Source organism: Bradyrhizobium lablabi (assembly GCF_001440475.1).
In the GTDB taxonomy this organism is placed as follows: Bacteria; Pseudomonadota; Alphaproteobacteria; order Rhizobiales; family Xanthobacteraceae; genus Bradyrhizobium; species Bradyrhizobium lablabi.
The window spans coordinates 95868-206978 of sequence record NZ_LLYB01000057.1 but is presented as its reverse complement, the minus strand read 5'-3'; the positions used below and the strand labels follow the sequence as shown (position 1 = coordinate 206978).

Here is a 111111-nt window from a genome sequence, read left to right as displayed (position 1 = left end):
TCTCGGCATGCGCAAAGAGCTTTTCGATCGCGGCGACATCGAGCGAATGAAACACCAGCACGCGGGCGCGAGAGAGCAACGCGGCGTTGAGTTCGAACGAGGGATTTTCCGTGGTGGCGCCGACCAAGACCACGGTGCCGTCTTCCATCACGGGCAGGAATGAATCCTGCTGCGCGCGGTTGAAGCGGTGCACCTCGTCGACGAACAACAGCGTGCCCTTGCCCATCTCGCGTCGGGCACGCGCCGCATCGAACACCTTCTTCAGGTCGGCGACGCCCGAAAACACCGCGGAAATCTGTTCGAAATGCAATTCGGTGGCGTCAGCCAGCAGGCGCGCCACCGTGGTCTTGCCGGTGCCGGGCGGTCCCCAGAACACCAGCGAGCCCAGCGTGCGCGTCTCCAGCATCCGCGTCAGCGCGCCGTCGGGACCGAGGATGTGATCCTGGCCGACGACATCGGCGAGCGAGCGCGGCCGCAGCCGGTCGGGAAGCGGACGCGGCGCATCCTCTTCCATCCCTGCCGCGGCAAAGAGATTGGTCGCCTCGCGGGGTTGCTTCGGGCTCATCCGCCCAGCGTCACATTGATCTGCTGGCCGCCGCGCACGACGACGATGCGCCATAGCCTGGAACCGGCCTTCGATGCCTTGTCGAGATCGCTGGTCCTGGCGATCTTCTGATTGTTGACCGCAAGAATGATGTCGCCTTTCTGGAAACCGACGCTGGCCGCGGTGCCGCCATCGGCGAGATCGATCACGACGACGCCCTCGGTCTGGGAATCCAGATGCAGCTCGTCGGCAACCGCCGGCGAAATATTGGCGACCGTCGCACCCTGGAACGGCGAGCGCGCGGTGAGCGCGATTTCGTCGCGGTTGGTATCGGGAGCGATCTCCAGCGGGACCGTGACCTTGACGATCTTGCCGCTACGCTGCACGTCGATTTGGGCCGAACCGCCGAGCTGCCGCGTCGCGAAGCGGTAGTCGAACGCGTTGGGGTCGTCGATCGACTGCCCTTCGATCGCGACGATCAGGTCGGACGGCTTGAGGCCAGCGCGCGCCGCCGGACTGTTCGGCGCGACATTGGCGATCAGGGCGCCGTTCGGCAGTTTCAGTCCCAGCGTATCGGCGATTTCAGGCGTCACCGCCTGCAGCTTCGCGCCGAGCCACGGCCGCTTCACCGCCTTGCCGCCGCTCTTGGCGGAGGCCACGACCACGCGCACCATGTTGGCCGGAATCGCAAAGCCGATGCCCTGCGAGCCGCCGGAGCGCGAGAAGATCGCGGTGTTGATGCCGACCAGCTTGCCGGTCATGTCGACCAGGGCGCCGCCGGAATTGCCGGGATTGATCGCGGCATCGGTCTGGATGAAGAACTGGTAGTCGGTGATGCCGACCTTGGTGCGGGCCAGCGCCGAGACGATGCCGTGGGTCACGGTCTGGCCGACGCCGAAGGGATTGCCGATCGCGAGCACGACATCGCCGACCAACAACTCATCGGAATTGGCAAAGTCCAGTGTGGCAAACTTCTCCTTGCCGTCCTTGATGCGCAGCACGGCGAGATCGGTGCGGCTGTCCTTGAGCACGATCTCGGCCTCGAACTCGCGCTTGTCGGCAAGCGAGATTTTTACCTGATCGGCGCCCTCGATGACGTGGTTGTTGGTTACGACAAGACCGGAAGCATCGACCATCACGCCCGATCCCAGCGAGCGCTGCATCTGCTCGGGCTGCATGCCCGGGACGCCGAAGAAGCGGCGGAAGACCGGATCGTCCAGCAGCGGATTGCGGTTCTGCACGGTCTTCGCGGCATAGACGTTCACCACCGCCGGCTGCGCGCGCTGCACAATCGGCGCGTAGGACAGCCTGAGCTCGGCAGGCGAGGACGGCACGCGCCTCTCCTGCGCCAGCGCAGGCGTTGCAACGACTACTGAAGCCAGCAGCAGGGCGAAACAGCGGATCAAATTCATCTCGAAAATCCTGGAATTTGGTGCCCCACATATAGAAGCGAGGCAGTAACTAGAGAAGATAAAGCGGCACATATAACGGCAGCTACGCGGCGCGATCGGGCGCTTTGACGTCGTCGGATGCAGGCCCACAGGATAGTCGTTCCTGATGGCCCTCGCCCCATGCCCTGAGCGTCTCGATCACCGGCCGCAGGCTCTCGCCGATCTCCGACAGCGTGTATTCGACCCGCGGCGGCACCTCGGCATAGACCTTGCGGATCACGAGCCTGTCCTCCTCGAGCGCGCGAAGCTGCTTGGTCAGCATGCGCTGGGTAATCCCGGGCATTCGCCGCCGCAACTCCCCGAAGCGCTGGGTGCCGGCCAATAGATGGAACAGGATCACGCCCTTCCACTTGCCGTCGATCAGGTCGAGCGTGGCTTCTACCGCGCAGCCCGGCCGCCGGGCAAAATTCCGTCGTTTCATGAGATTTTCCGGGATTTTTTCCAATAGTATCCAAACAGGGACTAGTTCCCCGTATTTACAGTACTTGCCAAATGGATGCCAGCGCGACAGTTAGGCAACCACCCACACGCAAGGCAGGAGAAACGGACATGAAAGCCGTCGGATACAAAAAATCGCTCCCCATCGAGGACGCACAATCGCTGTTCGATTTCGAAGCCTCCAAGCCGGAACCGAAGGGCCGCGATATCAGAGTCGCGGTCAAGGCGATCTCCGCCAACCCGGTCGATTACAAGGTCCGCAAGCGCGCCGCCCCGCCCGAGGGCGAGACCAAGATCCTGGGCTATGACGCCGCCGGTATCGTCGATGCCGTCGGGTCCGACGTTACGCTGTTCAAGCCGGGCGATGAGGTGTTTTACGCCGGCTCGATCCTGCGCCAGGGCACGAATGCGGAATTTCACCTGGTCGATGAGCGGATCGTCGGCAACAAACCGAAATCGCTGTCGTTCGCGCAGACTGCAGCCCTGCCGCTGACCTCGATCACCGCCTGGGAATTGCTGTTCGACCGGCTCGGCGCCGTGCCCGGCAAGAGCGTCGATCCACGCACGCTCCTGATCACCGGCGGCGCCGGTGGCGTCGGCTCGATCCTGACCCAGCTCGCGCGACGCCTTACCGGCCTGACGGTGGTCGCCACCGCCACGCGCCCGGAATCGCAGAAATGGTGCCTCGACCTCGGCGCGCATGCCGTGATCGATCATTCGAAGCCGATGAAGGAGCAGATCGAGAAGCTGAAAGTGCCGCCGGTCGGCCTCGTCGCCAGTCTCACCTTCACCGACCAGCACTACAAGTCGATCGCGGACTTCATGGCCCCACAGGGCAAGTTCGGGCTGATCGACGATCCCCCGGAATTCACGATGAGCGCCTTCAAGGGCAAGGCGATCTCGGTGCACTGGGAATCGATGTTCACGCGCTCCTCGTTCCAGACCCCTGACATGATCGCACAGCATCATCTGCTCAACGACGTGGCAGACCTGCTCGACAAGGGTGTCCTGCGGACCACGCTCGACCAGACCTTCGGCACCATCAACGCAGCTAACCTCAAGCGTGCGCATGCGCTTTTGGAAAGCGGCAAGTCGCGCGGCAAGATCGTGCTGGAGGGGTGGTAACGGCCTAACAAACGGGGTTGATCGGGAGGTCGATTCAGGGGAGCCTGTTCCATCGATCCGGGACGGCTGTCGCCTAAAACCCCGGCGCGAATTGCCGGGGTTAAGGAAGACAGGAGGCCTGTTTCGAATGGTACGGATGTTTCTGGCGGCCGCGATCGCGACGGCCTGTGTGGCGGGTTGCCCGTCGATATCGGCAGCACAAGGCAGCTACCCCGAAAAGCCGCTGCAGTTGATCGTGCCCTTCCCGGCCGGCGGCGCCTCCGATGTCGTCGGGCGCATCGTTGCCGGCGAGCTCGAGACGCGTCTGGGCAAGCCCGTGATCGTGCTCAATCGCCCCGGTGGCGGCACGACGATCGCCGCCAAGGAGGTCGCCAACGCGGCTCCCGATGGATACACCCTGTTCTCCAGCTCGAATTCGACCTTCACCCTGCAAAATGCGGTGAAGGAGAACGTGCCCTACGACAGCGCCAAGGACTTTGAGCCGATCGCCCAGACCGGCACCATCACGATGGTGCTGGTCACCCATCGCGACAATCCGATCAAGGACGTTGCGGCGCTGGTCGCCGCCGCCAAGGCCAATCCCGACAAGCTGTCGCTGGCCTCCTTCGGCGTGGCGACCATTTCGCATTTTGCCGGCGAGCTGTTCAAATCGAGTGCCGGCATCAAGATGGTGCACCTGCCCTACAGGGGCAGCGCGCCGGCGATGAACGACCTGATAGGCAAGCACATCGAGTATCACGTCGACACCGTGATCGCGATCATGCCGCAGATCGAAGCCGGCACGGTTCGCCCGCTGGCGGTGTTCTCCGCCAAGCGCTCATCCTTCCTTCCGGACGTTCCGACGCTTGCCGAACTCGGGTACCCCAATATCGATCTGGTGTCCTGGGGTACCGTCGTCGTGCCGAAGGGCGTTCCGCCGGCCATTCGCGACCGGCTGACCTCGGTGCTCGAAGAGGCGATCGCCAGCCCTTCGGTGATCGAGCGCTTCAAGAAGGTTGGCTACGAACCCGGCTTCAAGCGCTATTCGGACTGGCCGGGATTCATCGCCAAGGAAATCGCCGAGATGAAGGAACTGGCCCTCAAGGGCGGGATCAAGGAAGAGTAATCCTGATATGACCGAGCCGTGCGATCTGCCCGCGGTAACGGCGCGGGCGCTGATCGGCGAGCGCAAGCTTTCGCCGGTCGAACTGATGGACAGTTGCATCCGGCGGATCGAGGCAATCGATCCCGCCGTCAATGCGATCATCGCGCGTTCGTTCGATACGGCGCGCGCTGCGGCGCAAGAGAGCGAGGCCGCCGTGATGCGCGGCGACGACCTCGGGCCGCTGCACGGGCTGCCGCTCGGTGTGAAGGACCTGATCGACGCCAAGGACCTGCCGACGAGTTTTGGCAGCGTGCTGTTCGCCGACAACATCGCGAAGGAGGACGAAGCGATCGTCGCGATGCTCAAGCGCGCCGGCGCCATCGTCGTCGGCAAGACCAACGTCCCCGAATGGGGCGCCGGCGGCAACACCCGCAACGCGCTTCATGGCGCGACCGGCAACCCGTTCGATCCCGAACGCTCCGCTGCCGGTTCGTCTGGTGGATCGGCAGTGGCGCTTGCCACCGGCATGGTGCCGCTGGCGACCGGTTCGGACACCGGCGGCTCGGTCAGGAACCCCGCTGCGTTCTGCGGTGTCGTCGGCTTCCGCCCCTCGCCCGGGCTGATCGCGAGCAACAGCCGCAACTTGGCCTGGCTGCAGATCTCGCAGCTCGGGCCGATGGCGAGAAACGTATCGGATGCGTGCCTGATGCTTTCCTGCATGCTGGATCGCGACGCGCGCGATCCGCTGTCGGCGATCCTTCATGCCGGCGGAATGCCCGTGCGCGAGGCCTATCGCAATCCGCCGGGCGGCGATCTCGCCACCTTGCGTGTCGCAGCGACAACCGATTTCGGATTTGCGCCGACGGAGCGCGCCATCGCCGAGACGTTCAGGAAGAAACTCGCGACATTCGGATCGGCCTTCCGCAGCCTCGAATGGACCCATCCCGACTGCAGCCATGCCGACGAAGTATTCCGGGTCTTGCGCGCCGTCGCGTTCCTCGGCCGCCACCGCGAACTCGTGGAGAAATATCCAGACAAAGTCGGCCCCAACGTTCGCGACAACGTCGCCGAGGGACTCGGCTATTCCGCCCTCGACGTCGCGCGTGCGCTGTCGCTGCAGACCGCGCTCTATCGAAGCTGGCAGCAATTCTTCGGTGGGCATGATTTTGTCATTGCGCCTGCGGTCACGATCAGCCCGCGGCCGTGGTCGGAGCTCTACCCGGCCATGATCGACGGCGTAGCGACGAAAAGCTATTTCCACTGGCTGGCGATGGCCTATGCCGTGACCAATGCCGGGCATCCAGTGGTGGCTATACCGGCCGGCCGCGATGGCGCCGGACTGCCGTTCGGCATCCAGATCATCGGCCCGCGCGGCGGCGATGCCGCGACGCTTGCGGTTGGCCGCGGGATCGAGGCGCTGCTTGGCGCCAATCCGGAGACGGCCCGCCCCGTCCCCGACCTCGAATGGCTGCGCCGTCAGCCGCCGATGTCTTCCCGTCCGGGTTTTCTGGATTTCGACTGAGGCGATAGTCGTCCCGTGATCATCGCCAAATCCCGGACCACGTAACATTGAACGCGAAGCGGTCCCGATGCGTCCAAGGGCACGATGACCGCCTAAGGCTCGGATTGCGGTCGGCACCGCATCGGAGGCAAGGCTTGGCTGAATATTTGCTGTCCATGGCGGAGGCGTTCAAGCGCTTCCTGCCCGACGTGAGCGATATCACGGCGCGAACCATGACCTTCTCCGGACTGGACCGGTTCAAGGCCGGTGTGGTCGAAGGCGATCTCGTCATCGATCGCGAGGGCCTGGTGCTATCAAGCGAAATGGTGCCAGCCTTCGACGACGCCCCGCTCGGCGCGCTCTTCATCACCGGCTCGCTGCACGCGCCGAAGGCGACGATTGCCGAACCCGACATCGACTGGTCGCCGCTGTTGAAGATCAAGGGCAATGTCGTCGCCAAAAATCTCTGCCTTGGCGGCAGCGTCTCCGAGATCGACGGCGACGTGACGGTCACGGGTGCGCTGGTCGGCTATTACAATCACGGGCAAATGCGAATTCGCGGCAAGACGCGCGCGCCGCTGGTGCTGGCTTCCGACTACGAGTTCATCTTCGAGGCCGCGGTCGAGCGGAAGTATGTCGCAAGCTGGGACGGACGGCTGAACATTCCAGCCGACTACGATCGCGATCACCTCGATTGCATCCTCGCCCCCGAAGTCATCGACGAAACCAACTTCATCGATGATGACGTAGTGCTCGACCGGCTGTCACGCGGCTTGCCGATTCTCCGGCCCGAACGCGAGATCGGCCCCCCGCGGGCCGCCGGGAGGCGGCGCTGACATGGGCAGATCGCACCCGCAATATTCGCATCCGGATACCGCGACAAGAGACGAACGGCGCGCCTCGTCCACCTGCCCGCGACAATAGTTCCCAATCGGAAAAAATGGCGCCACTCGCCGGCTGCGACCGTCGAAGCGGTCTCCTGAACGCCTGTTCATCAAAATTAAATCCGGCGCGGAGCCGTTCGGAAGCTTGACCTAAAGCAACAAACTTCACTCGAAAGTGTTTAGCGAGTCTCCGGTTATGTGGAAAGTTTGTCTGGCTGGTTAAGTAAAGGAGGAGTCGATGAAAAAGGCACCTTTGGCTTTGGCCGCAGCGGCGGTCCTGGGCTTGACGGCGGTAGCGGCACCTTCGCCGGCGCATGCTTGGCGCGGAGGGGGCTGGGGCTGGGGCGGGGCTCTGGCTGGCGGATTGATCGCGGGCGCGGTGATCGGCGGACTGGCGTCGAACGCCTACGCCTATGGTCCGGGTTACGGATATTACGGCGGTTACCCGGGCTACTACGGCGGATATTCCCCAGCCTATTACGGCGGCGGATACGCACCGTACTACGGCGGATACTATGGCGGATACTACGGTGGGCCCTATGTTCGCCGCGTGTATCGTCCGGCGTACGCCTACTATGGCGGTCCGCGATACTATGGTCCGCGATATTACGGCGGTTACTGGCGCCGCTGGTAATCCCGCAAAGAAAAGGGCCGCCTCATAGGCGGCCCTTTTTGCATGGAGCGACGAGAGGTACCTCAGTCGATCTCATGCACCACAGTGCGCGTGCCGGGATCAACCAGCATCACGCGGTTGCCGGAATAGACATAGCGATATTTCGTCACCGACGGACCCCAATCGGAAGGCACCGCCGTAAGTTCGACGTCGGTCGGCACCTTCGCGCCAACCACGATCCTTTCCCGTGTTTCGACCGGGCGGATCTTGTGCTCGGTCACGTAGCTCTTGATCCTCGTGCGGTACTCCGGCTCGATCTGAATCGTAGCGCCCGCAGCTCCGGTGGTCGTTCCGGGAGTGACTACGGTCGTTTGCGCGTTGGCCATCGTCGCAACCAGCGACGCTGCCGCCGCAAGTATGAACAGCTTCTTCATCTAATTCCTCCTCAAACCGCATCAGCGCGGCTGCGGGAAAAACAGATTTTTCACCCACTTGTTCCAAGAAGAATGCAGCACCGCAAGGCGTTGAATGCACAAAGATATCGCTGACGCGCTTTCAGCGCGTCATTGCTTTGCAAGCTCAAGCCGGCGCGCCCCCCTCAACAAAGATCAGTCGTCGATCCAGCGCGCTCTGCCGCACTTTCAGCGCTTCAGCGTATTCGGGCGAGGCGTACCATTCGCGCAAACGTTCCATCGTCGGAAACTCGACGACGACGATGGCTTTCGGCGGAGGGCCGCCTTCGACAACGCTGGCCGCGCCGCCGCGCACCAGATAGCGGCCGTCATACTGCGCAATCGTCTGGGCCGCGATGCTGCGATAGGTCTCGAAGCCGGCGGCATCGCGCATCTCGACTTCGGAAATCACATAGGCCGGCATTTCTCACCTCACGCGATGGTCTGAATCAGCCCGCCTTCTGCCCGCAGTGCAGCGCCGTTGGTGGCGGAAGCCTCTTTCGAACTGACGTAGATCACCATATTGGCGATCTCCTCGACGCTGGCAAAGCGCTGGATCAACGATCCGGGGCGATGCTGCTTGATGAACTGCGCGGCTGCATCCTGCTCGGACTGGCCGTTCTGTCTGGCGAGATCGGCGACGAAAGTCTCAACGCCTTCGGACATGGTCGGCCCCGGCATCACTGAATTGACGGTAACAGCGGTACCTCGGGTCAATTCGGCAAGGCCGCGCGAAACTGCGAGCTGCGCCGTTTTGGTCATGCCGTAATGGATCATCTCCTTGGGAATCATCAGCGCCGACTCCGAAGCGATGAAAACGATACGTCCCCAATTGCGCTTCAGCATGCCCGGCATGTAGGCGCGCGACAAACGGATGCCGGACATCACGTTGACATCGAAAAAATGGCTCCAGTCCTCATCCGGAATATCGAAGAATTGCTTGGGCTCGAAGATGCCGGTGTTATTGATGAGAATGTCCACATCAGGTAGCGCCGCAACCAGGGTCTTGCATCCCGCCGCCGTCGAGACATCAGCAGCAACACCGCGCACCTTGCCGCCGGCCTTATCAGCAGTCTTGCCGAGCGCGGCGACCACGGCATCGACCTTGGCTTGCGTTCGGCCGTTGATCACCACGTCCGCGCCTGCAGCAAGGAGGCCTTTGGCAATTGCGTGGCCGATGCCGGAGGTGGAGCCAGTCACCAGCGCCGTCATGCCCGAAAGATCGATTTTCATCCGCCATCTCCATCGTTGATGAAAGCGATATCGGAAGCGGCGGGTACGACCACAATTGCAGCCAGCGCGCGTCAGATGCGCAAATAAAAAGCGGCGCAGGAGAGCGCCGCTTTCTAAAAACCAATCCGGAAGAAGCTTACGCCGCTTCGGCTTCCTTTTCCTGCACCGGGCCGGAGTCCTGGCCCTTGGCGTCAACGTCGCGGTCGACGAATTCGATCACGGCCATCGGGGCATTGTCGCCGTAGCGGAAGCCGGCCTTGATGATGCGGGTGTAGCCGCCCTGGCGGTCCTTGTAGCGGGGTGCCAGCACATCGAACAGCTTCTTGACCTGGTCGACGTCGCGCATCTCGGAGATCGCCTGGCGGCGCAGGGCCAGCCCGCCCTTCTTGCCGAGGGTAACGAGCTTCTCGACGATCGGGCGCAATTCCTTGGCCTTGGGCAGCGTGGTGACGATCTGCTCGTGCTTGATCAGCGCGGCGCACATGTTGGCGAACATCGCGCGGCGATGCTCGGCGGTGCGGTTGAGCTTGCGATGAACCTTGCCGTGACGCATTGAACTATTCCTTGTCTTGTCTTCGTCGCGACGGTTCGTCGGACTTGTTGCTCAGGTGGGCTGCCTGCGTTCGCCCCAGTAACGTAATGGCCGGGACAACCCGGCCACGACGTAATCTTCGATCAGTAATGATCCTCGAAGCGCTTGGCGAGCTCGTCGATGTTCTCCGGCGGCCAGCCCGGCACTTCCATGCCGAGATGCAGACCCATCTGGGCCAGCACTTCCTTGATTTCGTTCAGCGACTTGCGGCCGAAGTTCGGGGTGCGGAGCATTTCCGCTTCGCTCTTCTGCACGAGGTCGCCGATATAGACGATGTTGTCGTTCTTCAGGCAGTTTGCCGAACGCACCGACAGTTCGAGCTCGTCGACCTTCTTGAGGAACGCCGGGTTGAAGGCGAGATCCGGAATGATCTCCTGCGCGACTTCCTTGCGCGGCTCTTCGAAGTTCACGAACACGTTGAGCTGGTCCTGCAGGATGCGCGCGGCATAGGCCACCGCGTCCTCCGGCGAGATCGCGCCGTTGGTCTCGATCGTCATGGTCAGCTTGTCATAGTCGAGGATCTGGCCCTCGCGGGTGTTCTCGACCTTGTAGGAGACCTTGCGCACGGGCGAGAACAGGCTGTCGACCGGGATCAGGCCGATCGGCGCATCCTCGGGCCGGTTGCGCTCGGCGGCGACGTAGCCCTTGCCGGCGGCGACGGTGAACTCCATGCGGATCTCGGCGCCCTCGTCCAGCGTGCAGAGCTGCAGCTCGGGATTGAGCACGACGATGTCGCCGACGGTCTGGATGTCGCCGGCGGTGACGACGCCCGGGCCCGACTTCTTCACGACCATGCGCTTGGGGCCTTCGCCCTGCATCTTGATCGAGATGTCCTTGATGTTGAGCACGATGTCGGTGACGTCCTCGCGAACGCCCGCGATCGAGGAGAACTCGTGCAGCACGCCGTCGATGTGCACCGACTGCACGGCGGCGCCCTGCAGCGACGACAGCAGGATGCGGCGCAGTGCGTTACCGAGTGTCTGGCCGAAGCCGCGCTCGAGCGGTTCGGCGACAACGGTGGCAAACCGGGTCGCGTCGGAGCCCGGCGTTACCTGCAGCTTGTTCGGTCGAATAAGTTCTTGCCAATTTTTCTGGATCGTCACTTTGTCACCCCTTCGGGTCAATGGACCGGCCAGTCGATCCGCCTTCAGATCACTGGCGCTGGAGATCGCGGATCAGTCCGCGGAAAATTCCAAAAACAATCGCGAGCGGCAGAACCGCCCGCGACCAGACATCAGACGCGCCGGCGCTTGCGCGGACGGCAACCATTGTGCGGGATCGTGGTCACGTCGCGGATCGACGTCACGGTGAAGCCCGCCGCCTGCAGCGCGCGAAGCGCCGATTCACGGCCCGAACCCGGGCCGGCAACTTCCACTTCCAGCGTGCGCATGCCGTGTTCCTGCGCCTTCTTGGAAACGTCTTCGGCTGCGACCTGCGCAGCATAGGGGGTCGACTTGCGCGAGCCCTTGAAGCCCATCGTGCCGGCCGACGACCAGGCAATGGTGTTGCCCTGCGCGTCGGTGATGGTGATGGTCGTGTTGTTGAACGACGAATTCACGTGCGCGATGCCGGAGGCGATGTTCTTGCGTTCGCGGCGGCGTACGCGGGTGGCTTCCTTGCCCATTATCCTAAAACCTTCCTGTGATCTCAAACGCCGCCGTACTGCCAGCGGCTACACCTGAGCAATGAGCGACGCGCGGTGACGCCGCCCCTGCCTTCGATTCGAAAATTACTTCTTCTTGCCGGCGATCGACTTGGCCGGGCCCTTGCGCGTGCGCGCATTGGTGTGGGTGCGCTGACCGCGCACCGGCAGGCCGCGGCGATGACGCAGGCCGCGATAGCAGCCGAGGTCCATCAGCCGCTTGATGTTGATGCCGGTCTCACGGCGAAGGTCGCCCTCGACGAGATAGTCGCGGTCGATCACTTCGCGGATCTGCAGGACTTCCTGGTCGCTCAACTGGCTGACGCGACGATCGGTCGGGATCTTGACCTTCTCCATGATGTCGGCAGCGTTCTTCTGGCCGATACCATGGATGTACTGGAGCGCGATCAGAACGCGCTTGTTGGTCGGGATATTCACGCCGGCAATACGGGCCACGGACTTCTCTCCTGTCGCCGATCCCCTATGGACCGGGCTATGTTCTTGCTAACTCGGGCAGGTGTCCGCAAACGCGAACACGACGCCCTCCCCTCATCTCTTCGGGGCCCGGCATCGTCAAAAACTATCCGACTTGGATGCGGGGCTTATTAAAGGATTCAACTCGGTTTCGTCAACCGCCTCTATCGCTTAGCTCGCTTTTTCGTGACCTTTTTGGCGGCCTTCCGGACGGTCTTCGGGGCTGCCTTTTTGGCCTTCCCGATAGCCCGTCGCTGGCTGGCCGGGGCAGCCTTTCCGGCCTTCCTGGAAGCCGCTTTCCTGCCCTTTGGGGCCGCTTTGGAGGCCTTTTTGGCCGTTTTGGCAGCCTTTTTAGCCGCCGGCCTGGCGGTCTTCCTGGCGGCTGCAGCGGCCTTCCTGGCCGGTGCCGCCACCTTCCTGGCTGGCGGCGCCTTGGGTTCCACTGCGCCAATCGCAGACAGGATGCGATTGATCTCCCGGGTGACGTGCTCGATCGTCATCATGCCGTCGACCGTCAGCAGCTTCCGCCGCTCGGAGTAGTAGTGAATCAGGGGCTCGGTCAGGGTGCGGTACTGCGCCAAGCGCTTGGTCAGCACTTCCGGCGTATCGTCGACCCGGACCTCTTCACCGCGCGCACGGGTTTCCTCGGCACGCTTTTCGACGCGCTCGAGCAACGCGCTCTCGTTGACGCGGAGTTCGACCACCGCGTCGAGCCTGAGATGCTTCTTCTTCAGGAGTTCATCGAGGGCTTCGGCCTGCGGCACCGTGCGCGGAAAGCCATCGAGGATGAAGCCCTTCTTGGCGTCGGGCTGCTCGATGCGGTCGGAGATGATGCCCACCACGACCTCGTCCGGGACGAGGCCGCCATTGGCCATGATGTCCTTGGCCTGCAGGCCGATCGGCGTTTCGGCGGCAACCGCGGAGCGGAGCATCTCGCCGGTCGAGAGCTGCACGATGCCGTGCCGGGAAACCAGCCGCTGCGCCTGGGTCCCCTTGCCCGAGCCCGGCGGCCCCAAAAGGATCAATCTCATGACTATTCGCCCCCCGGCTTGGTGAGCGAGATGCCGCACACCCTGTTATCGGATTTCAGACCACCCGCAGATCAGCGGCGGCGGCCCCTCAGCTTGGACTTCCGGATCAACCCCTCATACTGATGGGCCAGCAGATAACCCTGCACCTGCGCCACCGTATCCATGGTCACGCTGACGACGATCAGAAGCGAGGTTCCGCCGAAGTAGAACGGCACCGAGGCGTAGGAAATCAGGATTTCGGGAATCAGACAGACGATCGCCAGATAGATCGCGCCCAGCACGGTGATCCGCGACAGCACGTAGTCGATATATTCGGCGGTGCGCTCGCCCGGGCGGATGCCGGGGATGAAGCCGCCATGCTTCTTCAGATTGTCCGCGGTCTCGGTCGGGTTGAACACGATCGCGGTGTAGAAGAAGGCGAAGAACACGATCAGCGCCAGATAGAGGAACAGGAACAGCGGACGGCCGTGGCTGAGCTGGGTGTTCAGCCACTGGAACCATTCCGGCCCCTTGCCGGCGTTGAAGTTCGCAACCGTCGCCGGCAGCAACAGCAGCGACGAGGCGAAGATCGGCGGAATCACGCCCGAGGTGTTGAGCTTGAGCGGCAGATGCGAGGACTGGCCCTCGAACATCTTGTTGCCGACCTGGCGCTTCGGATACTGGATCAGGAGCCGGCGCTGCGCGCGTTCCATGAACACGATGAAGGCGATCACGGCGACCGCCATCACGATCACGATCAGGATCAGGCCGGTCGACAGCGCGCCCTGCCGTCCGAGTTCCAGCATGTTGGCCAAGGCTGAAGGCAGTTCGGCGACGATGCCGGCCAGAATGATCAGCGAAATACCGTTGCCGATGCCGCGCGAGGTGATCTGCTCGCCGAGCCACATCAGGAACATGGTGCCGCCGGTCAGCGTGATCGTGGTCGAGAGCAGGAAGAACGGGCCGGGGTCGCTGACGACGTTGCCCGCGCCCTGCAGGCCGACGGCGATGCCGTAGGACTGGAACGCGGCGAGAATCACCGTCAGGTAGCGGGTGTACTGGTTCAGCTTCTTGCGGCCCGCCTCGCCTTCCTTCTTCAAGGCTTCGAGCTGCGGCGACACCGTGGTCAGGAGCTGGATGATGATCGATGCCGAGATGTACGGCATGATGTTCAGCGCAAAGATCGCCATGCGGTGGATGCCGCCGCCGGCGAACATGTTGAACATGCCGAGAATGCCGCCGGCCTGCGACTTGAACACCTGCTCCCAGATCGCGGGATCAATGCCCGGCAGCGGGATATAGGTGCCCAGCCGATAAACAAGCAGCGCACCCAGCGTAAACCAGATGCGCTTCTTCAGTTCGTCGGCCTTCGCCAAAGCGCCGAAATTGAGGTTTGCCGCAAGTTGTTCTGCTGCTGAGACCATGTTCAGGCTTTCTCCCGCCGTCCCCCAGGCCGACGCCCCTTTCCGAGGCAATCGGCAGACGCCGGACATTATTTGGTGCTCGGCTTCGATAAGTCCATTGGTCTATGCCCGCGATCGGGCGGGCATGACGCAGATGTTACGCCGCCTCGCCTTCTTCCTTCTTGGCCGGGGCCAGGATCTTCACGGTGCCGCCGGCCTTCTCGACCGCCGCAACCGCGGATTTCGAGGCGCCATGCACCTCGATCGCCAGCTTGGCCTTGAGTTCGCCGCGGCCGAGCAGCCGCAGGCCGTCCTTGGCGCGGCGCAGCACGCCGGCCTTGACCAGCGATTCCGCGGTCACCGTTTCCTTGCCGTCGATCCGCTTGGCGTCGATCGCCTCCTGCAGACGGTCAAGGTTGATCTCGGCGAAGTGGAGCCGGAAGATATTGTTGAAACCGCGCTTCGGCAGGCGGCGATGCAGCGGCATCTGGCCGCCCTCGAAGCCCTTGATGCGCACGCCCGAACGCGCGGTCTGGCCCTTGCCGCCGCGGCCCGAAGTCTTGCCCTTGCCCGAACCGATGCCACGGCCGACGCGCATGCGCTTCTTGCGCGAGCCGGCGTTGTCGGCGATATCGCTGAGCTTCATCGTTAGCGTCCTTATCTCTTGCTTACTCGCCGACGACGCGGACGAGATGCTGGACCTTGTTGATCATGCCGCGAACTTCAGGAGTGTCCTGAAGCTCGGCAACCCGGCCGATCTTGTTGAGCTTGAGGCCGATCAGCGTCGAACGCTGCGAGTGGTGGCGGCGGATTGCGCTGCCGATCTGCTCGACCTTGATCGTCTTTGCGGCCTTGGCCATCGTCTTAACTCCAAAAAGCGCTGAAATCGCGCCGGTTATTCAGCCACCGCTTCGGCGTCGCCGCCGACGCGGCGCGACTGCAGCGTGGACACCTTGATGTTGCGGCGGGCTGCCACCGAACGCGGCGAATCCTGATGCTTCAGCGCGTCGAAGGTCGCGCGAACCATGTTGTAGGGATTCGACGAGCCGATCGACTTCGCCACCACGTCCTGGATGCCGAGCGTCTCGAACACCGCGCGCATCGGGCCGCCGGCGATGATGCCGGTACCGGCCGGAGCGGCACGCAGGTAGACGCGGCCGGCGCCGTGACGGCCGGCGATGTCGTGATGCAGCGTGCGGCCTTCGCGCAGAGCAACGCGCGTCAGGTTGCGCTTGGCCGACTCGGTCGCCTTGCGGATCGCCTCGGGCACTTCGCGCGCCTTGCCGTGGCCGAAACCGACCCGGCCCTTCTGATCGCCGATCACGACCAGCGCCGCAAAGCCGAAGCGCTTGCCGCCCTTGACGACCTTCGCCACGCGATTGATGTGGACGAGCTTGTCGACGAACTCGCTGTCGCGCTCCTCGCGATCCCTGCTCCGTTCGCGTCCGCCGCGTTCGCGTTCACCTGCCATGGTGTTTTCCAATCTTTAGGGGAGATAAGCCCCTGTCCTCGTAAATGTTCAAAACGGTTTCGTTAGAAGCTCAGTCCGCTCTCGCGGGCCGCATCCGCGAGCGCCTTGACGCGCCCGTGATAGAGATACTGACCGCGATCGAAAATCACTTCCTTGACGCCCTTTTGCACGGCGCGCTCCGCCAGCAGCTTGCCGACGGCCTTGGCCGCATCGATGTTGGCGCCCGTGTTGCCGGCCTCGCGCATGGTCTTTTCCAGCGACGAGGCGGAAGCGAGCGTCTCGCCCTTCAGGTCGTCGATGACCTGGGCGTAGATGTGCTTCGACGAACGGAACACCGACAGACGCAGGCGTCCATTGGCCGACCGGCGCAGCGCGTTGCGCACGCGCTGCTTGCGCCGGGCATTCGTGACCTTGAGTGACATGACCGGCTCCGTTACTTCTTCTTGCCTTCCTTGCGGAAGATGAATTCGTTGGCGTACTTCACGCCCTTGCCCTTGTAGGGCTCCGGCGGACGGTAGGCGCGAATCTCGGCGGCGACCTGCCCGACACGCTGGGAATCGGTGCCGGTGATCGTGATCTCGGTCGGCTTCGGCACCGCGATGGTGATGCCTTCCGGGATCGCGTAGACCACGTCGTGGCTGTAGCCGAGCGCGAGCTGCAGGTTCTTGCCCTGCATCGCGGCGCGGTAGCCGACGCCGGTGATCTCGAGCTTCTTCTCGAAGCCCTTGGTGACGCCCTCGACCAGGTTCGCGACCTGCGCGCGCGCGGTGCCGTACATGGCCTGGGCGCGGTTGGTCTTGAACTTCGGCGCGACCTTGACCGCACCGCTCTCGAACTTCACCTCGACGTCGTCATGCACGACGAACTGAAGCTGGCCCTTCGGCCCCTTCACCTTGACGGTCTGTCCTTCGACGGTCGCCGTCACACCGGACGGGATCGCCACAGGCCGTTTGCCAACACGTGACATGGCTAAAAATCCTTCCTCAGAACACCGTGAAGAGAACTTCGCCGCCCACATTCGCGTCGCGCGCTTCGTGGTCAGCCATGATTCCCTTCGGCGTCGACAACACCGAAATGCCGAGACCGTTGTTCACGCGCGGCAGGTTCTTCACCGACGCGTAAACCCGGCGACCGGGCTTGGAGACCCGCTCGATCTCGCGAATGACGGGCTCGCCGTCGAAATACTTCAGCTCGATCTCGAGCTCGCTGCGGCCCGATGCGTGTTCGACGCTGGCGTAGCCGCGGATGTAGCCCTCGGCCTTCAGCACTTCGAGCACGCTGGCGCGCATCTTCGAGCCCGGGGTCGAAACCTTGGACTTCGAACGCATCTGCGCGTTGCGGATGCGGGTGATGAGATCGCTGATCGGATCGTGCGTAGACATCTTGACGACCCTCCTTACCAGCTCGACTTCACGAGCCCGGGAACCAGGCCCTTGGAGCCGAGTTCACGCAGCGCGATGCGCGAGAGCTTGTTCTTGCGGTAGTTCGAGCGCGGACGACCGGTCAGCTCGCAGCGGTTGCGGATCCGCGTCGTCGACGAGTTGCGCGGCATCTGTGCGAGCTTCAGCGTCGCCGCGAAGCGCTCTTCCATCGGCTTGGTCTTGTCGGCGATGATCGCCTTCAGCTTCGCACGCTGCGGGGCGGCGTTCTTGGCCATCCGCTTGCGCCGGTTGTTCTTCTCGATCGAACTCTTCTTTGCCATGCTTGGCTCCTGGGTTTCCGCGTTTGAGAGGCTTTAGGGGCGTCTCACTGCCGGAACGGGAAATTGAAAGCGGTCAACAAGGCCCTCGCCTCGTCGTCGGTCTTCGCCGTGGTGCAGACGGTGATGTCCATGCCGCGGGCTTCCGAAACCTTGTCGAAATCGATTTCGGGGAAAATGATGTGCTCCTTGATGCCGAGCGAATAGTTGCCACGGCCGTCGAAGCTCTTCGGGTTCAGACCACGGAAGTCGCGCACGCGCGGCAATGCCACGTTCACCAGGCGATCGATGAACTCGTACATCCGCGCCTTGCGCAGCGTGACCTTGCAGCCGATCGGCTGGTTCTCGCGCAGCTTGAAGGTCGCGATCGCGATCCGCGAATAGGTCACGATCGCCTTCTGGCCGGCGATCTGCGTCAGTTCGGCAGCCGCGGTCTCGGCCTTCTTGCGGTCGTTGACGGAATCGCCGACGCCCATGTTGAGCACGACCTTGTCCAGCCGCGGCACCTGCATGACGTTGGCGTAGCCGAACTTCTCAGTCAGCTGGCCACGAATGGTCCTGTCATACTCCGCGCGCAGGCGCGGCGTGTAAGCGGTATCAGCCATCGATCTCTGCTCCCGAGCTCTTGGCAATCCGTACCTTCTTGCCATCGGCCTGAATCTTGAACCCAATGCGGGTCGGCTTTCCGTCCTTGCCGACATAGGCGACGTTGGACAGGTGGATCGGCGACTCCTTGGAGATGATGCCGCCTTCCTGGTTCTGGGTCTGCTTCTGGTGACGCTTCACCAGGTTGACGCCGCGCACCAGCGCCGTGTTGTCGGCGGGGCGGACCTCGAATACTTCGCCGGTGCGGCCCTTGTCGCGGCCGTTCAGCACGATGACCTTATCACCCTTGCGGATCTTGGCAGCCATCACAGCACCTCCGGCGCAAGTGAGATGATCTTCATGTGGTTCTTGGCGCGCAACTCGCGCGGCACGGGCCCGAAGATACGGGTGCCGACGGGCTCCGACTGGTTGTTGATCAGGACGGCGGCGTTGCGGTCGAAACGGATGACCGAACCGTCGGCGCGGCGGATGTCCTTGCGGACCCGCACCACGACGGCCTTCATCACGTCGCCCTTCTTCACCTTGCCGCGCGGAATCGCTTCCTTGATCGACACGACGATAACGTCGCCCACGGTGGCATAGCGGCGCTTGGAGCCCCCCAGCACCTTGATGCACATGACACGGCGTGCGCCTGAATTGTCGGCCACGTCGAGGTTGGTCTGCATCTGAATCATTGATGCACCTCGTCCTCTTTCTGCGCTTTTGCGCGCTAAAAATTTCCCTGAATTCCCTCGGCTAAGCCGAGATTATCAGGCCGTTTTCTTCTGTTCGCCCCGGACCACGGTCCAGCGCTTCAACTTCGAGATCGGCTTGCTCTCCTCGATCCAAACCATGTCGCCCGGCTTGAACTCGTTGTTCTCGTCGTGCGCGTGGTAGTTCTTGGAGCGGCGGATCGTCTTCTTGTAGATCGGATGGGTGAAGCGGCGATCGACGCGCACCACCACCGTCTTGGCTTGCTTGTCGCTCACGACCACGCCCTGAAGGGTACGTTTCGGCATAGGCGGCCTCTTACTTCTTCTTCGCGCGGGCTTGCGCGGCGATGGTCTTGATGCGGGCGATATCGCGGCGGGCTTCACGCAGCCGCGAGGTGTTCTCCAGCTGCCCGGTGGCGCGCTGGAAACGCAGGTTGAAACGCTCCTTCTTCAGATTGAGGACGGCGTCCTCCCTCTGGTCGTCGCTCATCGCGCGGATGTCTTCAACTTTCATCGGGGCCATGAGTGTTACTCCGCAATGCGCGCGACGAAGCGCGTCTTGATCGGCAGCTTGGCGGCGGCGAGCGAGAGCGCTTCCTTCGCGGTCTGCACGGTGACGCCGTCGATCTCGAAAATCACCCGGCCCGGCTTGACCCGCGCCACCCACAATTCCGGCGTACCCTTGCCCGAGCCCATGCGGACTTCGGCGGGCTTTTTCGACACCGGCAGATCCGGAAATACGCGGATCCAGACGCGGCCAGCGCGCTTCATGTGACGGGTCAGCGCGCGGCGCGCGGCTTCGATCTGGCGGGCGGTGATGCGCTCGGGCGCCATCGCCTTCAAGCCGAACTGGCCGAACGACAACGTCGCACCCGAAGTCGCAACGCCGTGGATACGGCCCTTATGCGCCTTCCGGAACTTCGTTTTCTTTGGTTGCATCATGGCTTTAAGCCCTCAAACCTTCTCTAATGTCTCACGCTGCGGCGGCGTCGCGGCGCGGGCGTGCAGTCTCGCCTTCGGCCATCTTCTTGTCCTGGGCCATCGGATCGTGCTCGAGGATCTCGCCCTTGAAGATCCAGACCTTGACGCCGCAGGTGCCGAACGTGGTGAACGCGGTCGCCACGCCGTAGTCGACGTCGGCGCGCAGCGTGTGCAACGGCACGCGGCCTTCGCGGTACCACTCCATGCGCGCGATTTCGGCGCCGCCGAGACGGCCCGAGCAGTTGATACGAATGCCCTCGGCACCGAGACGCATCGCCGACTGCACCGCCCGCTTCATGGCGCGGCGGAACGCGACGCGGCGCTCGAGCTGCTGGGCGATCGATTCGGCGACCAGCGTGGCGTCGAGCTCCGGCTTGCGGATTTCGACGATGTTGATGACGACGTCGGAAGCCGTGATGTCGGCAACCCGCTTGCGCAGCTTGTCGATGTCGGCGCCCTTCTTGCCGATCACGACGCCGGGACGCGCCGAGTGGATCGTCACGCGGCACTTCTTGTGCGGACGCTCGATCACGATGCGGGCCACGGCGGCCTGCTTGAGCTCCTTGTGCAGGATCTCGCGGATCCTGACGTCTTCATGCAGCAGCTTGCCGTATTCGCTCTTGCCGGCGAACCAGCGCGAATCCCAGGTGCGGTTAATGCCGAGACGCAGCCCGATTGGATTGATCTTTTGACCCATCGTATTCTCCCGCGCCGCTTTAAGCGCTTGCCTCGGCCTCGACCTGACGAACCACGATGGTCAGGTGCGAGAACGGTTTATAGATTCGGCCCGAGCGGCCACGGCCGCGCGGCGCAAAACGCTTCATGACGATGCCGTTGCCGACATGCGCCTCGGCGACGACGAGATCGTCGACTTCGAGGTCATGGTTGTTCTCGGCGTTGGCGATCGCCGACTCCAGGCACTTCTTGACGTCGACCGCGATCCGCTTGCGCGAGAACTGCAGGTCGGCGAGCGCAGCCGAAGCCTTCCGGCCGCGGATCAGCTGAGCGACCAGGTTGAGCTTCTGCGGGCTGACGCGCAGCATCCGGGCAACCGCCTTGGCCTCGTTGTCCGCGAGGCTACGTTCGCGCTTTGGTTTGCTCATCGTCTATTCCTCAAGCCTTCTTGGCTTTCTTGTCGCCCGAGTGGCCATGGAAGGTACGGGTCGGCGAGAACTCGCCGAACTTGTGACCAACCATTTCCTCGTTGACCGAGACCGGCACATGCTTCTGGCCGTTGTAGACGCCGAACGTCAGGCCGACGAACTGCGGCAGGATGGTCGAGCGGCGGCTCCAGATCTTGATGACGTCGTGACGGCCGGACGCACGCGCCGCATCTGCCTTCTTGAGCAGCGACGCCTCGACGAACGGGCCTTTCCAGACTGAACGAACCATGTCCGGCGTTCCTTACTTCTTCCGCTTGTGGCGGCTTAGGAGGATGAATCGGTTGGTCGACTTGTTCGACCGCGTCTTCTTGCCCTTGGTCGGCTTGCCCCACGGGGTGACCGGGTGGCGGCCGCCCGAGGTGCGGCCTTCGCCGCCGCCATGCGGGTGGTCGATCGGGTTCATGACGACGCCGCGGTTATGCGGACGCCAGCCCAGCCAGCGGGTGCGGCCGGCCTTGCCGATCGAGATGTTCATGTGGTCCGGGTTCGACACCGCACCGATGGTGCCGCGGCAACGGCCGTGCACCAGGCGCTGTTCGCCCGAGTTCAGGCGCAGAATGACGTAGTCCTGGTCGCGGCCGACGATCTGGGCGTAGGTGCCGGCCGAACGCGCGATCTGGCCGCCCTTCCCGATCTTCATCTCGATGTTGTGGATGATCGTGCCGACCGGCATGTTGCCGAGCGGCATGACATTGCCCGGCTTCACGTCGACATGGCTGCCGGCGACGACCGTGTCGCCCACGGCCAGGCGCTGCGGCGCCAGGATGTAGGCCTGCTCGCCGTCCTGATACTTGATCAGCGCGATGAACGCTGTGCGGTTCGGATCGTATTCCAGCCGCTCGACGACAGCCGGAACGTCAACCTTGTTCCGCTTGAAGTCGACGATGCGGTAGGCCTTCTTGTGGCCGCCGCCGCGGAAGCGCACGGTGATGCGGCCGGTGTTGTTGCGGCCGCCATTGCCGAGCTTGCCCTCGGTCAGCGCCTTAACCGGCTTGCCCTTGTAGAGCGCCGAACGGTCGACCATCACCAGCTGGCGCTGGCCCGGCGTCGTCGGATTATATGTTTTCAATGCCATCGCTGTGTCGCCTTATAGTCCGGTGGTGACGTCGATGCGGTGGCCCTCTTCGAGGGTCACGACCGCCCGCTTCACGTCCGACTGCGAGCCGAAATTGCCACGGAACACCTTGGTCTTGCCCTTGCGGACCAGCGTGTTCACGCTCTTCACCTTGACGTCGAACAGCTTTTCGACGGCTTCCTTGATTTGCGGCTTGGTCGCCTTGTTGGCGACCTTGAACACGACCTTGTTGTGCTCCGACGCAACCGTCGCCTTTTCGGTGACGACGGGGGCTACGATCACGTCGTAATGGCGCGGATCGATATTCTTCATTTGAAGCGCGCCTCCAGCGCATCCACTGCCGCCTTCGTCAGCACGAGCTTCTGACGGCGCAGAATGTCGTAGACGTTGATGCCCTGGATCGGCAGCACGTCGATATTCGGAATGTTGCGCGCAGCGGTCGCGAAACCGGTGTTGAGCTCGGCGCCGTCGATGATCAGCGCGTTGGTGAGCCCGAGGCCGGAGAAATGACCGACCAGCGCCTTGGTCTTGGCATCCTTGACCTGTGCATTGTCGATCACGATCAGCCCGCCGTCCTTGGCCTTCGCCGACAGAGCGTGCTTGAGCGCAAGCGCCCGCACCTTCTTCGGCAGGTCGGTCGCGTGCGAGCGAACCACCGGACCGAACGCACGGCCACCGCCGCGGAACTGCGGCACGCGGGCCGAGCCGTGACGGGCGCCGCCGGTGCCCTTCTGCTTGTACATCTTCTTGCCGGTGCGCCAGACGTCGGCGCGGCCTTGCGACTTGTGCGTTCCAGCCTGGCGCTTGTTGAGCTGCCATTGCACGCAACGCTGGATGATGTCGACGCGCGGCTCCAGACCGAAGATCGCGTCCGAGAGCTGGACCGATCCGGCTTCCTTACCTTCGAGGGTCGTGACTTTCAGTTCCATCTCACGCGCCCTCCTGCTCGGCCGGAGCAGCCTGCTCGCCGCCGGCGACCTTGAACTTGCCGGGCTTCGGAGCTTCCTTTGGCAACGGCTTCTTCACGGCGTCGCGCACCGAGATCCAGCCGCCCTTGGAGCCGGGAACGGCGCCCTCGACGAGGATCAGGCCGCGCTCGACGTCGGTCTGCACCACACGCAGGTTGAGCGTGGTGATGCGATCGACACCCATGTGACCGGGCATCTTCTTGTTCTTGAAGGTCTTGCCGGGATCCTGACGTCCGCCGGTCGAACCGATCGAACGGTGCGAGATCGACACGCCGTGGGTGGCGCGCAGACCGCCGAAATTCCAGCGCTTCATGCCGCCGGCAAATCCCTTACCGACCGAGGTGCCGGTAACGTCGACGAACTGGCCGACCACGAAGTGGTCCGCCTGGATCTCGGCGCCAACCGGGATCAGCGCGTCTTCCGACACGCGAAACTCGGTGACCTTCCGCTTTGGCTCGACCTTGGCGACCGCGAACTGGCCGCGCTCTGCCTTCGGCAGATAGACGGTCTTGCGGGTACCGGCGCCGAGCTGCAGCGCGACATAGCCGTTCTTTTCGGTGGTGCGATGGCCAAGCACCTGGCAGTTGCCCAGCTTGAGCACGGTCACGGGGATATGTTCGCCGGTCTCCGTAAAGACCCGCGTCATCCCGACCTTTTGTGCGATCACTCCGGAGCGCATCGGCGTGCTTCCTGTTCTTTCTGTCCGCTAACGTCGGACGATCCTGAAAATCTTAGAGCTTGATCTCGACGTCGACACCGGCGGCCAGGTCGAGCTTCATCAAAGCATCGACGGTCTGCGGGGTCGGGTCGACAATGTCGAGAAGGCGCTTGTGGGTGCGCATCTCGAATTGCTCGCGGCTCTTCTTGTCGACGTGCGGCGAACGGTTGACGGTGAACTTCTCGATGCGGGTGGGCAGCGGAATGGGTCCGCGAACCTGGGCACCGGTACGTTTCGCCGTGTTCACGATCTCCCGGGTCGACGTATCGAGGATTCGATGGTCGAACGCCTTGAGACGGATGCGAATATTTTGGCCGTTCATTGCCGTTGTCTTTCTTTGTCGCTTAATACGAGTAGTGAGCAGCGAATAGCGAATGAAACCATTCGCTATTCGCCTTTCCTGTTCTCTTTACTCGATGATGGCGGCGACGACGCCGGCGCCGACGGTGCGGCCGCCTTCGCGGATCGCGAAGCGCAGCTTTTCTTCCATTGCGATCGGCACAATCAGGTGCACTTCCATCGCGATGTTGTCGCCCGGCATCACCATTTCGGTGCCTTCGGGCAGGTGCACGACGCCGGTCACGTCGGTGGTGCGGAAGTAGAACTGGGGCCGGTAGTTGGTGAAGAACGGGGTGTGACGACCGCCCTCTTCCTTGGTCAGGATGTAGGCCTCAGCCTTGAACTTGGTGTGCGGCTTGACCGAACCCGGCTTGCACAGCACCTGGCCACGCTCGACTTCCTCGCGCTTGGTACCGCGGAGCAGCGCACCGATGTTGTCGCCAGCCTGGCCCTGATCGAGCAGCTTGCGGAACATTTCAACGCCCGTGACGATGGTCTTCTGGGTGTCGCGCAGACCGACGATTTCGATTTCCTCGCCGACCTTGATGATGCCGCGCTCGACACGGCCGGTGACGACGGTGCCGCGGCCCGAGATCGAGAACACGTCTTCAACCGGCATCAGGAACGGCTGGTCGACCGGACGCTCCGGCTGCGGAATGTAGGAATCGACATTCTTCATCAGCTCGAGGATGGCGTCGTGACCGAGCGCCTTGTCCTTGTCTTCGAGGGCGGCGAGCGCCGAGCCCTTGATGATCGGAATGGTGTCGCCCGGGAATTCGTACTTCGAGAGCAGTTCGCGAACTTCGAGTTCGACGAGCTCGAGCAGTTCCGGATCGTCGACCATGTCGCACTTGTTCAGGAACACGACGAGCGCGGGCACGCCGACCTGGCGGGCGAGCAGGATGTGCTCGCGGGTCTGCGGCATCGGGCCGTCGGCGGCCGACACGACCAGGATCGCGCCGTCCATCTGGGCGGCGCCGGTGATCATGTTCTTCACGTAGTCGGCGTGGCCGGGGCAGTCGACGTGGGCATAGTGACGGTTGGTCGTCTCGTACTCGACGTGAGCGGTCGAGATCGTGATGCCGCGCGCCTTCTCTTCCGGCGCCTTGTCGATCTGGTCGTACGCCGTGAACGTCGCACCGCCGGTTTCAGCCAGCACCTTGGTGATCGCTGCGGTCAGCGAGGTCTTGCCATGGTCGACGTGACCGATGGTTCCGATGTTGCAGTGCGGTTTATTACGTTCAAACTTTGCTTTGGCCATTTGACTCTCCGTTCAGTCGTTAACTGCCGTCAACGACAATCAGGCAAACTTCTTCTGGACTTCTGCCGACACGTTCGCCGGCGCTTCAGCGTAGTGATCGAATTGCATCGTAAAGGTCGCGCGCCCCTGGCTCATCGAGCGCAGGTTATTCACGTACCCGAACATGTTCATCAGCGGCACCATCGCGTTGATGACGTTGGCGTTGCCGCGCATGTCCTGGCCCTGGATCTGGCCGCGCCGGGAATTCAGGTCGCCGATGACCGAACCGGTGTAGTCTTCCGGGGTCACCACCTCGACCTTCATGATCGGCTCGAGCAGAACAGACTTGCCCTTCGTCAGCGCCTCGCGGAATGCGGCGCGCGATGCGATTTCGAAGGCCAGCGCCGACGAGTCGACGTCGTGATACTTACCGTCGACCAGCTGGACCTTGACGTCGACCACCGGGAAGCCGGCAACCACGCCCGAGCCCATCACGCTGTTGAGGCCCTTTTCGACGCCGGGGATGTATTCCTTCGGCACCGCGCCGCCGACGATCTTGGACTCGAACTCGTAACCCTTGCCGGGCTCGTTCGGCTCCACGATGATCGACACTTCGGCGAACTGACCGGTACCACCGGTCTGCTTCTTGTGCGTGTACTTCACTTCAGCGCGCTTGGTGACACGCTCGCGGAACGCCACCTGCGGCGCGCCGATGTTGGCGTCGACCTTGTAGGTGCGCTTGAGGATGTCGACCTTGATGTCGAGATGGAGTTCGCCCATGCCCTTGAGGATGGTCTGGCCGGACTCCTGGTCGGTCGACACGCGGAACGACGGATCTTCGGCGGCGAGCTTCGCCAGCGCGACGCCGAGCTTTTCCTGGTCGGCCTTCGACTTCGGCTCGATCGCGATTTCGATCACCGGCTCCGGGAATTCCATCTTTTCGAGGATGACCTGCTTGTCGGGATCGCACAGCGTGTCACCGGTGCGCGCTTCCTTCAGGCCAGCCAGCGCGACGATGTCGCCGGCATAGGCTTCCTTGATGTCTTCGCGGTTGTTCGCATGCATCAACAGCATGCGGCCGATGCGCTCTTTCTTCTCGCGGGTCGAGTTCACCACGCCGGTGCCCGACTGCAGGATACCCGAATAGATGCGGCAGAAGGTGATGGTGCCGACGAACGGGTCGTCCATGATCTTGAACGCGAGCAGAGCCAGCGGCTCCTTGTCGTCGGCCTTGCGCACCACTTCGTTGCCGTCATCGTCGGTGCCCTTGATCGCGGGCACGTCGATCGGCGACGGCAGATAGTCGACGACGGCGTCGAGCAGCGGCTGCACGCCCTTGTTCTTGAAGGCCGAGCCGCAGAGCACGGGATAGAACGCGCCGGTCAGCACGGCCTTGCGGATCAGCCGCTTCAGCGTCGCTTCATCCGGCTCCTTGCCGTCGAGATAGGCAGCCATGGCGTCGTCGTCGAGCTCGACGGCGGCTTCCACCATCTTCTCGCGATATTCCTTGGCCTGGTCGACGAGATCGGCCGGAATGTCGACGTAATCGAATTTCGCGCCGAGCGATTCATCGTTCCAGATGATGCCCTGCATCTTCACGAGGTCGACGAGACCCTTGAAATTGTTCTCGGCGCCGATCGGGAGCTGGATCGCGATCGGCTTGGCGCCGAGGCGGTCGACGATGTCGGCGAGACACTTGAAGAAGTCGGCGCCGGTCTTGTCCATCTTGTTGGCGAAGACGATGCGCGGAACCTTGTACTTGTCGCCCTGGCGCCAGACGGTTTCGGTCTGCGGCTCGACGCCCTGGTTGGAGTCGAGCACGCACACGGCGCCGTCGAGCACGCGCAGCGAACGCTCGACTTCGATGGTGAAGTCGACGTGGCCGGGGGTGTCGATGATGTTCAGGCGCTTGCCGTTCCAGAACGCGGTGGTGGCAGCCGAGGTGATCGTGATGCCACGCTCCTGCTCCTGCTCCATCCAGTCCATCGTCGCGGCACCTTCGTGCACTTCGCCGATCTTGTGGCTCTTGCCGGTGTAATAGAGGATGCGCTCGGTGGTCGTGGTCTTACCGGCATCGATATGCGCCATGATACCGAAGTTACGGTAGTCCTCGATGGCATGTTGGCGGGGCATAGACTGTTCCTTAAATCCGTTCTTCGCCGTTACCAGCGATAATGCGAGAAGGCACGGTTGGCTTCCGCCATCCGGTGCACGTCTTCACGCTTCTTGACGGCGTTCCCCCGGTTGTTCGACGCGTCGAGCAGCTCGGCCGAGAGCCGCTCCGTCATCGTCTTTTCGTTACGCTCGCGCGCCGCAGTGATCAGCCAGCGAATGCCCAGCGCCTGACGGCGGACCGAGCGGACCTCGACCGGCACCTGGTAGGTGGCGCCACCGACGCGGCGCGACCGCACTTCAATGGTCGGCATGACGTTTTCCAGCGCCTGCTCGAATACGGTGAGCGGCCCCTGCTTGGTCTTGGCCTCGATCATGGCAAGCGCGCCGTAGACAATGTTTTCGGCGGCGGACTTCTTGCCGTCGTACATGATCGAATTCATGAACTTCGTAATGATGATGTTCCCGAACTTCGGATCCGGGTTGACTTCACGCTTTTCGGCAGAATGGCGACGAGACATCGTATCTGTTCCCGCTTACTTCGGACGCTTCGCGCCGTACTTCGAACGACGCTGCTTACGGTTCTTGACGCCCTGGGTATCGAGGACGCCGCGGAGGATGTGATAGCGAACGCCGGGCAAGTCCTTGACGCGACCGCCGCGGATCATGACCACCGAGTGCTCCTGAAGGTTATGGCCTTCACCCGGGATGTAGCCGATCACCTCGAAGCCGTTGGTCAGGCGCACCTTGGCGACTTTACGAAGCGCCGAGTTCGGCTTCTTCGGGGTCGTGGTGTAGACGCGCGTGCAAACGCCGCGCTTCTGCGGCGACTGCTGCAGCGCCGGCACCTTCTTGCGCGACTTCTGTACCGTACGCGGATTTGCGATCAGCTGGTTGATCGTCGGCATGTAGCCTTCACCCTTTAGTTCGCGCGAAACCTTGAATGGCTTCGCAAATTCTTCTCGGAACTAGCCGTTCCGTTCGGCCCGCCCTGCGCAGAAGAAATATCCGCGCAAAACGAAATCGCGCCAACCACTCATCGCTGAGCGGAAAGCGCTTCGACGCCACAGAGGACCGCGATTGAAGGCCGATCAGCGGTCGCTGTCCGGCCTGCTTCCGAGGTCATGCATCCGAGTTCACTCTCAAGAGGACGTGCTCAAGAGAACTAAAATCGTCCTGGCATTGCCTAGCAATATATCGACAGCGTTTGAGCGGCATTCGTCGAGGTTGGTGCCCGTCCAGGCCCTTTAGGAAACTTCCAGAAGGATTTGAAAGGGTGTTCCGTTCCGACGCTGGCGTTGCTCACCGCCTGTCGTTAAGTGGCCGTCTTCTATAAGCGGTGGATAGCTAAGTCAAGCGAAACGAGAACACTGGAAATGCCTATGGGGCCAGCGGATTCAGTGCTTCGCGCAAATTCGGGAAGTCCGAAACAGGCAACAACGCCCTGCTCCCCTGCGGCCCGAGTCGGTATTTTTACCCGGATAAATACAACCAGAAACAATATTCTCCTGGGTTTCACTCCAAAACCGGGAGCCCGGCTAAGCCTTTATTTGCCTTTCGGGGTGCAAAAGTGTCGCACCCCGGCCGAGATTCCACATGAAATATACCGACATTGCGATCATCGGGGGCGGCCTAGCCGGCTCGACCGCGGCCGCCATGCTCGGACGCGCCGGAATCCCGACGGTTCTGATCGATCCGCATCAGGTCTATCCCTTCGACTTCCGCGTCGAAAAAATCAGCGGCGACGAGCAGGTCGGCCGCTTCTACCAGACCGGAATCGCCGATTCGGTGCTGCGCTCGGCTACCCATGACGGGGAAAACTGGATCGCGCGATTCGGCTATTTGCTCGACAAGAAGCCGAGCCGCCAATACGGCATCATGTATGACGCGCTGATCGGCGCGGTCCGCGCCGAAATCGCGCCTCCCGCCGAAATCATCTACGCCAAGGTGACCGATGTCGCGACGAGCGCGGAGCGGCAGAAGCTGACGCTGTCCGACGGCAAGACCATCTCGGCGCGGCTCGTGGTGCTGGCCAATGGACTGAGCGTCGGGCTGCGCCGCAATCTCGGCATCGAGCGCGAGGTGATCAGCGCCAGCCATTCGATCTCGATCGGATTCGACCTCGTCCCGGTCGGCCGCCCGGCCTTCGAATTCCCTGCCCTGACCTATTTTTCGGAACGGGCGAAGGAGCGCGTGGCCTATGTGACGCTGTTCCCGATCGGAAAGCGGATGCGGGCCAACCTTTTCGTCTACCGGGAGGTCGACGACCCCTGGCTGCGCGAGATGCGCAAGAAGCCGGTCGAGACCATGAACGCCGTGCTGCCGCGGCTGCGCCGGATCACCGGCGAATACGCCGTTGCCGGCGACGTCAAGATCCGCCCGGCCGATGTCTATGTTTCGACCGGCTATCGCCAGCCCGGCATCGTTCTGGTCGGCGACGCCTTTGCCGCCACCTGCCCGGTCACCGGCACCGGCACCGACAAGGTGTTCACCGACGTGGCGCAGCTCTGCAACGTCCACATCCCCGCCTGGCTTGCCAGCGAAGGCATGAGCGAAGCCAAGATCGCTTCCTTCTACGACGATCCGGTCAAGCAGGCCTGCGACGCCTGGTCGATGAGCAAAGCGATCAGCTTCCGCAAGGTCACGATCGAAAACGGGCTCTATTGGCAGGCCCAGCGCTGGGCGCGCTTCCTGGCATGGTTCGGCGAAGGCGCGTTGCGGCGGATACGCAACGGGATCAGCGCAGGCTCAAACCGCCCTGCTCGCGCCTCGTCGTCTTCATTGTCGTCGTCGGCCTGATCCCTCTGTTGCGAAGGCGCGCCCGCGGGTTAGCTTGCGACCGATCGGCGCAGCCGATACAGGCAATACGCGATCTTTTTGAATTCGAGCCGCCAGGAAACCACGATGGCGTCCGCTGCCAAGACGCTTCGCATTAGCTTCGTGCAATGCCGCGGCACGCCGTACCAAGTCGGCCGCGCACAGGCGGTTGCCTTTGCGGCGACGCTCAGGGGGTAAAGCGTTTCTCCGCAAAAAAATGCTGCTGCCGGGGTGGCTCAACATTCGCGCCGAAGAACGCGCGTTCAAGGCTTACGCGCCCGCACTATGGGAGGAGATCGTCGGGATCGCCGAGGGGCTCGACGTCCCGATGGAGCGAGCGGTCGCTTGTTTCGGAAATGGGGGCTTGCGGATGCCGACCGGTGGCTGTTCGGCAACCATGGGCGGTGGTGTGTATGGCCGCAATTATGACTTCCGGCCGCGCGGGTACGAGGCGCGCTTCGCTCTCGTGCAGCCGACTGGCAGCTACGCCAGCATCGGCAGCAGCCACCAGTTGACCGGACGGCTGGACGGCATGAACGAGCACGGGCTGACCATCGGTCTCCATCTTGTGAAAGTGCGGCCAATATTACGCGGCCTCACCAGCACGTTGCTGGTCAGACGGGTGCTCGACAGCTGCGCAACCACGGCGGAGGCAATCAACCTTCTGCGAAGCCTGCCCCACGCGATGAAGTACAATTATTCGCTGCTCGACGCCGGCGGTGCGGCTGCAGTGATCGAAGCGGGCGCCGGAGCCGTGGTGGCTCGCCGTGGCGACTGGCTCGCTTGCACCAATCATTTCCAGTCGCCGCAACTGGCGCGCTTGAACCCCCGTGTCGCGCATTCGATCAGCCGGCTGCCGCCGCTGGAAAACTGGGCCGCGCGAGCGCTGAGTGCCGAACAGACATTTACGGCTCTGAACTTTTCCGCCTCGCCGGCTTTCCACAACTACGGCAACGCCCAAACGCTGCACACCATCGTTGCCGAGCCGGCCAGACGAAGGCTCCTGATTGGCATCGGCGGCGATGCGGCCGCGCTCGATGAGGACATGCTGGATGTCGATTTCAAGCTTTGGGTTGCCGGTGAGGATATGCCGGTGAAGCAACTGAAAGGACAACTTGGCTTAGGTCGGCAATCAACCCAGCGAACGCGAGTGCGTCGACAGTTTAAGATCCGGATCTAGCGAGACGCCGGCTACCGGTTCCTAATCAAGCAGGACGATATCGTCGCCCGGTCGAACCAGCCCCTCCACCAGCACGATTGCAATTCTCGCCTGACGTTTCCCGGTCGCGGCGGCCTGAATTACTCCTCCTCGTCGTCATCCTCGTCGTCGTCTTCATTGTCGTCGTCGGCCTGACTGGCGGCGTTGTGCGGCGTATGGCCCTGGTCGTCCCAGAGCTTGCGGTAGACGCCGTTGGCCGCGAGCAATTGCACATGCGAGCCGCGCTCAATCGCCCTGCCGCCTGAAATCACGATGATCTCGTCCATCTCGACCACCGACGTCAGGCGGTGGGTCGACCAGATCATGGTGCGCCCCTCCGCCACGTTGAGCAGCGTGCGGTTGATCGCCGCCTCCGTGGTCTGGTCGAGCGCCGAGGTCGCTTCGTCGAGCAGCAGCAGCGACGGATTGCGGATGATGGCGCGCGCGATCGCGATGCGCTGGCGCTGGCCGCCCGACAACGTATCGCCGCGCTCGCCGACCGGCGTGTCGTATTTCTGCGGCAGGCTCATGATGTAGCTGTGGATCTCGGCCTTGCGCGCGGCTTCCTCGACTTCCTCGTCGCTGGCGCCTTCCTTGCCGAGCCGGATGTTCTCGCGAATCGTCATGTTGAACAGCATGTTCTCCTGGAACACGATGGCCATCCCGGCGCGCAGGGATTCGCGGGTCACGCGGCGGATATCGACGCCGTCGATCGCCACCCGGCCCTCGTCCGGCGTGTAGAGCCGCAGGATCAGGTTGAGCAGCGTGCTCTTGCCCGAGCCGCTGGGGCCCACGACCGCGATGCGTTTGCCGACATTTAGCTTGAGGCTGAAATTATCGAGCACCGGCGTCTCGCTGCCTTCATAGGCGAAAGTGACGCGCTCGAAGCTGATGTCGTTGGTGATGCGCGGCAGGTCGGGCGCGCCCGGACGGTCGGCGCCGCGCGTCGGCTCATCCAGCAGCTCCTGGATATGCCGCACCGCCGCCGCCGACTGGATCGACACCGGAATGAAATGCATCAGATGGGCGATGTTGTAGGACACCTCCCAGAACGCGCTTTCGAAGGTGACGAAGGTGCCGATGGTGATCTGGCCCTTGGTGGCGAGATAGGCGCCGATCGCCAGCACGACGAGGTGCAGCAACAGCACCGAAATGGTGACGGTGCGCTCCACCATGGTCGACAGGAACACCGCGGACGCCGTCTTGATGCGCACATCCTGGTTGCGCATGGTGAACCAGCCGAGCGTGCGGCGCTGCAGGCTGAACGCCTTGATGACCGCCTGCGCCGCCACGTTTTCCTGAACCGTGCCGAGCAGTGCCGACTCATTCAACTTCTGCTCGTAGTTTGCCTGCACCGCCTTCGGCGTCAGGATCCGCGGCCCGATCAGCGTGATCGGAAACACCAGCAAGGCGACTGCCGCAAGCTGCCAGTTCAGGAACAGCATCAGGATGATGCCGGCGATCAATTCCAGGAACGGCAAGGCGGCGCTGTTGGCAAACGTCTTGACCGAGCCTTCGAAGGCCGCGAGGTCGATCGAGAAGCGCGAGAGAATCTCGCCGCGCTTGGTCTTGGCAAAATACGACGACGGCAGATTCTGGACGTGCTCGAACAGCCGCGTCCGCACATCGGCGATGATTGACGCCGCCAGCCGCGCATCCCAGCGCTCGTACCAGACTGCGATGATCGAGGTGATGATGCCGGCAACCGCGAGTACGCCGAGGATCTTGTAGAGCGCCTGGAAGTCCTCCTCGCCGAGCGCGTCGTCGATCAGGAATTTCAGGCTCAGCGGCATGATGACGTTGAACAGCGTCTCGACGAGAACGCCAAAGGTCACGAAGGCGAACAGCTTGCGGTAATTGCCCACATACGGCCTGACGAAGCCGACGATGGTCGCCATCGCGCCGGCGGCTTCCTTGGCGGTGAAGACGACGAGATCCTCGTCATCATCATCGTCGTCGAGCTCCAGCTCGTCGTCCTCGTCGGCTTTATTGGCTTTGTCGGCATCATCCGCAGGCGCACCCGCGGTCTTGCCGCCGGTCGGCGGCGCGACAGCCTCGAGCATAAGCTTCTTCGTGAGCTCCGGATCGTCAGCCGGAACGGGATTCCGATCATCCGAAGAAGGAGGCTTGGGCGCCATGAAACCAACCGATGCTGCACGGCCGGCATGACCGCAAATCGAACGCGGCAGCGTCAAATGCTACCGCGGCGATCCTATGCGATCGGGATCAATTCGGCAAAATATTTGGAACGACCGGCCCTGATTCATCGGGGCCGGCCGGACCTCAATCGTCCGATTCGACCTTGTCGAAGAACGAATAACGCAGGCTGTCGGCGTCGGCGTACCACTGCCCCGGCCCCTTGTTGGCCGCCAGCGTCGCCGCCCACACCGCATCGGTGCAATCGCGACGGTGCATGGAAAGGTCGAAGCCGTTGCCGAAGAACAATTCGGACCATTCCCACCAGGTGCCGAGCTTCTTCACGCCGCGCAGCAGGTCGTAACGGTCGATCAGCGCAGGCGCCATGTCTGAAGTCACCGACCCGAACACCAGCCCGGTCTTCACGACGCGGTTGAGTTCGCGCACGGCGCGCGGGACCTGCTTTTCGGCGACATGGCACAGGCTGGTCTCGAACACGAAGTCGAACTCTTCGTCCTTGAACGGCATGTCGACGATCGAGCCGAGCTTGTTGAACTTGCGCAGCGCCTTGGGCGTCCTGGCGTGGATCGCCTTGTTGTTCTCGATGCCCCAGGCATCGATGCCGCGTTCGCGCAGCGCGCCGACCAGTTCGCCGCTGGCGGAACCCGCCACGAGCAGCTTGTAGCCCTTCGCCCTGTTCCAGACGATCTTGATCAGGTCGATCAGATAGGCCGGATCGGTGAACCGGTTCCAGACTTCGCTGTAGGGGCCCAGCCCACGATAATTCTCGAAATAGCTGCGGTCGATCTTGTCGGACGACGCCTCGCCCGTCTGCGAGCGGGCGCGGCGCAGCCGCATCATCTCGGTCAGAATGATATCGGTTGCGGCATCCGAGGAGTCGAGCAGGCCGTTCAGCGTCGAATCGAACAGATAGTCGCCGACCACGACGATCCCGGGATGTTCTTTCGGCTCGGGCCGATGGTTGGTCATGACGTCGCGCACCGGCAGTCCGCCCGGCAGCGCGTTCACCGACGACAACCAGCGATGGATCTTGCCTTCCATGAAATGATCGCGCGCATTGCCGAGAGATGGCGGCAACGATTTCAGCGCGGCGTCGATCAGTTCCTGGTCGCTGAGATTGGCAAACGCCAGCGCATCGGAGCCGGCGATCAGCCAGTTGAGCACGCCGTGCTTGCCGACGTCGTGGCGGGCGCCCTCATTGTAGACGCAGCAGCCGCCGAACGCTTCCGACATGAACCAGGCGCCGGGGATTTTCTCGCCCCAGAACGGCTCGTCGAACAGGATCGAAACCCGCAAATAATGCGCCGGACGGTCGAAATAGGCGACGTGCTTGACCATCGACTTGCGCAGGTCCTCGCCATCCCAGCGCATGGTGGCAAGCCAGGAATGCGGCAGGCACATCAGCACGAGATCGAAATCCCTCGTCTCCGGCCCCTTCCCGTTCATCATGTTGAGCTGGTAGCGGCCGGCCGCGGTCTTTCCGACCTTCAGCACGCGATGATTGAGCTGGATGTCGGCATCGACTTCCGAGCGCAGGCACTCGATCAACTGCTCGTTGCCATTCTGGATCGAATACAGGCCGATATAGCCGTCGATATCCATCACGAAGTTTTTCAGCGCGTTCAGCCCGTTGGTATTGTGGGCCTCGGTCGCGATATCGGAGCGCGCCATCACCTTGAGGAAGCGCTTGGCGGTGGGATCGTCGACTTCCTTGTCGAGCACTTCCTCGCAGGTCAAGTAGGCCCAAGGGTGCTCGTTGTCGTGGGCGCCGACGCCCTCGTAATACTCGATCGGCGACACCAGGTCGGTGCAGCGCTTGCGGAACGCCTCGATCGCAGCAGCGGTTTTCGTGCCGTATTTGCGACGCATGCCGGGAACGTCCTCGAGCAGTTCGCCGTCGAGATGCACCTGCTCGGCATCCATCGGGATGGTCTGCAGGCCGAAATGCTGGATCAGTTCCCGCAGGGGATCCGGACCGGTCATCGAGTAGTCGTAGATTTCGGCGACGCCGGCTTCATACATCGCCGGCGCGGAATCGAATTTGCGCGAGACGATCTTGCCTCCGACGCGATCGGACGCCTCGTAGATGGTAACGCGGCAGAGATCGCCGAGCTTTTTCTTCAAATACCAGGCGCTCATCAGCCCGCCCGGGCCGCCGCCTACGATTGCAAGATCCAACATGTCGTTTCCGTCGCCCTCCGGCTCCCCCTGCCTACAGGAATACAGCCGGTCTAAACCGCATTAGCAAAAGCGCTTTTCACCCTGAAGGGAAGATGAACAAAAGCAGGTCCTTGCAACGCAGCAATGAAAGAAAGCAGCAAAAAGGCCGGCTTGCGCCAGCCATTTGTCTTCGCACCGTATTCTTGCGGATACCCTATTCAGGCAGCGGATGGGCCGGCCGGTGTGCTCTAGCTGCCACGGAATGCCTTGCCGGCAAGCAGGCTGACAAGCTCCTGCTGGCGCGAGAGGCCGGTCTTCGAGAGTACGGCCTTGAGCTGGCTGCGCACCGTCTCCCGGTTAACGCCGGTCGCGTCGGCCAGTGCGTCAACGGTTTCAGCCCGGCCGATGCCCCGCGCCACCCGCGCTTCCGCCGGCGTCAGGTCGAACAGTCCCTGCAAAACCTCCGCGGTCGGCACCACAGCGCGATCGACCGGGGTCACCACCAACAGCGCGGTGGCCTGCGTGAAGATATCGCGTGCATCGCCGCGCACGGGGATGACATGCAGCACCATCGGCACGCGGGTTGCCGTCGCAGCGACCGGTATCGACTTCACGGTCCGGCCATCGGCAAGAGACTTTGGGCCGAGTGCTTCGGCGAGCAGCGCGTCCGCCGTGACATCCGTCATCGTTACGCGCTCGTTCCGATCCTGAAACAGCGAAGGCACCAGCGCTTCGAACAGGCGGTTGGCGGCGAATACCCGGCCGCGCCCGCGCAGCACCGCGCCCGGCAGGCCCAGCGCCTGCAAGGCGTCAGCCTGCGCACGGGCGCGCTCGAAGCCAAGACGATTTGCTGCAAGGGACGCGCGGGCCAGATGCGGCCGCAGCCCATCCAGCAAGGTGACGACTTCGCGCGGCACCGGACCGAAATCCTGATGCCGCGGCACGACGATCGCGATCGAATCGCCGCTCGGCATCGGGATGATCGTTCCGGCCCGGTAGCCGATGCCGTGCTTGCGGTAAAAATTGCAATAGACGTCGTTGGTCGCAATCTCCTCCTCCGAGAGGAGATCAAAGTCGGTAACGAAGCCTGCGTGATTGAGTGCGATGGCACGCGGCAGATTGGGATCGCGTTCGCTCCATCCCTCTCCCAGGAAAACCGGCATCAGCTTGTCATATTCGACGGAATTGACCGCGCTTGTGTAGCCGTCCCGCACGCCGAAGAGAAAGCCGCCGTTGCCGCCAACCGCGGCACTAAGTTCGCCAAGCAGGGCCGGCCAAAGGGAGGGAACGAGCCCCGCCTCATAGATGCGGTCGATCAAGGGTTCGAAACGAGCCAATTCGCTCATGAGCAACTATTGCCGTTATCGCGAGGTGCCCCCTCGCCGACTTGATAGCAGGCATCCCCCATCTGGGTGAAGCGCCAGATCGCTTTTCCTTCGCACAAAGAAAAAGCCGGCTTCGCAGCCGGCTTTCTTGTTGATTGGAACCTGACGGAACCCTTACTCCGCCGGCGGCAGCGCCAGCGGTTCGGCTTCCGGAGCGGTCGGCACGATCGCCGACTGCTTCTCGCGCTCGTCGAGGATCAGCTTGTCGCGCTTGACCGCGACTTCGCGGATCTTGGCCATCGAAGCGCCGGTGCCCGCCGGGATCAGCCGGCCGACAATGACGTTCTCCTTGAGGCCTTCCAGCGGGTCCACCTTGCCGTTGACGGCGGCTTCGGTGAGCACGCGGGTGGTCTCCTGGAACGAGGCCGCCGAGAAGAACGAGCGGGTCTGCAGGCTCGCCTTGGTGATGCCGAGCAGAACCGGCGTTCCCGTGGCGGGCTTCTTGCCCTCTTCCTTGGCCTTCAGGTTCAGCGCGTCGAACTCGATCTTGTCGACCTGCTCGCCCGAGATCATGTCGGTGTCGCCCTGGTCGGTGATCTCGACCTTCTGCAGCATCTGACGGACAATCACTTCGATGTGCTTGTCGTTGATGAGCACGCCCTGCAGCCGGTAGACCTCCTGGATTTCGTTGACCAGATAGGCAGCGAGTTCCTCGATGCCCTTGATCGCCAGGATGTCGTGCGGCGCCGGATTGCCTTCGACGATGAAATCGCCCTTTTCGACGATGTCGCCGTCCTGCAGATGGATGTGCTTGCCCTTCGGGATCAGGTACTCGCGCGGCTCCTCGGTCTTGTCCATCGGCTCGATCGAGATGCGGCGCTTGTTCTTGTAGTCGCGGCCGAAGCGGATCGTGCCGGCGATTTCCGCGATGATGGCCGCGTCCTTTGGCTTGCGGGCCTCGAACAGTTCGGCCACCCGCGGCAGACCGCCGGTGATGTCGCGGGTCTTGGCGCTTTCGGTCGAGATACGCGCCAGGATGTCGCCGGCCTTGACCTTTGCGCCGGTGTCCACCGACAGAATGGCGTCAACCGACAGCATGTAGCGGGCATCGCCGCCACGCGCGAGCTTGAGCACCTTGCCGTCCTTGCCCTTGACCACGATGGCCGGACGCAGGTCGGCGCCGCCACGCGACGCGCGCCAGTCGATGACGACGCGCTTGGCGATACCGGTGGATTCGTCGAGCGTTTCCGAGATCGACTGCCCTTCCACCAGGTCCTCGAACCCGATGGTGCCCTCGACTTCGGTGAGAACCGGACGGGTGTACGGATCCCATTCCGCGATGCGCTGGCCGCGCTTGACCATATCGCCTTCGTCGACGTGCATGCGCGCGCCGTACTGAATGCGGTGGGTCGCACGCTCGGTGCCGTCGGCATCGACGATGGCAACGACCATGTTGCGGACCATCGCGATCAAGTGACCTTCGCTGTTACGGGCGATGGACTTGTTCTTGATGGTGACCTTGCCCTCGAAGTTCGATTCGACGAACGACTGCTCGTTGATCTGCGCCGCGCCGCCGATGTGGAACGTGCGCATCGTCAGCTGCGTGCCGGGTTCACCGATCGACTGGGCGGCGATGACGCCGACCGCCTCGCCGTGGTTGACCGGCGTGCCGCGGGCGAGATCTCGGCCGTAGCACTTGCCGCAGATGCCGTTGACCAGTTCGCAGGTCAGCGCCGAGCGGATCTTCACTTCCTGGATGCCGGCCTGCTGGATGGCGTCGACATGCGACTCTTCCATCAGCGTGCCGCGCTTGACCACGACCTTGTTGGAGGCGGGATCGCGCAGATCCTCGCCCGCGACGCGGCCGAGAATACGCGAAGCCAGCGAAGCGACGACGGTGCCGGCGTCGACGATAGCACGCATCTTGATGCCGAGCTTGGTGCCGCAATCGTCCTGCGTGATGATGCAGTCCTGCGCCACGTCGACCAGACGGCGGGTCAGGTAACCGGAGTTCGCGGTCTTCAACGCGGTGTCCGCGAGGCCCTTGCGGGCGCCGTGGGTCGAGTTGAAGTATTCGAGCACCGACAGACCTTCCTTGAAGTTGGAAATGATCGGCGTCTCGATGATCTCACCCGACGGCTTCGCCATCAGGCCGCGCATACCGGCGAGCTGACGCATCTGGGCCGGCGAACCGCGCGCGCCCGAATGCGCCATCATGTAGATCGAGTTGATGTCGGCGTCGGCGCCCTTCGGCGTCTTCTTGGTCGAGGAGATTTCCTTCATCATCTCCTTGGCGATTTCTTCGGTCGCCTTCGACCAGGCGTCGACCACCTTGTTGTACTTCTCGCCATGGGTGATCAGGCCGTCATTGTACTGCTGCTCGAAATCCTTCGCCAGCGTACGGGTGGTGTCGACGATCTTCCACTTCGAGTGCGGCACGACCATGTCGTCCTTGCCGAACGAGATGCCGGCCTTGAACGCGTTGTAGAAACCGAGCGCCATGATGCGGTCGCAGAAGATCACCGTCTCCTTCTGGCCGCAGTGACGGTAGACCTGGTCGATCACGCCGGAGATTTCGCGCTTGGTCATCAGCTTGTTGATGATGTCGTACGAAATCTTCGAGTTCTTCGGCAGCACGTTGCCGAGCATGACGCGGCCCGCGGTGGTTTCGATCCAGCGCTTGGCCTGCTTGCCGTTCTCGTCGGTGCCCTCCCACCGGTACTTGATCTTGGTGTGGAGGTGGATGACCTTCGAATGCAGGGCGTGCTCGAGCTCGGCCATGTCGCCGAAGATCTTGCCCTCGCCGGGCAGGCCTTCACGCATGATCGAGAGGTAATAGAGGCCGAGCACGATGTCCTGCGACGGCACGATGATCGGCTGACCGTTCGCGGGGTGCAGGATGTTGTTGGTCGACATCATCAGGACGCGCGCTTCGAGCTGCGCTTCCAGCGACAGCGGAACGTGCACGGCCATCTGGTCGCCGTCGAAGTCGGCGTTGAAGGCGGCGCAGACCAGCGGGTGAAGCTGGATCGCCTTGCCCTCGATCAGCACCGGCTCGAACGCCTGAATGCCGAGGCGATGCAGCGTCGGCGCGCGGTTGAGCAGCACCGGATGCTCGCGGATCACCTCGTCGAGGATATCCCAGACCTCGGGACGCTCCTTCTCGACCAGCTTCTTCGCCTGCTTGACGGTGGTGGACAGGCCCTTGGCGTCGAGCCGCGAATAGATGAACGGCTTGAACAGTTCGAGCGCCATCTTCTTCGGCAGGCCGCACTGATGCAGGCGCAGTTCGGGACCGACCACGATCACCGAACGGCCCGAATAGTCGACGCGCTTGCCGAGCAGGTTCTGACGGAACCGGCCCTGCTTGCCCTTGAGCATGTCGGCCAGCGACTTCAGCGGGCGCTTGTTGGCGCCGGTGATGACGCGGCCGCGGCGGCCGTTGTCGAACAGCGCGTCGACGGCCTCCTGCAGCATGCGCTTTTCGTTGCGGATGATGATGTCGGGCGCGCGCAGCTCCATCAGCCGCTTCAGGCGGTTGTTGCGGTTGATGACGCGGCGATAGAGGTCGTTGAGGTCCGAGGTCGCAAAGCGGCCGCCGTCGAGCGGCACCAGCGGACGCAGGTCCGGCGGAATCACCGGCACCACGGTCAGGATCATCCACTCCGGCTTGTTGCCGGAATAGCGGAAGGCCTCGACGATCTTCAGGCGCTTGGCGAGCTTCTTGTGCTTGATGTCGGACTCGGTCTCCTGCATCTCGGCGCGCAGGGACTGCTCGAGCTTTTCGAGCTCAAGCCCCTTCAACAGCTCGCGGATCGCTTCCGCGCCGATCATGGCGGTGAACGAATCCTGACCGTATTCGTCCTGCGCCTTCAGGTACTCGTCTTCCGACAGCAGCTGACGGTCCTTGAGCGCGGTCAGACCCGGCTCCAGCACGACGTAATATTCGAAGTACAGGATCCGCTCGAGATCCTTCAGCGTCATGTCGAGCAGCAGGCCGATGCGGGACGGCAGCGACTTCAGGAACCAGATGTGGGCAACGGGTGCTGCCAGTTCGATATGGCCCATGCGCTCGCGACGGACGCGCGACAGCGTCACTTCGACCGAGCACTTTTCGCAGATGATGCCCTTGTACTTCATGCGCTTGTACTTGCCGCACAAGCACTCGTAATCCTTGATCGGCCCGAAGATGCGGGCGCAGAACAGGCCGTCGCGCTCCGGCTTGAAGGTCCGGTAGTTGATGGTCTCCGGCTTCTTGATCTCGCCGTAGGACCAGGACAGAATCTTCTCCGGGGACGCAATCGAGATCCGGATCTGGTCGAAGACCTGAGCCGGAGTCGTCGGATTGAAGAGATTCATAATTTCTTGGTTCATCGTCTTCTCCTCGCGTGCCGGTCGTCACCGGCAGCAAATTCGAAACTCTTTTAGTGCGCGCCCTGCTCAACGTCCGAGCCGAGCGCGAATGCCCGGCGAAGCGCCGGGCATGAAATCGTATGCGTTACTCGGCCGCCTCGGACGTCGGCGCCGGTCCCACCTTGGAATTGTGCAGGTCGACGTTGAGGCCGAGCGAGCGCATTTCCTTGACCAGCACGTTGAACGATTCCGGAATACCCGCCTCGAACGTGTCGTCGCCGCGCACGATCGCCTCGTACACCTTGGTACGGCCGGCGACGTCGTCCGACTTCACGGTCAGCATTTCCTGCAGCGTGTAGGCCGCGCCGTAAGCTTCCAGCGCCCACACCTCCATTTCGCCGAAGCGCTGGCCGCCGAACTGCGCCTTGCCGCCCAGCGGCTGCTGGGTGACGAGCGAGTACGGACCGATCGAACGCGCGTGGATCTTGTCGTCGACCAGATGGTGCAGCTTGAGCATGTAGATGTAGCCCACCGTCACCTTGCGATCGAAGGCGTCGCCGGTGCGGCCGTCATAGACGGTCGACTGGCCGGAGGCGTCGAAGCCCGCGAGCTTCAGCATCTCCTCGATGTCGGCTTCCTTGGCGCCGTCGAACACCGGGGTTGCGATCGGCACGCCGTGGCTCAGATTCTTGCCAAGCTCCATCAGCTCGTTGTCGTTCAGCGTCTTGATGGTTTCATCGTCGCCATAGATCTTCTTCAGGGTCTCGCGCAGCGGCTTGAGATCCTGCTTCTGATAATAGCCGTCGATGGTCTGGCCGATGCGCTTGCCGAGGCCTGCGCACGCCCAGCCGAGATGCGTCTCCAGAATCTGGCCGACGTTCATGCGCGAGGGCACGCCGAGCGGATTGAGCACGATGTCCGCATGCGTGCCGTCCTCGAGGAACGGCATGTCCTCGATCGGAACGATCTTGGACACCACGCCCTTGTTGCCGTGACGGCCGGCCATCTTGTCGCCCGGCTGGATCTTGCGCTTCACCGCGACGAAGACCTTGACCATCTTCATCACGCCGGGCGGCAGTTCGTCGCCACGCTGCAGCTTTTCGACCTTGTCGAGGAAGCGCTGTTCAAGGCCCTTCTTCGATTCGTCGTACTGCTTCCGCATCGCCTCGATTTCGGCCATCAGCTTGTCGTTGGGGGATGCAAACATCCACCACTGCGACTTCGGATACTCATCGAGCACGGCGCGCGTGATCTTGGTGTCCTTCTTGAAGCCCTTGGGGCCCGCGATGCCCTGGCGGTTTTCCAGCAGCTCGGCGAGGCGGCCGTAGACGTTGCGGTCGAGAATCGCCTGCTCGTCGTCGCGGTCCTTGGCCAGACGCTCGATCTCTTCCCGCTCGATCGCCAGCGCACGCTCGTCCTTGTCGACGCCGTGGCGGTTGAACACGCGCACTTCCACGATGGTGCCTTGCACGCCCGGGGGCACGCGGAGCGAGGTGTCGCGGACGTCGGAAGCCTTTTCGCCGAAGATGGCGCGCAGGAGCTTTTCTTCCGGCGTCATCGGGCTTTCGCCCTTCGGCGTGATCTTGCCGACCAGGATGTCGCCGGCCCGGACTTCGGCGCCGATGTAGACGATGCCGGCTTCGTCGAGGTTCTTCAGCGCTTCTTCCGAAACGTTCGGAATGTCGCGGGTGATTTCCTCAGGTCCGAGCTTGGTGTCACGGGCCATCACCTCGAACTCCTCGATGTGGATCGAGGTGAAGACGTCGTCCTTCACGATCCGCTCGGAGAGCAGGATCGAGTCTTCGAAGTTGTAGCCGTTCCACGGCATGAACGCGACCAGCACGTTGCGGCCGAGCGCGAGCTCGCCGAGATCAGTCGACGGGCCATCAGCGATGATGTCGCCCTTCTTGACGATGTCACCAACCTTCACCAGCGGACGCTGGTTGATGCAGGTCGACTGGTTGGAGCGCTGGTACTTCATCAGCCGGTAGATATCGACGCCAGACTTGGTGGGATCGAGATCTTCCGTTGCGCGGATAACCACACGGGTAGCGTCGATCTGGTCGATCACGCCGGAACGGCGGGCGGCGATCGCAGCACCGGAGTCGCGGGCCACCACGCCTTCCATGCCGGTGCCGACGAACGGCGCCTCGGCGCGAACCAGCGGCACCGCCTGGCGCTGCATGTTCGAGCCCATCAGCGCGCGGTTGGCGTCGTCGTTCTCGAGGAACGGGATCAGCGCCGCAGCCACCGAAACCAGCTGCTTCGGCGACACGTCCATATAGTCGACCTTGTCGGGCGTGATCGGCAGCACTTCGCCGGCGTGACGGCAGACGATCAGGTCTTCGGTGAAACGGCCCTTGGCATCGAGCGGCACGTTAGCCTGCGCGACGCGATAGCGGCCTTCCTCCATCGCCGAGAGATACACGACCTCGTCGGTGACGCGGCCGTCCTTCACCTTGCGATAAGGCGTTTCGACGAAGCCATACTTGTTGACGCGCGCGAACGTCGCCAGCGAGTTGATCAGGCCGATGTTCGGACCTTCCGGCGTCTCGATCGGGCAGATACGGCCGTAATGGGTCGGATGCACGTCGCGAACTTCGAAGCCGGCGCGCTCGCGGGTCAGACCGCCCGGGCCAAGCGCCGAGAGACGGCGCTTGTGGGTGATCTCCGACAGCGGGTTGGTCTGGTCCATGAACTGCGAGAGCTGCGAGGAGCCGAAGAACTCGCGCACTGCCGCTGCCGCCGGCTTGGCGTTGATCAGGTCCTGCGGCATCACGGTGTCGATATCGACACTCGACATGCGCTCCTTGATCGCGCGCTCCATGCGAAGCAGGCCGATGCGGTACTGGTTCTCCATGAGCTCGCCGACCGAGCGCACACGGNTTGCCGAGATGGTCGATGTCGTCGATCTCGCCCTTGCCGTCGCGGAGGTNCCAGCGTCTTGATGACGGCCAGGATGTCTTCCTTGCGCAGCGTGCGATGGGTATCGGGCGCGTCGAGTTCGAGACGCATGTTCATCTTGACGCGGCCGACCGCGGACAGGTCGTAACGCTCGGCGTCGAAGAACAGCGACTGGAACATGGTCTGGGCCGAATCGATCGTCGGCGGCTCGCCCGGACGCATCACGCGGTAGATGTCGAACAGCGCGTCTTCACGCGTCATGTTCTTGTCGGCATTGAGCGTGTTGCGGATGTAGGCGCCGACATTGACGTGGTCGATGTCGAGCAGCGGCAGTTCCTTGTAGCCCTGCTCGTTGAGCGCCTTCAGCGACTTCTCGGTGAGCTCCTCGCCGGCTTCGGCGTAGATTTCACCGGTCTTCGGGTTGACGAGATCCTCGGCGAGATAGTTGCCGACCAGCTCTTCATCCGACAGGCGGAGTGCCTTCAGGCCCTTTTCCTGCAACTGGCGCGCCGCGCGGACGGTCAGCTTCTTGCCGGCCTCGAGCACGACCTTGCCGGTGTCGGCGTCGATCAGGTCGTTGATGGTCGAGTAGCCGCGGAAACGCGAGGCGTCGAACGGCACGCGCCAGCCTTCCTTGGCGCGCTTGTAATTGATCTTCTTGTAGAAGGTCGACAGGATCGTCTCGCCGTCGAGACCGAGCGCATACATCAGCGAGGTCACGGGAATCTTGCGGCGGCGATCGATGCGCGCGAACACGATGTCCTTGGCGTCGAACTCGATGTCGAGCCAGGAACCGCGATACGGAATCACGCGCGCGGCAAACAACAGCTTGCCGGACGAATGGGTCTTGCCCTTGTCGTGGTCGAAGAACACGCCGGGCGAACGGTGCATCTGCGAGACGATGACGCGCTCGGTGCCGTTGACGACGAAGGTGCCGTTCATGGTCATGAGCGGGATATCGCCCATGTAGACGTCCTGCTCCTTGATGTCCTTGACCGACTTGGCGCCGGTTTCCTCATCGATATCGAACACGATCAGGCGCAGCGTCACCTTGAGCGGCGCAGCATAGGTCATGCCGCGCTGGCGGCATTCATCGACGTCATATTTCGGCGGCTCGAATTCGTAGCGGACGAATTCCAGCATCGAGGTGCCCGAGAAATCCGAGATCGGGAATACCGACCGGAACACCGCCTGCAGACCCTCGTCCAGCCGGCCGCCCTGGGGTTCGTCGACCATCAGGAACTGGTCATACGACGCCTTCTGAACCTCGATGAGGTTCGGCATCTCGGCGACTTCCTTGATGTGTCCGAAGAACTTGCGAACGCGTTTGCGACCGGTGAATGTCTGCTGCGCCATCGTGGCCTCTCATTTTCGTCGCCCTTGTGGGCGAACCTTCCGAAGCGCGACTGCCATCGCCCCCGGGTTGAATGTCGAATCGCTCGAAAGGAACAAAGCCCACTTTCAGGAATTAAGTCCTGAACCCGCACCTTAGACCTTCAAAACGCAAAACGACGCGCGGGGCGCATGACTGCACCCGCCCGTCACAACTGATCACTTCACGGACTGAGAAAGCCCGAAATCTGACTGTCTCCCAACGGCTTACGCCGGGAACCCTGCTGCCCCCGCCGCCTACCGCGTTTTCCTGCTGCCGCTCCGATATGGGGCGGAAACGTGGAGATTCGAGGAGCTAACCCCGCGAATCCCCACACTTTTTTGTGTACACCGTGTTCCGGGTTACCCCATCGCACGAACTTTGCACAGACCAATCCCGGGTCTCGCTGACGCTCGCCCGGGATCTCGCGAAGTAACTCGCGTTACTTCAGCTCGACCTTCGCGCCAGCCTTTTCGAGCTGGGCCTTTATCTTGTCGGCTTCCTCCTTGTTCACGCCTTCCTTCAGCGGCTTCGGAGCGCCTTCGACGAGGTCCTTGGCTTCCTTGAGGCCCAGGCCGGTGATGGCGCGGACTTCCTTGATGACCTCGATCTTCTTGTCGCCGGCAGCGGCGAGAACGACCGTGAAGTCGGTCTTTTCTTCAGCCGGAGCAGCGGCAGCGCCGCCAGCGGCGGGGCCGGCAACCGCGACGGCGGCAGCGGCGGAAACGCCCCACTTTTCTTCGAGGAGCTTGGCGAGTTCGGCGGCTTCGAGCACGGTGAGGCTCGAGAGGTCGTCGACGATTTTCTGCAAGTCAGCCATTGATCTATTTCCTTAAACGTTTGGTTTCGAACCAGGTTTGAGATTAGCGAAGGGTCAGGCCGCTTCGCCCTTTGAGGCATGAGCCTGAATGACGCGCGCGAGCTTGGCCGCGGGCGCGGTGGAGAGCTGAGCGATCTTGGTTGCCGGCGCCACCAGGAGGCCGACAAGCTTGCCGCGCAGTTCGTCCAGCGACGGCAGCGAGGCAAGTGCCTTCACGCCGTTCACATCCAGGACGGTTTTACCCATCGAACCGCCGAGAATGACGAACTTTTCGTTCGCCTTGGCGAATTCCATGGCAACCTTCGGCGCCGCTACCGGATCGTTTGAAGTGGCGATCACGGTCGGTCCCTTCAGCAGGGAGCCGATGGCAACGACGTCAGTGCCTTCAAGAGCAATTTTGGCGAGACGGTTTTTCGAGACCTTCACCGACGCGCCCGCCTGCTTCATCTGCATGCGCAGCTTCTGCATCTGGGCCACGGTGAGGCCGGAATAGTGGGCGACGACTGCGACGCTCGTGGTCTTGAAGACCCCGTTCAGCGCCTCAACCGCGTCCTTTTTTGCCGCTCTTTCCACAGCAAGCTCTCTCCGGTTGGCGGCCTTCGCAAGAGCAAGACCGCCGGGTTGCACCCATCGTCTCGCCCAAAACCTGACCTCTAGACACCAGTCTTTAGGACACGCCGGGCAGACGACATTTTGAAAAGCCTGCCCTCCCGAACCAGATGGCGCGGGGTGTCGAGGTTCGAACCAAATCAGCCATGGCGCCGCGAGAGGCGGCGTTAAAGCGAAATCCGGTCTTCACCCGTCTATGCAGGCTGTGAAATTAAGCCGTTGAAGAACTTGCGTTTCTTCGCGAGCGCCTGCAGTCTCGGACAGGATCGAGGCCATTCGGCAAGCCGAAGGACCCCTGCCGCATTCCACGAAACGATGAGGTTTCCTTCCTTTCGAGCAATCCATGCGGACGTCCTGAAAGGAATTATCTCCTACCGTGTCGGGTTTTCGGAATGCGCGCACGGACGTGCCAGCAATGGCCAGCACGCCCGGAAGCCATTGTTTACCGGGTCTCGCCCTTTTTGCCAAGAGCAAAATTCACACCAGTTTGCGGGCCCAACCGGAGAAAAAATTTTCGGTTTAACCCGGATTTTTTTGACGGGTTGCGTCACACCGGGGCCGCCTGGCTCGTCTTGGCCGCAAAGGAGGTTCCCGATGCGGCGTGTTTTGGCAGCGATTCTTGCGATCCCGACGGTCCTGAACGGGCTGATCATGCTCGTGGCCGGCCCGTTCTGGTATGGAACCGCGCCCGGGGTGCCGGATACCGGCCCCTTCAACCCACATTTCGTCCAGGACATCGGCGCCGCCTTCCTCGCCGCCGGTCTTGCCCTGGCCGCGCGGGCATGGCGGCCGCGGTACTGGCCGGCGGCCGTTGCGGGCGCCGGCTTCCTGGTCGTTCACGCCCTGCTCCACGTGGCGATCCTGGTGGGCGGCCACAGCCATTACCCCGCCTTCGACCTTCTCGCGATCGTTCTGCCCTCCGCAGTCGCCCTCTATTCCGCCTTCCCCAACCCAGGAGAACAACATGCGTAGTTGGATCGCGCGCCGCAGCTTGCGCGCATTTGCCAAACGGTATGGATACGACGTCAGCTATCTCGAAATGATGCTGAACTTTTCGCCTGCCGCCCTCTTCAAGTTCGCGCCCCTCATGAAGGCCGCCGCCCACCGCGAGGTAGTCCCGGCCGATGCCAGCTTCGCCGCCAAGATCGTCGGCGCGCTGGCAGAGGATTGCGGCCCCTGCACCCAACTCGTCGTCGACATGGCGCTGGAAGCCGGCATGCCTAAGGACCAGATCGAGGCAGTGCTCCGCCGCGATCCGCGCGCGATGAATGACGCGACCATGCTCGGGTTCCGCTTTGCCGATGCCGTGGTGCGCCGCTCGGCCAATGACGACGAGTTTCGCGATGCCGTCCGCGCCCAATGGGGCCAGAAAGGCGTGATAGATCTGACCATGGCGCTGCAACTGGGCCGCATGTTTCCGATGATGAAGGCAGGCCTCGGCTTTGCCAAGGAATGTCGCCGCGTCACCGTGGGTGAACACCATGTCGATGTCGTCAAACAGGCCGCATGACGCAGACCCGCTGGCGCCCCATCGCGGGCGCCTGCTTGGGCTCGCCTATCGCATGCTAGGCAGCCGCAGCGACGCCGAAGACGTCGTGCAGGACGCCTATCTGCGATTTACCGGCGCACAGGACGTCCACAACGCGGAAGCCTTTCTCGTCACCGTTGTGACGAGGCTTTGTCTCGACCGCCTGAAGAGCGCCCAGGCACAGCGGGAAATCTATGTTGGCCCCTGGCTTCCCGAGCCCGTGTTCGATGCGGAGGGTCTGTCGGCCGAAGCCGCCACCGAACTGGCCGACGACCTCTCATTCGCCTTGTTGCTGGCGCTGGACCGGCTGTCGCCGATGGAACGCGCGGCCTTCCTGCTGCACGACGTCTTCGACACGCCGTTTCCCGAAATCGCCGCCATGCTCGACCGCAGCGAAGCCGCCTGCCGGCAACTGGCATCACGGGCCCGCCGCGCCGTGCGCGACAATCGCCCGGCGCCTGCGGCAACGCCCGACAGTCACGCGCGACTCCTGCAGGCTTTCAGCGACGCGGTTGCCAGCGGTGACGTCAGGCAGCTGGCCGAATTGCTGCGCGAGGACGCCGTTGCAATCACCGATGGCGGTGGCCGCAAATTCGCGGCACTCAAGCCGATCATCGGCGCCGACAAGGTCGCGCGCTTCTTTGTCGGCCTCGCCGGCAAGACCGCCGGCCAGGAAGTCCGTATCGTGCCGGCTGTCATCAATGGTGCCGTGGGCGCCCTTCTCTATCTGGACGGCGAACTCGATCTCACCCTGAGCATGGCGATATCAGGCGAGAAAATTGCTGCGATCTATATCGTCCGCAATCCCGACAAGCTGCGCCACCTGCCGCGCTGCAGTTGAATGCGGATCGTCAGCAGGCACCGATCCGCATGGATAGCTCGACATCCTCGCCGAATGGCGTGGACAGATAGCCACCGACCGACGCGCGCATGCGCGCCAGATAATTGGGGCTGTCATCGGCATTGTCGGCGACGATTAAGGCGCCGGGCCGAAGGCGGCTCTCGACCAGGCTCAGGATTTCCGGATAGAGCGCCTTGGCACCGTCCAGCAGCAACAGGTCGATCGTATCAGGGAGATCGACGCTGAGCGTCCGCAGGGCGTCCCCTTCCCGGATCTCCACGAGGTCGCTGAGACCACCGGCCGTCAGATTATCGCAGGCCCGCGCCACCTTGGATGGCTCGAACTCGCTGGTGATCAGGCGGCCGCCACCATTGTCCCGCAGCGCCGCGGCGAGATGCAGGGTCGAGATGCCGAACGAGGTCCCGAACTCGACGATCGTCCGCGCGCGAGAGCTTCGCGCCAGCATGTAGAGCAACGTGCCGGTCTCTCGCGAGACGGCGAGCGGCGCATTCTTCAAGCGCCCATAGAGGTCGCGGTAATCGGTCTTGCTTCGCATCAGGCGCGTCCGGGCTTCGTCCGAGAGGTCGGCCACGGCAGCCTCGGTCTCCGCCGAGGCCGCATCCGCCTCGTCGAACAGGCGATCCAACAGGGGCGCAAGCGGGGTGGTGGTCAGGGTGGTCATGCAGGTCTCCATCAGCGGTGAGCGCGCGTTCTTGCGCCGGTCCAGAAATACGACTAATCATTCGCATTTTCTAATCGCATTCCCGGCGCTCTTGATGACCGATCGTCGAAGCCCTTCAGTTTCCTCGCGAAAACGGCCCCAGCAGGCTCGCTCGACCGAGCTGGTCGCGGCGATCCTGGATGCTGCTGTTCAGGTTTTGGCGAAGGAAGGCGCGCAGCGCTTCACCACCGCGCGGGTGGCCGAGAAGGCCGGCGTCAGCATCGGGTCGCTGTATCAATACTTTCCGAACAAGGCGGCGATCCTCTTCCGCCTCCAACGCGACGAATGGCGCCAGACGACAGAACTGCTGCGCGGCATCCTTGAGGACTTCCGGAGACCGCCGCTCGAACGGCTGCGTACGCTGGTCCACGCCTTCATCCGCTCGGAATGCGATGAGGCCGCGGTGCGTGTCGCACTCGATGACGCTGCCCCACTCTACCGCGATGCGCCGGAAGCGCACGAAGCGAGGGCGTCAGGAGGCCGCACTGTCGAGCTCTTCATGCAGGAAGCGCTGCCCGAAGCCTCGGAGGCGACGCGTGCACTGGCGGGTGAGCTGATCACAACGACGCTCAGCGCGGTGGGAAAGCAGTTTTCGGAAAGTCCCCGAACCCCTGCCGAGATCGAGACCTATGCCAATGCCATGGCCGATATGTTTTGCGCCTACCTCAAAGGGCTCGCGCGGAGACGATCAGCTGGAACTTGACGTCACGGGGTGAGCGAGCGGCTTGCCGGCAAAGAACGCGTCGAGATTGGCCAGCACGCAGTTCTGCATCGCCACATGCGATTCCAGCGTATGGCCGCCAATATGCGGGGACAGCACCACATTGGGCAGCGCCGTCAGCGCATCCGGCGCATGCGGCTCCTTCTCGTACACATCGAGACCCGCGCCGGCGATGGTCTGGTCGGTCAGCGCCGCGATCAGGGCCGGCTGGTCGATGACCGAGCCGCGCGAGATGTTGATGACAAAGCCGTCCTTGCCGAGCTTCTTCAGGATATGGGCATCGACCGCGTGGTTGGTGTCCGCGCCCGCACGCACCGCGATCATCAAGACGCTGCACCATTCGGCCAACGCGTCGAGGCTCGAAAAATACTGATACGGCACGTCATGCCGGCTGCGGCTGAAATAGCCGACCTCGGTTTCGAACGCGGCGACCCGCGCGGCGATCTTGCGGCCGATCTCGCCCATGCCATAGACGCCGATTTTGCGGCCGAGCATGCCGGCCTGCGGGCGCATCATCGGCGACGGCTTTGCCGCCACCCAGCTCCCGCCGCGCACATAGTCGTCCGCCACCAGCAATCGTCGCGTCGCTGCCAGCATCAGCGTGACCGCGATGTCGGCGACGGAGGCCGCATTGGCGCCCGGGCTATGACCGACGGCGATCTTGCGCTTCGCCGCCGCCGCCAGATCGACGCCGTCATAGCCGGTGCCGTAGCAGACGATCGCGCCCAGTTTCGGCATCATGTCCATCGCATCGCCGCGAAGCGCTGTGCCGCCCGCGGTGATCAGCGCGCGAATGTCGGCGAGCTGATCGGCCGCGAACACCTCATTGGGCGCCTTGCCGGCGGCGTTCAGCAATTCATAGCGCTGGCCGAAACGCTCCATCTGCTTTTGGAAAACGCGAATAGATCAGGACTCTCTCGGGCATTGTTGTTCTTTCTTGGCAAGTCCGGCCGGGCGACGATTACGCAAAACCGACAGCAAACGCAAAGGGCGGAATCGGTCGCCCGATTCCGCCCTTTATTATTCACGTCAATGGCAAGGCCTTAGCCGAGCAGCGTGCCCGGCTCGACCTTGACGCCCGGGCCCATGGTGGAGGAGACCGCCACGCGCTGGATGTAGGTGCCCTTGGCGCCGGCCGGCTTGGCCTTCGACACCGCGTCCGCGAGTGCCTTCACGTTCTGCACCAGCTTCTCTTCCGAGAACGACGCCTTGCCGACACCGGCCTGCACGATGCCGGCCTTCTCGACGCGGAATTCGACCGAGCCGCCCTTGGCGCCCTTCACGGCGGTAGCGACGTCCATCGTCACGGTGCCGATCTTCGGGTTCGGCATCATGCCGCGCGGGCCGAGCACCTTACCGAGGCGGCCGACCAGCGGCATCATGTCGGGGGTGGCGATACAACGATCGAAATCGATGTTGCCGCCCTGCACCTTCTCGACCAGGTCTTCGGCGCCGACGACGTCAGCGCCCGCTGCCTTGGCTTCCTCGGCCTTGGCGCCACGGGCGAACACGCCGACGCGCAGCGTGCGGCCGGTGCCGTTTGGCAGGTTGACGACGCCGCGAACCATCTGGTCGGCGTGGCGCGGGTCGACGCCGAGATTGATCGCGATCTCGATCGTTTCGTCGAACTTCGACGTGGCGCGTTCCTTGACCATCTTGATGGCATCCGCGAGCGGATAGAGCTTCTCGCGATCGATGCCTTCACGGACCTTCTTCAAACGTTTTCCGATTGCCATGGTCCGTTACCCCGCAACTTCCAGACCCATCGAACGGGCGGTGCCCTCGACCATCTTCATGGCCGCTTCGATGGAATCGCAATTGAGATCCTTGATCTTCTTCTCGGCGATCTCGCGCACCTGCGCCTTCGTCACCTTGCCGGCCTTGTCGCGGCCCGGAGCTTTCGAGCCGGACTGGATCTTGGCGGCCTGCTTGAGGAAGTGGGACATCGGCGGCGTCTTCAGCTCGAAGGTGAAGGAACGGTCCGCATAGATGGTGATGGTCACCGGGATCGGGGTGTTCTTTTCTTCCTTCTGCGTCTGCGCATTGAACGCCTTGCAGAATTCCATGATGTTGAGACCGCGCTGACCAAGCGCGGGACCGATCGGGGGCGAAGGATTCGCCGCACCGGCCGGGACCTGAAGCTTCAGGTATCCGGTCACTTTCTTTGCCATTCTTCACTCCTGTTGCGCCGGCAGGTCGCCGGCTGGTTCAGGTTCCGTGGTTCGGTTCAAGCGCGGTTGGCGACCGCCCTCTCCCTCCCACGGCCTCATTCACGCGAGGACCAGGCCTCGCGTGTTACGATCAGACCTTCTCGACCTGACCGAACTCCAGTTCGACGGGCGTGGCGCGGCCGAAGATCGACACCGCGACCTTCACGCGCGAACGCGCCTCGTCAATTTCTTCAACCACGCCGGAGAACGACGCGAACGGACCATCGGCCACGCGGACGTTCTCGCCGATTTCGAACGACACCGACGCCTTCGGACGTTCAACGCCTTCCTGCACCTGGTGCAGGATCCGCATCGCCTCGGACTCGGAGATCGGCATCGGCTTGTTTTCGGCGCCGAGGAAGCCGGTCACCTTGGGCGTGTTCTTGATGAGGTGGAACGCTTCGTCCGTCAGCTTCATCTTCACCAGCACGTAACCGGGGAAGAACTTGCGCTCGGCGTCGATCTTGCGACCGCGGCGCACCTCGGTGACCTTCTCGGTCGGCACCAGAATCTGCTCGAACAATTCCTCGAGCCCGCGCTGCTTCGCCTGCTCGCGGATGGATTCCGCGACCTTCTTCTCAAAATTCGAATAGGCGTGAACAATATACCAGCGCTTGTCCATCGTAAGGATTCCGGTGCTCATCAGTGGACGCCCAGCAGGAAAGTGACGACGTAGCGGATGATCAAATCCGACATGAAGAAAAAGATCGACGCCAATGCAACCATCACGAACACCATGATCGTGGTGATCGTCGTCTCGCGGCGGGTCGGCCAGGTGACCTTGGCGGTCTCCGAGCGCACTTCCTGCAGGAATTTGAACGGGCTGAAAGCCATCGTTGGTTACCGCGTCCTTCGTGAGACGATTGAGATTTAAAGCGAATCCGAACAGCCTTCTTACGCCCAGCCCTCTCTCGAAGGATGAGCCGCCAAGCGGGCTCGATTGTTCGGGGGAATTCAAAGCCGCGCCGGATATCCGCGTCTAGCGGGCCGGCAGCAGGTGGCGGGTATCTACTGCCGGCCGGGCAAAAGGTCAAGGTACGGGGTGCCGCGGGGGCCCAGCCGGCGGGAAGCCAGACCGGATGCCATTGGTTAATCCCGGGTACCCGCCTTGCCTCAAATGCTCATCGCGCCGCGATCCGGATTTTAAAGGCCCTCGGCTAGTCTGGATGCTCCACAGGGGCGATATGACCATGGCATTGTTAGGCCAAGACCTGGAAAGGCCCGCGGGCGAGACGGCCTGGACCGTTCTCGACGCGGCAAACGACCTCGGCGATACCTTCACGGTGGATGTATGCCGGCGGGTGATCGACGCGGATCTGCGCGGCGAGGCACCGGCGCGATCGGATCTCGCGGTCCTCACCGCATTCTTCAGCTAGTTCCGGGGCCGCGACAGATGCAGTAGATAAGTTACTGACTTATCTACTAATTTATCTTCCGATCGACGTTTCTTCCGCTTTTTCTCGGACCGCCTCCATGGCGTCCCCCCCTGCGGCCGATCATCCCAACCGGCACCGGCTGCCGGGGCCGGTTCCTTGATTTTGACATGGCTCAACGAGCCCCCGCTCGGCCGCCTTTATCATTTCGCGGGCGCAAACTGCTTCCGCGCTGAGAGGCATTGGCGCGTTGCGACGCTTATCCGATGTAGACCGAGAGCAATGAAGGTCGAGCTTGTACTTCCAGCTTCGAAGCGGGATTTGCGGCTGGACCTGTTCCGCGGTCTCGCCAATTGGCTGATGTTCCTCGGCCACGTCTCCACCAGCGTACTGGCCTGGTTTTCGTTCCGAAACTACGGCTTCAGCGACGGTGCCGATCTGTTCGTGTTCATTTCCGGCTACACCTCGGCGCTCGTCTTCGGCAGACGAATGCTCGAGGGCGGCTTCGTCTTTGGAACAACGAGGCTGTTGCGGCGTGTGTGGCAAATCTACGCCGCCCACATTTTGCTGTTCGTGTTCTATCTGGCTTCCGTCCATTTCCTCTCAAACGGGTTCAGTTCTCCCGACTTGATCGATCGGTATAACGTCGCGCCGCTGTTGAACGCGCCGGTCGAAACCATCACGCAGGGGCTGTTGCTCCGGTACAAGCCGCTGAACCTCGACGTGCTGCCGCTATACGTGGTCCTGATGGGCGCCTTCCCGCCGGTGCTCTGGCTGATGCTCAGGCACCGCAACTGGGTAATGCTGGGATCCATATTGCTCTATTTCGCCGCCCGGCAATTCAGCTGGAATCTGCCCTCCTATCCGTCGGGCGTTTGGTATTTCAATCCGTTCGCGTGGCAGCTTCTTTTCGTACTGGGCGCATGGCTGGCACTGGGGGGCGCCAACACGCTGCATTTCCTGGTGCGCTCCAGGGCAATCCTCGTACTCGGATTGGCCTATTTGCTGTTTGCGGCCGTCATGACGCTGTCAGGGCTGATACCGGAGATTCAGAGGCTGCTTCCGCGCGCTCTGTTCGAAGCCTTCAACCCGAACGACAAGACAAACCTGGCGCCCTATCGCTTCCTGCATCTCGCCATCGTCATCATCCTGGGCGCGCGATTCATACCGATCGATGCGGCTGGGCTCCAGGCTGCCATCTGGAAACCGCTGATCAAGTGCGGCCAGCAATCCCTCGAAGTGTTTGCCGTCGGCATCTACCTTTCGTTCATCGGGTATTTTGTCCTGAAGACGATTTCTGACGGGATTATCGCTCAATTGGTGGCCGGAACCGCCGGCATCGCGATCATGACGGCTGTCGCCTATTATCGGTCATGGTCGAAGCGCGTTGAAAAATCGGCGCATGTCCCCGCTGGTCTACCGTCCCTGGACAAACCCCACGCGGCCCCCGGCGACTTGGCTCGGCCCGCCGAACGAGCAGCCATCCGAGTCGTGTAATCTTACGCTCGGTTAAAGGCGGGCGGGCAACGCGGGTCGTTCGCCAAGGAGCGCCCGAACGGGCTCGTCGGCCATCATCGAAAATCTAGCTAAGTCTTTGATTTAACTGGCAGGAGTGGCAGGGCTCGAACCTGCGACCCCCGGTTTTGGAGACCGGTGCTCTACCAATTGAGCTACACTCCTGCAGGGAACCGGCGCGTGCGTCGGTTCGTGCCGTTTCAAGCATAGGCCATGCCCCGATTGCAAGGGCGAAGCGGCTTTCCGCCCTACCCAAAGCACGCCTTCTGCTCCAGACTTGGTCTCTTATAAACAACAAGCGCAACGGGAGAGACCATGAACGCGCAGACCGCCACCGCCCGGCAGACCCCCGCCCTCCAAACCCCTTCTCTTCCCGATGCCAAGCCGGAAACGATCGGGCTGTCGACGACGCGGTTGCAGCGGATGTCGGATGCCTTCAAGCGCGAGGTCGACAAGGGCACCCTCCCCGGCGCCACGGTCATGGTGGCGCGGCGCGGCCAAGTCGGCTGGTTCGATGCGATCGGCCGGCTGAATCCTGCGGCCAGCACGCCGATGGCCCATGACAGCATCTTCCGCATCTTCTCGATGACCAAGCCGATCGTCTCGGTCGGCATCATGATGCTGGTCGAGGACGGCCACTTCATCCTGGGCGATCCCGTGGCAAAATTCATTCCGGAGTTTGCCGGGCAGAAGGTCGGCGTCGAGAACGACGGCAAGCTCGACCTCGTGCCGGTGAAGCGGCCGATGACGGTGCAGGACCTGCTGCGACACACCTCGGGCCTGACCTACGACCACACCGGCAACGGCCTGGTGCAGCAGCTCTACCAGCAGTCGCGGCTGCGCAGCCGCAAGATCACCAATGCCGAGCACGCGACCATGATCGCCGGCATGCCGCTGATCTGCCAGCCGGGTGCGGAATGGAATTACAGCCGCTCGACCGATGTTTTGGGCCGCATCATCGAAGTCGTCTCCGGCAAGTCGCTCGGCACGTTTCTCACCGAACGCATTTTGGCGCCGCTGCAGATGGCGGAGACCGCGTTCCATACGCCGGAAGCCAACGCCGGCCGTCTCGCCGAGGCCTTTGCGACCGATCCCTGGAACGGCGACAAGGTGCAGCTCTTCAATATGCTGGAGAAGCCCTCGATGGAATCCGGCGGCGGCGGGCTGGTCTCGACGACGATGGATTATGCGCGGTTCTGCCAGATGCTGCTCAACGGCGGCGCGCTCGACGGCACCAGGATCATCGGCCGCAAGACGCTGGAGCTGATGGCGTCGGACCATCTCTCGCCAAGCGTGAAGGTCGACTCGCCGCTGATGCCGCCCGGCCATGGTTTCGGTCTCGGCTTCGCCGTCCGCACGCACCGGGGCATTGCGCCATTCCCGGGCTCGCTCGGTCAGTTCTTCTGGAGCGGGATGGCCGGCACGTTCTTCTTTATCGACCCCGCCGAGGACCTGTTCACGGTGTTCATGATGCAGGGCCCCGGCCAGCGCGAATATGTCCGCAACCTGCTGCGGGATCTGGTGTACGCGGCGGTGGAATAAGCCCCACGCGCAACTGTCATCCCCGCCAAGGCGGGGATCCAGTACCGCCGGAATTCTCGATCATTCACAGTCGCCGCGGCGTACTGGATCACCCGGTTTCGCGGGTGATGACACCAGTGGGAGTACGCAGATCTAGCTCCGATCAACTGATCGTCGCGCCGCCGTCGATCACGATGGTCTGGCCGGTCATGAAGTCGCCGGCCTTCGATCCCATCAGCACCGCGGCGCCCGCGATCTCGTCGGGCACGCCGATGCGCAGCAGTGGCGAGCGCGCGGTGGAGGCCTTCAGCGTTTCCGGATTGTCCCACAGCGCTTTCGCAAAATCGGTCTTGATCAGGCCGGGCGCGATGCAGTTCACGCGGATATTGTGCTTGCCGTATTCGCAGGCGAGATTGCGCGCGAGCTGCATGTCGGCGGCCTTCGAGATCGCATAGGCGCCGAGCACGGTCGAGCCCTTGAGGCCGCCGATCGAGGACACGATCACGATCGAGCCGTCCTTGCGCTCGATCATCTGCGGCACCACCATGTTGATCAGCCAGTTGTTGGCGACGATGTTGTTGTCGAGGATTTTTCGGAACTGGTCGTCGGAAATGCCGCCGAGCGGACCGTAATAAGGATTGGATGCGGCGTTGCAGACCAGCACGTCGATCTTGCCGAAGGCGCGGTTGGATTCGTCGACGAGGTTCTGCAAATTCTCCTTGTTCGAGATGTTCGCGGCGATCGCGACCGCCGTCCCCTCGCCGAACTTCTCGTTGACTTCCTTGGCAACCTGATCGCAGACGTCCTGCTTGCGCGAGGAGATCACGACCTTGGCGCCGTGCTCGGCCATGCGCTCGGCAATGGCACGGCCGATGCCGCGCGTGGAGCCGGTGATGACGGCGACTTTCCCGGTCATGTCGAACAAGCTCATGTCTCTCTCCCGAATGTTGATCCGGCGCGATGCCGGTTTCGTCTTGAATTCGAACTAAGCAGCGTTTGCAGTTTTCGACAACCGAGCATCAGGCGAGTTTTGTCGGCGGCGGCTCGATCTCCGGCCCCGCCGGCTGATGCATGGCGTTGTGCGAAGCGTCCGCGATCCAGGGCTGCTGATTGACCATCGGCAGCCGCCAGCCGGTGTAGTTGGCGCCCGAGAGATGGTCGAGCCGCGTCACCGAACAATTGTCGATATCGAAGGCGAGGCCTTTATCCGGCTGACCGCCGAGTGCAAGCGCGACAGCGGCCCTGATCGTGCCGCCATGCGCGACGACAATGACGTCCCTGCCCACCTGTTCGGCATTGATGCGTTCGATGGCGGCGCAGACGCGGTTATAGAGGTCCATGAAACTCTCGCCGCCGGGCGCGGGTTCATCGATGCCGGTAAGCCAGTGACTGCCGGCCGGCAAACTCGCATAAAATGCCGCGCGATTCATGCCCTGCAGGTCGCCAAGATGCTGTTCGGCGAACGCGTTCACATGCGGCATATCTGACGGCTTGGGAAAACCAGCGGCCCAGATCGCATCGGCAGTCTGGTGCGTACGCTTCAGATTGCTTGCATACCAGACTGCGTTCCGCGGCAGGATTTTTCCGACCGCCTCGAACACGACGCGGTCGCTGGTATCGCAGTTGAGATCCTTCTGTCCGTAAATGCGGCCCTCATCTTCGCGCACCGGCGCGTGGCGAATCCACCACCATCGCGTCGAAACTATCAGCGGTTTGCCTGCATTGGACATCGCCAAGACCCTTCAATACTGTTCGTTGTCGCTGTACGTCAGAGCAGTCACCGTCTCAAGTGAATCTGACGTTTGAAATCTTGTTTGAATTCCGCAAGGCGGCAGACGCCTAAGCGCATAGCTATCAGGGAGAGACTCATGGGCCGCCTCGAAGGCAAATCCGTCGTCATTACAGGTGCTGGCAGCGGCATCGGGCGCGCAGCGTCGGTGCTGTTCTCCAGGGAGGGGGCGAAGCTCATCATCGTCGACAAGACCGAGGGCGTGAAGGAGACCGCCAAGTTGGTCAGCGATGCCGGCGGCACGGTCGAAGCCGTCATGGCCGATGCCGGTTCGGAAACCGACGTGAAGGCGTTCATCGACAAGGCGGTCGCCAAATATGGCAGGCTCGATGCGATCTGGGCCAATGCCGGCGTCAGCGGTGGGCTGGTGCCGCTCGCCGAGCAGACCGTCGACCACTGGCAGGAGGTGCTGCGCGTCAATTTGATCGGGCCGTTCCTCGCGATCAAGCATTCGATGCCGCACATGATCAAGCAGAAGTCCGGCTCGATCGTTTGCACGGCATCCGTCGCGGGCCTCAAGGCCGGCGCCAGTGGTCACCCTTACGGCGCCAGCAAGGCGGGCGTCATCAGCCTGGTGCAGACCACCGCCTACTCGCTCTCCGGGACCGGCGTGCGCATCAACGCGGTGTGCCCAGGCCTGATCGAGACCGGCATGACCAAACCGGTGTTCGACCGCGCCAAGGAGCGCGGCACCCAGGACAAGATCGGCCAGCTGAATCCGCTCAAGCGCGCCGGCCAGCCGCACGAACTCGCGGCGATGGGCCTGTTCCTTGCCAGCGACGAGGCGTCCTACGTCAACGGCCAGGCGATCCCGGTCGACGGTGGCCTCACCGCGTCGATGCCGTATACGGGCAAGCCGGTTTAGCGCGCTCCTCGTAGCCCAGACGCAGCGCAGCGTGTAACGGTGGGCTGCTGAGCCGGGGCCCATTGCTTCCGCGGTGCGTGACGCACATAGGTCCCGGCTCTGCGGCGCGTCACTTCGTGCCGCACCGCATCCGGGACACGAGACTGCTGTCTACGCAAGCAGGCTCCTGCCTTTCGCCGGCGAATAGTCCGTTGACGTCAGCAAACGATCCTCGATCTGGCCCACCATCAGGCCATGCTCGGCATGCGTCACGCGCTTGATCTCGGACCATTCGGTATCGGCCATGAAAGCCGACCATGCTGCAGTCTTGGTCGCCTCATCCGGCCATTCCAGCAGATAGGCAAACTCGGTCCTGTCGCCGAATTTCGTTTCCCACATGGCCACAATGCGGAAACCGTATCTGGTCTGCATGATGCGCGCGGCGTGATCGCGAAAGCGGGCGTGAAACGCGGCTTTATTCTTTTCGAATATCTCGTAGATGCGCAGTTGCTGGATCATGGGCATCTCCAATCGGCCTCGGAGATATGGGCCCAACGCCGCCGGTTACAACCCGTCCGGCGGCAGGCCGGATGATTCCGCCGCCACCGCGCGGTGGCGGATGCGCTCGCGGTAGAAGGCGTAGAGGCCGGAGGCTACGATGATCGAAGCCCCCGTCACCATCATCGCATCGGGCACGTCGCCGAATACGAGATAGCCGAGCATCATTGCCCATAGCAGTGCGGAATATCGGAACGGCGCCACCGCCGAGATGTCGCCGGTGCGCAGCGCCATGATGATGCACTGATAGCCGATCAGCAGCAGCACTGCCGCCAGCGCCATGAGACCGAGCGCGCCTGTCGACGGCGGCGTCCAGCCGCCGAGCGGAACGAGGATCACGCCGCCGGCGGTCGTCACCGTCACGGCCGTCAGCAAGGTGATGAAAAGCGACGGGATCTTTGCGGGGATCCGCCGGGTCGCGAGATCGCGCAGAGCGCAGAACGCGACCGCCACCAGCGCGAGCAGCGAGAACTGGCTGAAGCCCGCAAGCCCCGGCCGCACGATGATGAGCACGCCGATGAAGCCTGCGGCGATTGCCGACCAGCGCCGCCAGCCGACCGGCTCACGGAAGATCACGGCGGCGCCGAGCGTGATCGCCAGCGGCAGCGCCTGCAAGATCGCCGAGGTGTTGGCAAGCGGCAGATGCACGAGCGCCGTCATGAACGAGATCGTGCCGCCGATCTCGCCCAGCACCCTGAGCGCGACCGGCCCAAGCATCAGCGTGCGCAGCGGACGCAGCGCGCCCTGTTGGTACGCGAACGCCGCGACCAGCAGAATCGCAAACAGCCCGCGCACCAGCATCACCTGGCCGATGTTCATCTCTGACGACACCGCCTTGGTGATGGTGTCAACCACAGTGAACGCCGCCATGGACACCGCCATGAGCAGGCTGCCGCGAACATTCGGGGAGAGTGCCAAGGAAAATAACGGCGCGGGTCAGGTCGCGCCGGCCTTCTGAGCGTATTCCCAGGAAGATTTCGACAGCGGCACGGTGCGCGCCGCCGACTCCAGCGCCTTGGCATTGGCCGCGGTGCCGTCGCGGATACGACCGGCGATACCCTGCGTGATGCCGGCGAGGCGGAACATGTTGTAGGCGAAGTACCAGTTGAGGTCGGGCACTTCCATGCCGGTGACGTCGCAATAGATCTGCGCCGCCTCCTCCACGCTCGGAATGTTCAGAGCCTTGAGATCGGCGTTGGCGAGCCCCGGCATGGTCCACTGCATCAAGAGATAGGTGAAGTCGGCCATGGGATCGCCGAGCGTCGACAGCTCCCAATCCAGCACCGCCTGCACCCGCGGTTCCGTTGCATGGAAAATCATGTTGTCGAGGCGGTAGTCGCCATGGACGATCGAGACACGCTTCTGTTCAGGTACGGTTCGCGGCAGCCATTCGGCCACCTTCTCGAATTCCGGAATGTGCTGCGTTTCCGACGCCCGGTATTGCTTGGTCCAGCGGTCGATCTGGCGCGCGAAATAATTCCCCGGCTTGCCGAAATCGCCGAGCCCGATTGTCTCCGGATTGAAGACGTGAAGTTTTGCCAGCGTCTCGATCTTGCTGGTGAAGATTTTACGGCGCGCATCCGGCGTCTGGCTCGGCAGGGTCGGATCCCAGAACACCCGGCCCTCCTCCATCGACATGATGTAGAAGGCGGCGCCGATCACGGCGTCGTCGGTGCACAGCGCATAGGCCTTTGCGACCGGAAAGCCCTGCTTGCCGAGCGCTGCGATGACGCGGAACTCGCGATCGACCGCATGCGCCGACGGCAGCAACTTGCCGAACGGCTTTCGGCGCATGACATAGGATCGGCCGGGCGTTTCCAGCTTGTAGGTCGGGTTGGACTGGCCGCCCTTGAACTGCAGGACGGTCAGCGGTCCCTGATAACCCTCGACATGCTCGCGCATCCACGCATCGAGGTTCGCCTCGTTGATGCGATGACGCTCCTCGACTTCCTTCGTGCCCGAGAATTCTTCGTCTTTCCTGACGCCGTCCGCCACGATGACGCTCCCTCAACATTTCTTGGGGAACGCCATAAGGCGTTCCCGTTGGTCGTACTCCGTCACAAGCACCTCATGGTGAGGAGCGCGGAGCGCGTCTCGAACCATGAGGCCCGTCTGTGGCCTACATCCTTCGAGACGCCCGCTCCGCGGGCTCCTCAGGATGAGGGGTTAGGACGCTTATGACGTAGCAGGATTAGTGCGTAGCGTTTGCATACTTCCGAAGTTCAAGTCTGGCAATGGCGCGGTTATGCACCTCGTCCGGACCATCCGCCAGGCGCATGGTGCGCATGGAAGCATAGTCCCGCGCAAGCCCTGCATCGTCGGAAACGCCGGCGCCGCCATAGGCCTGAATCGCGTTGTCGATGATCTTCAGCGCCATGTTCGGCGCCGACACCTTGATCATGGCAATTTCAAGCTGCGCGGTCTTGTTGCCGACCTTGTCCATCATGTCGGCGGCCTTGAGGCACAGCAGGCGGTTCATCTCGATATCGGTGCGGGCTTCGGCGATGCGCTGTTCCCAGACCGAATGCTCGATGATCTTCTTGCCGAAGGCGGTGCGCGACGACAGCCGCTTCACCATCTTCGACAGCGCCTCCTCGGCCTTGCCGATGGTACGCATGCAGTGATGGATGCGGCCCGGACCGAGACGGCCCTGCGCGATTTCAAAGCCCCGGCCCTCGCCGAGCAGGATGTTGGCCTTGGGAACGCGGACGTTCTCCAGGAGCACCTGGGCGTGGCCATGCGGCGCGTCGTCGAAACCGAACACCGGCAGCATTTTCTCGACCTTGATGCCTGATGTGTCGAGCGGAACCAGGATCTGCGACTGCTGCTGGTGCTTGGCGGCCTTCGGATCGGTCTTGCCCATCAGGATCGCGATCTTGCAGCGGGGATCGCCGACGCCGGACGACCACCATTTGCGGCCGTTGATGACGTAATGGTCGCCGTCGCTTTCGATGCGCGTTTCGATGTTGGTCGCGTCCGAGGATGCAACCGCCGGCTCCGTCATCAGGAAGGCGGAGCGGATTTCACCGTCCATCAGCGGGCGCAGCCATTTGCGCTTCTGCTCCTTGGTACCGTAGCGCATGAACACTTCCATGTTGCCGGTATCGGGTGCGGAGCAATTGAATACTTCCGAAGCCCAGCCGATGTGGCCCATCTCTTCGGCGAGCAGCGCGTATTCCAGGTTGGTCAATCCCGCGCCGCGGAATTCGTCGTCCTCATGCGCGTTCGGCGGCATGAACATGTTCCAGAGACCTTCGGCGCGCGCCTTCTTCTTGAGGTCTTCGAGGATCGGGATCACCTTCCAGCGCGGTCCCTCCTCGTCCTGCTGCCTGTAAATCGGCACCGCCGGGCGGACATGCGCGTCCATGAACGCGCGAACGCGATTCAGCCATTCCTTTTGCTTTTCGGACATATCGAAGTTCATGGGACGCTCCTCACCTTTAGCTTTCTGAAATCGTTGCGCCGCACTGTCTGCCCGCTACCCATGGCCCGCAAGCCATTTTGCGAATCTGACAGCCCGGCTGACCGGAGATGCGACACGTTCGCAGGCGGTTGACATTTCCGGCCCTTCAAACGATAGTTTCATACAAGTGTTTGAATTGCAACTCCGCAAACGGGGGCCTGATATGTCGAGCGATCGGACCCGGTCTGCCATCCTTGCCGCCGCGGAAAAGCTTTATGCCGATCGCGGCTTCGGCGACGTCACGCTGCGCGACATCGTCGCGGAGGCGAACGTCAATCTCGCCGCGGTGAATTATCATTTCGGCTCCAAGGACGAATTGATCGCCGAGCTGTTCGTCACCCGCAGCCTCGCCACCAACCGCGAGCGGCTCAACGCATTGAAGCTTGCCGAGGAAAAGGGCGGCGGCCGCGCCCCGATCGACGCCATATTGCATGCGCTGGTCGGCCCTACCCTGCGCGGCTGCCTCGGCCCCGACCGCGAAGGCTCGACAGCAGCGCGCTTCATGATCCGCGCCTCGATTGAATCGGTGCCGCCGATCCGCCGCATCAAGAACCGCGAGGTCGATCATCTGCGAAAATTCATCGCCGCAATGCGCCGCGCGATGCCCGGCCGCGACGACGCCGACCTCTATTGGGGGCTCCACTTCGCGCTCGCGATGTCGCATCACACGATCCGGGAAAAGGAGCGGCTGGCCAGATTGTCCGAAGGGCAATGCGACCTCAACGATGTGGATGCCATCGTCGACCGCGTGGTGTCGGTCTCGGTGATGGCGCTGACGGGTGGCGAAGCGCCGGCGAGGAAGGCGCCCAGCAAAGTGGCGGCGCCACATGGAAGGCTGACCCGGCAAGACCTCTGAGCGGACGTACGAATAGCCGTACGGTGGGCAAAGCGAAGCGTGCCCACCATTCACGACAATTATCGCGGATAGATGGTGGGCACGGCGCTGGCGCGCCTTTGCCCACCCTGCGATCAACGACTTGCTACACGCGTCTGAATGCAATCGCGCGGGCCAGCGATCGGGCGCGTGTGCGCACCGCGCCGCCGTCATTGCCGCTGTGAACGATCCATTGGCCGTCGGGCGTCTGCCCGGTGATGATTCCGACGTGATGCCGCCAAACCACCACGACGCCAATGCCGGGGCCGCCGGCGTTCATGCCCTCGTTCGCCCAGGAACGCGCCAGCGCAAGGCGTCGATCCGATTTGCCGAGATATTTGCTGAGATAGCTGCCGCACCAGGCCCGATGGCCGTAATGACGATGGTGAGGGCGCGCATTTGCCTGGGCGGAAAACACGAGCAGGATAACAGAGGCCGCTGCGAGAGGCTTTAGCATCGATTACTCCGCGAACGCTGGGGTTGGAGGGAGGGTACAAACCCGCCGCCAACCGCGTTCGACCTCGATGGTTCCCGCATGACTGCCATTCTTGCCCAAATGTGAACGCCTAGAATCGGCGAAGGAGGCATGTCGCGCCTGCCCTCCGGGGCAAGAACGCACGTCGATCATGTCGCGCGGGTTGAGATGACTGACCTCGCGTCTTCGCATCAAGGACTGCGGGTCGCGTGAACCGTCATCACAACCGTCAAGGCATCCTTGAAACCAGTTCATGTCTGCCGAATTAGCCTCCCGATGAGGTGAGAGGCCGCACATGGCGGGAATTCGCGACGCTGCGCATCTGTGCATCGATATGCAGAACATATTCGCCAAGGGCGGCGTGTGGGAAACGCCGTGGATGGAGCGGGTGTTGCCGGTCATCTCGGAGATCTGCGCGCGCTACCGGGAGCGTACGGTGTTCTCGCGCTTCATCACGCCGGAGCGACCGGAAGACCGGCGCGGCCAATGGCAGGCCTATTTCACGAAATGGCAACGCGCGACGCGCGGCAATCTCGCAGCCAACGCACTCGATATCGTGCCTGAGCTGGCGCGCTATTCGCCGCCGGCACTTATCGTCGACAAGCCCGCTTATTCGGCCTTCTTCGGCTCCCGGCTCGGTCATCTCCTGGTCGAGCGACACGTCGACACGGTGGTGGTGTCGGGCGCGGAGACCGATGTCTGCGTGCTCTCCACCGTGCTCGGCGCGGTCGATCTCGGCTTCCGCGTCATCATCGTGCAGGACGCGCTGTGCAGCTCGTCCGACGCCGGCCACGATGCGCTGATGACCATGTACCGGATGCGATTCAGCGAGCAGATCGATCTGGTCAGCGCGGCGGAGCTGTTCGACATGTGGCGTCCGGACTAACAGTCCGCCTCCACTCCGGAACCAGCGCTCCGGCTGCAACGTTGAGCCGTCAACAACGATCGCGAAAGGATCGAACCATGGCGGCACAGGACGTACGCAAGGGAATGCCGCCCGTCAAATTGCCGCGTGAGGAATTCGAGACGCGCTATCGCCGCCGCTTCGTCGATCCAGTTTTCCAACCGCTGCAGCGCGAGCTCGACGCCATCGTCGCGGCCGCCTGGGACGCCTACAGCCATTCGCGTAAAGCGCCGCTGACGCGAAAAGCGGGGCCGAGTTTTGCCGATCCCGCGTACGAAATCTCGGTGGACTGGCTCGCGGCGCGTGAGGCCATTCTCGCGGCGCAACGGCGCCACGACGATGCGGCCGCGCAGCCACGAATCCTGATCATCAACGGCTCGGCGCGCAGCGAGCATACCTGCCCCGGCGAGATGTCGAAGACGTGGCGGCTGGTCAAGCTCGCCGAGCCGCTGCTGGCCGGGATGGGATTTGCGGTCGACATTCTCGACCTGTCGCGGCTGGCTTCGGAGTACGGCCGGCAGATCCACCCTTGCAAATCCTGCGTCGCCACCGCGATGCCGCTCTGTCACTGGCCCTGCAGTTGCTATCCGAACTACGCGCTCGGCCAGACCGACGACTGGATGAACGAGATCTATCCGCTGTGGGTGGCAGCTCATGGCATCCTGATCGTGACGCCGGTGAACTGGTATCACGCGCCGACGCCGCTGAAGGCGATGATCGACCGGCTGGTCTGCGCCGACGGCGGCAATCCCGATCCGACGTCGACCCATGGCAAGCATGCCGATCAGGCCAAGGCGCTGGAGCTGAAGGGTTGGCCCTACCCGCGGCATCTGGCGGGACGGCATTTCGGGCTCGTCGTGCACGGCGACAGCGCCGGCGCCGAGATGCTGCGCCGCTCGCTGTCGGACTGGCTGACCGACATGTCGCTGATCTCGGCGGGGCGCACCGCCGAAGCCGAGGGCTATATCGGCTACATGGAGCCCTATGCCACCTCGCACCAGGCGCTTGACGAGGACCACGATTTCCAGGCCGAGGTGTGCAACGCCGCGCGTGCGCTCGGTAATGCGGTGAAGCTGGCGCGCGCGGGAAAATTCGAGAATCCCGGAAAGGGACTCGTCGATCCCAATCCGAAATAGCTGCGCAGGATGGGTAGAGCGGAGCAAAACCCTCCTACACTACGCGCTGCCGTCTACCCCACACATGGGACATCGACCATCTGCGGCCGCTCCGAGCTGGCGGGCAAACTCTTTCCTGAGAGCATCTGCCGGCCAATTTGTGCCATCGCTCCTGACGATTTTCCTGGCCCGTTCGAAAGCATGGCTCTCGGCGGCGTCATCGCCGATACGGATGATCACATCCCAGTGGAACGGGCATGCCGCTGTGGCGCGGGTAGTCTCCAGCGCATAGCGCACGACTTCAGCAAGATCGTCGGCATTCACGGACATGAGCGCCTCCTGCCTGCGCAAGCCAGCAAGTAGGCCCCGGATGTCGCTTTCGCTCATCCGGGCTACGCGTCTCCCAGCGGCACTTCCTGACCTAAGCTCACTTCCCGTAACTGTAAAACCCCTGCCCGGTCTTGCGGCCGAGATGGCCGGCGGCGACCATTTCCTTCAAGAGCGGCGCGGGGCGGTATTTCGGGTCGTTGAAGCCTTCGTAGAACACTTCCATCACCGACAGCATGGTGTCGAGGCCGATCATGTCGGCGAGCGCGAGCGGACCGATCGGATGGTTGCAGCCAAGCTTCATGCCGGCATCGAGGTCCTCGGCGGTCGCAATCCCCTCCTGAAGCGCGAAGATCGCCTCATTGATCATCGGGCACAGGATTCGGTTGACCGCAAAGCCCGGACTGTTCTTCGCCGTGATCGCCACCTTGCCGACCCGTTTTGCAAAGGCTTCCGCCTTGGCATGGGTATCGTCCGAGGTCTGCAGGCCGCGGATCAATTCCAAGAGCGCCATCAGCGGCACCGGGTTAAAGAAGTGCATGCCGATGAAGCGGTCCGGGCGGTCCGTCGCCGCGGCAAGCTTGGTGATCGAGATCGACGAGGTGTTGGTGGCGAGCAGCGCCTGCGGCCGGATCTTCGTGCAAAGATCCTTCAGGATCTTGACCTTCAGCTCTTCATTCTCGGTCGCCGCCTCGATCACGAGATCGCAGGTTGAGAACTTCGTATTGTCCGTGGTCGTCGTGATCCGCGCCAGCGCGGCCTGGCGGTCGGCGTCGGTCATCTTCTGCTTGTTGACGAGACGCTCCAGACTGCTCGACACAACCGACATGCCGCGTGTGAGCGCGGCGTCGGAGATGTCGGTCATGACCACGGGAAGACCGGCGGCGGCGCACACCTGGGCGATGCCGTTACCCATGGTGCCCGCGCCTACGATGCCGATTTGTTCGATCATGATGGGTAACTCCGTTGTTTGGATGCTGGCTCGTACCGTTAGCAGAGCGTTGGGCCAATCGGTAGCCGGCAGCGAAGCCCGCATGAGCGCAAGCGATATGCAGGGCTGACAGACCCGGACGGCTCCGCTCATCCGGCTACGCTTGGGTAATGGCGGATTACGCCCCTACGCGCCGGGACTCAATGGGGAAGGACGATCTATGAGACGGCCTTCCGTTTCAGGCTTGCCAGGCACGACAAACAGTCGATACCATTCGATGTCCTTGCGTAGCGAAATTTCGGAATCGGTCAGCTGGCCATCTTCGCCAAGGGTTAGCTGGTCAATGCCCAGATTTTGTGCCGCGGCGTAGATCCTATAATCACCCGGCTCGATTTCCGCGGACAATACCGGCTGGTGGTCCACCACGGACATCACGTGAATTTTTCCACCCCTCGACAAAAAATGCACACAGGTAATCCGCTGCCACGCATCGAATGACGGCGGCTGCCTTGTCGCGACGAGTTCGACCCAATGGTCGTTCGGGTCTGCTTCAGTGCCAATCATCCGAAATGTCGGCGTACCGGCAAAGCCTCTGGCGGACTTCTCGTCGGTCCAGTTTGCGTCATCGCTAAGCGCAGCGGAGGGATCATCACACACGACCATCTGGTAGTGACTTGCAAACAGCCGTCCGGCGCCCAGCAACCGATCTTCCATTGGTCCCACCCAGCAAGTTGCGAGCATGTGGCCCGCATGAGCGCAAGCGATATGCGGGGAGAAGTCCCGGATGTCGCTTCGCTCATCCGGGCTACGGGGTCGCCGCGAAATCTACTCCGCCGCCTGCCGCACATACCGCGCCGTCGGCGTGCGCATCGTCACAAGCTCTTCCGCCGCTGTCGGGTGCAACGCAATTGTCGCGTCGAAATCAGCTTTCGTCGCCTTCATCTTCACCGCAATCGCAACCGCCTGCACGATCTCGGCCGCGGTGTCGCCGACGATGTGACAGCCGAGCACGCGGTCGGTGGTGCCGTCGACCACGAGCTTCATCAGCACGCGGGTGTCGCGGCCGGACATCGTCGCCTTGATCGGGCGGAAATCGGCCTTGTAGATGTCGACATGGCTCACCTGCGCGCGCGCCTGCGCTTCGGTCAGGCCGACGGTGCCGACTTCGGGCTGCGAGAATACCGCCGTCGGGATGGTTGCGTGATCGACCGCTACGGAGCGCTTGCCGAACACGGTGTCGGCAAAGGCGTGGCCCTCGCGGATCGCGACGGGGGTCAGGTTGAGACGATGGGTGACGTCGCCGATCGCATAGATGTTGTCGACCGAGGTCTTCGACCATTCATCGACGGCGATGCCGCCATTGGCCGGATTGATGGCGACGCCGGCCTTCTCCAGCCCGAGATTGGCGACGTTCGGGTGGCGGCCGATCGCGAACATCACCTTCTCAGAGGCGATGCTCGAACCGCTCGATAAATGCGTGGTGAATTCCTTGCCGTGCTTGTCCACCTTGTCGATGGTGCAGCCGGTGATGATGGTGATGCCCTGCTTCTCCATCTCGGCGCGGACATGCTTGCGAACGTCCTCGTCAAAACCGCGCAAGATGTTGTCGCCGCGATAGACCACCGTGACGTCAGAGCCGAAGCCGGCAAAGATGCCAGCGAATTCCAGCGCGATGTAGCCGCCGCCCTGGATCACGATGCGCTTCGGCAGTTCGGTGAGGTGAAACGCCTCGTTGGAGGAAATCACGTGCTCGATGCCGGGGATCTCGCGGCCGTGATTCGGCGCGCCGCCGGTTGCGATCAGGATGTATTTCGCGGTGACCGTTTCGCCGGTCATCAGGCGAAGCGTGTGGGCATCTTCCAGCACCGCGCGGGTTTTCGCGATGCGGGCGCAACTTTTCTCGACATTGGCGGCGTAGATGCCTTCGAGGCGGGCGATCTCCTTGTCCTTGTTGGCGACCAGTGTCGACCAGTCAAAGGAGAATTCGGGGATGGTCCAGCCGAATCCGGCGGCGTCCTCGATTTCGTGGCGGACGTGCGAGCCGAGCACGAACAGCTTTTTCGGCACGCAGCCACGGATCACGCAGGTGCCGCCCATCCGGTATTCTTCGGCGACCATGACTTTTGCGCCATGGCCAGCGGCGATGCGGGCGGCGCGCACGCCGCCCGAACCACCACCGATGACAAACAGATCGACGTCGAACTCAGCCATCTCAACTCCGCCCGAAGTCGCCTCTGGTTTGGATCAGATATCCTTTTGAATCAGATATCCTTGCCGCGCTTCTTCATCTCGGCGCGGAACTGGCCGTTGATCGTTTCGGCAAATTGCTGCGCCCACTGGTTCATGTAGGACATGCTGAACTGGATCGCACGGGGCTCGCTCGTGAGCAGCTTCTGGCCGAGCGGCGACTTGTAGAAGGTGACGAGATCCTTCAGCTCCTGCTCGGTGAACTCGTTGGCATAGACCTGCGCCATGCCGTCGCCGATTTCCTTTTCGCGGCCGGCGAGATTCTTGGCGACGATCTCGGCGACCTCGTTGAGATCCTTCTGGTAGTTCAGATTGCTCTGCAACAGCACATTCTTGGTCTGCTGGACCAGGTTGGGAACGGCGTTGGCGTACATCGCGCTCGCGTTCTTCATCGCCAGGATTTCCTTGGCGGCGGCGATCGCCGCCGGCGAGCCGGGCTTGAGTTGCGTGGTCGCAGGCGCCGCAGGGGCCTGCTTCTGCTGCGCGCCGGCCGGAACGGCGGTCAGGGCCAGCCCCACTGCAAGGCCGGTCGCCGACAAAATCCGTGAAAGGCTCTTCATTCTACTCTCCTCGATTACCGGCGTTACCGCCGCTCAACTACGCGAATTCCCTGGGCACCTGCCAGGACGGCGATGCTGGCCAGGCCAATGAATAACCCATGTTCGACGACACCCGGGATCAGGCTCAACAGGCCCGCCAGACGCGGCGCATCCGCAATGCGCCCGAGATGGGCATCGACAATCCAGTGGCCGCCATCGGTGACAAAAACGTGGCCGTCCTTGCCCTTGCGGAGCCCCATTTGCCCGGAAACGCCGCTTTGGGCAAATGCATCCGCCATGGCCCGCTGGGTTGCGGCCAGCCCGAACGGGATCACCTCGACAGGTAGAGGGAAACGGCCGAGGACATCGACCCATTTGGTATCGTCGGCAATCACGATCATGCGATCCGAGGCCGCCGCCACGATCTTCTCCCGCAGCAGCGCGCCGCCGCCCCCCTTGATCAGGTTGAGCGCGCTATCGAGTTCGTCGGCGCCGTCGACCGTAAGATCGAGCCGGTCGACTTCATCGAGCGTCGTCAGGGGAATCTTGCAGGCTTCGGCCTGGGCGCGGGTCGCTTCCGAGGTCGGTACGCCGACCACGCGCAACCCACCGGCCACGCGCTGACCGAGCAGGTCGACAAAATGCTTGGCGGTCGAGCCGGTGCCGAGCCCGAGCTTCATGCCGTCCTGCACATGCTCCAGCGCCTGCGCCGCCGCCTGCCGTTTCAGTCCATCCATATCCACGTTGACGATGCTCCCAGGAATCCGCCGATCCGCGGGCGCATGTCTAGCGTCGTTTTACCGGCAGGAACAGCGCCCAAAAGCCTCGCGGAAGAAGGATTATGGGGGTGAAACCCGATCCATTGCGGCCAAAATGGCGGCGAAACGCGGCTCAACCTCGGCGCGGCTTCCGGGATGGGTAAAAATGTAGAGTTCATCGTCGCGGATCGCGGCCAGCACGCGCGCGGCGACCGCGTCGGGCTCAAGCCCGGCGTCGATATTCCGGGCAATCTCGGCGACCAAAGCGGCCGCCGGACTGGCGGGATCGAGTGGCTGCGCCGGGCCGTAGCGCTCGGGCCGGTTGCGCCCGCTCTCGCCGATGCGGGTGCGCACATAGCTTGGACATAACACGCTGACGCCGATGCCGTGCGGCTTGAGCCGAAGGCTCAGCCCTTCCGACATGCTCACCACGGCAAATTTGCTCGCGCCATAGGAGCTGAATCCCAGGTCGCTCTGCATCCCCGCCATCGAGGCGGTGTTGACGATATGGCCGCCCTCGCCGTGCGCGCGGATGTGCGGCAGGAAGCTCTTGATGCCGTGAAGCACGCCCATCAGGTTGACGTCGATCACCCAGCGCCAATTGTCGAGCGAGATATCGTCGATGCCGCCACCTGCGGCGACGCCGGCATTGTTGCAGACCACGTGCACCTTGCCGAAGGCGTCGAATGCGGCCTGGGCGGCGCGCTCCACGCTCGCGGCATCGGCGACGTCGCACACCGTACCCCTGACGTCGGGCGAGATTTCCCGCAGGCTTGTGACGGCGGCCTGCAGCGCCTCCGTCTCGATGTCGGCCAGCATCACTTTCATGCCGCCTCGCGCAAACGCGCGCCCGAGCGCCAATCCGATTCCACCGGCCCCGCCGGTCACAAAGGCGGTCTTGCCCACAAGCTCGCGCATGGTTGTCCTCCCGGATTTCAAGTTCCCTACTTGCATGACGCGACGCCTGCCGCTAGCGAATTCCCATGACCTTTGCCCGCACCGTTGTCTTCGACCTCGACGGCACCCTCGTCGACACCGCCCCCGACCTGATTGCCGCGCTCAATTTCGTGCTGGCGCGCGAAGGCCTGGCGCCCGTTCCCATGAAATCCGCGCGCAACATGATCGGTGCCGGCGCGCGCAAGCTGATCGAGCGTGGGCTCGAGGTGGACGGCCGCGTCGTTGATACCGATGAGCTCAACCGCCTCACGAAGGATTTCATCGACTATTACGCCGCCCACATCGCCGACGCCTCGCGCCCCTTCGAGGGGCTGGAAGCGGCGCTGGACGACCTCGCGGCGCAGGGGTGCCGATTTGCGGTGTGCACCAACAAGCTGGAATGGCTGTCGAAGCGGCTGCTCGACCAATTGGGCCTGAGCGGGCGGTTTGCCGCGATCTGCGGCGCCGACACGTTCGGCGTCTCCAAGCCGGACCCCATTATCCTGCAGCAGACGGTGGCCCGGGCCGGAGGGAATATCGGCGCGACCATCATGGTGGGCGATGCCGGACCTGACGTCGGCGTCGCCAGGCGGGCCGGCGTTCCCGTGATCGGGGTCGAGTTCGGCTACACCGATGTGCCGATCGCCGAACTCAAGCCCGACCGGCTGATCGGGCATATGCGCGAACTGCCGGCCGCAGTGGAGGGATTGAGCAAGGCGGTTTCGCGGGCCTAGCCACTTGATTTTATTGTGATAATTTTATCGTCGCCGGCCCCGATTGCACTGGAATCGATGCCGCCGGGCGCGGATTCCACGACCTCGCTCGGACCCATCTGCCCCCCGATCGATCGACGTGCCCGCACCCGACGCCGTCTTCTCCGTTACTTTTGCAGTGCCGAAATTCCATCCGGTGACGTTGCCGGTACAGGTGATCCGCAATCCCGGCGATTTCGCCTCGCTGCCGACCCTGGAGCCAACCCGGTATTCGCGGAACTGAAGGCGGCCGCACCACCGCCGAGAGCGCGCAAGCCGATGCGGCCGAAGAAGCCGAAACTGCCCAAGGCTGCCGCGGCGCCGGCTGCCGGCTCACCGTTCCCGAACCCGGCCCCTGCCCCGGCGCAACCCGCGCACTGAGGCGCATTGTAGGCGCCTTGCAAGGTGCCTAGATTATGCTAGCGAAACAGCAGGCTAGGCTTCTTACGAAGCTTCTTTACAAGGCAGTTCGAATGAACGGATCCCCGTCCCCCGATCAGCTGATACGCCCGATGGTCGATCCCTTCGGCCGGACCATCCGGTATCTGCGCGTGTCGGTGACGGATCGCTGCGACCTGCGCTGCTTCTACTGCATGTCCGAGGACATGACGTTCCTGCCGAAGAAGGACCTGCTGACGCTGGAGGAACTCGACCGGCTGTGCTCGGCCTTCATTGCCAAGGGCGTGCGCAAGATCCGCCTCACCGGCGGCGAGCCGCTGGTCCGGCGCAATGTCATGACGCTGGTGCGCTCGCTGTCGCGGCACCTTGGCACTGGCGCGCTCGATGAACTGACGCTGACCACCAACGGCTCGCAACTGGAACGCTTTGCTGGCGAATTGCGTGACTGCGGCGTCCGCCGCGTCAACGTCTCGCTCGACACGCTCGACCCGCAGAAGTTCCGCGCCATCACCCGCTGGGGCGATCTCGACAAGGTTCTGGCCGGCATCGAGGCTGCGCGCGCCGCCGGGCTGGCGGTCAAGATCAACGCGGTGGCGCTGAAGAACATGAACGAGGAGGAAATCCCCTCGCTGATGAAATGGGCGCACGGCAAGGGCATGGCGCTGACGCTGATCGAAGTCATGCCGATGGGCGACATCGGCGAAGGCCGCATCGACCAGTATGTACCGCTGTCATTGTTGCGCGCGCGGCTGGCCCAGCACTACACGCTCACCGACCTAGACGAAAATACCGGCGGCCCTGCCCGCTATGTCCGCGTTACCGAGACCGGCGGCAAACTCGGCTTCATCACGCCGATGACGCATAATTTCTGCGAGTCCTGCAACCGGGTACGGATCACCTGCACCGGCACGCTGCATACCTGCCTCGGCCACGAGGATGCCTCCGATTTGCGCAAGCCGTTGCGGGCCTCCGCCGACGACGAACTGCTGTCGGCGGCGATCGAGCGCGCCATCGGGCTGAAGCCGAAAGGCCACGACTTCATCATCGACCGCCGGCACAACCGCCCGAGCGTCTCGCGCCACATGAGCGTGACCGGCGGCTAAGTCCGCCGGCGAACTTATCACCCGTAAAAACGCGGATTTATCAGGCCAACCAACCAATTGGCCGCCGCGTCAATTTGTCCATTTTCCGATTGACGCCGCCGCAGCGCGCTGAAATGGTGCGGCTGCTTTCACGCCAGCACGGCCGGGAACAGGCCGCTGCATCCCAAGGGTTGCAGACAAGACGGCGGAAGCGCGAGACGGGGGAGGACTATCGTTGCAATCGCATCTGCGAATGAGCTGCGAACTCGCGCGTTTTTCGCGCGCGAGCGAACTTGCGCGCCGGTGGCGCAGCGGCAGCTCCAGTCGCCCGGCGCGGGATGGCAACGCAATATCAATGAAGACATCCGGCACGCGTCGATGACGCGTCCGAGGAGAGCGTAATGCGCCCATTGTTGGCACTGAGTAACTCAATCGATTGGCTCAATGAAAAACTAGGCGGCATCTGCAACTGGCTCGTGCTCGCAGCCTGCGTGGTGAGCGCCGCCAACGCCATGATCCGCTACGCGTTCGGCTACTCTTCCAACGCCTGGCTCGAATTGCAGTGGTACATGTTCGCCGTCTTCGTGATGTTCGGCGCCTCCTATACATTCAAGAAGAACGAGCATGTCCGGGTTGAAATCCTGTACCTGATGCTGTCCGAACGCGGCCAGCTCAAGCTCGATCTGATCGGCACGCTGTTCTTCCTGATCCCGTCCTGCCTGCTGCTCAGCTATTTGTCGTGGCCGTTCTTCATGCAGGCCTATGCGGTCGGCGAGACCTCGAGCAATGCCGGCGGCCTGCTGCGCTGGCCGATCAAGCTCGTCGTTCCCGTAGGTTTCGTTTTCCTGGCGCTGCAAGGCGTCTCCGAGGTGATCAAGCGCATCGCCGCACTGAAGGGTTATGTCGTGATCGATGCGAAGTACGAGAGGCCGACCCAATGATCACGCTGGAAATGATGCCGCCGCTGATGTTCGGCGGCTTGATTCTGGCCATGCTGATCGGCTTTCCGGTGGCCTTCACGCTGGCCGCCCTCGGGCTGTCGTTCGGCTTCCTGTCGATCCATCTCGGCTTCTTCGACCTCAACTTCCTGCAGGCCATACCGGGGCGCATTTTCGGCAGCGTGCTTTCCAACGAATTGCTGCTGGCGATTCCCTTCTTCACCTTCATGGGCTCGGTGCTCGAGCGATGCGGCCTCGCCGAGGACATGCTTGATTCGATGGGCCAGTTGTTCGGCCCGGTCCGCGGCGGCCTCGGTTACTCCGTCATCATCGTCGGCTTCATCCTCGGCGCGATCACCGGCACGGTGGCGGCGCAGGTCATCGCCATGGCGCTGATCTCGATGCCGGTGATGCTGCGCTACGGCTACAACGTCCGCTACATTACCGGCGTGCTCGCCGCATCCGGCACCATCACCCAGCTCGTGCCGCCCTCGCTGGTCTTGATCGTGATGGCCGACCAGCTCGGCAAGTCGGTCGGCGACATGTATCTCGGCGCCTGGGGTCCCTCGATCCTGCAGATCGCCCTGTTCGCCGGCTACACTTTCCTGCTCGGAATCTTCCTGCCCCATCACGTGCCGGCCGTGCCGAAGGAAGCGCGGACGCTGACCGGCTGGGCGCTCTGGAGCAAATGCCTGATGGGGATCATCCCCTCGGCCGTGCTGATCTTCGTGGTGCTGGGCACGATGATGCTCGGCCTCGCGACGCCGACGGAAGCCGGTGCAATGGGCGCGATCGGCGCCATCGTGCTCGCCGCGATCCACCACAAGGATCTGAGCAGCAAGGGGCACAAGATGCTGCTCGTCGGCATCGCCGCCACCGGCGTCGCCGTGATCGTCGGAATTCTCCTCGGCGAAGGCAAGGTGCTCAAGCTGACCTTCGCGGTACTCTATCTCGCCGTCGTCTGGCTCTGCCTCGAAGCCGTCCGCATTCCGGACCTGCGCGACCTGATCAAGCAGGGCTACGAGTCGACGATGCGCCTCACCACCATGGTGGTGTTCATCCTGATCGGCTCGACCTGCTTCTCGGTGGTGTTCCTCGGCGTCTCCGGCGGCGTCTGGCTCGAGCACCATCTGACCTCGATCCCCGGCGGCGTCTGGGGCTTCCTGATCTTCATCAACCTCTTCATCTTCTTCCTGGCGTTCTTCCTCGACTTCTTCGAGATCGCCTTCATCATCCTGCCGATGGTGGCGCCGATCGCGCAGAAGGTGCTGGCGCCGGTGGTCGGCCCCGATGCGGCGCTGATCTGGTTCGGCGTCATGCTCTGCGTCAACATGCAGACCTCGTTCCTGCATCCGCCGTTCGGCTTTGCGCTGTTCTATCTGCGCGGCGTCGCGCCCAAGGAAGTGAAGAGCTCCGACATTTATTGGGGGGCGCTACCCTGGATCGGCCTGCAGGCCATCATGGTGGCGATCGTGATCGCCTTCCCGGTCGTGGTGACGGCGCTGCTCGACAAGCCGCTCGACGTCGATCTCAGCAAGGTCAAGATCGAGGTGCCGCAGATCGAACTGCCACCGCTCGATTTCGGTGGGCCGAAGCAGTAGCGGCGCGTCATTCTCCAAAAACAAAAAGCCCCGGAGCATTCGCTCGGGGGCTTTACTTTGTCAGGGGCCATCGACGCTATCAGCGTCGAGGCGATCAGCTCTGCGGATTGCGCGCCATAAAGCTGTCGTAGCCGAGTTCGGCGACCTGGAACCACTGGTATCCGTTGGTCGTGAACGCGTTCATGGAGTCCAGCACCTTCTTGAAATTGGGATTGGACGCCGACGTCTCGGCATACAATTCCCTGGTCGCCTTCAGACAGGCCTGCATGATCGGCGGCGAGAAGCTGTGCAGCTTGGTGCCACCCGCCAGCAGTTTCTTCAGCGATGCCGGGTTGAGCTGATCGTATTTGGCCATCATCCAGCTGTTGGCGACCTGGCCCGCCTGCTCGATGACACTCTGATAGTATTTCGGCAGCGAATTCCACTTGTCCAGGTTGACGATGCCGAGCAGCATCGGTCCGCCTTCCCACCAGCCGGGATAGTAATAATGCGGGGCGACCTTGTTGAAGCCGAGCTTCTCGTCGTCATAGGGCCCGACCCATTCCGCCGCATCGATCGTGCCTTTTTCCAGCGCGGGGTAGATGTCGCCGCCGGCAAGCTGCTGCGGCACCACACCGAGCTTCGCCATCACGCGACCCGCAAAGCCGCCGATGCGCATCTTCAGTCCCTTCAGATCATCGACGGTGTTGATCTCCTTGCGGAACCAGCCGCCCATCTGGCAACCGGTATTGCCGGCCAGAAACGACGTGACGTTGTAGCTCTTGTAGAACTGGTTGAGCAGCTCCTTGCCGCCGCCCATCATGTACCAGGCCTGGTTGAGGCGCTGGTTGGGGCCGAACGGTACCGCCGTTCCGAAGGCAAAGGTCGGATCCTTGCCGAAATAATAGTAGGACGCGGTGTGTCCCATCTCCACGGTGCCGTTCTGCACGGCATCGAGCACCTGCAGGCCGGGAACGATTTCGCCGCCGGCGAAGGTCTGTATCTGGAATTTATTGTCGGTGGCGTCGGCCACCTGCTTGGCCATCACCTCGACGGCACCCCACAGGGTGTCGAGCGATTTCGGCCAGCTAGCGGTCAGGCGCCATTTGAGCTCCGGCATCGATTGAGCAATGGCGGGTGCCGCCAAGGTCGCGGCGCCGGCCGCGCCAATACCGGTCACTTTAAGAAAATCTCTTCTTTTCATTGAATCCATCCCTGCTGGTGAAACGTGTCGCGGCCTTCTTTGGCGAGGCCTTTGCGAGGCAGCATGGAACAACCGGTTCCCGATTTCCATCCCGAACTATACGGAAACACGAAAAAGCCCGGCCTTCTCAAGGAAGGCCGGGCTCGTTTCTACGACTTAAGACGTAATCAGCCGCGGGTGCGCGAGCGGATCATGAAGCTGTCATAGGTGTATTCGGCAACCTGCCACCACAGATACTGGTCGGAGCGGTAGGCCTGCATCGCGTCGATCGACTTCTTGAAGTCCGGGTTCTTGCTGGAGATCTCGGCCCACAGCTCGTTGGTTGCCTTCAGGCAGGCTTCCAGCACTTCATTGGTGAAGGGACGAAGCTGCGTGCCGCCGGCGACCAGCCGCTTCAGCGCGGACGGGTTCTGCATGTCGTAACGCGCGTTCATCCAGCTATTGGCGTTGGCGCACGCATTGGTCAGGATCGCCTGGTAGTTCTTCGGCAGCGAATTCCACTTTTCGAGGTTGGCGAAGGCGTGGACCATCGGACCGCCTTCCCAGAAGCCCGGGTAATAGTAGAACTTGGCAACCTTCTGGAAGCCGAGCTTTTCATCGTCATACGGGCCGACCCACTCGGCCGCATCGATGGTGCCCTTTTCCAGCGCTGGGTAGATGTCGCCGCCGGCGAGCTGCTGTGGCACCACGCCGACCTTCTGCAAGACCTGTCCGGCGATGCCGCCGATGCGCATCTTGAGGCCCGAGAGATCGGCAACCGTCTTGATCTCCTTGCGGAACCAGCCACCCATCTGCGTGCCGGTGTTGCCGGTGGCGAAGCCGACCACGCCGAACTTCTTGAAGAACTCGTTGCCGAGCTCCTGGCCACCACCCTGCGACCACCAGGAATTCTGCTGGCGTGCATTGAGGCCGAACGGCACCGAGGCGTAGATCGCAAAGGTCGGGTCCTTGCCGACGTAGTAATACGAGACGGTGTGGCACATCTCGACGGTGTTGTTGGACGTCGCATCCAGTGCCTGCAGGCCGGGGACGATTTCGCCCGCCGCGAACACCTGGATCTGAAACTTGTTGTCGGTCATCTCGGCGACGTACTTCGACACCTGCTCGGCACCGCCATAGATGGTATCGAGCGACTTCGGGAAGCTCGACGTCAGGCGCCATTTGATCTCAGGCGATGATTGCGCGATCGCCGGCGAGGCAACGGCTGTCGCGGCAGCACCGGCCGCTGAAACCTTCAAAAAATCACGACGCTTCATTCAAGTCTCCTTAAGACGGGACGTTTCCAATTTCCTGGAGCATGTCCGCCGGCGGGGCGAATCCACCTCTTCCGGGGCGCTCTGGCGGGGGCGCTTTAACACGGAAGTCGGCCAGCGAAAACGCGACAAAGGCATGACTGCACTGATTAAAACCAAAGTCTTATAGGGGGTTATAAGCAGGGCTTAAGCCGCGGCAATGGCGCCCTGCAGCTGGTCGCGAACCCTGCTCCCGATGGCGCGGTAGATCGCGGCATGCGGCCCGTCCGGCTCGCTCACCACCACCGGATTACCTTCGTCCGAGGTGGTCCGGATCGACATGTGCAAGGGGATCTCGCCCAGGAATGGAACACCCAGCCGCTCGGCTTCGTGCCGCGCGCCGCCATGGCCGAAAATGTCCGACCGCGTGCCGCACTCCGGGCACTGGAAGTAGCTCATGTTCTCGACGATGCCGAGCACCGGCACATTGACCTTCTTGAACATCGCAAGGCCCCTGCGGGCATCGATCAGCGAGAGGTCCTGCGGGGTCGAGATGATCACCGCCCCCTTCAGCGGCACGTTCTGCGCCAGCGTCAGTTGCGCATCGCCGGTGCCGGGCGGCATGTCGACGACGAGAATATCGAGCGTACCCCAGGCCACGTCGCGCAGCATCTGGGTGATCGCCGACATCACCATCGGCCCGCGCCAGATCATCGCGGTGTCTTCCTCCACCAGGAAACCGATCGACATGATCGACAGTCCGAAGCACTTGATCGGAATCATCTTCCTGTTGTCGTCGAGTTGCGGCTTCTCGTTGATGCCGGTCAGCCGCGGCACCGACGGGCCGTAAATGTCGGCGTCGAGCAGGCCGACGCGCAGGCCAAGGTCGCGCAGGCCGAGCGCCAGATTGAGCGCGGTGGTCGACTTGCCCACGCCGCCCTTGCCCGAGGCGACCGCGATGACGGCGGCCACGCCCGGAATATCCGCCTGCCTGGACATCGGCGAGGCCGCGCCCGGGCGATGGGCGGAAGCGGGTTGCACGCCGTGCGAATGCCGGTGCGCCGCGGGCGCGGCCTGTGGCGTTCCCGGCTTACGCTCCGCGGTCAGCGCGATCATCGCCGTCGTAACGCCAGGAATCGCGCGCACCGCCGCTTCGGCCTGCGCACGCACGCTTTCCCAGGCTCTCGCCTCGGCGGCGTCGACATTGATGGAGAAGAACACCTTGCCGTCGGTGACCGAGATCGCCGACAGCACGTTGGCATTGGTCAGGGGCACGCCGCGGGGCGACGCCACCTGCGTGAGGGAATCGAGAACCTGTTGTTGCGTTACGCTCACTCGCGCATCTCCTGAAGCCCTTGCGGCTCTGATCGAGAACCGGGCCCTACTCGCTTGTATCGACGCGCTTTCCTGACGCCGCCCATCCGCCCTCGGAGCAAATCCGGGAGCGGGGCCTCGTTGCAAAACGCCATGCCAGTCCGATGCGACCCATAGAGCGGATCAGCGCAAAAGGCTACCTCGCTCCCACGTCGTCCCGCCGCTCGGCGGGGGCCGCAGCGGTCTCTTCCTTGGCGGCCTCGTAGTTCAGTTCGATCATCACGCCGTTGGGGTCATTGACGAAGATCTGCCAGAGGTCGCCGCCTGGAACCTGCCGGGAATCGTAGGCCATGCCCTTCTGCTCCAGCCGCTTTTTCATGCCGTCAAAGCCGTAGCTCGCGAACGCGACATGGTGGACGACGCCGGAGTCCGGCTTCTGCGGTTCCTCGGTCTTGGAGATATCGACGAGATGCACCACCGCCTTGCCCTCGCTGTACATCCACGCCCCCGGGAATGCGAAGTTGGGCCGGGCGCCCTTTTCCAGGCCCAGAATGTCCTCATAGAACCGGACCGTATCGGCAAGATTGCGGGTCCGGATATTGAAATGGTCGAGCACGCCCACGCTGACGCCCATGCGATGTCACTCCCTTTCTTGTGAGGTTCTTCAGCCCCCTATCCTAGCATAAATCCCGCCCTGCCCGCCAAACGAAGGCGTTGCCCTCCCATGCGCAGCTTGTATGGTGCGGCTCCTCCAAAAACACCGTCCGGCCGGCCCAGCGGCGCCGGCGAAAACTCCAAGGTATCACACATGGCTAAAGTCGCTTTTCTCGGTCTCGGCGTTATGGGTTTCCCCATGGCAGGACATCTGGTGAAAAAAGGCGGCCACGAGGTCACCGTGTACAACCGGACCGGAGCCAAGGCGAAGGAGTGGGCGGACAAGTTCGGCGGGCGCGCCGCGGCGACGCCGAAGGCCGCCGCGGAAGGCCAGGATTTCGTGATGTGCTGCGTCGGCAACGACAACGACCTGCGCGCGGTCACGATCGGCGCCGACGGCGCCTTCGCCGGCATGAAGAAGGGCGCCATCTTCGTCGACCACACCACCGCCTCCGCCGAGGTCGCCCGCGAGCTCGATGCCGCCGCCGTCAAGGCGGGCTTCAGGTTCATCGACGCGCCGGTGTCCGGCGGTCAGGCAGGTGCGGAAAACGGCGTGCTGACAGTGATGTGCGGTGGCAAGGAAGACGCCTATGCCGCTGCCGAGCCGATCATTTCCGGCGCTTACGCAAGGATGTGCAAACTGCTCGGGCCCGCCGGCGCCGGCCAGCTCACCAAGATGGTCAACCAGATCTGCATCGCAGGCCTGGTCCAGGGCCTCTCCGAGGGGATTCATTTCGCCAAGAAGTCGGGGCTCGACGTTCCCGCCGTGATCGAGACCATCTCCAAGGGTGCGGCGCAATCCTGGCAGATGGAGAACCGCTACAAGACCATGAACGACGACAAGTTCGACTTCGGCTTTGCGGTGGAATGGATGCGCAAGGACCTCTCGATCTGCATCGCGGAGGCTCGCCGCAACGGCGCCAACCTGCCGGTGACCGCGCTCGTCGACCAGTTCTACGCCGAGGTCGAAACGATGGGCGGCAAGCGCTGGGATACGTCGAGCCTTTTGGCCCGGCTGGAGCGCTGAGTTAAAGAATCAGGTTAAGGCGACGCGCCAGGCCCCCGCTTCTTGCCCTGTCGGAAGCGGGGGTTCCCTCCACTCGACTGGTTAATTTTAACTTCCCGTTAACGAGAATTTTTAGCTCTTTAAGTCATCGCTTAATGATTTCACGGCACAGATAGACAATGCAAAAGCCCGCGCAGTTCGCGGGCAGGATTTGTGTTGTTCGATGAGTAACGCCGCAGAAAAGCCCGAGGTTGTCCAGCTTCCGGCGGAAGCGCAGGTCGCACCACCGGTGAATACGCGGCGCGTGGCGGCACAACGCGTGCGCGAGGCACGCGATCGGTTAACGTCGACCAGCGGAACGCGCCCCGCCTTCGATACCGAACTGCTCCGGCAATACGCCCAGACCAGGGTCTCGGCCTCCTTCGTCGTCATGCTGCTGGTGGTTGCAACCGGTGTGCTATTCGGCCTGTGGAAGTATGTCGTGCCGGCTGCGGTCTGGACCTTCGGCATGCTCTGCATCCATGCCGCCATCATCCGCAATTGCTGGCGTTTCCTTCGCGAGCAGCCCACGCTCGCCGAAACGCGCAAATGGCAGACGCGGTTCGTGCTGCTCGACCTGCTCTACGGCCTGTGCTGGACCGCGATCCTGCTGCACCCGGCCGGCCTCGACACAGTCTCGAACACGATGATGATGTTCCTGATGCTGCTGGTGATCGCAGTGTCGAGCATGCTGGCGGCGACACTGCCGATCGCGGCGGTGGCGGCAACCGCGCCGGTGACGGCCGCGATCGCGCTCAACTTCGTGATGGGCGGCACCTTCGACAATTACGCCCTCGCGCTGCTGGCGGTCGCCGCCGAATGCTACTTTGCCCTGCTGGCCCATCAGCTTCATTCGACGACGCTGCAGACCCTGGAAGCACGCGCCGAAAAGGACGCGCTGATCGGCGAGCTCGAACAGGCCAAGGCGATCTCGGACGAAGCGCGGCACCGCGCCGAATCCGCCAACGTCGCCAAGTCGCGCTTTCTGGCGCAGATGAGCCACGAGCTGCGCACGCCGCTGAACGCGATCCTCGGTTTCTCCGAGGTGATGAAGAGCGAAATTTTCGGCGCGCACGCGGTAACGGTCTACAAGGAATATTCCGCCGACATCCACCATTCGGGCGTCCACCTGCTCAATCTCATCAACGAAATTCTCGATCTGTCGCGGATCGAGGCCGGCCGCTACGAACTCAACGAGGAAGCGGTGGCGCTCGTGCACGTCGTCGCCGACTGCCATCATCTGCTCAAGCTGCGCGCGAGCAGCCGCGGCATCACTATTCACGAAGTGTTCGAGCACGGCATGCCCCGGATCTGGGGCGACGAGCGTGCCACGCGCCAAGTCGTGCTCAATCTCATATCCAACTCGATCAAGTTCACCCCGCAGGGCGGCGACATCTGGCTCAAGGTCGGCTGGACCGCGTCCGGCGGGCAATATCTCAGCGTCAAGGACACCGGCTCCGGCATTGCCGAGGATGAAATTCCGGTCGTGCTGGCCTCGTTCGGCCAGGGCTCCAACTCGATCAAGTCGGCCGAACAGGGCGCCGGCCTGGGCTTGCCGATCGCCAAGAGCCTGATCGACATGCATGGCGGCACCTTCACGCTGAAATCGAAGCTGCGGATCGGCACCGAAGTCATCGTCACCTTCCCGCCCGAGCGCGTGATGAGCGCGCTGGCGCCGATGGCCGAGGAAGCCCCGCCCCTGCAGCCGGACCCCGCCGTCACGGCGGCCGATGACAAGCGGCGGGCGCGTCACAAACCGATCATGAGTGCCGGCACGGGACTGTAACCACAAGCGCTTGCACAAGGGATGCAAACCACTTCACTATCAGCGAATGAGCAAAGAAACGCCGTGTATCGCAGTCTGTATGATGGATCCCAAAACCAAACTCTGCTTCGGCTGCGGACGAACGTTGCCGGAGATCGCGCGCTGGCACCGCATGGAATCGGCGGAGCGACTGGCCGTGATGGACGGGCTTGCGGCACGGATGGCGGACGCAGGTCTCGTGCCGATACCTCCGCGCAGCGAGCGCGGCTGATCAGTGGAGCCATCTGCGGAGGCACCAAGTGATCCGCATCCTGCTCGTTCTGTCGATGCTCGCGGCCACCGCCGGCGCCGTCGTCGCCTATGGCGATCCCGACCAGATCGCGCGCGCCGGCAACTCGGTATCGAAAATGCTGCGGCAACGTAGCCTGCAGCCGGCGCCCGCCGTGGAGATCGCACGCGGCAAAGCCGGCGAATTCGCGCTCCATGCCAAGATCAACGGCGTGAAGGCGCCGATGGTGATCGACACCGGCGCGACCTCGGTGGTGCTGACCTGGGAGACGGCGAAGGCGATCGGCCTGCCGATCGAGATGCTCGAATATAATGTCGACGTCGAAACCGCCGGCGGCCACACCAAGGCGGCGCGGCTGACGCTCGATCGCCTTGCAGTCGGAGGCCTCGTCGAAAAATCGATTCCGGCGCTGGTGGTGCCGCGCGGGCAGATGAAGACCAACCTGCTCGGCATGAGCTTTCTGGACCGGCTGGAAAGCTGGGGTGTGCAGGCCGACAAGGTGATGCTGCACGGCTATCCCGACGTCGCAGGCCGCAGCAAGCGCCGCGCGGCGGCGAACTAGGGTATGGAGTCACACGCTGAGCAGGTCCGCTTAGCGTCTAACGACGACGCAAATGCAGACATGCCGATAGCGACGCGCTGGGCCAGAAACAGACATTGTGAGCTTGACCGGAGAGTGCTCTCGAGGACAGTCGCCCATCTCGATGAGAGCGGAGTTGGCATGAGTTTTTCAGAGTGAACTTCTCGAGGAAGCGATACGTCTGCTTCGCGGAAAAGACGTTCGGCCAGAAATCGTGTCGCTATCGAACGACGTAAAGGTAGCATTCGGACGCTACGAGCGTTCGATTTACAAGGACTATCCTAGGTCCTTCGATTGACACGCACCTCCGAATTCACGACTTCGATGATCTTGATCTTCTGAACCAATCTCTGCTGCGCCTTCTGAAAACTTTGCTGGAGATGGATCGAACTCCTTTCGAAGCAGCGATCAAGGCTGCTATTCAGAAACGGATCGGCCAATCAATCAAGATTTTGGATCGGAATGTTCCTAACGGTGTGTTCGCATTCGAGCGCCTCAAAGACAGCGACGCAGGAAAGATCAACTGGCAGGAAGTTGCGGTCGAGCTCGCCCGCGCGACAAATTTGGCTGTGCTTTTCATCGGCCACACTTGGACTCTTGAAGGGCCTGATTCCACCTCCATCGCATTCGATTTTTCCCGGTCTTACCGAGGGCTATCTTGACGACGGCCGTAACGTAATCGAACCAGTCGACCCGAGTGGCAAGGCCTTCGAGGAGAAATGACGGCCACGGAGGCCGTAAACGAATTTGCAATGACGAGATGCCTTTACCGGCCAAGGTGTTCTTTAGATCATTCGCGTCGTTAGACGGCGAACCGATCACTTCTGGCGCGACAAACAGACATTTTCAATCGTCCGCACGTCTCAAAGATGCCAAAGGCAGAAGTGATCCTAACTAGCGACGTCGGGAAACGGCGAATGTGCAACGGATCATGATGGTTCTGTTGAGTTCTCCCTGCTTAAGGGGAGTGGCTGGCGCATCGGTCCCTCCCCATTTTGGCTGCGGGGCACGTCATGCGCGCCATCGGAGACCGGCCATGACCACAAGGAACTTTTGCACGCTTGCCGCCGCGATCTTTGCCCTGATCGCGCTTCTGCAATTGATCCGGATTGTGATGGGGTGGTCCATCACTTTTAACGGCGTCGATGTGCCGTTCTGGCCGAGCTGGATTGCCGTCGTCGTGGCGGCTGGGTTGAGCTTTGTCGGCTTCCGCGCCTCGCGCAGCTAAGCCTGGCAGAGCCCGCCCCGGGCCGATCTGTCGCCGGGCAGACCGTTCATTCCATCGGCCGTACAAGGCCTTGCGATATGGCATTGCGCAACTTTTGCGAGGCGTCGCCGGTGCGAAGCGTCGACGTTTTTCATACCAATTGTTGCATTTGAAAATTTCCGTTGACTATAATTTGCGTCCGCAACTATTGTTCCCGAAATTGAAGCCGCCGAACAAGAGCGTGCCGTCTCGGGGGAAATCATGCGGCTGAATTCGGCATCCGATGAATTGCGCGAAACGTTCGGCTTCGTCGGGAAACTGCATTCCATCATCCTGAAGTCTGCCGGGCTGGCCAGCGTCATGCTCGCGTGCTGTGTGGGCCAGACCATGGCCGACGGCGGAAACCAGAACGGCGTCGGCGCCACCAGGGTGACGCCGGCGCAATTGCAGCTCGTGTCCGTTCCCGGCACCACGGCGTTTGCCGCCTCGCCGGAAGACCTTTCGAAAAAGGGATATGTCGAGGAAGAGTACTACGTCAGCGGAACGGCCGGGCGGTACATTTTTCCCGATCCGATGAACAACGCGGCCGCGGCCGACGACCGTTACGATTACAAGACGCGCTTGATCGTCCGGCGGCCGGCCGATCCGGCCAAATTCAACGGGACCGTCGTCGCCGAGTGGTACAACGTCACGCTGGGCCAGGACATCGACTTCAACTGGGCCACCTCGCGCGAATACTTCATCCGCAACGGATATGCCGTCGTCAGCATTTCGGCGCAGCGCGTCGGCGTCGAGCGTTTGAAGGCTTGGAGCCAGGCCCGATACGGCGATCTCAACGTTTCAGCTCCGAACACCACTCCACCGGATCCGCTTAACACCGGCGACGTGTTGTGCTGGGACATCTTTTCGCAAGTGATCGCGGCGATCCGCGCGCCTGGACCGGTCGACGTGCTTGCGGGCGGGAAGGCCACGCGTGTCATTGCGAGCGGGGAGTCGCAGGCCGGCCGGCGGCTGACGCAGTATTACAATTCGATCGACCCGCTGCACCGCGTCGTCGACGGCATGGTGTTCTACGATCCCGGCTACACCGATATCGGCGGCGAGAGCACCTGGCACCTGCTGCGAACCGACAACCCCACCAAGCTGATCTCGGTTGGCGCCGAGGTCTGGAGCGACGGCCGCAAGACAGTCGCCGATAGCCCCACCACGCGGCGCTGGGAGGTTGCGGGAACGTCGCATTTGAGTTTCTGGGACATGCAGTATGTCGACGCCGTGACGACCCGGGACAAGGGCCTGAAGACGCGCGACGGCACGCCGGTCGCGACCATCCAGGACCTGATCAAGGGCTGCACCTACGCGCCGCTGTGGAGCGCGGTGCCCATGCACAAGGTGCTGAACGCGGCCTTCGACCACGTCAATGCCTGGGCCGGCGGCGGGCTCCCTGCCCCGGCCGGCAAGCCGCTCGAGCGCGATGCCGGAGGCATGCTGCTACGCCACGACGACAAAGGGCGAACCTTCGGCGGCATCCAACTCGCCGAATACGCTTTTCCGACCGCGTTCAATCTCGGCTACCTCAACAAGGGCCCCGGCTTCTGCCGCAACGGTGGCCATCACCGCTTCTATGCCGATGACGAATTGAAGGCGTTCTATCCGAATCCGAACGCCTATGTTCGTGGCGTGGTCGAGACCACGATGAAGAATCTGGCCGCTGGTTACATCCTGGGCTTCGACGCCGCGGAAACCATCGAGGCCGCCTACAAGCAATTTCAGCCATGATGGGGAAAAGCCGGATGAACAGGACCGCGGATTGGACGCTTCTCGTCGGGCGCCTTGCCCTGATTGCCCTCTATACATCGAGCGCGATCGGAAAATTCGGCGCGCTCGACCAGACGGCTGCGATGATCGGCGGCAAGGGACTGCCGTTTCCGGCGGCGCTGGCCTTCATCGCGGCAGCGGCCGAGCTGATCGGCGCGCTGTGCATCGCCGCCGGCTACTACACCCGCTGCGCGGCGATCGGCCTGATCGTCTACACGGTCATCGTCACGGTCGCGTTCCATGCGTTCTGGGGACTGGAGGGCACGGCGCGCTTTGGCCAATACATCCATTTCATGAAGAATGTCGGGCTGACCGGAGCGTTCGTCATCATTGCAGGCGTCGGGGCCGGCGCCTATTCGCTTGACGCGGTTCGCGCCAGACAGCCGCGGCGGATTAACTGAAACGCCGGCGCAGCACAGCGGGTCCTGGCCACCTCTTGCGCGAACACCTGCGGCGAAGTCAGCCTTTTGACTTTGCCGCCTTGCGCGCCTTGTTGGCTTCCTCGATCTCGGGTTCGAGCGATTTCAGGCTCTCGTAGATCTCGGCCAGAACGGTCTTCAGGTCTGAAATGTTCTTCGACGGGAAATCGCGGACCGCAACTTCCTCGAAATGGATGGCGATCGGGATCAGCTCCTCGACCAGCGTCCGCCCCTTCGGCGTGAGGTTGATCGCAACGGTGCGGCCGTTGTCCTTGAGCCGCGCGCGTGTGACGAGGCCGCGACGTTTCATTTCGCCGACGAGGCGCGACAATGTCGATATCTCGATCGTCGTCATAGAAGCGAGATCGCCGAGTCGCTGATCGCCGGTTTCCCAGAGCGCGGCCATCACGCGGTACATCGGCAGGGTCACGCCGTAGCCGGCAATGCGCCTGGAAAACAGCTCGCCCATCTGCACGCCGACCCGATTGAGCAGATAGGGGAATGAATTTGTGAGCCTGTACAAGGTCTTGCAATCCGTGCTGTCGCAATTGTTGCGAGCCTTCAATAGCCGGAGGCAAATCGCTTTTCAAGGCAATTGTTGCATTTGAAAGTTTCTGCTTGACCGATATTTGCAAATACAATTATTGTTATCGAAAGTTAAACCGCCGGACCAAGAGCGGATCGTTCAGTGGAGGAAACCATGTCGCTGGATTCGGCATCCGACGAATTGCGTGAAACGTTCAAGCGCGCGCTGCGGCGATTTCCCGCCGCCGTGTCGGTCATCACCTCATCAGACCAGAACCGCCGTCATGGCATGACGGCTACTGCGGTGACGTCGCTGTCGCTCGACCCGCCTTCCCTGATCGTCTGCGTCAACCAGCAGACACTGCTACATGACATCATGCTCTTGGCGCGCCGGTTTTGCGTCAACGTGCTGCGCCGCGACCAGATCTCTCTTTCATCCGCATTCAGCGGCGCGGTGCCGCCGGAGGAGCGGTTCGGGCTCGGCCAGTGGATGACCTCGGCCGAGGGCGTCACCTATCTCGCCGACGCGCAGATTAACATTTTCTGCAAGAAGGCCGCCGCGGTGCCCTACGGCACGCATACGATTTTCATCGGCGAAGCCGAGACCGTGAACGTGCGCGATCCGATCGAGCCGCTGATCTACCAGGACGCCACCTACTGTTTCTCGGTACCCCACGACAGCCAGGCTGCGTGATCGCGCCGGGCGCCTAACCTTTCAGACAATCGAAGATACGGAGCAAACCCATGGTTTCAGTCGCCCAGTTGAAGGACGTGCCGGCACAGGCGGCCCCTCGCCCCGACCTTGCCGAGTTGCGCAGCCGCGTGGCGCAGATCGCGCCGCAGATCAAGGCGCGCGCCCACAATACCGAAAAGGCCGGCCGCGTTCCGGAAGAGAACATCACCGCGCTGCGCAACATCGGCTATTTCGACATCGTGAAGCCCGTGATGTTCGGCGGCTACGAGCATGATTTCGACGTGCTGGTCGAACTGAACATCGAGCTGGCAAAAAGCTGCGCCTCGACGGCGTGGGTCGGCGGCCTGCTCGCGGCCCATCAATGGCTGATCGCGGGATTTCCCGAAAGTGCGCAGCGCGATGTCTGGGATTCAAATCCCGATGCGGTGGCCTGTGGTTCCTACGCACCGGCCGCCAAAGCGACCGAGGTCGAGGGCGGCTACCGCCTCTCCGGCCGCTGGTCGTTCGCGAGCGGCTGCGACAACGCGCAATGGTCGCTGTGCGCGGCGCTGTTGCCGTCGAAGACGGACAGCGGGCAATTCGCGCCGGCCTTCCTGCTGGTGCCCGCATCCGACTACGTCATCGACGATACCTGGAACGTCGTCGGCCTCAGCGGCACCGGCAGCAAGACGCTGGTGCTTGACGACGTGTTCGTGCCGGCGCACCGCCTGTTGTCGTTCGCCGACACCACATCCGGCAAGACGCCGGGCGCCGCGCTCTATGCCGCCAATCCCGCCTTCTCGATTCCGATGCTGTCGAACATTCCCTCCTGCCTCGCATCCACCGCGGTCGGCGCTGCTGCCGGCGCGCTGGAGGACTATCTCGCCGTCACCGCGCGGCGCGTCACCCGTGGCGCGGTGGCAGGCCACAACAACCGCATGGCGGAATTTCCGACCATCCAGTTGCGGGTGGCGGAATCGACCGCCTCCGTCGATGCGGCGCGCGAAGTGCTGTTGCGCGATCTTCGCGACCGTGCGGCGACCATCCGCGCTGGCAACCCGATCTCGGTCGAGGACCGCATCGTCAGTCGCCGCGGCCAGGCATTTTCGGTCGCGCTCGCGATCCGCGCCAGCGAAGCGTTGAACGCATCGACCGGCGGGCTCGGCCTCGATCTTTCCAATCCGGTGCAGCGCGCCTGGCGCGATGCCAATGCCGTCGGCCGCCACATCAGCATGAACTGGGACGCGGTCGGCACCATGTACGGCCAGCTCGCGCTCGGGCTGACGCCCCAAGGTCAATACTAAGGGACCGTACTAACCAACAGCAGACATCAGCGAGGACGACATGCAGGGCAAGATCGCACTAGAGGAACATTTCGCCATCCCGGACACGCTGATGGATTCAGCGGGTTTTGTGCCGGACTCCTATTGGCCGGAGCTGAAGGACCGGCTGCTTGACATCCAGGACAAGCGGCTGGCCCAGATGGACAAGCACGGCGTCGAGATGATGATCCTTTCGCTGAACGCGCCGGCGGTCCAGGCGATTCCCGATGTCGCCCGCGCCAACGAGATTGCAATCCGGGCCAACGATTTCCTTGCCGAGCAGGTGGCGAAGCGTCCTTCGCGGTTTCAGGCCTTTGCCGCGCTGCCGATGCAGGACCCGGATCTCGCGATCAAGGAGCTCGAGCGCTGCATCAAGACGCTCGGCTTCCGCGGCGCACTGGTCAATGGCTTCTCGCAAGTGGGCGACGGCAAGCGGCCGGTTTACTACGATCTGCCGCAATACTGGCCGTTCTGGGCGGCGGTGGAAAAAACCGGCCTGCCCTTCTACCTGCACCCGCGCAATCCCCTGCCGGAAGACTGCGCGATCTATGAAGGACATCCGTGGCTGATGGGCCCGACCTGGGCGTTCGGACAGGAGACTGCGGTGCATGCGCTGCGCCTGATGGGATCGGGCCTGTTCGATGCCTATCCGAAACTGAAGATCATCCTCGGCCATATGGGCGAAGGCCTGCCCTACAGCATGTGGCGCGTCGACCATCGCAACGGCTGGGTCAAGGCGCCGCCGAAGCACAAGGCGAAGAAGAAGATCTGCGACTACTTCAACGCCAACTTCTTCCTGACCACCTCGGGCAATTTCCGCACGCAAACGCTGATCGATTCAATTCTGGAGATCGGCGCGGACCACATCCTGTTCTCGATCGACTGGCCGTTCGAAAACGTCGATCATGCCTCCGACTGGTTCAACAGCGCCAGCATCAGCGAGAATGACCGCTTGAAGATCGGCCGGCGCAACGCCATCGACCTGTTCAAGCTCGATCTCGGCGAAACCACTGTCGCCGGGAACGGCATCCATCAAGCCGCGGAATAAGCGGCATCACAACGACACACACCATCTTGGGAGGGAAAACGGCCATGGCCGCGCAGGCAATCGATCTTCACGAAGAACTCGCCGAAGCAAAGGTCGGAAAATTTCACTGGCGCCTCGGCGCCATCATGGGACTGCTGACGCTGTTCGACGGATATGACACCTTCAATCCGGCTTACGTCATTCATTACGTCGCAAAACCATGGGGCCTTCAGGCCGGCCAGGCGGGACTGTTGATCTCCAGCGGCCTGGTCGGATTCCTGATCGGGGCTGCGATCCACGGCATCATTGCCGATCGGTTCGGCCGCCGCGGCACCCTGCTCGGGGGCCTCTGGATTACCAGCATCTTCACCCTGCTCACCGCGACCTCGGCGGACTCGTTCCTGTCGTTCTGCATCCTGCGGATCCTGACCGGCATCGGCCTCGGCGTGCTGCTGCCGCTGGCGACCACCTACATCAACGAACTGGCGCCGCGGCGCGTGGCGAACACGTTTGCGCTGTGGGGCGTAGCCCTCGGCTGGGCGCTGGGCGGGACGCTCGCCGGTGTCGCCGGCGTGTTTGCAACCCCGGTTTTCGGCTGGACGTCGCTCTACTGGATCGGCTCGCTGTCGTTCCTGCTGCTGCCCTTCATGCACCTGATGCTGCCGGAATCGCCGAAGTTTCTGGCCTTGCAGGGCCGCGTCGATGAAATCCGCGACATGCTGACCAGGCTGCGGCCCGAGCGCGCCAATGTCTACAAATCGGGCGAGATTGCCGTGGGCGAGTCCGAGAAGCCGCTCAATTCGGTCGCGACGCTGCTGCAGTCCAAATATCGCCGGACTACGCTCGCGATCTGGGCGTCGGCATTCCTCAGCCTGTTCTGCATCTTCGGCCTCTCGGGCTGGATTCCGACGGTGATGATGCAGCGTGGCGAGACCTTTGCCGCCAGCTTCGGCTTCGGCGCGCTGATGCAGATCATGTCGTTCGTGGGCGGCCTCGTGCTTGGCCACCTCGTCGACCGGTCCGGCTATAGCCGCGGGCTGATCGCAACCTGGTGGGCCTTCGGCGGCCTCGCCGTGCTGTCGCTGGCGGTGATGAACGTTCACATCGTCAACATCACCTCGGTCGCCGCCGCCGGCTTCTTCATCATCGGCGCGCAGTTCGTACTGAACAACTTCACCGCGGCGTCCTACGAGACCGGTGTGCGCGCCACCGCGGTCGGCATGGAGCTTGGGGTCGCGCGGGTTGGCGCCATTCTCGGCCCGTTCGTCGCCGGCGCGCTGCAGCAGTATTACCAGAGCCCGACGCCGATGTTCCTGTCGATCGGCGTCTCCGCGATCGCCGCCGGCGCGATCATCCTGCTGGCGAAGCGGCCGGCGAGCGCACCCGTCAACGATCTTGAAGAGGCCTCCGGCTTGCGCAAGGTTGCACAGCCCGCCTCCTGAGATGAGGCGTCAATGCGGGACGCACGGCTCCGGGACGACCTGCCCCGGAGCCAGGCTTTGGTTTTGACGCGTTTTGTTCACGCGAACCGAAAACGCGCTTAAGCCGCGACCGGCTCCGCCGCGCGGTCTTCGACGAGCGCAATTGCATCGCGCAGCACATCGACGCCGGCGCCCGGCTTGACGCCCTTCTCCGCCAGATGGCGGCGGAAGGCGCGCGCGCCGGGGACACCATGAAATGCGCCGACGAAGTGCCGCGTCATCGAATGCAGCCTTGCACCTTGGGACAACTGGTCTTCGATGTAGGGCAACATTGCTTCGAAGACGTCCTTCATCGTCGTGCAAGGCGCCGCCTCGCCGAACAATTCCGGATCGACATCGAGCAGCCGCCACGGCTCCTGATAGGCCGCCCGTCCCAACATCACGCCATCGACATGCTCCAGATGCCGCTTCGCTTCGGCAATGCTGCCGATGCCGCCATTGATGATGACGGGCACATCGGGCATCGCGGCCTTGAGCCGGTAAACCCTGTCGTAATCGAGCGGCGGGATGTCCCGGTTTTCCTTCGGCGACAATCCGTTGAGCCAGGCTTTTCGGGCATGCACGACCAGCGCATCCGCGCCGGCCGCGACCACGCCGCGCGCCAGCACGTCGAGCGCCACTTCCGGATCCTGGTCGTCGATGCCGATCCGGCATTTGACGGTGACGGGAATCCTGACCGCGCGCTTCATCGCAGCCACGCCCTTGGCAACCAGCGCCGGCTCCGCCATCAGGCATGCGCCGAAGCGGCCGTCCTTCACCCGGTCGGACGGACAGCCGACATTGAGATTAATTTCGTCGTAGCCAAAGTCCTCGCCGATCCTCGCAGCGGTGGCGAGATCATCCGGAACCGATCCGCCGAGCTGCAGCGCCACCGGATGCTCGCTTCGATCGAAGCCGAGCAGCCGCCTGCGGTCGCCATGAATGATGGCGCCGGTCGTCAGCATTTCCGTATAGAGCCGCGCACGCCGGCTCATCAGACGGTGGAACACACGGCAATGCCGGTCGGTCCAGTCCATCATGGGCGCCACGGAAAAGCGATAGTCTTGATATTTCAACAGTTTATATTACTCTTCAATGGGATGAACAGCGAACGTGTGCACTCCAAACTAGACGAAATTGCACACGTTTGTACCCGTTTTGACCTCTCGGTGCACACATAGTGCACACGAAAGCCGGAGTGCACACGCGTGGCGACCTTTACTCAGTTGGCATCTGGAAACTGGCGCGTCCAGGTCCGTCGCAAGACCCGTTATGTGGCCGAGACGTTCCGACGGCGCAAGGACGGAGAAGAATGGGCGCTCGAGATGGAGCGCAATATCGACCGCAACGGATCGTCCAAGCCACGCGCCCTGCGGAATGTCCGGACGTTCGGCGACCTGATTGATCTCCACGACCAAGATATGCGCGAGGTCGGCAAGCCCCCTCGCCGTTCGAAGGCCGCAGTCATGGAAGCCCTCAAGGATGCGCTCGGGACAGTAAAGCTGCCTCGGTTAAATCGTGAGCGATTGATCGAATTTGGAAGGAAGCGCGCGAAAAAAGGGGCCGGACCCGCGACACTAGCGATCGACTTGTCTTTCATCAGGACGATCGTATCGCACGCAGCCGCAGTTCATGGAATAGAGGTCTCGGCTGAAGAAGTTCGTTTGGCGCGAATTGCACTAAAGCACCTCGACCTTGTCGGCAGAGGCATCGAACGCGATCGTCGACCGACGCAAAACGAACTTGATGAGCTCATCGAGTATTTTGAGACCAATCCACGCCAAGTGATTCCAATGGGTCGTATTGTGCGCTATGCGATCGCGACAACGATGCGCCAGGAAGAGATCTGCCAACCGGAGTGGCCAGACGTCGATATCAAGAAACGGCTCATATTGCTTCGCGACCGGAAAGATCCGCGACACAAGACCGGCAATCATCAAAAGGTCCCGCTACTTAACTTCACGGGATACGATGCATGGGAGATTTTGCTGCAACAGCGGATCATCACCCGAGGCCAAGGCCGCATCTTCCCACACCATCACAAGTCAATCAGCACGGCATTTACCCGCGCATGTGATGAATTGAAAATCGATGACCTGCATTTCCATGATCTTCGCCACGAAGGCACGAGTCGACTGTTTGAGGCAGGACTTTCGATCGAAAAGGTTGCCCTAGTGACGGGTCACAAGGATTGGCGAATGTTGCAACGCTATACCAATCTCAAGCCCGAGGATCTTCACAAGCTGCAGAAGGCCGCGCAGCCGTCGATGGAAGAATTCATTGCGACGCTAGCAGCATCCTAGGAGCCTGAATCGATAGCGAGACGGTCACGGACATTCGTCGATCGACTCTTATGGAACGTCAGATTTCCCTCGAGCATCGGATCCCGTAGCGGCTATTGAAATAGCTACTTTCTTTCCCGTCTGCGCTTGTCTCGCGTAGACACAAAAGAAGCTGGCCGGAGCGGCCCATTTCATGTGGAAGTGGCGCGATGAGCGCGCGGCTAAATTTGCGCTCAAATGACCGCCGCGCCGACCGGCAGGAAGACGCCTCCAGCCGCGGGAGTAGGCGCGCTTCGACCCCTAATTGGTCGCGCTCGTCTTTGCTGACGCTCGCTGACAACATCGGACGAAAGTGCCCACGCGATGATTCTACGTTATCTTTCGGGCTATAACCGAACGAGGCGACAAACCACTTGATGGACGACGACTAACTTGATCGCGTCAGGAACCCACAGGTCGATGACGTGGAACCACCGCGGATCTTCACCAGACTCTGCGCCTGTTTGTTTTGGTTCGAATCCAGGTTCCCCAGCCAAGCCGGATGCCCCGGCGAATTTAGGCCTCCGTCGCCATCTCCACCCGACGCCGNCTGCGGTAGCTTCTGCAATCAGATTAAAGGGTTGCCGGAACGTCGCGGTNGAGCTCGCCATCTTTCCAGATCGAGTTCGATAGTACGAAATTCAGAAGCCGACGCTGTTCCTGGGCTTCTTGTTTTGCAAAGAGCCTTTGCGCGCCATGCGCGAGCTCAATCAGTTGCGCCCCCTCTTCGAGATACGAACGGTCGGCCGCCTGGTGACGCGCAACCTCCCGAGCAATCTTGTCCTGTTCGGTCCGCCATTGCTCAGACATCTGGGTATAAAACGAGCCGTCTATTCGTCCGTCGAGTTTATCGACATACATCGCATGAAGACGGTGGCGCAGCCGATCGTATTCGCCCTGCAGGCGCCCGATGGCGGCCTCATGTTCCTTCTGCTCGTCCGCATGGCTTTCAAGCAGTGCCGTTCTCACCCACGACAGGACCTCGTCGCCAAAGGAGAGCCGCCCAAGAAGGGCAGAAAATTGTTCGCTGACCACCTCCTCCCGAACATAGGGCTCGGGGCATTTCCCCTTATACCCAGTGCAGTGATAGTACACGTAGCGCTTCTTCTTAAGTTCGCCTACCAGGGCGCAACCGCAATGTCCGCACTTGATCAGTCCGGAGAATGCAAAACCTCGCTTGGTTTTACGTCCGCTTTTATTCGCATGCCGTCCATCGAGCACCCCTTGGACTCGCTCCCATAACTCACGCGACACAAGCGGCTGATGGCGACCAACATATCGACGACCGTTCCAATCAAAATCGCCCGTATAAAGACGGTTGCGTAAGATGGCGTGCAGATTGCTAGTCGGCAGCGGCCCACCGGTACGACGATAGACGAGCCCTGCCGACTGCGCCTCGGCTGAAAGCTGCTTCAACGAAAGAGTACCCGTCGCGTACCAGCCAAAGAGGTGTGTGATCGTCCCTGCAAATTTGGGATCTGGCTCGATGATCTTTTTGCCATCGAGGCCGGTAACGTTGCGATACCCAAGAGGCGCTTTCGAAGGCCAAATTCCTTGTTCGGCTTTTTCAAGCTGGCCCTTACGCGCTTCTTCTGAGAGATTATCGATGTAGTTCTTCGCCATCAGTACCTTGATGCCGTGCACGAACTTTTCCGAGGATTTGGAATCGCGCGAGAGAACGACGCCCTCTTTGACGAGATGAATTTCGACATCAAGCTCATCGAGCGTCACCCAATCCTTCAGATTACGATAAAGGCGGTCGGTCTTCTCGACCAAAACAACCCTTATATTTCTGTGCGACTTTAGAAAGCGCACCATCTCTTCGAAATTTGTCCTGCCGGTATGCTTGGCGGTCTCGACATCAACATACTCCTGCACAATCGTCAGTCGGTTCGTCTGCGCGTAACCGCTAAGCAGCTTTTGCTGGGCAGGAATCGAAAAACCTTCCTTGTCCTGCTCCTTCGACGAGACGCGCGCGTAAGCAATCGCTTTCGCCGCATCGCGAACGGCAGTGATGCCGCTTCGTGTTTGCTTGTTCATGAGGCCTGCCCTTCGCCCGCATTTGCTGACGTAGGATCAGTTTGCCGACGTCCGATTCCGGGCGCAACGAAATTATTTAGGTTTAAAGCGTGTCACACTCAGGACTTGTCAGCGTTCTTCTTGGCCCGGTCGACACGGTCCCACTCTTGAAGAATGCGAAAGAAGCCGGTCATATTCTCGATGATCTCACGGCCGTCCTCGCGGGTAAGCTGCCGCTTTGTCCGCGGCTGCCAGATTGCAATCGTCTGGTCGATGAAATCTCCGCATTCAACGGATGCGGCCGGCGCATTGTTTCGGCTACTCTGTCTTTGGGGTTTCCTGTCCATCGCCATGACGTACTCTCGGGGCAACAACGACGCACATTCAACCGAAATCAAGAATAAGCTTGGCAATGAAGTCAGCGTTGATCCAATGCTTCGAGAGGTAAATCACACACCCCGCAACGTGAGTGTAGTTGGGGAAACGCCTCAATGGAGCGTGAGGGACATGATGAAATTAGATCACATAGCCGGCCGATCCGGAGCGCGATCCCAAGCATGTCGGCGCGAGCACTCTACTGCGATCGATTTCGCGTCCGGGCGGTCTGGATACGTTAGCAAAGCGTCAATGTATCGGGGATGACCTTGCAGACTCAGCGTTTGCTCAATGCAGCAAAACCATCAGCCGAGCTCAAGTCGTGACATCCAGTACGTAACTGCACCACTCCTGGTGATCTTCTGACTGCGAGAAGGCCGGTCAGGCGTCAACGGTTTATAGGAGCGAAGACATGTCGCCATGTCCCCGCGCTGACCGAAGTCAATTGATCAGGCAAACGAGCGCCCAATTTGCTTCAACGCCAATAACGACGTCGCAAACTCCAATTTGGCACTCACGTTCCAATCCACAAAAAGCTGATTTGGACCAAGCCGCTCAATTTTCATTGGGTGGCACTCACGTTCCGAGGCGTTTGTTCGATTCAGCTTCTAGTTTTCAGAAGTGAGCACGCGAACCTCAGCGACGCTCAGCCCGGCGGCGTTTGACACGAAGACGAACGTGCAGCGCGACCTTGAGTCTGCAGCGTTCGCAGCATGGATGCCAAGCCCGTTGACATCGACCAGACCAAAAGCCCGCACTTTCGTAGGGCGGGACGAGGCTAACGGAACACTTCGCGCAGGCTGAGTGAATAACCGGGACTACTGGGGGTAGGTACGCACAAAATATTGCGGATAGCCCCTTGTTCCAATACTAATTATACCCATCTGATTCGAAATTTGGCGGAACTTGGGGTTCCCGACAGAAAGAACAAAATGGGTCTTCTGGGTTCGTTCTCATAGGGGCGTTTATGACCAAAGGCGACCGTAAGTCGCATGGCGTAAAGAGTTCTGAGACCGAGTTGCTTCCGTGGCGGCCATTCAATGACAGGCCGACTGGTATCTGGATTGAAGAGACGGTGGCGCGAATCAAAGGGACCGCGCAGCCGGAGCTTATCGAATCCCTGTACCGAAACCCCATCCCGAAGGATGCACGGTTTCGGGTCCTGAAGCATCTCATCACCGTGGACGGCACGAAACGGCCGAAGGGCGATAACTGCCCCTGCCCCATGTGTACGCCTAACCGCTTCCTGACCGGGTCACTGGTCTGGTTTACCGAGCTTCAGTGCTGCGCCTTCATCGGCAACTGCTGCGCCAATGACGACGTGGGAGACAATTCACCGCAAGCTGATGTCGGTGGCGGCCAATGCCTACGACGAGGACGCCTTGGAATTTATCTGCGACATGAACGAAAAGCAGCGCCAAGCCGCGGTGGTCATTCTGAAGGACGTCGAAGAAAGCATCATCAAGTTCAAGGCGAGACTGCAGGATCTCGCCTCTTCTACACGCGCGATAACGCTGAGAAGTTTAACAAGTTCTTCGCGCACGACCTCAACAGTGTCTACTATCGGGTTGAGTACACCACGACGCGGAGCCAGCCGACGCTGAGGTTCAAGAAGGGCGCCAGCCATCACGACCTCATTCGCGGTTCATGGGCAGAGAAGCTGGACACTGTCCCGAGCTCTGGAGGAAGGCAGCGGCACCTGCGCAAAGTATGACAACTGTGGATCAATAAGTTCAACCTAGTCCAAGATGTCATGAGTCGTTGTTCTTCTTGTTCGCGCGATAGTTTGTCCGCGATTTAGGCCAAGTTGGCCCGCGCCATGAGAAAATCCCGTGAAAACGGGGTTTTCTAAGAAAGAATGGTAGTGCCGCGGTCGGCAACTTCGGCGGTGGCGAGAACATCGAATGAGATTCGCGGCGAGCTTCGGCTGCCGCGAAAAATCAACTCTGAGACGCACAATGACGGACGTGGTTGTAGAAGAGGAGAGCCATTCGCCGGCGCCGCCGCTCAGTGCGCCGCCTCTCCCGACGGTGAAGAAAGCCCCGCGGAAGCCTATCCCGGCCAAGGTCCAGAACGTGCTGTGGGCTCGAGCGGCGGGTCGTTGCCAATACGCGGGCTGCAACAAGCTTCTGATCGGCGAGCAGGTCTCCGGCGCCCGAAACGCCAACACCTCGTACATCGCCCACATCGTCGGCGACTCTCCGGACGGCCCGCGCGGAGACCCCGTCCTGTCGCCGAAACTCGCTCATGATCTAGACAACCTGATGCTGGCCTGCGATCCCCATCACCGCGTGATCGACCGCGAGATGGTCGATGCACACTCGGTGGAAGTTCTGCGGGAAATGAAACGGCGCCACGAAGAACGCATCCGGACGGTGACCGGCATCGACGAGGACAAGGCAAGCCACGTCATCCGCTACGCCGCTAAGATCGGCTCCAATGAGTCGCCCGTCGAGAAGGGCGCGGTCAAGTGGTCAATGATCCCGGAGCGCTATCCTCTCGACGACGGATGGATCGACCTCGACCTAGTCGCCCTCGAGCTTCGCGACGACGATCCCGCCTACTGGCCGACCCACGTCAAGAACCTACAGACCGTCTTCGGCGAGAAGGTCCGCGGCCGCATGGAGCGGCAGGAAATCAAGCGGCTGGCCGTGTTCGGCCTCGCGCCGATCCCGCTGCTGTTCGAACTCGGGCGCCTGATCTCCGACATCGCGACCGCCGAAGTCCGGCAGTTCCTGCGCGATCCCAAGGGCTGGAAGTGGGACGCGACGTCGCCGCCCGTCCGGTACGAACTGCATCGACCGGACCGGACCGGCAAGCTCGTCGCCCTAAAGCTCGAGACCAGCGCGCCCGTTGTGGACGAGCGCGTCGTGAAGGTGCTCGGACCGGACGCCTCGATCTGGTCGATTTCCGCGGCCGGTGCGCACAACGACATCGTGCGCCGTCCGGAGGACGTTGCCGCCTTCGCCAAGCTCTTCCGCAAGACTCTGGACGACATCAAACTCGCTCATGGCGAGGACACGACCGTGAACGTCTTCCCTGCCGTCCCCGTTTCGATCGCCGTTGAGGCGGGCCGATCCTGGCAGCCCAAGGCACACCCTTCCCTCAACATCTACGACCAGAACTGGAAGCTGAACGGCTTCGCGCTCGCGCATCGACTCGAGCACGCCCGCTAAACCACGGAGACCGATATGAACGTGCACATGCGCCCCACCATAACGCCGCAGGCCGAAGAGGCCCTTGAGGATCTCGCCGAGTCCCTCGAGATATCGGATCACCGCTACGAACAGGCAGAGCGGCGGTACAAATCCCTCGGCGAGTGGCTCAACCGCCCCGAATCGACCATCCGGCAATACGATCCCCAGGTGCATGTGCAGGGGTCGTTCGGCCTCGGCACGGTGACGCCTCCGCTGACCAACAGCGACGAGTACGACGTCGATGCTGTCTGCGAGTTCCGCCGGCTGACGAAGACCGAAAGAACGCAGGCCGAGCTCAAGGAGATGCTGAGGATCGAAATGGCGGAATACGCCAGACGGCACGCCATGAACAAGCCACTGGAGGAGCATCGCCGCTGCTGGCGGCAGCCGTATGCCGAAGAAGCTCAATTCCACATCGACGCCACGCCGGCGGTGCTCAGCGGCAGTGAGCTTGTGCAGATCCTCAAATCGCAGGGCCGCGACGCCAGGTTCGCCGAGACCGCGATCTCGATCACCGACAACCGTCATCCCCACTACCGGATCATCTCAACGCTCTGGCAGCGATCGAACCCGCGCGGCTACCTGAAGTGGTTCCTGACCCGCATGGGCCCGGTCTACGAAAAGCGACGCAACGCGCTGCTGAAGAAAGGCGTGCGCGCGGGCACCGAGCCCATTCCGGACTACCGGATCCGGACCCCGCTGCAGCAGGCCATCATGATCCTGAAGCGCCACCGCGACATCATGTTCGTCGACCGCAACGACGACAAACCGATCTCTATCATCCTGACCACGCTGGCCGCTCACGCGTACCAAGGCGAGGAGACGATCGCGCAGGCTTTGTTCGCCATTCTCTCAAAGATGGACGACTTCATCGACCGCACGGCAGACGGCCGGTACCTCATCGTCAATCCGAGCGATCCTCTCGAGAATTTCGCCGACAAGTGGAGCGAGCATCCGGAGCGCGCTGCGGCGTTCTTTTCGTGGCTCGACCAGGCGCGCACCGACTTCGCGGCGATCGCCGCCTTGTCCAACAAGCAGCTGATCACGGACTATCTCGCCAAGAGGGTCGGGCGGGACATCGCCGACCGCGTGCGCAAGCGGTCCGCCGCCCGTCTCGGCGCGCCTGCGGTGCTGACTGAGGGCCTCGTCCGCAGCGAAGCCGAAGCCCGGCGCACCCCGCCCCGCCTCGAGGGAGACCGTCGGAATGCTTGAGGCGAGTCATCCTCTCGCCCGACGCTTCGAGGCCGCCGTTGCGGCCGTTGAAGCGCGATGGGAGGAACTCAATCTGCGCCCACGCAGGCTCGACCGCCGAGAGCTCAGCGCCTACCGCGGGCGCGCCGCCGAGATGGGCTGGCGCTTCGCCGCCGATTTTCCCGGCGGACTGCGTCGGCTCGACGTGATCGTTACCGCCGCCTTCCCCTCGACGCCGGCGCGCATCGCACTGGTCGACAGGCCGCCATTTCTGACCTGGCCTCACGTCGAGAAGGACGGCGTGCTCTGCCTCTTCCCCGATACGACCACGACGTCGGTCGACGAGCCGTACGACGGAGTGGCTGCACTTCTGAAAGAGGCATTCGCGATGGTCGGAGCCGCGATCCGCGGCGAGCTGGACGGCGATTTTCGCACCGAGTTCCTCACCTACTGGCATCATGCGGAGCGCGGCGATCGCAACGTCTTGTCGCTGCTCGATCCCGGCCCGCCTTCACGTCGGGTCCGGGTCTGGCAGGGCGTGAACCAGACCATCGTCGCCGAGAGCGACGAGCAACTTCGCACCTGGCTGCAGAATGCCGCACCGAAGGTGGCTGCCTCCAAGATCAAGTCGCTCTCCGGCGCATTCGTCTGGCTCGATCGGGTGCCGACACCCGCAGAATATCCGTCGTCAGCCAACGACGTCTACGCGCTGGCCGAGCGCAATGGCAGCACCGATCTGCTCGATGAACTCGCGCGCGAGGCGCTTCCCCATACCTTCGTGCCGTTCGGTGCTCTCGCCGAAGCCGGCCCCGCCCTCGCGACCGCGGTCGTGAACCGCCTCGCCGTGGTCCGGGGACGCGCCCCACTCTCCGCCGGCTTCCGCCCTTCGGCCGTGCCGGAGCACGTGGTTAGAGCCCGCCTTTTCGGCGGCGAGCGGTGCGACCGACACTCGGTCGAGCGCATCGATCCGGCTTGGATTCACGGCCGCGACCGCGACGAACGCGTTCCCAAACTGCGAGGCGCCACCGTCGCCGTGCTCGGCTGCGGATCGGTCGGAGCGCCGGTCGCGCACGCGCTCGCCCGTGCCGGGGTAGGAAAGCTCGTCCTCGTCGATAAGCAGGTGCTGAAAAGCGCCAACGTCGGCAGGCATTCCCTCGGCGTGGAATCCATTGATGATCCGAAGGCACCGGCGCTTGCTCGCCAGATCCGAGCGGCCCTACCCCACGTCGAGGTGCTCCATCATGTCGCTGAAGCGCAGGAATTGCTGTTGCGCGCCGACGATCCCCTAGCCGAGGTCGACCTGATCGTTTCGGTCACGGGCGACTGGCCGGCGGAATCTCTCCTCGACGAATGGCACGCAGCTCAGGGACGTCGCATGCCCATCGTCTACGGATGGACCGAGCCGCATGCGGCTGCCGGCCACGCGATCGCAATCTCCGCCCCCGGCGATAGTCTTCGCGCGGGGCTCGACGCCTACGGCACGCCGCATCTGGTCGCCGCGAGATGGGCGCAGGATCCGCGCAGGTATGAACCGGCATGCGGAGCGGCATTCGATCCCTACGGGCCGGTGGAACTTGGCTTCGTCACTTCCATGGTCGCGCAGGCCGCTCTGGACGCCCTTCTCGGAAAGATCCGGTCCGGAACACATCGGATCTGGCTTGCCAGGCGCGCCGCGGTGGAAGCTGCCGGGGGCGCGTGGAGCGACGAACTGCGTGATATCGCGCCGAACGCGCTCGAAGGCGCCACGATCTTCGAGAGGCGCTGGGGCCGCAGCGCGAGGATTCTCGCTGCATGATTTCGTTCGACATCGGGCATTCTGGACAATCGCTCACATTCGACGATGGCGTGCTTGCCCATTTTCAACGGCACAAGCAAATCCGCTTCTGGCAACGGGAAGCCGGCGGCCTGCTGTTCGCGAGAATGAATCTACCCGTTATCTCAGTCTGCCGCATCACAGGACCCCGCTTTGGTGATCGCCGATCCCGCTATTCCTATCGGCCAGATGAACGGGCCGAACAGCGGGAAATCGAGAAGATGTTTCGGGACGACTTCCACTTCGTCGGCTGTTGGCACACCCACCCCGAAGATTTTGCGTCGCCATCTAAACTGGACACTCGCAACATCTCGGACTGCGTCCGGAGATCGCAACACGCCCTCAACGGTTTTGTCATGGTTATCGTGGGACGAGCAAAATTTCCCGACAGCCTCTTCGTCTCGGTCTGCGACGCGTCAGACGTCCACCCGCTTCGAGTAGCTTCGATCAAAAGCACGTCGGCGATCGTTTTGGCGCCCGTGCCCGAACTGCGGCCATCAAGTAGCGCCTCAGCCTACCCACACCTCAATTTCAATTTCAGGGAGGGATCATGACGAAGAACATCGTCGTCTTTTCCGACGGCACCGGTCAGGACGGTGGCGCGCGTCCGGAGCAGCGCATCAGCAACATCTACAAGATGTACCGCATATCGCGCGACCACGCGGACACGGGCATCGATCCGTCGCAACAAGTCGTATTTTACGACGCCGGACTCGGCACCGACGTAGGTGCCACGGCGCTCACGGGTCCCGTTCGCTTCATCCAGAAGATGCTCGGATCCGTGGCCGGCGATGGGATTAAGCGCAACATTGCCGACTGCTACGAATTCATCGTCAATCATTACAATCCCGGCGACCGGATCTTTCTGTTCGGGTTCAGCCGCGGCGCCTACACAGTCCGCAGCCTGGCGAATCTGCTGATGTTGTGCGGAGTTCCCACCAAGAGCCCCGCCGGTCCGTTGTTGCGCTTCCGGAAAGCTGTGAGGGACATCGCATGGGAGGCAGTGGACACCGTGCTCGAGCACGGCGCCGGACATCCGCGCGAAGAATTCGAGGCGGAAAGGCTCGAATTGGCACGCCGGTTCCAGGTCAAGTACGGGGCCGGCGATGGATCGGATTCGAACGCCGCCGCCTACTTCATCGGGGTGTTTGACACCGTCGCCGCGCTCGGAGCGAGCGGCACCAGACGTCGGATTATTCAAGCCGGGCTGACGCTCGGCATAGCGGCCGCCGCCTTCCTCGCCTCGCTCATCCCGGCCGCGATCGTCGGCGGGCTAGTGGCGATTTTTTCCGAAGCTGGCCTGCTCTGGGGCTTCATCGTTCCCGCCTGGTTCGTCACGCATCTGGCGATGCTCGCGGCCGTCATCTGGTTCTGGAACAGACAGCGCACCGTCAACCGCAAGACCATCTACGACTTCCCAAACAAGGGAGATGTATCGCGCTCCCACAACGCGGAGTGGACGGGCAAACACTTCGACAGACTCCTCAGCAAACACGTCCGCTTCGCGCGTTCGGCGAATGCAATCGACGAAACCCGCAAGGACTTCGCTCGGGTCGGCTGGGGCGGTACCGAACCCCCGGTCCATCCCGCGACCCCCGGCGTCAATCGCCTCATCCAGCTCTGGTTCGCAGGCAACCACTCTGATATCGGCGGCTCCTATCCCGAGCCTGAATCGCGTCTGTCCGATATCGCGCTGGCGTGGATGTGCGAACAGGCCACGACCGTTCCGGACGGCTTGATCGTCGGCCCCATCTACGTCGATCACATCAAGATGGCGAACACCGAATGCGGGACCCGCCCTGAACATTTTCCCGCGGGCAGACGGCGTCCAGCACTGCGAAATCGCTGGCATGCGAGACACGATCGAGAGCTACGCGGCAAAGCTGCCGAAGTGGCGATGGCTGCAGAGCCTCATCGGCACCAAAAACTGGGAGGTCGAAGTGCGAGAAATCAACCCAAGAGCTCCCGTACATCCGATGGTCCGAGCGCGGTTCGGGCTTCCTGAGGTCAGGCAGTGCGCGAGGGTGGGGCCCTATCGCCCAGACGCCCTGCAGAAGCACGAAGAATTCGGCGGCTACTACGGTACCGTAACGAATCCAACCTTGGAGACCTCGGGCCCCGTTCCTCCGGAGCAATCCGTGTAGGTCGGATACCGTCGGTTCCCTTGTCATCGGTCTTCTCCCTACGGCAGCGATCTAAGCAGATTCTGATCTGCTCGGAGATGAACGAAAGCGGAGGATCTGATCATTAGCCCAATTGACACATTCAGATCCGTCTGCAGGTAATATCGACTGCGCACAATTTGTGTAACCTTTGCTTGTTACGGGCTGGCGAGGCTACACTTGGCTTCGGCGGGGGGAACTGGATGGTCGCGGAAGTAGCGCATCTTGTTGCGCGCGATGCGGCGCCCGAACGGATTCGGGCGCTTATTCGATCTTCAATTTTTGAAATCGAGAACTCCTTCACGATTATCGATCGTCTGCAGGCTCGCACGCGCCTCGCCCTTACACTTTCGCTATTGGAAGGTAGCGCTCAGCAGGCATCTCCGCGTTTCGGCCGGCTTACAGCGACGCTGCGTGCTGAGTTGAATAAGCTGGATGTGGACGAGCGGCACTACTGGATCAGCACTTTTTACACGCTGCTGATGAGCCCGTCCGCCAGGCGCGAGAAGGCAACCTACTTCACGCCGCCGGCCATCGTCCGTCACCTGATCGGTCAAGTGGAGAAGGCGGACCTGGACCTTACGACCGCTCGGATCGTGGACCCTGCCGCCGGCGGAGCCGCGTTCGTGTCTAGCCTTGCAGGTCGCATGACGGAGCTCGGGTGCGGCGCCGGCGACATAAGGTCCCGGGTTTCGGGGATCGAAATCGACCCTCATCTTGCGCTTCTAGGTGAAGCGCTTGTGCGCGATCGGTTGGGATCCCTGAGGAGCAAGAGCAGACTGATCCGCACGGGGGATTCACTCACAGTCGATGAGGTCGCCAAATACGACGCGGTTTTCGTGAATCCCCCATACGGCAGGATCCTAGGCCTCACGAAAGAAATTCCTGCCGAATGGGGCGCCTTTTCCTATCCCGGACATGTAAATCGCTACGCGCTCTTTATGGATCTTGCATTCCGCATGACGAAACCCGGCGGCCTGGTGGCTACCGTGACCCCGTCGAGCTTCATTTCCGGCCCCCTCTTCGAGAAGCTGCGGGAAAACATCCGAATTCGAACGGACGTCGTGCGAATTGACGTTCTCGAGCGCAAGGACGTCTTCCACGATGTGCAGCAGGACGCCTGCGTTTCAATCTTCCGGATGAAGGTCGCGTCGCGTGCGGCAAGGCCGTTTGCTCCGAAGGTCGGGCGGCTGGATCGAAACTGGAAGTTCGCCGAAGACGGCGTTGTGACGACGGGTGATGATCTTTTGACAACTCCCTGGATCCTTCCGGGAAAAGACAGTGCGTTCGAATTCTGCCCCGCCCGTCTTAAGGACTACGGAGTTAGCCCCAAAACCGGCTTCTTCGTTTGGAACCGCGAGACCGATCGTCTGCAGCACGGGAAGAAGACCGGAAACGCCTTTCCGTTGTTTTGGGGCACTAACATCAAACCCGGAAAGCCCTGTCTACCGCGGAGCAGAGATGATGGCGGTGTCGATTTCGTCGCGTTCGAGAAAGAGAACTCCGGCATTATCCGGAAGCCATCTATCCTTCTGCAACGCACGACCAATAGCAAGCAGCCACGTCGTATCGTCGCCGCTGCGGTGCCGCGCAAGGTCTTGACCAAATACAAAGGGTACGTTTGCGAAAACCACACCATCGCGCTCGTCCCCGAGGGACGTGCGAACCTTTCGCTCCTGACTAAACTGCTAAACACCAACGCGGTCGACAGGCGCTTCCGTCGCGTCGGCGGCACATCAAGCGTTTCCATCACCGCGCTGCGCAACCTACCCCTCCCCGCCCCCAAACATCTGCGCAGCGCCTTGAAGAGGACGGACGATTTCGAGGCGGCGGTCGAACTCGCGTACTCCATGTCGGGACGCCCCGCTTCTCATCGTAGGGCGGCATGAGACCGGGAAACAAAAATAACAGGTTTGGACGATCCGACCGCGATCTCGACCCCCTCGCCCGGCAAGAACAATCGCGGGCGCAAACTGAGCGCATTCGGACGCTTTTGCAGTCTTCTCGGGCACCCGCAGCGCCCGTCCAGATGGTGCGGCCAGGCATCTCCGTGCCCACGGCGATCAAGTACGCCACGACGGCGGATCCAACGAACTGGTCGTCGATCGAGGCTGGCAGCCCGCTCTTCGAGGCCATGTTCGCAGGCGTCAAAGACACTGCCGACCGGGCCATCATGTGTTGGCCCTCCAAACCGGGCGGCGCCTTTGTGGCGACCTGTATCTTCCTAAGGGAGGCGCGGGCATCGGGACGCCTCGCCCACGCCACGGTCGGATATTGGCCTTGGCGCGAGGGAGCGCTGCGCGCCGCAAGGTCCATTCTGGTCAATCCGGACGACGTCGCTTGTGCGTCCCTGAATGCGTACAACGACGCAAAGAAGGCCGAGTGGCAGGCGGGCGCGCTTGCGCATCAATCTCTTTGCATGCTCGAAATGCGGCTCAGAGACCTCGTCCGAAGTCGGGCGAGCTCGACCGCGATCGTGAACGTGAAATCTATCGTCGTCCGCAGTCCGACGCTCCTGGAAACCACATCCGTGTTCGCGGCCGGGCGGCAAAAGGGCGCCCACGCATATGACAGCGCTCCGGAGCAAGTGCTGCGCCGGGTCCGCAAGTACACCTCGATGGGCGAACGGAACGCTGGGCTGGTCGAGCACGTTGGTGCGATTGGCGATCCAACGCGAGCGCCCTTTGTTCTGTTGGGGCTGCCGGCAGCGCACACCTCCGAAGGCTTGAACCGTCATCTGGGCTCCTCACGGGTCAAGCAGCACGGTCTTGATCTGGTCGTCGCCGACCTGACCCGCGTTGGCCGATCTGAAATTCATGAGGACTGGGAGAGACGACTAGAAGCCCTGTTGGGTGCCTTAGATTCGATCGAAGGTCGCCGGCCTAGCGTCCTCGTCGTTACAGAAGAGTCTTTCATCCAGCGCCGCACCTTCCGCCTTCTGAAGGGCCATGCGGAGACACGCCGTCCAAAGGTGAAGGCACAGCAACTCGGACTTTACCTCGAACATCCGACCCTGCTGGGTCCTGCACCCGAAATACCGTCAGAGATAGCCCGATAACGTTTCAGGCGGACATCAAGGACGCGTCTCTCGCGCCGCTGCGGACGGAGCTTGTTGCCCTAGGTCGCCGGATGCGCGAAGAGGGAGCGCCCTACGCCGCCGAAGCCGTCTCCCGTACGCTGGCCTTCGTCAGGCGCTGCGCCTCACTTCCCCTTGGCCTCACGGAGGCTAGGGAAATCGCCGATGTTCTCTACGACGAGGACGAAGAGTTCGATGCGGCGCTACGTGNTGTTCCGCCCCAAGATGGTTCTCTCCGAGCTTATCGCAGCCGGCGAGGT

113 protein-coding genes, 1 tRNA gene and 4 pseudogenes (1 of these 118 cut by a window edge) are annotated in these 111111 nt (G+C 62.4%); 44 read left to right on the top strand and 74 right to left on the bottom strand.

Features of this window, described 5'->3' with window-relative positions; genetic code table 11:
* The 3 genes from CQ14_RS11750 to CQ14_RS11740 form a co-directional block, all read right to left on the bottom strand.
* Positions 1 to 565, bottom strand: partial view of a replication-associated recombination protein A gene (locus CQ14_RS11750; protein WP_057858030.1) — the 5' end (the start) only. It extends 773 nt beyond the left edge of the window; only the first 565 of its 1338 coding nucleotides appear in the window; the start codon lies at positions 563 to 565; its stop codon lies off the left edge, out of view.
* Complete coding sequence (locus tag CQ14_RS11745; RefSeq protein WP_057858029.1) at positions 562 to 1956, bottom strand: DegQ family serine endoprotease; 1395 nt, start codon at positions 1954 to 1956, stop codon at positions 562 to 564. The genes CQ14_RS11750 and CQ14_RS11745 overlap by 4 nt, the downstream gene beginning before the upstream one ends.
* An 82-nt stretch (positions 1957 to 2038) precedes the next feature.
* On the bottom strand, positions 2039 to 2416 hold the full coding sequence (locus CQ14_RS11740; protein WP_057858119.1) for a winged helix-turn-helix transcriptional regulator: 378 nt from the start codon (positions 2414 to 2416) through the stop codon (positions 2039 to 2041).
* 128 nt (positions 2417 to 2544) lie between these two features.
* Between CQ14_RS11740 and CQ14_RS11735 the strand changes: the two genes are divergently transcribed.
* From CQ14_RS11735 to CQ14_RS11715, 5 genes are all read left to right on the top strand, one after another.
* Positions 2545 to 3558: a zinc-binding alcohol dehydrogenase family protein gene (locus CQ14_RS11735; protein WP_057858028.1), complete on the top strand. Its 1014-nt coding sequence runs from the start codon at positions 2545 to 2547 to the stop codon at positions 3556 to 3558.
* Positions 3559 to 3685: 127 nt separating this feature from the next.
* Positions 3686 to 4663: a Bug family tripartite tricarboxylate transporter substrate binding protein gene (locus CQ14_RS11730; RefSeq protein ID WP_057858027.1), complete on the top strand. Its 978-nt coding sequence runs from the start codon at positions 3686 to 3688 to the stop codon at positions 4661 to 4663.
* A 7-nt stretch (positions 4664 to 4670) separates the two neighbouring features.
* Complete coding sequence (locus CQ14_RS11725; RefSeq protein WP_057858026.1) at positions 4671 to 6164, top strand: amidase; 1494 nt, start codon at positions 4671 to 4673, stop codon at positions 6162 to 6164.
* Positions 6165 to 6298: 134 nt separating this feature from the next.
* The gene (locus CQ14_RS11720) at positions 6299 to 6979 is read left to right on the top strand and encodes a hypothetical protein (protein WP_156434895.1); all 681 of its coding nucleotides are present in this window, start codon (positions 6299 to 6301) and stop codon (positions 6977 to 6979) included.
* Positions 6980 to 7265: 286 nt separating this feature from the next.
* Positions 7266 to 7661 carry a hypothetical protein gene (locus CQ14_RS11715; RefSeq protein WP_057858024.1) on the top strand — a complete coding sequence of 132 codons (396 nt, stop codon included), beginning with the start codon at positions 7266 to 7268 and terminating at the stop codon, positions 7659 to 7661.
* 62 nt (positions 7662 to 7723) lie between these two features.
* On the opposite strand, the gene CQ14_RS11710 is transcribed toward CQ14_RS11715, so the two are convergent.
* The 34 genes from CQ14_RS11710 to rpsL form a co-directional block, all read right to left on the bottom strand.
* Complete coding sequence (locus CQ14_RS11710; RefSeq protein WP_057858023.1) at positions 7724 to 8074, bottom strand: DUF1236 domain-containing protein; 351 nt, start codon at positions 8072 to 8074, stop codon at positions 7724 to 7726.
* A 145-nt stretch (positions 8075 to 8219) separates the two neighbouring features.
* A complete protein-coding gene (locus tag CQ14_RS11705) occupies positions 8220 to 8516 on the bottom strand; it encodes a DUF1330 domain-containing protein (protein ID WP_057858022.1) in 297 nt (98 codons plus the stop codon).
* Positions 8517 to 8524: 8 nt separating this feature from the next.
* The gene (locus CQ14_RS11700) at positions 8525 to 9325 is read right to left on the bottom strand and encodes an SDR family NAD(P)-dependent oxidoreductase (protein ID WP_057858021.1); all 801 of its coding nucleotides are present in this window, start codon (positions 9323 to 9325) and stop codon (positions 8525 to 8527) included.
* Positions 9326 to 9461: 136 nt separating this feature from the next.
* Positions 9462 to 9878, bottom strand: coding sequence for a 50S ribosomal protein L17 (rplQ, locus tag CQ14_RS11695; RefSeq protein WP_057858020.1), 417 nt, complete (start codon positions 9876 to 9878; stop codon positions 9462 to 9464).
* 122 nt (positions 9879 to 10000) lie between these two features.
* Entirely contained in the window at positions 10001 to 11041 is a 1041-nt protein-coding gene (locus CQ14_RS11690) for a DNA-directed RNA polymerase subunit alpha (protein ID WP_187399354.1), read from the bottom strand.
* 110 nt (positions 11042 to 11151) lie between these two features.
* Complete coding sequence (gene rpsK, locus CQ14_RS11685; protein ID WP_006021048.1) at positions 11152 to 11541, bottom strand: 30S ribosomal protein S11; 390 nt, start codon at positions 11539 to 11541, stop codon at positions 11152 to 11154.
* A gap of 105 nt (positions 11542 to 11646) precedes the next feature.
* Complete coding sequence (rpsM, locus tag CQ14_RS11680; protein ID WP_057858019.1) at positions 11647 to 12015, bottom strand: 30S ribosomal protein S13; 369 nt, start codon at positions 12013 to 12015, stop codon at positions 11647 to 11649.
* Positions 12016 to 12197: 182 nt separating this feature from the next.
* A complete protein-coding gene (locus CQ14_RS11675; protein WP_057858018.1) occupies positions 12198 to 13064 on the bottom strand; it encodes an adenylate kinase in 867 nt (288 codons plus the stop codon).
* Positions 13065 to 13135: 71 nt separating this feature from the next.
* Positions 13136 to 14467 (bottom strand): preprotein translocase subunit SecY, encoded by a 1332-nt coding sequence (gene secY / locus CQ14_RS11670; protein WP_057858017.1) that lies wholly within the window; start codon positions 14465 to 14467, stop codon positions 13136 to 13138.
* 136 nt (positions 14468 to 14603) lie between these two features.
* The gene (rplO, locus tag CQ14_RS11665) at positions 14604 to 15092 is read right to left on the bottom strand and encodes a 50S ribosomal protein L15 (RefSeq protein ID WP_057858016.1); all 489 of its coding nucleotides are present in this window, start codon (positions 15090 to 15092) and stop codon (positions 14604 to 14606) included.
* 22 nt (positions 15093 to 15114) lie between these two features.
* Positions 15115 to 15306, bottom strand: a complete 192-nt coding sequence (rpmD, locus tag CQ14_RS11660; protein ID WP_057834255.1) for a 50S ribosomal protein L30 — start codon at positions 15304 to 15306, stop codon at positions 15115 to 15117.
* Between the two features lie 35 nt (positions 15307 to 15341).
* On the bottom strand, positions 15342 to 15917 hold the full coding sequence (rpsE, locus tag CQ14_RS11655) for a 30S ribosomal protein S5 (RefSeq protein ID WP_029081759.1): 576 nt from the start codon (positions 15915 to 15917) through the stop codon (positions 15342 to 15344).
* 62 nt (positions 15918 to 15979) lie between these two features.
* On the bottom strand, positions 15980 to 16339 hold the full coding sequence (gene rplR, locus CQ14_RS11650; protein ID WP_057858015.1) for a 50S ribosomal protein L18: 360 nt from the start codon (positions 16337 to 16339) through the stop codon (positions 15980 to 15982).
* 11 nt (positions 16340 to 16350) lie between these two features.
* Entirely contained in the window at positions 16351 to 16884 is a 534-nt protein-coding gene (rplF, locus tag CQ14_RS11645) for a 50S ribosomal protein L6 (protein WP_057834253.1), read from the bottom strand.
* A 16-nt stretch (positions 16885 to 16900) separates the two neighbouring features.
* Positions 16901 to 17299 carry a 30S ribosomal protein S8 gene (gene rpsH / locus CQ14_RS11640; RefSeq protein WP_057858014.1) on the bottom strand — a complete coding sequence of 133 codons (399 nt, stop codon included), beginning with the start codon at positions 17297 to 17299 and terminating at the stop codon, positions 16901 to 16903.
* Positions 17300 to 17313: 14 nt separating this feature from the next.
* Complete coding sequence (gene rpsN / locus CQ14_RS11635; protein ID WP_028349047.1) at positions 17314 to 17619, bottom strand: 30S ribosomal protein S14; 306 nt, start codon at positions 17617 to 17619, stop codon at positions 17314 to 17316.
* 44 nt (positions 17620 to 17663) lie between these two features.
* Entirely contained in the window at positions 17664 to 18221 is a 558-nt protein-coding gene (gene rplE, locus CQ14_RS11630) for a 50S ribosomal protein L5 (protein WP_057858013.1), read from the bottom strand.
* The gene (gene rplX / locus CQ14_RS11625) at positions 18214 to 18528 is read right to left on the bottom strand and encodes a 50S ribosomal protein L24 (RefSeq protein WP_057858012.1); all 315 of its coding nucleotides are present in this window, start codon (positions 18526 to 18528) and stop codon (positions 18214 to 18216) included. Before rplX ends, rplE begins: the two co-directional genes overlap by 8 nt.
* Complete coding sequence (rplN, locus tag CQ14_RS11620; RefSeq protein ID WP_011473865.1) at positions 18528 to 18896, bottom strand: 50S ribosomal protein L14; 369 nt, start codon at positions 18894 to 18896, stop codon at positions 18528 to 18530. Before rplN ends, rplX begins: the two co-directional genes overlap by 1 nt.
* Before the next feature lie 75 nt (positions 18897 to 18971).
* Positions 18972 to 19220, bottom strand: coding sequence for a 30S ribosomal protein S17 (gene rpsQ, locus CQ14_RS11615; RefSeq protein ID WP_009797129.1), 249 nt, complete (start codon positions 19218 to 19220; stop codon positions 18972 to 18974).
* 10 nt (positions 19221 to 19230) lie between these two features.
* A complete protein-coding gene (gene rpmC, locus CQ14_RS11610) occupies positions 19231 to 19437 on the bottom strand; it encodes a 50S ribosomal protein L29 (RefSeq protein WP_057834249.1) in 207 nt (68 codons plus the stop codon).
* A gap of 5 nt (positions 19438 to 19442) precedes the next feature.
* Positions 19443 to 19856 carry a 50S ribosomal protein L16 gene (rplP, locus tag CQ14_RS11605; RefSeq protein ID WP_025588649.1) on the bottom strand — a complete coding sequence of 138 codons (414 nt, stop codon included), beginning with the start codon at positions 19854 to 19856 and terminating at the stop codon, positions 19443 to 19445.
* Positions 19857 to 19887: 31 nt separating this feature from the next.
* Complete coding sequence (rpsC, locus tag CQ14_RS11600) at positions 19888 to 20592, bottom strand: 30S ribosomal protein S3 (RefSeq protein WP_057858011.1); 705 nt, start codon at positions 20590 to 20592, stop codon at positions 19888 to 19890.
* A 19-nt stretch (positions 20593 to 20611) separates the two neighbouring features.
* Positions 20612 to 20998 carry a 50S ribosomal protein L22 gene (gene rplV, locus CQ14_RS11595; protein WP_057834247.1) on the bottom strand — a complete coding sequence of 129 codons (387 nt, stop codon included), beginning with the start codon at positions 20996 to 20998 and terminating at the stop codon, positions 20612 to 20614.
* A 10-nt stretch (positions 20999 to 21008) separates the two neighbouring features.
* Positions 21009 to 21287 carry a 30S ribosomal protein S19 gene (gene rpsS / locus CQ14_RS11590; protein WP_024509042.1) on the bottom strand — a complete coding sequence of 93 codons (279 nt, stop codon included), beginning with the start codon at positions 21285 to 21287 and terminating at the stop codon, positions 21009 to 21011.
* A gap of 12 nt (positions 21288 to 21299) precedes the next feature.
* Positions 21300 to 22133 carry a 50S ribosomal protein L2 gene (gene rplB, locus CQ14_RS11585; RefSeq protein ID WP_057858010.1) on the bottom strand — a complete coding sequence of 278 codons (834 nt, stop codon included), beginning with the start codon at positions 22131 to 22133 and terminating at the stop codon, positions 21300 to 21302.
* 12 nt (positions 22134 to 22145) lie between these two features.
* Positions 22146 to 22445 (bottom strand): 50S ribosomal protein L23, encoded by a 300-nt coding sequence (locus CQ14_RS11580; protein WP_057834245.1) that lies wholly within the window; start codon positions 22443 to 22445, stop codon positions 22146 to 22148.
* Positions 22442 to 23062 (bottom strand): 50S ribosomal protein L4, encoded by a 621-nt coding sequence (gene rplD / locus CQ14_RS11575; RefSeq protein WP_057858009.1) that lies wholly within the window; start codon positions 23060 to 23062, stop codon positions 22442 to 22444. Before rplD ends, CQ14_RS11580 begins: the two co-directional genes overlap by 4 nt.
* Before the next feature lies 1 nt (position 23063).
* Positions 23064 to 23780, bottom strand: a complete 717-nt coding sequence (gene rplC, locus CQ14_RS11570; RefSeq protein ID WP_057858008.1) for a 50S ribosomal protein L3 — start codon at positions 23778 to 23780, stop codon at positions 23064 to 23066.
* A gap of 52 nt (positions 23781 to 23832) precedes the next feature.
* Complete coding sequence (gene rpsJ / locus CQ14_RS11565; RefSeq protein WP_002712302.1) at positions 23833 to 24141, bottom strand: 30S ribosomal protein S10; 309 nt, start codon at positions 24139 to 24141, stop codon at positions 23833 to 23835.
* Between the two features lie 87 nt (positions 24142 to 24228).
* Entirely contained in the window at positions 24229 to 25419 is a 1191-nt protein-coding gene (gene tuf / locus CQ14_RS11560) for an elongation factor Tu (RefSeq protein WP_057858007.1), read from the bottom strand.
* Positions 25420 to 25458: 39 nt separating this feature from the next.
* Positions 25459 to 27531, bottom strand: a complete 2073-nt coding sequence (gene fusA, locus CQ14_RS11555) for an elongation factor G (protein ID WP_057858006.1) — start codon at positions 27529 to 27531, stop codon at positions 25459 to 25461.
* A 29-nt stretch (positions 27532 to 27560) separates the two neighbouring features.
* Complete coding sequence (rpsG, locus tag CQ14_RS11550) at positions 27561 to 28031, bottom strand: 30S ribosomal protein S7 (protein WP_028349061.1); 471 nt, start codon at positions 28029 to 28031, stop codon at positions 27561 to 27563.
* A 15-nt stretch (positions 28032 to 28046) separates the two neighbouring features.
* Entirely contained in the window at positions 28047 to 28418 is a 372-nt protein-coding gene (rpsL, locus tag CQ14_RS11545) for a 30S ribosomal protein S12 (RefSeq protein WP_027536823.1), read from the bottom strand.
* 688 nt (positions 28419 to 29106) lie between these two features.
* Here rpsL and CQ14_RS11540 point away from each other — a divergent pair.
* Both CQ14_RS11540 and CQ14_RS11535 read left to right on the top strand, forming a co-directional pair.
* Complete coding sequence (locus CQ14_RS11540) at positions 29107 to 30309, top strand: FAD-dependent oxidoreductase (RefSeq protein WP_057858005.1); 1203 nt, start codon at positions 29107 to 29109, stop codon at positions 30307 to 30309.
* A 235-nt stretch (positions 30310 to 30544) separates the two neighbouring features.
* Positions 30545 to 31507, top strand: coding sequence for a C45 family autoproteolytic acyltransferase/hydrolase (locus CQ14_RS11535; RefSeq protein WP_057858004.1), 963 nt, complete (start codon positions 30545 to 30547; stop codon positions 31505 to 31507).
* Between the two features lie 119 nt (positions 31508 to 31626).
* Here CQ14_RS11535 and CQ14_RS11530 read toward each other — a convergent pair whose 3' ends face one another.
* From CQ14_RS11530 to rplJ, 8 genes and pseudogenes are all read right to left on the bottom strand, one after another.
* Complete coding sequence (locus CQ14_RS11530) at positions 31627 to 33663, bottom strand: ABC transporter ATP-binding protein (protein WP_057858118.1); 2037 nt, start codon at positions 33661 to 33663, stop codon at positions 31627 to 31629.
* A gap of 145 nt (positions 33664 to 33808) precedes the next feature.
* The gene (locus CQ14_RS11525) at positions 33809 to 35863 is read right to left on the bottom strand and encodes an FAD-dependent oxidoreductase (protein ID WP_057858003.1); all 2055 of its coding nucleotides are present in this window, start codon (positions 35861 to 35863) and stop codon (positions 33809 to 33811) included.
* A 227-nt stretch (positions 35864 to 36090) separates the two neighbouring features.
* Positions 36091 to 37188, bottom strand: a complete 1098-nt coding sequence (locus CQ14_RS11520; protein WP_057858002.1) for a helix-turn-helix transcriptional regulator — start codon at positions 37186 to 37188, stop codon at positions 36091 to 36093.
* A gap of 153 nt (positions 37189 to 37341) precedes the next feature.
* Positions 37342 to 41541 carry a DNA-directed RNA polymerase subunit beta' gene (gene rpoC, locus CQ14_RS11515; protein WP_057858001.1) on the bottom strand — a complete coding sequence of 1400 codons (4200 nt, stop codon included), beginning with the start codon at positions 41539 to 41541 and terminating at the stop codon, positions 37342 to 37344.
* Between the two features lie 124 nt (positions 41542 to 41665).
* A pseudogene (rpoB, locus tag CQ14_RS11510) lies at positions 41666 to 44405 on the bottom strand (DNA-directed RNA polymerase subunit beta); the annotation flags it as partial.
* Positions 44406 to 44456: 51 nt separating this feature from the next.
* A pseudogene (locus CQ14_RS46100) lies at positions 44457 to 45726 on the bottom strand (DNA-directed RNA polymerase subunit beta); the annotation flags it as partial.
* Positions 45727 to 46238: 512 nt separating this feature from the next.
* Entirely contained in the window at positions 46239 to 46616 is a 378-nt protein-coding gene (gene rplL, locus CQ14_RS11505; protein ID WP_016847588.1) for a 50S ribosomal protein L7/L12, read from the bottom strand.
* A 54-nt stretch (positions 46617 to 46670) separates the two neighbouring features.
* Complete coding sequence (gene rplJ / locus CQ14_RS11500; RefSeq protein ID WP_057834234.1) at positions 46671 to 47189, bottom strand: 50S ribosomal protein L10; 519 nt, start codon at positions 47187 to 47189, stop codon at positions 46671 to 46673.
* A 630-nt stretch (positions 47190 to 47819) separates the two neighbouring features.
* Here rplJ and CQ14_RS11495 point away from each other — a divergent pair.
* Genes CQ14_RS11495 through CQ14_RS11485 form a run of 3 tightly spaced genes read left to right on the top strand, consistent with a single transcriptional unit; the run spans position 47820 to position 49594 of the window.
* On the top strand, positions 47820 to 48197 hold the full coding sequence (locus CQ14_RS11495) for a hypothetical protein (protein ID WP_057858000.1): 378 nt from the start codon (positions 47820 to 47822) through the stop codon (positions 48195 to 48197).
* A complete protein-coding gene (locus CQ14_RS11490; protein WP_057857999.1) occupies positions 48190 to 48735 on the top strand; it encodes a carboxymuconolactone decarboxylase family protein in 546 nt (181 codons plus the stop codon). The genes CQ14_RS11495 and CQ14_RS11490 overlap by 8 nt, the downstream gene beginning before the upstream one ends.
* The gene (locus CQ14_RS11485; protein WP_057857998.1) at positions 48707 to 49594 is read left to right on the top strand and encodes a sigma-70 family RNA polymerase sigma factor; all 888 of its coding nucleotides are present in this window, start codon (positions 48707 to 48709) and stop codon (positions 49592 to 49594) included. Before CQ14_RS11490 ends, CQ14_RS11485 begins: the two co-directional genes overlap by 29 nt.
* 10 nt (positions 49595 to 49604) lie before the next feature.
* On the opposite strand, the gene CQ14_RS11480 is transcribed toward CQ14_RS11485, so the two are convergent.
* Positions 49605 to 50276: an O-methyltransferase gene (locus CQ14_RS11480; protein ID WP_057858117.1), complete on the bottom strand. Its 672-nt coding sequence runs from the start codon at positions 50274 to 50276 to the stop codon at positions 49605 to 49607.
* Between the two features lie 94 nt (positions 50277 to 50370).
* Between CQ14_RS11480 and CQ14_RS11475 the strand changes: the two genes are divergently transcribed.
* Positions 50371 to 51018 (top strand): TetR/AcrR family transcriptional regulator, encoded by a 648-nt coding sequence (locus CQ14_RS11475; protein WP_057857997.1) that lies wholly within the window; start codon positions 50371 to 50373, stop codon positions 51016 to 51018.
* Here the strand turns inward: CQ14_RS11475 and CQ14_RS11470 are convergent.
* From CQ14_RS11470 to secE, 5 genes and pseudogenes are all read right to left on the bottom strand, one after another.
* A pseudogene (locus tag CQ14_RS11470) lies at positions 51004 to 51961 on the bottom strand (2-hydroxyacid dehydrogenase). The gene CQ14_RS11475 and the pseudogene CQ14_RS11470 overlap by 15 nt on opposite strands.
* 118 nt (positions 51962 to 52079) lie before the next feature.
* The gene (rplA, locus tag CQ14_RS11465; RefSeq protein WP_057857996.1) at positions 52080 to 52772 is read right to left on the bottom strand and encodes a 50S ribosomal protein L1; all 693 of its coding nucleotides are present in this window, start codon (positions 52770 to 52772) and stop codon (positions 52080 to 52082) included.
* Between the two features lie 6 nt (positions 52773 to 52778).
* The gene (gene rplK / locus CQ14_RS11460; RefSeq protein WP_057857995.1) at positions 52779 to 53207 is read right to left on the bottom strand and encodes a 50S ribosomal protein L11; all 429 of its coding nucleotides are present in this window, start codon (positions 53205 to 53207) and stop codon (positions 52779 to 52781) included.
* Positions 53208 to 53337: 130 nt separating this feature from the next.
* Positions 53338 to 53868, bottom strand: a complete 531-nt coding sequence (nusG, locus tag CQ14_RS11455) for a transcription termination/antitermination protein NusG (RefSeq protein WP_057857994.1) — start codon at positions 53866 to 53868, stop codon at positions 53338 to 53340.
* Positions 53869 to 53888: 20 nt separating this feature from the next.
* Positions 53889 to 54080 (bottom strand): preprotein translocase subunit SecE, encoded by a 192-nt coding sequence (secE, locus tag CQ14_RS11450; RefSeq protein ID WP_025588718.1) that lies wholly within the window; start codon positions 54078 to 54080, stop codon positions 53889 to 53891.
* A gap of 356 nt (positions 54081 to 54436) precedes the next feature.
* Here secE and CQ14_RS11445 point away from each other — a divergent pair, with 356 nt between their 5' ends.
* On the top strand, positions 54437 to 54622 hold the full coding sequence (locus CQ14_RS11445) for a hypothetical protein (RefSeq protein WP_245320301.1): 186 nt from the start codon (positions 54437 to 54439) through the stop codon (positions 54620 to 54622).
* Positions 54623 to 54940: 318 nt separating this feature from the next.
* On the top strand, positions 54941 to 56116 hold the full coding sequence (locus tag CQ14_RS11440; protein WP_347337128.1) for an OpgC domain-containing protein: 1176 nt from the start codon (positions 54941 to 54943) through the stop codon (positions 56114 to 56116).
* Positions 56117 to 56223: 107 nt separating this feature from the next.
* Here CQ14_RS11440 and CQ14_RS11435 read toward each other — a convergent pair.
* Positions 56224 to 56299 (bottom strand) — tRNA-Trp (locus tag CQ14_RS11435).
* 150 nt (positions 56300 to 56449) lie between these two features.
* On the opposite strand from CQ14_RS11435, the gene CQ14_RS11430 reads away from it, so the two are divergent.
* The gene (locus CQ14_RS11430) at positions 56450 to 57676 is read left to right on the top strand and encodes a serine hydrolase domain-containing protein (protein WP_057857992.1); all 1227 of its coding nucleotides are present in this window, start codon (positions 56450 to 56452) and stop codon (positions 57674 to 57676) included.
* Positions 57677 to 57818: 142 nt separating this feature from the next.
* Here the strand turns inward: CQ14_RS11430 and CQ14_RS11425 are convergent, their stop codons facing one another.
* Both CQ14_RS11425 and CQ14_RS11420 read right to left on the bottom strand, forming a co-directional pair.
* Positions 57819 to 58586, bottom strand: coding sequence for an SDR family NAD(P)-dependent oxidoreductase (locus CQ14_RS11425; protein WP_057857991.1), 768 nt, complete (start codon positions 58584 to 58586; stop codon positions 57819 to 57821).
* Positions 58587 to 58674: 88 nt separating this feature from the next.
* Positions 58675 to 59385, bottom strand: a complete 711-nt coding sequence (locus tag CQ14_RS11420; RefSeq protein WP_057857990.1) for a histidine phosphatase family protein — start codon at positions 59383 to 59385, stop codon at positions 58675 to 58677.
* 138 nt (positions 59386 to 59523) lie between these two features.
* On the opposite strand from CQ14_RS11420, the gene CQ14_RS11415 reads away from it, so the two are divergent.
* Complete coding sequence (locus CQ14_RS11415) at positions 59524 to 60309, top strand: SDR family NAD(P)-dependent oxidoreductase (protein ID WP_057857989.1); 786 nt, start codon at positions 59524 to 59526, stop codon at positions 60307 to 60309.
* Positions 60310 to 60459: 150 nt separating this feature from the next.
* Here CQ14_RS11415 and CQ14_RS11410 read toward each other — a convergent pair whose 3' ends face one another.
* The 4 genes from CQ14_RS11410 to CQ14_RS11395 all read right to left on the bottom strand — a co-directional run bounded on the left by CQ14_RS11410 (position 60460) and on the right by CQ14_RS11395 (position 64270).
* Positions 60460 to 60807, bottom strand: a complete 348-nt coding sequence (locus CQ14_RS11410; protein ID WP_057858115.1) for an NIPSNAP family protein — start codon at positions 60805 to 60807, stop codon at positions 60460 to 60462.
* Between the two features lie 45 nt (positions 60808 to 60852).
* Positions 60853 to 61764, bottom strand: coding sequence for a DMT family transporter (locus tag CQ14_RS11405; RefSeq protein ID WP_057857988.1), 912 nt, complete (start codon positions 61762 to 61764; stop codon positions 60853 to 60855).
* Positions 61765 to 61782: 18 nt separating this feature from the next.
* Positions 61783 to 62841: a phosphotransferase family protein gene (locus CQ14_RS11400; protein WP_057857987.1), complete on the bottom strand. Its 1059-nt coding sequence runs from the start codon at positions 62839 to 62841 to the stop codon at positions 61783 to 61785.
* A gap of 196 nt (positions 62842 to 63037) precedes the next feature.
* The gene (locus tag CQ14_RS11395; protein ID WP_057857986.1) at positions 63038 to 64270 is read right to left on the bottom strand and encodes an acyl-CoA dehydrogenase family protein; all 1233 of its coding nucleotides are present in this window, start codon (positions 64268 to 64270) and stop codon (positions 63038 to 63040) included.
* Positions 64271 to 64472: 202 nt separating this feature from the next.
* On the opposite strand from CQ14_RS11395, the gene CQ14_RS11390 reads away from it, so the two are divergent.
* A complete protein-coding gene (locus CQ14_RS11390) occupies positions 64473 to 65165 on the top strand; it encodes a TetR/AcrR family transcriptional regulator (RefSeq protein WP_057857985.1) in 693 nt (230 codons plus the stop codon).
* Between the two features lie 124 nt (positions 65166 to 65289).
* Here the strand turns inward: CQ14_RS11390 and CQ14_RS46095 are convergent, their stop codons facing one another.
* Positions 65290 to 65640: a C40 family peptidase gene (locus CQ14_RS46095; protein WP_245320300.1), complete on the bottom strand. Its 351-nt coding sequence runs from the start codon at positions 65638 to 65640 to the stop codon at positions 65290 to 65292.
* A gap of 313 nt (positions 65641 to 65953) precedes the next feature.
* Here CQ14_RS46095 and CQ14_RS11380 point away from each other — a divergent pair, with 313 nt between their 5' ends.
* Both CQ14_RS11380 and CQ14_RS11375 read left to right on the top strand, forming a co-directional pair.
* The gene (locus tag CQ14_RS11380) at positions 65954 to 66544 is read left to right on the top strand and encodes a cysteine hydrolase family protein (RefSeq protein WP_057857984.1); all 591 of its coding nucleotides are present in this window, start codon (positions 65954 to 65956) and stop codon (positions 66542 to 66544) included.
* A gap of 77 nt (positions 66545 to 66621) precedes the next feature.
* On the top strand, positions 66622 to 67698 hold the full coding sequence (locus CQ14_RS11375) for a flavodoxin family protein (protein ID WP_057857983.1): 1077 nt from the start codon (positions 66622 to 66624) through the stop codon (positions 67696 to 67698).
* Between the two features lie 39 nt (positions 67699 to 67737).
* Here the strand turns inward: CQ14_RS11375 and CQ14_RS11370 are convergent, their stop codons facing one another.
* The 7 genes from CQ14_RS11370 to CQ14_RS11340 form a co-directional block, all read right to left on the bottom strand.
* The gene (locus tag CQ14_RS11370; protein ID WP_057858113.1) at positions 67738 to 68007 is read right to left on the bottom strand and encodes a hypothetical protein; all 270 of its coding nucleotides are present in this window, start codon (positions 68005 to 68007) and stop codon (positions 67738 to 67740) included.
* Positions 68008 to 68104: 97 nt separating this feature from the next.
* On the bottom strand, positions 68105 to 68956 hold the full coding sequence (locus CQ14_RS11365) for a 3-hydroxybutyryl-CoA dehydrogenase (protein ID WP_057857982.1): 852 nt from the start codon (positions 68954 to 68956) through the stop codon (positions 68105 to 68107).
* Between the two features lie 165 nt (positions 68957 to 69121).
* Positions 69122 to 69649: a competence protein ComJ gene (comJ, locus tag CQ14_RS11360; protein WP_057857981.1), complete on the bottom strand. Its 528-nt coding sequence runs from the start codon at positions 69647 to 69649 to the stop codon at positions 69122 to 69124.
* 111 nt (positions 69650 to 69760) lie between these two features.
* Positions 69761 to 71146, bottom strand: coding sequence for a glutathione-disulfide reductase (gene gor, locus CQ14_RS11355; protein WP_057857980.1), 1386 nt, complete (start codon positions 71144 to 71146; stop codon positions 69761 to 69763).
* Between the two features lie 50 nt (positions 71147 to 71196).
* On the bottom strand, positions 71197 to 71742 hold the full coding sequence (locus CQ14_RS11350; RefSeq protein ID WP_057857979.1) for a DUF2059 domain-containing protein: 546 nt from the start codon (positions 71740 to 71742) through the stop codon (positions 71197 to 71199).
* Between the two features lie 23 nt (positions 71743 to 71765).
* On the bottom strand, positions 71766 to 72464 hold the full coding sequence (gene rpiA, locus CQ14_RS11345; protein WP_156434893.1) for a ribose-5-phosphate isomerase RpiA: 699 nt from the start codon (positions 72462 to 72464) through the stop codon (positions 71766 to 71768).
* 96 nt (positions 72465 to 72560) lie between these two features.
* Complete coding sequence (locus CQ14_RS11340; RefSeq protein WP_057857977.1) at positions 72561 to 73397, bottom strand: SDR family NAD(P)-dependent oxidoreductase; 837 nt, start codon at positions 73395 to 73397, stop codon at positions 72561 to 72563.
* 65 nt (positions 73398 to 73462) lie between these two features.
* Here CQ14_RS11340 and CQ14_RS11335 point away from each other — a divergent pair, with 65 nt between their 5' ends.
* The 5 genes from CQ14_RS11335 to CQ14_RS11315 all read left to right on the top strand — a co-directional run bounded on the left by CQ14_RS11335 (position 73463) and on the right by CQ14_RS11315 (position 78187).
* Positions 73463 to 74149 carry an HAD hydrolase-like protein gene (locus CQ14_RS11335; RefSeq protein WP_057857976.1) on the top strand — a complete coding sequence of 229 codons (687 nt, stop codon included), beginning with the start codon at positions 73463 to 73465 and terminating at the stop codon, positions 74147 to 74149.
* Between the two features lie 118 nt (positions 74150 to 74267).
* Positions 74268 to 74411 carry a hypothetical protein gene (locus CQ14_RS47805; RefSeq protein ID WP_156434891.1) on the top strand — a complete coding sequence of 48 codons (144 nt, stop codon included), beginning with the start codon at positions 74268 to 74270 and terminating at the stop codon, positions 74409 to 74411.
* 229 nt (positions 74412 to 74640) lie between these two features.
* Positions 74641 to 75669 (top strand): GTP 3',8-cyclase MoaA, encoded by a 1029-nt coding sequence (gene moaA / locus CQ14_RS11325; protein WP_057857975.1) that lies wholly within the window; start codon positions 74641 to 74643, stop codon positions 75667 to 75669.
* A 380-nt stretch (positions 75670 to 76049) separates the two neighbouring features.
* Positions 76050 to 76589, top strand: a complete 540-nt coding sequence (locus tag CQ14_RS11320) for a TRAP transporter small permease subunit (protein ID WP_057857974.1) — start codon at positions 76050 to 76052, stop codon at positions 76587 to 76589.
* A complete protein-coding gene (locus CQ14_RS11315; RefSeq protein ID WP_057857973.1) occupies positions 76586 to 78187 on the top strand; it encodes a TRAP transporter large permease in 1602 nt (533 codons plus the stop codon). The genes CQ14_RS11320 and CQ14_RS11315 overlap by 4 nt, the downstream gene beginning before the upstream one ends.
* 94 nt (positions 78188 to 78281) lie before the next feature.
* Here the strand turns inward: CQ14_RS11315 and CQ14_RS11310 are convergent, their stop codons facing one another.
* The 4 genes from CQ14_RS11310 to CQ14_RS11295 all read right to left on the bottom strand — a co-directional run bounded on the left by CQ14_RS11310 (position 78282) and on the right by CQ14_RS11295 (position 82550).
* Positions 78282 to 79370: a TRAP transporter substrate-binding protein gene (locus CQ14_RS11310; RefSeq protein WP_057858112.1), complete on the bottom strand. Its 1089-nt coding sequence runs from the start codon at positions 79368 to 79370 to the stop codon at positions 78282 to 78284.
* Positions 79371 to 79537: 167 nt separating this feature from the next.
* Positions 79538 to 80626: a TRAP transporter substrate-binding protein gene (locus CQ14_RS11305; RefSeq protein ID WP_057857972.1), complete on the bottom strand. Its 1089-nt coding sequence runs from the start codon at positions 80624 to 80626 to the stop codon at positions 79538 to 79540.
* Positions 80627 to 80809: 183 nt separating this feature from the next.
* Positions 80810 to 81937, bottom strand: a complete 1128-nt coding sequence (apbC, locus tag CQ14_RS11300) for an iron-sulfur cluster carrier protein ApbC (protein WP_057857971.1) — start codon at positions 81935 to 81937, stop codon at positions 80810 to 80812.
* Positions 81938 to 82112: 175 nt separating this feature from the next.
* Complete coding sequence (locus tag CQ14_RS11295) at positions 82113 to 82550, bottom strand: VOC family protein (protein ID WP_057857970.1); 438 nt, start codon at positions 82548 to 82550, stop codon at positions 82113 to 82115.
* A gap of 174 nt (positions 82551 to 82724) precedes the next feature.
* On the opposite strand from CQ14_RS11295, the gene CQ14_RS11290 reads away from it, so the two are divergent.
* The 8 genes from CQ14_RS11290 to CQ14_RS11260 all read left to right on the top strand — a co-directional run bounded on the left by CQ14_RS11290 (position 82725) and on the right by CQ14_RS11260 (position 89672).
* Positions 82725 to 83597, top strand: coding sequence for an NAD(P)-dependent oxidoreductase (locus CQ14_RS11290; protein WP_057857969.1), 873 nt, complete (start codon positions 82725 to 82727; stop codon positions 83595 to 83597).
* A gap of 202 nt (positions 83598 to 83799) precedes the next feature.
* Positions 83800 to 85401: a sensor histidine kinase gene (locus CQ14_RS11285; RefSeq protein ID WP_057857968.1), complete on the top strand. Its 1602-nt coding sequence runs from the start codon at positions 83800 to 83802 to the stop codon at positions 85399 to 85401.
* A 46-nt stretch (positions 85402 to 85447) separates the two neighbouring features.
* Positions 85448 to 85651 (top strand): DUF1289 domain-containing protein, encoded by a 204-nt coding sequence (locus tag CQ14_RS11280; protein ID WP_057857967.1) that lies wholly within the window; start codon positions 85448 to 85450, stop codon positions 85649 to 85651.
* A 28-nt stretch (positions 85652 to 85679) separates the two neighbouring features.
* A complete protein-coding gene (locus CQ14_RS11275) occupies positions 85680 to 86231 on the top strand; it encodes a TIGR02281 family clan AA aspartic protease (protein ID WP_057857966.1) in 552 nt (183 codons plus the stop codon).
* 398 nt (positions 86232 to 86629) lie between these two features.
* A complete protein-coding gene (locus CQ14_RS43505) occupies positions 86630 to 86911 on the top strand; it encodes a hypothetical protein (RefSeq protein ID WP_156434889.1) in 282 nt (93 codons plus the stop codon).
* 374 nt (positions 86912 to 87285) lie between these two features.
* Complete coding sequence (locus CQ14_RS11270) at positions 87286 to 87477, top strand: hypothetical protein (protein ID WP_057857965.1); 192 nt, start codon at positions 87286 to 87288, stop codon at positions 87475 to 87477.
* A gap of 240 nt (positions 87478 to 87717) precedes the next feature.
* The gene (locus CQ14_RS11265; protein WP_057857964.1) at positions 87718 to 89232 is read left to right on the top strand and encodes an alpha/beta hydrolase domain-containing protein; all 1515 of its coding nucleotides are present in this window, start codon (positions 87718 to 87720) and stop codon (positions 89230 to 89232) included.
* Positions 89233 to 89246: 14 nt separating this feature from the next.
* Positions 89247 to 89672: a DoxX family protein gene (locus tag CQ14_RS11260; RefSeq protein WP_057857963.1), complete on the top strand. Its 426-nt coding sequence runs from the start codon at positions 89247 to 89249 to the stop codon at positions 89670 to 89672.
* A 58-nt stretch (positions 89673 to 89730) separates the two neighbouring features.
* On the opposite strand, the gene CQ14_RS11255 is transcribed toward CQ14_RS11260, so the two are convergent.
* On the bottom strand, positions 89731 to 90213 hold the full coding sequence (locus CQ14_RS11255; RefSeq protein WP_063800345.1) for a MarR family winged helix-turn-helix transcriptional regulator: 483 nt from the start codon (positions 90211 to 90213) through the stop codon (positions 89731 to 89733).
* Positions 90214 to 90390: 177 nt separating this feature from the next.
* On the opposite strand from CQ14_RS11255, the gene CQ14_RS11250 reads away from it, so the two are divergent.
* Genes CQ14_RS11250 through CQ14_RS11235 form a run of 4 tightly spaced genes read left to right on the top strand, consistent with a single transcriptional unit; the run spans position 90391 to position 94679 of the window.
* Positions 90391 to 90909: a flavin reductase family protein gene (locus tag CQ14_RS11250; RefSeq protein WP_057857962.1), complete on the top strand. Its 519-nt coding sequence runs from the start codon at positions 90391 to 90393 to the stop codon at positions 90907 to 90909.
* A gap of 50 nt (positions 90910 to 90959) precedes the next feature.
* The gene (locus tag CQ14_RS11245) at positions 90960 to 92192 is read left to right on the top strand and encodes an acyl-CoA dehydrogenase family protein (RefSeq protein ID WP_057857961.1); all 1233 of its coding nucleotides are present in this window, start codon (positions 90960 to 90962) and stop codon (positions 92190 to 92192) included.
* 40 nt (positions 92193 to 92232) lie between these two features.
* Positions 92233 to 93258 (top strand): amidohydrolase family protein, encoded by a 1026-nt coding sequence (locus CQ14_RS11240; protein WP_057857960.1) that lies wholly within the window; start codon positions 92233 to 92235, stop codon positions 93256 to 93258.
* Between the two features lie 44 nt (positions 93259 to 93302).
* Positions 93303 to 94679, top strand: coding sequence for an MFS transporter (locus CQ14_RS11235; protein ID WP_063800340.1), 1377 nt, complete (start codon positions 93303 to 93305; stop codon positions 94677 to 94679).
* 98 nt (positions 94680 to 94777) lie between these two features.
* Here CQ14_RS11235 and dusA read toward each other — a convergent pair whose 3' ends face one another.
* Complete coding sequence (gene dusA, locus CQ14_RS11230) at positions 94778 to 95773, bottom strand: tRNA dihydrouridine(20/20a) synthase DusA (RefSeq protein WP_082649819.1); 996 nt, start codon at positions 95771 to 95773, stop codon at positions 94778 to 94780.
* 132 nt (positions 95774 to 95905) lie between these two features.
* Between dusA and CQ14_RS11225 the strand changes: the two genes are divergently transcribed.
* The gene (locus CQ14_RS11225; RefSeq protein WP_057857959.1) at positions 95906 to 97000 is read left to right on the top strand and encodes a site-specific integrase; all 1095 of its coding nucleotides are present in this window, start codon (positions 95906 to 95908) and stop codon (positions 96998 to 97000) included.
* A 618-nt stretch (positions 97001 to 97618) separates the two neighbouring features.
* Here CQ14_RS11225 and CQ14_RS11220 read toward each other — a convergent pair.
* Positions 97619 to 99058, bottom strand: a 1440-nt coding sequence (locus CQ14_RS11220) for a recombinase family protein (RefSeq protein WP_245320299.1), incomplete at its 3' end; no start/stop codon positions are given.
* Between the two features lie 98 nt (positions 99059 to 99156).
* Positions 99157 to 99390, bottom strand: coding sequence for a hypothetical protein (locus CQ14_RS11215; protein ID WP_057857957.1), 234 nt, complete (start codon positions 99388 to 99390; stop codon positions 99157 to 99159).
* Positions 99391 to 100379: 989 nt separating this feature from the next.
* On the opposite strand from CQ14_RS11215, the gene CQ14_RS43500 reads away from it, so the two are divergent.
* The 8 genes and pseudogenes from CQ14_RS43500 (at position 100380) to CQ14_RS46090 (ending at position 110833) form a co-directional block, all read left to right on the top strand.
* Positions 100380 to 101126: a hypothetical protein gene (locus tag CQ14_RS43500; RefSeq protein ID WP_156434887.1), complete on the top strand. Its 747-nt coding sequence runs from the start codon at positions 100380 to 100382 to the stop codon at positions 101124 to 101126.
* Between the two features lie 244 nt (positions 101127 to 101370).
* Positions 101371 to 102588, top strand: a complete 1218-nt coding sequence (locus CQ14_RS11205) for an SAVED domain-containing protein (RefSeq protein WP_082649818.1) — start codon at positions 101371 to 101373, stop codon at positions 102586 to 102588.
* A gap of 15 nt (positions 102589 to 102603) precedes the next feature.
* Positions 102604 to 103821 (top strand): nucleotidyltransferase domain-containing protein, encoded by a 1218-nt coding sequence (locus CQ14_RS11200; RefSeq protein WP_057857955.1) that lies wholly within the window; start codon positions 102604 to 102606, stop codon positions 103819 to 103821.
* Complete coding sequence (locus CQ14_RS11195; RefSeq protein WP_057857954.1) at positions 103814 to 105595, top strand: ThiF family adenylyltransferase; 1782 nt, start codon at positions 103814 to 103816, stop codon at positions 105593 to 105595. Before CQ14_RS11200 ends, CQ14_RS11195 begins: the two co-directional genes overlap by 8 nt.
* Positions 105592 to 106167: a Mov34/MPN/PAD-1 family protein gene (locus tag CQ14_RS11190; protein ID WP_063800339.1), complete on the top strand. Its 576-nt coding sequence runs from the start codon at positions 105592 to 105594 to the stop codon at positions 106165 to 106167. The genes CQ14_RS11195 and CQ14_RS11190 overlap by 4 nt, the downstream gene beginning before the upstream one ends.
* Positions 106164 to 107757: pseudogene (locus CQ14_RS11185) on the top strand (T6SS phospholipase effector Tle1-like catalytic domain-containing protein). The gene CQ14_RS11190 and the pseudogene CQ14_RS11185 overlap by 4 nt, the downstream one beginning before the upstream one ends.
* A 221-nt stretch (positions 107758 to 107978) precedes the next feature.
* Positions 107979 to 109664, top strand: coding sequence for an Eco57I restriction-modification methylase domain-containing protein (locus CQ14_RS11180; protein ID WP_057857953.1), 1686 nt, complete (start codon positions 107979 to 107981; stop codon positions 109662 to 109664).
* A 161-nt stretch (positions 109665 to 109825) separates the two neighbouring features.
* On the top strand, positions 109826 to 110833 hold the full coding sequence (locus tag CQ14_RS46090; protein ID WP_245320298.1) for a hypothetical protein: 1008 nt from the start codon (positions 109826 to 109828) through the stop codon (positions 110831 to 110833).
* Positions 110834 to 111111: the final 278 nt, after the last annotated feature.

What these genes read in the sequence shown, in the direction of transcription:
- CQ14_RS11190 (WP_063800339.1), top strand. Translation starts at nt 105,592, where the DNA reads ATGATTTCGTTCGACATCGGGCATTCTGGACAATCGCTCACATTCGAC.
- rplR (WP_057858015.1), bottom strand. Translation starts at nt 16,339, where the DNA reads ATGTCACTCAAGGTCACGAATGCCCGGCGCAAGCAGCGCGTGCGCAAC.
- rpsS (WP_024509042.1), bottom strand. Translation starts at nt 21,287, where the DNA reads ATGGTTCGTTCAGTCTGGAAAGGCCCGTTCGTCGAGGCGTCGCTGCTC.
- CQ14_RS11250 (WP_057857962.1), top strand. Translation starts at nt 90,391, where the DNA reads ATGTCGCTGGATTCGGCATCCGACGAATTGCGTGAAACGTTCAAGCGC.
- CQ14_RS43505 (WP_156434889.1), top strand. Translation starts at nt 86,630, where the DNA reads ATGGATCGAACTCCTTTCGAAGCAGCGATCAAGGCTGCTATTCAGAAA.
- CQ14_RS11540 (WP_057858005.1), top strand. Translation starts at nt 29,107, where the DNA reads ATGAAATATACCGACATTGCGATCATCGGGGGCGGCCTAGCCGGCTCG.
- CQ14_RS11335 (WP_057857976.1), top strand. Translation starts at nt 73,463, where the DNA reads ATGACCTTTGCCCGCACCGTTGTCTTCGACCTCGACGGCACCCTCGTC.
- rpoC (WP_057858001.1), bottom strand. Translation starts at nt 41,541, where the DNA reads ATGAACCAAGAAATTATGAATCTCTTCAATCCGACGACTCCGGCTCAG.
- CQ14_RS11495 (WP_057858000.1), top strand. Translation starts at nt 47,820, where the DNA reads ATGCGGCGTGTTTTGGCAGCGATTCTTGCGATCCCGACGGTCCTGAAC.
- CQ14_RS11410 (WP_057858115.1), bottom strand. Translation starts at nt 60,807, where the DNA reads ATGATCCAGCAACTGCGCATCTACGAGATATTCGAAAAGAATAAAGCC.
- rplA (WP_057857996.1), bottom strand. Translation starts at nt 52,772, where the DNA reads ATGGCAATCGGAAAACGTTTGAAGAAGGTCCGTGAAGGCATCGATCGC.
- CQ14_RS11310 (WP_057858112.1), bottom strand. Translation starts at nt 79,370, where the DNA reads ATGAAAAGAAGAGATTTTCTTAAAGTGACCGGTATTGGCGCGGCCGGC.
- rplE (WP_057858013.1), bottom strand. Translation starts at nt 18,221, where the DNA reads ATGGCTGATACCGCTTACACGCCGCGCCTGCGCGCGGAGTATGACAGG.
- CQ14_RS11265 (WP_057857964.1), top strand. Translation starts at nt 87,718, where the DNA reads ATGCGGCTGAATTCGGCATCCGATGAATTGCGCGAAACGTTCGGCTTC.
- CQ14_RS11305 (WP_057857972.1), bottom strand. Translation starts at nt 80,626, where the DNA reads ATGAAGCGTCGTGATTTTTTGAAGGTTTCAGCGGCCGGTGCTGCCGCG.
- rplK (WP_057857995.1), bottom strand. Translation starts at nt 53,207, where the DNA reads ATGGCAAAGAAAGTGACCGGATACCTGAAGCTTCAGGTCCCGGCCGGT.
- rplO (WP_057858016.1), bottom strand. Translation starts at nt 15,092, where the DNA reads ATGAAGCTCAGCGATATCGCCGACAACGCCGGCTCGCGCAAGAAGCGC.
- secY (WP_057858017.1), bottom strand. Translation starts at nt 14,467, where the DNA reads ATGGTCTCAGCAGCAGAACAACTTGCGGCAAACCTCAATTTCGGCGCT.
- CQ14_RS11315 (WP_057857973.1), top strand. Translation starts at nt 76,586, where the DNA reads ATGATCACGCTGGAAATGATGCCGCCGCTGATGTTCGGCGGCTTGATT.
- comJ (WP_057857981.1), bottom strand. Translation starts at nt 69,649, where the DNA reads ATGGAAGATCGGTTGCTGGGCGCCGGACGGCTGTTTGCAAGTCACTAC.
- CQ14_RS11420 (WP_057857990.1), bottom strand. Translation starts at nt 59,385, where the DNA reads ATGTCCAATGCAGGCAAACCGCTGATAGTTTCGACGCGATGGTGGTGG.
- CQ14_RS11740 (WP_057858119.1), bottom strand. Translation starts at nt 2,416, where the DNA reads ATGAAACGACGGAATTTTGCCCGGCGGCCGGGCTGCGCGGTAGAAGCC.
- CQ14_RS43500 (WP_156434887.1), top strand. Translation starts at nt 100,380, where the DNA reads ATGACCAAAGGCGACCGTAAGTCGCATGGCGTAAAGAGTTCTGAGACC.
- CQ14_RS11370 (WP_057858113.1), bottom strand. Translation starts at nt 68,007, where the DNA reads ATGTCCGTGAATGCCGACGATCTTGCTGAAGTCGTGCGCTATGCGCTG.
- CQ14_RS11340 (WP_057857977.1), bottom strand. Translation starts at nt 73,397, where the DNA reads ATGCGCGAGCTTGTGGGCAAGACCGCCTTTGTGACCGGCGGGGCCGGT.
- rplX (WP_057858012.1), bottom strand. Translation starts at nt 18,528, where the DNA reads ATGGCTGCCAAGATCCGCAAGGGTGATAAGGTCATCGTGCTGAACGGC.
- CQ14_RS11445 (WP_245320301.1), top strand. Translation starts at nt 54,437, where the DNA reads ATGGCATTGTTAGGCCAAGACCTGGAAAGGCCCGCGGGCGAGACGGCC.
- CQ14_RS11260 (WP_057857963.1), top strand. Translation starts at nt 89,247, where the DNA reads ATGAACAGGACCGCGGATTGGACGCTTCTCGTCGGGCGCCTTGCCCTG.
- CQ14_RS11725 (WP_057858026.1), top strand. Translation starts at nt 4,671, where the DNA reads ATGACCGAGCCGTGCGATCTGCCCGCGGTAACGGCGCGGGCGCTGATC.
- CQ14_RS11430 (WP_057857992.1), top strand. Translation starts at nt 56,450, where the DNA reads ATGAACGCGCAGACCGCCACCGCCCGGCAGACCCCCGCCCTCCAAACC.
- CQ14_RS11180 (WP_057857953.1), top strand. Translation starts at nt 107,979, where the DNA reads ATGGTCGCGGAAGTAGCGCATCTTGTTGCGCGCGATGCGGCGCCCGAA.
- gor (WP_057857980.1), bottom strand. Translation starts at nt 71,146, where the DNA reads ATGGCTGAGTTCGACGTCGATCTGTTTGTCATCGGTGGTGGTTCGGGC.
- CQ14_RS11415 (WP_057857989.1), top strand. Translation starts at nt 59,524, where the DNA reads ATGGGCCGCCTCGAAGGCAAATCCGTCGTCATTACAGGTGCTGGCAGC.
- tuf (WP_057858007.1), bottom strand. Translation starts at nt 25,419, where the DNA reads ATGGCCAAAGCAAAGTTTGAACGTAATAAACCGCACTGCAACATCGGA.
- CQ14_RS11295 (WP_057857970.1), bottom strand. Translation starts at nt 82,550, where the DNA reads ATGGGCGTCAGCGTGGGCGTGCTCGACCATTTCAATATCCGGACCCGC.
- rpsC (WP_057858011.1), bottom strand. Translation starts at nt 20,592, where the DNA reads ATGGGTCAAAAGATCAATCCAATCGGGCTGCGTCTCGGCATTAACCGC.
- rpsH (WP_057858014.1), bottom strand. Translation starts at nt 17,299, where the DNA reads ATGTCTACGCACGATCCGATCAGCGATCTCATCACCCGCATCCGCAAC.
- secE (WP_025588718.1), bottom strand. Translation starts at nt 54,080, where the DNA reads ATGGCTTTCAGCCCGTTCAAATTCCTGCAGGAAGTGCGCTCGGAGACC.
- CQ14_RS11375 (WP_057857983.1), top strand. Translation starts at nt 66,622, where the DNA reads ATGGCGGCACAGGACGTACGCAAGGGAATGCCGCCCGTCAAATTGCCG.
- CQ14_RS11480 (WP_057858117.1), bottom strand. Translation starts at nt 50,276, where the DNA reads ATGACCACCCTGACCACCACCCCGCTTGCGCCCCTGTTGGATCGCCTG.
- CQ14_RS11280 (WP_057857967.1), top strand. Translation starts at nt 85,448, where the DNA reads ATGAGCAAAGAAACGCCGTGTATCGCAGTCTGTATGATGGATCCCAAA.
- CQ14_RS11285 (WP_057857968.1), top strand. Translation starts at nt 83,800, where the DNA reads ATGAGTAACGCCGCAGAAAAGCCCGAGGTTGTCCAGCTTCCGGCGGAA.
- CQ14_RS11705 (WP_057858022.1), bottom strand. Translation starts at nt 8,516, where the DNA reads ATGCCGGCCTATGTGATTTCCGAAGTCGAGATGCGCGATGCCGCCGGC.
- moaA (WP_057857975.1), top strand. Translation starts at nt 74,641, where the DNA reads ATGAACGGATCCCCGTCCCCCGATCAGCTGATACGCCCGATGGTCGAT.
- CQ14_RS11700 (WP_057858021.1), bottom strand. Translation starts at nt 9,325, where the DNA reads ATGAAAATCGATCTTTCGGGCATGACGGCGCTGGTGACTGGCTCCACC.
- CQ14_RS11520 (WP_057858002.1), bottom strand. Translation starts at nt 37,188, where the DNA reads ATGAGCGAATTGGCTCGTTTCGAACCCTTGATCGACCGCATCTATGAG.
- rpsE (WP_029081759.1), bottom strand. Translation starts at nt 15,917, where the DNA reads ATGGCAGGTGAACGCGAACGCGGCGGACGCGAACGGAGCAGGGATCGC.
- CQ14_RS11535 (WP_057858004.1), top strand. Translation starts at nt 30,545, where the DNA reads ATGCTGCTGCCGGGGTGGCTCAACATTCGCGCCGAAGAACGCGCGTTC.
- rpsQ (WP_009797129.1), bottom strand. Translation starts at nt 19,220, where the DNA reads ATGCCGAAACGTACCCTTCAGGGCGTGGTCGTGAGCGACAAGCAAGCC.
- rplN (WP_011473865.1), bottom strand. Translation starts at nt 18,896, where the DNA reads ATGATTCAGATGCAGACCAACCTCGACGTGGCCGACAATTCAGGCGCA.
- CQ14_RS11580 (WP_057834245.1), bottom strand. Translation starts at nt 22,445, where the DNA reads ATGAAGAATATCGATCCGCGCCATTACGACGTGATCGTAGCCCCCGTC.
- rplL (WP_016847588.1), bottom strand. Translation starts at nt 46,616, where the DNA reads ATGGCTGACTTGCAGAAAATCGTCGACGACCTCTCGAGCCTCACCGTG.
- nusG (WP_057857994.1), bottom strand. Translation starts at nt 53,868, where the DNA reads ATGGACAAGCGCTGGTATATTGTTCACGCCTATTCGAATTTTGAGAAG.
- CQ14_RS11395 (WP_057857986.1), bottom strand. Translation starts at nt 64,270, where the DNA reads ATGAACTTCGATATGTCCGAAAAGCAAAAGGAATGGCTGAATCGCGTT.
- CQ14_RS11320 (WP_057857974.1), top strand. Translation starts at nt 76,050, where the DNA reads ATGCGCCCATTGTTGGCACTGAGTAACTCAATCGATTGGCTCAATGAA.
- CQ14_RS11745 (WP_057858029.1), bottom strand. Translation starts at nt 1,956, where the DNA reads ATGAATTTGATCCGCTGTTTCGCCCTGCTGCTGGCTTCAGTAGTCGTT.
- CQ14_RS11350 (WP_057857979.1), bottom strand. Translation starts at nt 71,742, where the DNA reads ATGAAGAGCCTTTCACGGATTTTGTCGGCGACCGGCCTTGCAGTGGGG.
- CQ14_RS11235 (WP_063800340.1), top strand. Translation starts at nt 93,303, where the DNA reads ATGGCCGCGCAGGCAATCGATCTTCACGAAGAACTCGCCGAAGCAAAG.
- CQ14_RS11380 (WP_057857984.1), top strand. Translation starts at nt 65,954, where the DNA reads ATGGCGGGAATTCGCGACGCTGCGCATCTGTGCATCGATATGCAGAAC.
- rplF (WP_057834253.1), bottom strand. Translation starts at nt 16,884, where the DNA reads ATGTCACGTGTTGGCAAACGGCCTGTGGCGATCCCGTCCGGTGTGACG.
- CQ14_RS11245 (WP_057857961.1), top strand. Translation starts at nt 90,960, where the DNA reads ATGGTTTCAGTCGCCCAGTTGAAGGACGTGCCGGCACAGGCGGCCCCT.
- CQ14_RS11530 (WP_057858118.1), bottom strand. Translation starts at nt 33,663, where the DNA reads ATGGCGCCCAAGCCTCCTTCTTCGGATGATCGGAATCCCGTTCCGGCT.
- rplV (WP_057834247.1), bottom strand. Translation starts at nt 20,998, where the DNA reads ATGAGCAAACCAAAGCGCGAACGTAGCCTCGCGGACAACGAGGCCAAG.
- CQ14_RS11735 (WP_057858028.1), top strand. Translation starts at nt 2,545, where the DNA reads ATGAAAGCCGTCGGATACAAAAAATCGCTCCCCATCGAGGACGCACAA.
- CQ14_RS11205 (WP_082649818.1), top strand. Translation starts at nt 101,371, where the DNA reads ATGACGGACGTGGTTGTAGAAGAGGAGAGCCATTCGCCGGCGCCGCCG.
- CQ14_RS11365 (WP_057857982.1), bottom strand. Translation starts at nt 68,956, where the DNA reads ATGATCGAACAAATCGGCATCGTAGGCGCGGGCACCATGGGTAACGGC.
- rplP (WP_025588649.1), bottom strand. Translation starts at nt 19,856, where the DNA reads ATGATGCAACCAAAGAAAACGAAGTTCCGGAAGGCGCATAAGGGCCGT.
- CQ14_RS11200 (WP_057857955.1), top strand. Translation starts at nt 102,604, where the DNA reads ATGAACGTGCACATGCGCCCCACCATAACGCCGCAGGCCGAAGAGGCC.
- rpmD (WP_057834255.1), bottom strand. Translation starts at nt 15,306, where the DNA reads ATGGCCAAGGCCGCAAAGACGATCAAGGTCGAGCAGATCGGCAGCGCA.
- rpsJ (WP_002712302.1), bottom strand. Translation starts at nt 24,141, where the DNA reads ATGAACGGCCAAAATATTCGCATCCGTCTCAAGGCGTTCGACCATCGA.
- CQ14_RS11730 (WP_057858027.1), top strand. Translation starts at nt 3,686, where the DNA reads ATGGTACGGATGTTTCTGGCGGCCGCGATCGCGACGGCCTGTGTGGCG.
- fusA (WP_057858006.1), bottom strand. Translation starts at nt 27,531, where the DNA reads ATGCCCCGCCAACATGCCATCGAGGACTACCGTAACTTCGGTATCATG.
- CQ14_RS11710 (WP_057858023.1), bottom strand. Translation starts at nt 8,074, where the DNA reads ATGAAGAAGCTGTTCATACTTGCGGCGGCAGCGTCGCTGGTTGCGACG.
- CQ14_RS11240 (WP_057857960.1), top strand. Translation starts at nt 92,233, where the DNA reads ATGCAGGGCAAGATCGCACTAGAGGAACATTTCGCCATCCCGGACACG.
- CQ14_RS11525 (WP_057858003.1), bottom strand. Translation starts at nt 35,863, where the DNA reads ATGTTGGATCTTGCAATCGTAGGCGGCGGCCCGGGCGGGCTGATGAGC.
- rplD (WP_057858009.1), bottom strand. Translation starts at nt 23,062, where the DNA reads ATGGAACTGAAAGTCACGACCCTCGAAGGTAAGGAAGCCGGATCGGTC.
- rplC (WP_057858008.1), bottom strand. Translation starts at nt 23,780, where the DNA reads ATGCGCTCCGGAGTGATCGCACAAAAGGTCGGGATGACGCGGGTCTTT.
- CQ14_RS11715 (WP_057858024.1), top strand. Translation starts at nt 7,266, where the DNA reads ATGAAAAAGGCACCTTTGGCTTTGGCCGCAGCGGCGGTCCTGGGCTTG.
- CQ14_RS11425 (WP_057857991.1), bottom strand. Translation starts at nt 58,586, where the DNA reads ATGAGCTTGTTCGACATGACCGGGAAAGTCGCCGTCATCACCGGCTCC.
- rpsN (WP_028349047.1), bottom strand. Translation starts at nt 17,619, where the DNA reads ATGGCAAAGAAGAGTTCGATCGAGAAGAACAACCGGCGCAAGCGGATG.
- CQ14_RS11490 (WP_057857999.1), top strand. Translation starts at nt 48,190, where the DNA reads ATGCGTAGTTGGATCGCGCGCCGCAGCTTGCGCGCATTTGCCAAACGG.
- rpsK (WP_006021048.1), bottom strand. Translation starts at nt 11,541, where the DNA reads ATGGGCAAGGAAGCCACCCGCGTACGCCGCCGCGAACGCAAGAACATC.
- rpmC (WP_057834249.1), bottom strand. Translation starts at nt 19,437, where the DNA reads ATGGCCCCGATGAAAGTTGAAGACATCCGCGCGATGAGCGACGACCAG.
- rpsL (WP_027536823.1), bottom strand. Translation starts at nt 28,418, where the DNA reads ATGCCGACGATCAACCAGCTGATCGCAAATCCGCGTACGGTACAGAAG.
- CQ14_RS11485 (WP_057857998.1), top strand. Translation starts at nt 48,707, where the DNA reads ATGTCGATGTCGTCAAACAGGCCGCATGACGCAGACCCGCTGGCGCCC.
- rplB (WP_057858010.1), bottom strand. Translation starts at nt 22,133, where the DNA reads ATGGCATTGAAAACATATAATCCGACGACGCCGGGCCAGCGCCAGCTG.
- CQ14_RS46095 (WP_245320300.1), bottom strand. Translation starts at nt 65,640, where the DNA reads ATGCTAAAGCCTCTCGCAGCGGCCTCTGTTATCCTGCTCGTGTTTTCC.
- rplQ (WP_057858020.1), bottom strand. Translation starts at nt 9,878, where the DNA reads ATGCGTCACGGCAAGGTTCATCGCAAGCTCAACCGCACCGCCGAGCAT.
- CQ14_RS11195 (WP_057857954.1), top strand. Translation starts at nt 103,814, where the DNA reads ATGCTTGAGGCGAGTCATCCTCTCGCCCGACGCTTCGAGGCCGCCGTT.
- CQ14_RS11270 (WP_057857965.1), top strand. Translation starts at nt 87,286, where the DNA reads ATGACCACAAGGAACTTTTGCACGCTTGCCGCCGCGATCTTTGCCCTG.
- CQ14_RS11390 (WP_057857985.1), top strand. Translation starts at nt 64,473, where the DNA reads ATGTCGAGCGATCGGACCCGGTCTGCCATCCTTGCCGCCGCGGAAAAG.
- CQ14_RS11290 (WP_057857969.1), top strand. Translation starts at nt 82,725, where the DNA reads ATGGCTAAAGTCGCTTTTCTCGGTCTCGGCGTTATGGGTTTCCCCATG.
- CQ14_RS11215 (WP_057857957.1), bottom strand. Translation starts at nt 99,390, where the DNA reads ATGGCGATGGACAGGAAACCCCAAAGACAGAGTAGCCGAAACAATGCG.
- rpsG (WP_028349061.1), bottom strand. Translation starts at nt 28,031, where the DNA reads ATGTCTCGTCGCCATTCTGCCGAAAAGCGTGAAGTCAACCCGGATCCG.
- CQ14_RS11475 (WP_057857997.1), top strand. Translation starts at nt 50,371, where the DNA reads ATGACCGATCGTCGAAGCCCTTCAGTTTCCTCGCGAAAACGGCCCCAG.
- CQ14_RS11675 (WP_057858018.1), bottom strand. Translation starts at nt 13,064, where the DNA reads ATGAGATTGATCCTTTTGGGGCCGCCGGGCTCGGGCAAGGGGACCCAG.